General features: G+C 56.6%; 101 protein-coding genes and 2 pseudogenes. 68 read left to right on the top strand and 35 right to left on the bottom strand.

The window, feature by feature from the left end:
- On the top strand, positions 1–1,117 hold a 1,117-nt coding region (locus tag OC605_RS08465), incomplete at its 5' end, for a SulP family inorganic anion transporter (protein ID WP_262136671.1).
- A 75-nt stretch (positions 1,118–1,192) separates the two neighbouring features.
- On the opposite strand, the gene aroE is transcribed toward OC605_RS08465, so the two are convergent.
- Complete coding sequence (aroE, locus tag OC605_RS08460; RefSeq protein ID WP_262136670.1) at positions 1,193–2,014, bottom strand: shikimate dehydrogenase; 822 nt, start codon at positions 2,012–2,014, stop codon at positions 1,193–1,195.
- 9 nt (positions 2,015–2,023) lie between these two features.
- Entirely contained in the window at positions 2,024–2,938 is a 915-nt protein-coding gene (gene hemF / locus OC605_RS08455; RefSeq protein WP_071173933.1) for an oxygen-dependent coproporphyrinogen oxidase, read from the bottom strand.
- 150 nt (positions 2,939–3,088) lie between these two features.
- Between hemF and OC605_RS08450 the strand changes: the two genes are divergently transcribed.
- The gene (locus tag OC605_RS08450) at positions 3,089–4,066 is read left to right on the top strand and encodes a quinone oxidoreductase family protein (protein ID WP_024014962.1); all 978 of its coding nucleotides are present in this window, start codon (positions 3,089–3,091) and stop codon (positions 4,064–4,066) included.
- A 179-nt stretch (positions 4,067–4,245) separates the two neighbouring features.
- Here OC605_RS08450 and OC605_RS08445 read toward each other — a convergent pair whose 3' ends face one another.
- The 4 genes from OC605_RS08445 to OC605_RS08430 all read right to left on the bottom strand — a co-directional run bounded on the left by OC605_RS08445 (position 4,246) and on the right by OC605_RS08430 (position 7,995).
- The gene (locus OC605_RS08445) at positions 4,246–4,914 is read right to left on the bottom strand and encodes a hypothetical protein (protein WP_262136669.1); all 669 of its coding nucleotides are present in this window, start codon (positions 4,912–4,914) and stop codon (positions 4,246–4,248) included.
- A 260-nt stretch (positions 4,915–5,174) separates the two neighbouring features.
- Complete coding sequence (locus tag OC605_RS08440) at positions 5,175–5,732, bottom strand: L-threonylcarbamoyladenylate synthase (protein WP_039757175.1); 558 nt, start codon at positions 5,730–5,732, stop codon at positions 5,175–5,177.
- A 55-nt stretch (positions 5,733–5,787) separates the two neighbouring features.
- Complete coding sequence (dprA, locus tag OC605_RS08435) at positions 5,788–6,885, bottom strand: DNA-processing protein DprA (protein WP_262136668.1); 1,098 nt, start codon at positions 6,883–6,885, stop codon at positions 5,788–5,790.
- A gap of 84 nt (positions 6,886–6,969) precedes the next feature.
- Entirely contained in the window at positions 6,970–7,995 is a 1,026-nt protein-coding gene (locus tag OC605_RS08430; protein ID WP_262136667.1) for a LysM peptidoglycan-binding domain-containing protein, read from the bottom strand.
- A gap of 159 nt (positions 7,996–8,154) precedes the next feature.
- Between OC605_RS08430 and def the strand changes: the two genes are divergently transcribed.
- The 5 genes from def to OC605_RS08405 all read left to right on the top strand — a co-directional run bounded on the left by def (position 8,155) and on the right by OC605_RS08405 (position 12,830).
- Positions 8,155–8,661: a peptide deformylase gene (def, locus tag OC605_RS08425; protein ID WP_016772378.1), complete on the top strand. Its 507-nt coding sequence runs from the start codon at positions 8,155–8,157 to the stop codon at positions 8,659–8,661.
- Between the two features lie 57 nt (positions 8,662–8,718).
- The gene (fmt, locus tag OC605_RS08420; RefSeq protein WP_262136666.1) at positions 8,719–9,678 is read left to right on the top strand and encodes a methionyl-tRNA formyltransferase; all 960 of its coding nucleotides are present in this window, start codon (positions 8,719–8,721) and stop codon (positions 9,676–9,678) included.
- Entirely contained in the window at positions 9,675–10,985 is a 1,311-nt protein-coding gene (gene rsmB, locus OC605_RS08415) for a 16S rRNA (cytosine(967)-C(5))-methyltransferase RsmB (protein ID WP_262136665.1), read from the top strand. The genes fmt and rsmB overlap by 4 nt, the downstream gene beginning before the upstream one ends.
- 21 nt (positions 10,986–11,006) lie before the next feature.
- A complete protein-coding gene (gene trkA, locus OC605_RS08410) occupies positions 11,007–12,383 on the top strand; it encodes a Trk system potassium transporter TrkA (protein WP_262136664.1) in 1,377 nt (458 codons plus the stop codon).
- Between the two features lie 132 nt (positions 12,384–12,515).
- The gene (locus tag OC605_RS08405; protein WP_041476513.1) at positions 12,516–12,830 is read left to right on the top strand and encodes a tetratricopeptide repeat protein; all 315 of its coding nucleotides are present in this window, start codon (positions 12,516–12,518) and stop codon (positions 12,828–12,830) included.
- A 57-nt stretch (positions 12,831–12,887) separates the two neighbouring features.
- Here OC605_RS08405 and OC605_RS08400 read toward each other — a convergent pair whose 3' ends face one another.
- The gene (locus OC605_RS08400; protein WP_024014955.1) at positions 12,888–13,775 is read right to left on the bottom strand and encodes a lysophospholipid acyltransferase; all 888 of its coding nucleotides are present in this window, start codon (positions 13,773–13,775) and stop codon (positions 12,888–12,890) included.
- A 41-nt stretch (positions 13,776–13,816) separates the two neighbouring features.
- Complete coding sequence (locus tag OC605_RS08395; protein WP_024014954.1) at positions 13,817–14,374, bottom strand: DNA-3-methyladenine glycosylase I; 558 nt, start codon at positions 14,372–14,374, stop codon at positions 13,817–13,819.
- 81 nt (positions 14,375–14,455) lie between these two features.
- Here OC605_RS08395 and glyQ point away from each other — a divergent pair, with 81 nt between their 5' ends.
- The 4 genes from glyQ to OC605_RS08375 all read left to right on the top strand — a co-directional run bounded on the left by glyQ (position 14,456) and on the right by OC605_RS08375 (position 18,867).
- The gene (gene glyQ, locus OC605_RS08390; protein WP_003187265.1) at positions 14,456–15,409 is read left to right on the top strand and encodes a glycine--tRNA ligase subunit alpha; all 954 of its coding nucleotides are present in this window, start codon (positions 14,456–14,458) and stop codon (positions 15,407–15,409) included.
- Positions 15,406–17,460 carry a glycine--tRNA ligase subunit beta gene (glyS, locus tag OC605_RS08385; RefSeq protein ID WP_024014953.1) on the top strand — a complete coding sequence of 685 codons (2,055 nt, stop codon included), beginning with the start codon at positions 15,406–15,408 and terminating at the stop codon, positions 17,458–17,460. The genes glyQ and glyS overlap by 4 nt, the downstream gene beginning before the upstream one ends.
- A 4-nt stretch (positions 17,461–17,464) precedes the next feature.
- Positions 17,465–18,004 carry a D-glycero-beta-D-manno-heptose 1,7-bisphosphate 7-phosphatase gene (gene gmhB, locus OC605_RS08380; RefSeq protein ID WP_164488352.1) on the top strand — a complete coding sequence of 180 codons (540 nt, stop codon included), beginning with the start codon at positions 17,465–17,467 and terminating at the stop codon, positions 18,002–18,004.
- A gap of 83 nt (positions 18,005–18,087) precedes the next feature.
- Positions 18,088–18,867 (top strand): lysophospholipid acyltransferase family protein, encoded by a 780-nt coding sequence (locus tag OC605_RS08375; protein ID WP_071173920.1) that lies wholly within the window; start codon positions 18,088–18,090, stop codon positions 18,865–18,867.
- Between the two features lie 170 nt (positions 18,868–19,037).
- Here the strand turns inward: OC605_RS08375 and OC605_RS08370 are convergent, their stop codons facing one another.
- Positions 19,038–20,573: an ATP-binding protein gene (locus OC605_RS08370; protein WP_262136662.1), complete on the bottom strand. Its 1,536-nt coding sequence runs from the start codon at positions 20,571–20,573 to the stop codon at positions 19,038–19,040.
- A 164-nt stretch (positions 20,574–20,737) separates the two neighbouring features.
- Here OC605_RS08370 and OC605_RS08365 point away from each other — a divergent pair, with 164 nt between their 5' ends.
- Positions 20,738–21,457: a response regulator transcription factor gene (locus OC605_RS08365; protein WP_262136661.1), complete on the top strand. Its 720-nt coding sequence runs from the start codon at positions 20,738–20,740 to the stop codon at positions 21,455–21,457.
- Positions 21,458–21,514: 57 nt separating this feature from the next.
- Here OC605_RS08365 and gyrB read toward each other — a convergent pair whose 3' ends face one another.
- Genes gyrB through dnaA form a run of 4 tightly spaced genes read right to left on the bottom strand, consistent with a single transcriptional unit; the run spans position 21,515 to position 27,722 of the window.
- Positions 21,515–23,932, bottom strand: coding sequence for a DNA topoisomerase (ATP-hydrolyzing) subunit B (gene gyrB, locus OC605_RS08360; RefSeq protein ID WP_024014948.1), 2,418 nt, complete (start codon positions 23,930–23,932; stop codon positions 21,515–21,517).
- 5 nt (positions 23,933–23,937) lie between these two features.
- Entirely contained in the window at positions 23,938–25,041 is a 1,104-nt protein-coding gene (recF, locus tag OC605_RS08355; protein ID WP_016772389.1) for a DNA replication/repair protein RecF, read from the bottom strand.
- 14 nt (positions 25,042–25,055) lie between these two features.
- The gene (gene dnaN / locus OC605_RS08350; protein WP_016772390.1) at positions 25,056–26,159 is read right to left on the bottom strand and encodes a DNA polymerase III subunit beta; all 1,104 of its coding nucleotides are present in this window, start codon (positions 26,157–26,159) and stop codon (positions 25,056–25,058) included.
- 39 nt (positions 26,160–26,198) lie between these two features.
- Positions 26,199–27,722, bottom strand: coding sequence for a chromosomal replication initiator protein DnaA (gene dnaA, locus OC605_RS08345; RefSeq protein WP_024014947.1), 1,524 nt, complete (start codon positions 27,720–27,722; stop codon positions 26,199–26,201).
- Between the two features lie 566 nt (positions 27,723–28,288).
- Here dnaA and rpmH point away from each other — a divergent pair.
- From rpmH to OC605_RS08210, 27 genes are all read left to right on the top strand, one after another.
- Positions 28,289–28,423 (top strand): 50S ribosomal protein L34, encoded by a 135-nt coding sequence (rpmH, locus tag OC605_RS08340; RefSeq protein ID WP_003213577.1) that lies wholly within the window; start codon positions 28,289–28,291, stop codon positions 28,421–28,423.
- A gap of 16 nt (positions 28,424–28,439) precedes the next feature.
- Positions 28,440–28,841 (top strand): ribonuclease P protein component, encoded by a 402-nt coding sequence (rnpA, locus tag OC605_RS08335; RefSeq protein ID WP_024014946.1) that lies wholly within the window; start codon positions 28,440–28,442, stop codon positions 28,839–28,841.
- Positions 28,834–29,079: a membrane protein insertion efficiency factor YidD gene (yidD, locus tag OC605_RS08330; protein ID WP_027901580.1), complete on the top strand. Its 246-nt coding sequence runs from the start codon at positions 28,834–28,836 to the stop codon at positions 29,077–29,079. Before rnpA ends, yidD begins: the two co-directional genes overlap by 8 nt.
- A 2-nt stretch (positions 29,080–29,081) precedes the next feature.
- Positions 29,082–30,761, top strand: a complete 1,680-nt coding sequence (gene yidC, locus OC605_RS08325; RefSeq protein ID WP_262136660.1) for a membrane protein insertase YidC — start codon at positions 29,082–29,084, stop codon at positions 30,759–30,761.
- Between the two features lie 81 nt (positions 30,762–30,842).
- On the top strand, positions 30,843–32,210 hold the full coding sequence (gene mnmE / locus OC605_RS08320) for a tRNA uridine-5-carboxymethylaminomethyl(34) synthesis GTPase MnmE (RefSeq protein ID WP_262136659.1): 1,368 nt from the start codon (positions 30,843–30,845) through the stop codon (positions 32,208–32,210).
- A 552-nt stretch (positions 32,211–32,762) separates the two neighbouring features.
- Complete coding sequence (gene mnmG / locus OC605_RS08315) at positions 32,763–34,661, top strand: tRNA uridine-5-carboxymethylaminomethyl(34) synthesis enzyme MnmG (protein ID WP_262136658.1); 1,899 nt, start codon at positions 32,763–32,765, stop codon at positions 34,659–34,661.
- A complete protein-coding gene (gene rsmG / locus OC605_RS08310) occupies positions 34,658–35,302 on the top strand; it encodes a 16S rRNA (guanine(527)-N(7))-methyltransferase RsmG (protein ID WP_016772399.1) in 645 nt (214 codons plus the stop codon). The genes mnmG and rsmG overlap by 4 nt, the downstream gene beginning before the upstream one ends.
- Before the next feature lie 18 nt (positions 35,303–35,320).
- The gene (locus OC605_RS08305) at positions 35,321–36,118 is read left to right on the top strand and encodes a ParA family protein (RefSeq protein ID WP_016772400.1); all 798 of its coding nucleotides are present in this window, start codon (positions 35,321–35,323) and stop codon (positions 36,116–36,118) included.
- 9 nt (positions 36,119–36,127) lie between these two features.
- Positions 36,128–37,000 (top strand): ParB/RepB/Spo0J family partition protein, encoded by an 873-nt coding sequence (locus tag OC605_RS08300; RefSeq protein WP_007960777.1) that lies wholly within the window; start codon positions 36,128–36,130, stop codon positions 36,998–37,000.
- A gap of 148 nt (positions 37,001–37,148) precedes the next feature.
- Positions 37,149–37,556 carry a F0F1 ATP synthase subunit I gene (locus OC605_RS08295; protein WP_262136657.1) on the top strand — a complete coding sequence of 136 codons (408 nt, stop codon included), beginning with the start codon at positions 37,149–37,151 and terminating at the stop codon, positions 37,554–37,556.
- A gap of 16 nt (positions 37,557–37,572) precedes the next feature.
- Entirely contained in the window at positions 37,573–38,442 is an 870-nt protein-coding gene (atpB, locus tag OC605_RS08290; RefSeq protein ID WP_016772402.1) for a F0F1 ATP synthase subunit A, read from the top strand.
- Positions 38,443–38,575: 133 nt separating this feature from the next.
- Positions 38,576–38,833, top strand: a complete 258-nt coding sequence (atpE, locus tag OC605_RS08285) for a F0F1 ATP synthase subunit C (RefSeq protein ID WP_003097235.1) — start codon at positions 38,576–38,578, stop codon at positions 38,831–38,833.
- Between the two features lie 58 nt (positions 38,834–38,891).
- Entirely contained in the window at positions 38,892–39,362 is a 471-nt protein-coding gene (locus OC605_RS08280; protein WP_016772403.1) for a F0F1 ATP synthase subunit B, read from the top strand.
- A 12-nt stretch (positions 39,363–39,374) separates the two neighbouring features.
- The gene (locus tag OC605_RS08275; RefSeq protein ID WP_016772404.1) at positions 39,375–39,911 is read left to right on the top strand and encodes a F0F1 ATP synthase subunit delta; all 537 of its coding nucleotides are present in this window, start codon (positions 39,375–39,377) and stop codon (positions 39,909–39,911) included.
- 21 nt (positions 39,912–39,932) lie between these two features.
- The gene (gene atpA / locus OC605_RS08270; RefSeq protein ID WP_016772405.1) at positions 39,933–41,477 is read left to right on the top strand and encodes a F0F1 ATP synthase subunit alpha; all 1,545 of its coding nucleotides are present in this window, start codon (positions 39,933–39,935) and stop codon (positions 41,475–41,477) included.
- Positions 41,478–41,527: 50 nt separating this feature from the next.
- Positions 41,528–42,388: a F0F1 ATP synthase subunit gamma gene (gene atpG, locus OC605_RS08265; protein ID WP_007911960.1), complete on the top strand. Its 861-nt coding sequence runs from the start codon at positions 41,528–41,530 to the stop codon at positions 42,386–42,388.
- Between the two features lie 27 nt (positions 42,389–42,415).
- On the top strand, positions 42,416–43,795 hold the full coding sequence (gene atpD, locus OC605_RS08260) for a F0F1 ATP synthase subunit beta (protein ID WP_025112247.1): 1,380 nt from the start codon (positions 42,416–42,418) through the stop codon (positions 43,793–43,795).
- A gap of 45 nt (positions 43,796–43,840) precedes the next feature.
- Positions 43,841–44,266, top strand: a complete 426-nt coding sequence (locus OC605_RS08255; protein ID WP_016772407.1) for a F0F1 ATP synthase subunit epsilon — start codon at positions 43,841–43,843, stop codon at positions 44,264–44,266.
- A gap of 118 nt (positions 44,267–44,384) precedes the next feature.
- Complete coding sequence (gene glmU / locus OC605_RS08250) at positions 44,385–45,752, top strand: bifunctional UDP-N-acetylglucosamine diphosphorylase/glucosamine-1-phosphate N-acetyltransferase GlmU (protein ID WP_262136655.1); 1,368 nt, start codon at positions 44,385–44,387, stop codon at positions 45,750–45,752.
- Positions 45,753–45,958: 206 nt separating this feature from the next.
- Positions 45,959–46,735, top strand: coding sequence for a DeoR/GlpR family DNA-binding transcription regulator (locus OC605_RS08245; protein WP_041476528.1), 777 nt, complete (start codon positions 45,959–45,961; stop codon positions 46,733–46,735).
- Positions 46,736–46,737: 2 nt separating this feature from the next.
- A complete protein-coding gene (gene glmS, locus OC605_RS08240) occupies positions 46,738–48,570 on the top strand; it encodes a glutamine--fructose-6-phosphate transaminase (isomerizing) (protein ID WP_262136654.1) in 1,833 nt (610 codons plus the stop codon).
- Positions 48,571–48,852: 282 nt separating this feature from the next.
- Positions 48,853–49,707, top strand: a complete 855-nt coding sequence (locus tag OC605_RS08235; protein WP_024014928.1) for a TnsA endonuclease N-terminal domain-containing protein — start codon at positions 48,853–48,855, stop codon at positions 49,705–49,707.
- Positions 49,704–51,872: a Mu transposase C-terminal domain-containing protein gene (locus tag OC605_RS08230; protein ID WP_108184499.1), complete on the top strand. Its 2,169-nt coding sequence runs from the start codon at positions 49,704–49,706 to the stop codon at positions 51,870–51,872. The genes OC605_RS08235 and OC605_RS08230 overlap by 4 nt, the downstream gene beginning before the upstream one ends.
- Entirely contained in the window at positions 51,869–53,329 is a 1,461-nt protein-coding gene (locus tag OC605_RS08225; RefSeq protein ID WP_095160024.1) for an ATP-binding protein, read from the top strand. The genes OC605_RS08230 and OC605_RS08225 overlap by 4 nt, the downstream gene beginning before the upstream one ends.
- 16 nt (positions 53,330–53,345) lie before the next feature.
- Entirely contained in the window at positions 53,346–55,013 is a 1,668-nt protein-coding gene (locus OC605_RS08220) for a TnsD family Tn7-like transposition protein (RefSeq protein WP_108184498.1), read from the top strand.
- Between the two features lie 382 nt (positions 55,014–55,395).
- The gene (locus tag OC605_RS08215) at positions 55,396–56,997 is read left to right on the top strand and encodes a TniQ family protein (protein ID WP_262136653.1); all 1,602 of its coding nucleotides are present in this window, start codon (positions 55,396–55,398) and stop codon (positions 56,995–56,997) included.
- 217 nt (positions 56,998–57,214) lie between these two features.
- Positions 57,215–57,547 (top strand): DUF2790 domain-containing protein, encoded by a 333-nt coding sequence (locus OC605_RS08210; RefSeq protein ID WP_039593249.1) that lies wholly within the window; start codon positions 57,215–57,217, stop codon positions 57,545–57,547.
- Between the two features lie 305 nt (positions 57,548–57,852).
- On the opposite strand, the gene OC605_RS08205 is transcribed toward OC605_RS08210, so the two are convergent.
- The 6 genes from OC605_RS08205 to OC605_RS08180 form a co-directional block, all read right to left on the bottom strand.
- A complete protein-coding gene (locus OC605_RS08205) occupies positions 57,853–58,320 on the bottom strand; it encodes a DUF411 domain-containing protein (RefSeq protein ID WP_070411948.1) in 468 nt (155 codons plus the stop codon).
- Positions 58,310–59,113 carry a c-type cytochrome gene (locus OC605_RS08200; protein WP_108184496.1) on the bottom strand — a complete coding sequence of 268 codons (804 nt, stop codon included), beginning with the start codon at positions 59,111–59,113 and terminating at the stop codon, positions 58,310–58,312. The genes OC605_RS08205 and OC605_RS08200 overlap by 11 nt, the downstream gene beginning before the upstream one ends.
- Before the next feature lie 9 nt (positions 59,114–59,122).
- Positions 59,123–60,097, bottom strand: a complete 975-nt coding sequence (locus tag OC605_RS08195; protein WP_181077572.1) for a copper resistance protein B — start codon at positions 60,095–60,097, stop codon at positions 59,123–59,125.
- The gene (locus OC605_RS08190) at positions 60,069–60,317 is read right to left on the bottom strand and encodes a hypothetical protein (protein ID WP_146225319.1); all 249 of its coding nucleotides are present in this window, start codon (positions 60,315–60,317) and stop codon (positions 60,069–60,071) included. The genes OC605_RS08195 and OC605_RS08190 overlap by 29 nt, the downstream gene beginning before the upstream one ends.
- Before the next feature lie 12 nt (positions 60,318–60,329).
- Positions 60,330–62,291 carry a copper resistance system multicopper oxidase gene (locus tag OC605_RS08185; RefSeq protein WP_262136651.1) on the bottom strand — a complete coding sequence of 654 codons (1,962 nt, stop codon included), beginning with the start codon at positions 62,289–62,291 and terminating at the stop codon, positions 60,330–60,332.
- Positions 62,292–62,468: 177 nt separating this feature from the next.
- On the bottom strand, positions 62,469–62,675 hold the full coding sequence (locus OC605_RS08180) for a co-regulatory protein PtrA N-terminal domain-containing protein (protein WP_070411944.1): 207 nt from the start codon (positions 62,673–62,675) through the stop codon (positions 62,469–62,471).
- Positions 62,676–63,056: 381 nt separating this feature from the next.
- Between OC605_RS08180 and flgB the strand changes: the two genes are divergently transcribed.
- Entirely contained in the window at positions 63,057–63,470 is a 414-nt protein-coding gene (flgB, locus tag OC605_RS08175) for a flagellar basal body rod protein FlgB (protein WP_108184654.1), read from the top strand.
- A gap of 110 nt (positions 63,471–63,580) precedes the next feature.
- Here flgB and OC605_RS08170 read toward each other — a convergent pair whose 3' ends face one another.
- From OC605_RS08170 to OC605_RS08155, 4 genes are all read right to left on the bottom strand, one after another.
- Complete coding sequence (locus OC605_RS08170; RefSeq protein WP_083293928.1) at positions 63,581–63,781, bottom strand: heavy-metal-associated domain-containing protein; 201 nt, start codon at positions 63,779–63,781, stop codon at positions 63,581–63,583.
- Between the two features lie 111 nt (positions 63,782–63,892).
- Entirely contained in the window at positions 63,893–66,250 is a 2,358-nt protein-coding gene (locus tag OC605_RS08165; protein WP_083293927.1) for a heavy metal translocating P-type ATPase, read from the bottom strand.
- A 179-nt stretch (positions 66,251–66,429) separates the two neighbouring features.
- The gene (locus OC605_RS08160; protein ID WP_019816982.1) at positions 66,430–66,963 is read right to left on the bottom strand and encodes a plastocyanin/azurin family copper-binding protein; all 534 of its coding nucleotides are present in this window, start codon (positions 66,961–66,963) and stop codon (positions 66,430–66,432) included.
- Positions 66,964–67,120: 157 nt separating this feature from the next.
- Entirely contained in the window at positions 67,121–67,474 is a 354-nt protein-coding gene (locus tag OC605_RS08155) for a co-regulatory protein PtrA N-terminal domain-containing protein (RefSeq protein WP_024616841.1), read from the bottom strand.
- Between the two features lie 204 nt (positions 67,475–67,678).
- Here OC605_RS08155 and OC605_RS08150 point away from each other — a divergent pair, with 204 nt between their 5' ends.
- The 11 genes and pseudogenes from OC605_RS08150 (at position 67,679) to OC605_RS08100 (ending at position 79,822) form a co-directional block, all read left to right on the top strand.
- Positions 67,679–68,365: a heavy metal response regulator transcription factor gene (locus OC605_RS08150; protein ID WP_019816984.1), complete on the top strand. Its 687-nt coding sequence runs from the start codon at positions 67,679–67,681 to the stop codon at positions 68,363–68,365.
- Positions 68,365–69,753, top strand: a complete 1,389-nt coding sequence (locus OC605_RS08145; RefSeq protein ID WP_024014910.1) for a heavy metal sensor histidine kinase — start codon at positions 68,365–68,367, stop codon at positions 69,751–69,753. Before OC605_RS08150 ends, OC605_RS08145 begins: the two co-directional genes overlap by 1 nt.
- Positions 69,754–70,113: 360 nt before the next feature.
- Complete coding sequence (gene copC / locus OC605_RS08140) at positions 70,114–70,497, top strand: copper homeostasis periplasmic binding protein CopC (protein WP_024014909.1); 384 nt, start codon at positions 70,114–70,116, stop codon at positions 70,495–70,497.
- A gap of 3 nt (positions 70,498–70,500) precedes the next feature.
- Entirely contained in the window at positions 70,501–71,439 is a 939-nt protein-coding gene (gene copD / locus OC605_RS08135) for a copper homeostasis membrane protein CopD (RefSeq protein WP_024014908.1), read from the top strand.
- 73 nt (positions 71,440–71,512) lie between these two features.
- Entirely contained in the window at positions 71,513–71,854 is a 342-nt protein-coding gene (locus tag OC605_RS08130) for a hypothetical protein (RefSeq protein ID WP_080377434.1), read from the top strand.
- A 100-nt stretch (positions 71,855–71,954) separates the two neighbouring features.
- Positions 71,955–73,211, top strand: a complete 1,257-nt coding sequence (locus tag OC605_RS08125) for a TolC family protein (protein ID WP_024014906.1) — start codon at positions 71,955–71,957, stop codon at positions 73,209–73,211.
- Positions 73,208–74,692: an efflux RND transporter periplasmic adaptor subunit gene (locus OC605_RS08120; protein WP_039593196.1), complete on the top strand. Its 1,485-nt coding sequence runs from the start codon at positions 73,208–73,210 to the stop codon at positions 74,690–74,692. Before OC605_RS08125 ends, OC605_RS08120 begins: the two co-directional genes overlap by 4 nt.
- Positions 74,689–77,832, top strand: a complete 3,144-nt coding sequence (locus OC605_RS08115) for an efflux RND transporter permease subunit (RefSeq protein ID WP_024014904.1) — start codon at positions 74,689–74,691, stop codon at positions 77,830–77,832. Before OC605_RS08120 ends, OC605_RS08115 begins: the two co-directional genes overlap by 4 nt.
- Before the next feature lie 355 nt (positions 77,833–78,187).
- On the top strand, positions 78,188–78,517 hold the full coding sequence (locus OC605_RS08110) for an HNH endonuclease signature motif containing protein (RefSeq protein ID WP_073470827.1): 330 nt from the start codon (positions 78,188–78,190) through the stop codon (positions 78,515–78,517).
- A pseudogene (locus tag OC605_RS08105) lies at positions 78,502–78,855 on the top strand (DUF3703 domain-containing protein). The gene OC605_RS08110 and the pseudogene OC605_RS08105 overlap by 16 nt, the downstream one beginning before the upstream one ends.
- Positions 78,856–78,910: 55 nt before the next feature.
- Complete coding sequence (locus tag OC605_RS08100) at positions 78,911–79,822, top strand: cation diffusion facilitator family transporter (protein WP_024014903.1); 912 nt, start codon at positions 78,911–78,913, stop codon at positions 79,820–79,822.
- 126 nt (positions 79,823–79,948) lie between these two features.
- Here OC605_RS08100 and OC605_RS08095 read toward each other — a convergent pair whose 3' ends face one another.
- Positions 79,949–81,385: a heavy metal sensor histidine kinase gene (locus OC605_RS08095; RefSeq protein WP_024014902.1), complete on the bottom strand. Its 1,437-nt coding sequence runs from the start codon at positions 81,383–81,385 to the stop codon at positions 79,949–79,951.
- Positions 81,382–82,056, bottom strand: coding sequence for a heavy metal response regulator transcription factor (locus tag OC605_RS08090; protein ID WP_039593197.1), 675 nt, complete (start codon positions 82,054–82,056; stop codon positions 81,382–81,384). Before OC605_RS08090 ends, OC605_RS08095 begins: the two co-directional genes overlap by 4 nt.
- 553 nt (positions 82,057–82,609) lie before the next feature.
- Here OC605_RS08090 and OC605_RS08085 point away from each other — a divergent pair.
- The 5 genes from OC605_RS08085 to OC605_RS08065 all read left to right on the top strand — a co-directional run bounded on the left by OC605_RS08085 (position 82,610) and on the right by OC605_RS08065 (position 89,145).
- Positions 82,610–83,818 (top strand): TolC family protein, encoded by a 1,209-nt coding sequence (locus tag OC605_RS08085; RefSeq protein WP_024014899.1) that lies wholly within the window; start codon positions 82,610–82,612, stop codon positions 83,816–83,818.
- A gap of 88 nt (positions 83,819–83,906) precedes the next feature.
- Positions 83,907–85,130 (top strand): efflux RND transporter periplasmic adaptor subunit, encoded by a 1,224-nt coding sequence (locus OC605_RS08080; RefSeq protein ID WP_024014898.1) that lies wholly within the window; start codon positions 83,907–83,909, stop codon positions 85,128–85,130.
- A 26-nt stretch (positions 85,131–85,156) separates the two neighbouring features.
- Positions 85,157–88,324 (top strand): CusA/CzcA family heavy metal efflux RND transporter, encoded by a 3,168-nt coding sequence (locus OC605_RS08075; protein ID WP_024014897.1) that lies wholly within the window; start codon positions 85,157–85,159, stop codon positions 88,322–88,324.
- 142 nt (positions 88,325–88,466) lie between these two features.
- A complete protein-coding gene (locus OC605_RS08070; protein WP_024014896.1) occupies positions 88,467–88,661 on the top strand; it encodes a co-regulatory protein PtrA N-terminal domain-containing protein in 195 nt (64 codons plus the stop codon).
- 151 nt (positions 88,662–88,812) lie between these two features.
- Complete coding sequence (locus OC605_RS08065) at positions 88,813–89,145, top strand: DUF2790 domain-containing protein (RefSeq protein WP_024014895.1); 333 nt, start codon at positions 88,813–88,815, stop codon at positions 89,143–89,145.
- Positions 89,146–89,513: 368 nt separating this feature from the next.
- Here the strand turns inward: OC605_RS08065 and OC605_RS08060 are convergent, their stop codons facing one another.
- Positions 89,514–90,839 carry an OprD family porin gene (locus tag OC605_RS08060; RefSeq protein WP_024014894.1) on the bottom strand — a complete coding sequence of 442 codons (1,326 nt, stop codon included), beginning with the start codon at positions 90,837–90,839 and terminating at the stop codon, positions 89,514–89,516.
- A 1,030-nt stretch (positions 90,840–91,869) separates the two neighbouring features.
- Between OC605_RS08060 and OC605_RS08055 the strand changes: the two genes are divergently transcribed.
- From OC605_RS08055 to OC605_RS08040, 4 genes are read left to right on the top strand one after another with little or no spacing between them, the layout of a single operon-like run.
- Positions 91,870–93,036 carry an SAVED domain-containing protein gene (locus OC605_RS08055; RefSeq protein ID WP_108184652.1) on the top strand — a complete coding sequence of 389 codons (1,167 nt, stop codon included), beginning with the start codon at positions 91,870–91,872 and terminating at the stop codon, positions 93,034–93,036.
- Positions 93,037–94,287 carry a nucleotidyltransferase gene (locus OC605_RS08050; protein ID WP_108184651.1) on the top strand — a complete coding sequence of 417 codons (1,251 nt, stop codon included), beginning with the start codon at positions 93,037–93,039 and terminating at the stop codon, positions 94,285–94,287.
- Entirely contained in the window at positions 94,271–96,055 is a 1,785-nt protein-coding gene (locus OC605_RS08045; RefSeq protein WP_108184650.1) for a HesA/MoeB/ThiF family protein, read from the top strand. The genes OC605_RS08050 and OC605_RS08045 overlap by 17 nt, the downstream gene beginning before the upstream one ends.
- Positions 96,052–96,534: a Mov34/MPN/PAD-1 family protein gene (locus OC605_RS08040; RefSeq protein WP_032901850.1), complete on the top strand. Its 483-nt coding sequence runs from the start codon at positions 96,052–96,054 to the stop codon at positions 96,532–96,534. The genes OC605_RS08045 and OC605_RS08040 overlap by 4 nt, the downstream gene beginning before the upstream one ends.
- A gap of 28 nt (positions 96,535–96,562) precedes the next feature.
- Here the strand turns inward: OC605_RS08040 and OC605_RS08035 are convergent, their stop codons facing one another.
- Positions 96,563–97,111 (bottom strand): 3'-5' exonuclease, encoded by a 549-nt coding sequence (locus OC605_RS08035; protein ID WP_032901853.1) that lies wholly within the window; start codon positions 97,109–97,111, stop codon positions 96,563–96,565.
- 224 nt (positions 97,112–97,335) lie between these two features.
- Between OC605_RS08035 and OC605_RS08030 the strand changes: the two genes are divergently transcribed.
- The 4 genes from OC605_RS08030 to OC605_RS08015 all read left to right on the top strand — a co-directional run bounded on the left by OC605_RS08030 (position 97,336) and on the right by OC605_RS08015 (position 100,672).
- Positions 97,336–97,974: an antitoxin Xre/MbcA/ParS toxin-binding domain-containing protein gene (locus OC605_RS08030; RefSeq protein WP_231740518.1), complete on the top strand. Its 639-nt coding sequence runs from the start codon at positions 97,336–97,338 to the stop codon at positions 97,972–97,974.
- A 369-nt stretch (positions 97,975–98,343) separates the two neighbouring features.
- The gene (locus tag OC605_RS08025; RefSeq protein WP_070411934.1) at positions 98,344–98,736 is read left to right on the top strand and encodes a DUF6957 family protein; all 393 of its coding nucleotides are present in this window, start codon (positions 98,344–98,346) and stop codon (positions 98,734–98,736) included.
- 278 nt (positions 98,737–99,014) lie between these two features.
- On the top strand, positions 99,015–99,941 hold the full coding sequence (locus OC605_RS08020; RefSeq protein ID WP_212617492.1) for a LysR family transcriptional regulator: 927 nt from the start codon (positions 99,015–99,017) through the stop codon (positions 99,939–99,941).
- Between the two features lie 104 nt (positions 99,942–100,045).
- Positions 100,046–100,672, top strand: coding sequence for a glutathione S-transferase family protein (locus tag OC605_RS08015; protein ID WP_016772412.1), 627 nt, complete (start codon positions 100,046–100,048; stop codon positions 100,670–100,672).
- A 7-nt stretch (positions 100,673–100,679) separates the two neighbouring features.
- Here OC605_RS08015 and OC605_RS08010 read toward each other — a convergent pair whose 3' ends face one another.
- The 8 genes and pseudogenes from OC605_RS08010 to OC605_RS07975 all read right to left on the bottom strand — a co-directional run bounded on the left by OC605_RS08010 (position 100,680) and on the right by OC605_RS07975 (position 109,667).
- Entirely contained in the window at positions 100,680–101,810 is a 1,131-nt protein-coding gene (locus OC605_RS08010; RefSeq protein WP_262136648.1) for a glycosyltransferase family 4 protein, read from the bottom strand.
- Entirely contained in the window at positions 101,811–102,941 is a 1,131-nt protein-coding gene (locus tag OC605_RS08005; RefSeq protein ID WP_136493242.1) for a glycosyltransferase family 4 protein, read from the bottom strand. It lies immediately after the preceding gene.
- Positions 102,925–104,291 (bottom strand): annotated as a pseudogene (locus OC605_RS08000) (glycosyltransferase family 4 protein). The gene OC605_RS08005 and the pseudogene OC605_RS08000 overlap by 17 nt, the downstream one beginning before the upstream one ends.
- The gene (locus tag OC605_RS07995) at positions 104,288–105,541 is read right to left on the bottom strand and encodes an ABC transporter ATP-binding protein (protein ID WP_262136647.1); all 1,254 of its coding nucleotides are present in this window, start codon (positions 105,539–105,541) and stop codon (positions 104,288–104,290) included. The pseudogene OC605_RS08000 and the gene OC605_RS07995 overlap by 4 nt, the downstream one beginning before the upstream one ends.
- Positions 105,541–106,338 carry an ABC transporter permease gene (locus tag OC605_RS07990; protein ID WP_186568713.1) on the bottom strand — a complete coding sequence of 266 codons (798 nt, stop codon included), beginning with the start codon at positions 106,336–106,338 and terminating at the stop codon, positions 105,541–105,543. The genes OC605_RS07995 and OC605_RS07990 overlap by 1 nt, the downstream gene beginning before the upstream one ends.
- Positions 106,339–107,781 carry a mannose-1-phosphate guanylyltransferase/mannose-6-phosphate isomerase gene (locus tag OC605_RS07985; RefSeq protein ID WP_262136646.1) on the bottom strand — a complete coding sequence of 481 codons (1,443 nt, stop codon included), beginning with the start codon at positions 107,779–107,781 and terminating at the stop codon, positions 106,339–106,341.
- Positions 107,782–107,784: 3 nt separating this feature from the next.
- Complete coding sequence (gene gmd, locus OC605_RS07980; protein WP_186568717.1) at positions 107,785–108,756, bottom strand: GDP-mannose 4,6-dehydratase; 972 nt, start codon at positions 108,754–108,756, stop codon at positions 107,785–107,787.
- Positions 108,753–109,667 (bottom strand): GDP-mannose 4,6-dehydratase, encoded by a 915-nt coding sequence (locus OC605_RS07975; protein WP_186568719.1) that lies wholly within the window; start codon positions 109,665–109,667, stop codon positions 108,753–108,755. The genes gmd and OC605_RS07975 overlap by 4 nt, the downstream gene beginning before the upstream one ends.
- Positions 109,668–110,085: 418 nt before the next feature.
- On the opposite strand from OC605_RS07975, the gene OC605_RS07970 reads away from it, so the two are divergent.
- From OC605_RS07970 to OC605_RS07955, 4 genes are read left to right on the top strand one after another with little or no spacing between them, the layout of a single operon-like run.
- On the top strand, positions 110,086–111,666 hold the full coding sequence (locus OC605_RS07970; RefSeq protein ID WP_262136645.1) for a glycosyltransferase family 4 protein: 1,581 nt from the start codon (positions 110,086–110,088) through the stop codon (positions 111,664–111,666).
- Positions 111,660–112,964 (top strand): glycosyltransferase, encoded by a 1,305-nt coding sequence (locus tag OC605_RS07965; RefSeq protein ID WP_262136644.1) that lies wholly within the window; start codon positions 111,660–111,662, stop codon positions 112,962–112,964. Before OC605_RS07970 ends, OC605_RS07965 begins: the two co-directional genes overlap by 7 nt.
- Positions 112,961–113,899 carry a class I SAM-dependent methyltransferase gene (locus tag OC605_RS07960; RefSeq protein ID WP_262136643.1) on the top strand — a complete coding sequence of 313 codons (939 nt, stop codon included), beginning with the start codon at positions 112,961–112,963 and terminating at the stop codon, positions 113,897–113,899. The genes OC605_RS07965 and OC605_RS07960 overlap by 4 nt, the downstream gene beginning before the upstream one ends.
- The gene (locus OC605_RS07955; protein WP_262136642.1) at positions 113,889–115,040 is read left to right on the top strand and encodes an acyltransferase family protein; all 1,152 of its coding nucleotides are present in this window, start codon (positions 113,889–113,891) and stop codon (positions 115,038–115,040) included. The genes OC605_RS07960 and OC605_RS07955 overlap by 11 nt, the downstream gene beginning before the upstream one ends.
- Positions 115,041–115,096 lie beyond the last annotated feature (56 nt).

The raw sequence follows: 115,096 nt of genomic DNA, 5'->3' as shown, positions 1-115,096 counted from the left end.
CGGGCAATTGCCCAATCTGCTCGGGCTGGAGTTGCCGGCCAACACCACCGCGCTCGCCAGCCTGATGGATCTGCTACGACATCTGGGGGCTGTGGATAAGCCCTCGCTGATGCTCGGCGTTGCTACAGTGATCGTCGGCGTGGCCCTGAAAAAACTCTTGCCGCGCTGGCCGACGCTGTTGCTCACACTGGTGCTGGCCAGTCTGCTGGTGTGGATCTGGCCAGGAATGTTCGGTCATGTGCATCTGGTCAGCGCTTTCGTCGGACGCCTGCCGCCGCTGAGCGCCTTGACGCTGGATCTGGAGGTGATCCTGCGCCTGCTGCCAAGCGCCGTGGCGGTGGGCATGCTCGGGCTGGTCACCAGTCTGTCGATCGCCCGTTCGATATCGGCGCGCTCGCAACAGTTGCTCGACGCCAATCAGGAAGTCCGCGCACAGGGTCTGTCGAACATCGTCGGTGCGTTCTTTTCCGGGTCGCTGTCCGCCGGATCGTTTACCCGCTCGGGATTGAGTTATGAGGCGGGTGCCTGCTCGCCGCTGGCCGGGGTGTTTTCGGCGATCTGGGTGGCGCTGTTCGCGGTGTTCGGCGCGGGGCTGATCGCGCACATTCCGATCCCGGCCATGGCCGGCAGCATCCTGTTGATTGCCTGGGGTCTGGTCGATCACCGAGGCATTCGCGCTTTGCTGCGGGTCAGCCGCGCCGAGTTCGTGGTGATGGCCCTGACCTGTCTTGCGACCTTGCTGCTGGAATTGCAGACGGCGATCTACGCCGGGGTGCTGGCGTCGTTGTTTTTCTACCTCAAGCGCACCTCGCAACCACGGGTGCAGCACTGGCGCGACGGTGACGACGATGTGCTGCGCGTGGGCGGTTCGATCTTTTTCGGCGCCAGCCATTACCTGCAAGTGCGCCTGCAACGCCTGCATGGCGCGCGGGTGGTGATCGAGGCGCAGCAGATCAACTTCATCGATTATTCAGGGGTAGAGATGCTGCATCAGGAAGCGCGACGGCTGCTGGTCCAGGGTCGCAGCCTGACCTTGCGCCGGGCGCGGCCGCCAGTGGTGGAGGAACTGCGCAAACTGGAAGGGGCGGAGAAGTGCCCGATCAGGTTTGAAGATTGAGCTGATAACGGTAGTGATGCGATTCGCGAGCAGGCTCGCTCCCACATTGATCGCATTTCAATGTGGGAGCAAAAGTTAAAGGGCCAGTTGGCGGCGCAGCTCGGCAAGTACCGGCGCGGTATCCGGGCGTATGCCGCGCCACAGCCAGAATGCCTCGGCCGCCTGTTCGGCAAGCATGCCCAGACCATCCATCGCCAGCGCCGCGCCGTGCTCAGTGGCCCAGCGGCAGAACGCGGTCGGTTCCCTGCCGTACATCATGTCGTAGCACAGGGTCTGGCCCGGCTCGATCAGGCTTGGCGCGATCGGTGGCACATCACCGGTCAGGCTCGCGGAAGTGGCGTTGATGATCACGTCCACCGGCTCGCGCAGCCAGTCGAAACCACTGGCCGACACCGGCCCCAGATCGCCGAACAATTCCGCCAGCAGCTCAGCCTTGTCCACCGTGCGGTTGGCGATGATCACCGAGGCCGGTTTCTCTGCCAGCAACGGCTCCAGCGCACCGCGCACCGCGCCGCCGGCGCCGAGCAAAAGGATGCGCTTGCCGGTCAGGCTGAAACCGGCATTGACCGTCAGATCACGCACCAGTCCCGCGCCATCGGTGTTGTCGCCGAGCAGTGAACCATCTTCCAGTTTGCTCAAGGTGTTCACCGCACCGGCCCGCTGCGCGCGGGCGGTCAGGCTGTTGGCCAGACGGTAAGCGTCTTCCTTGAACGGCACCGTCACATTGGCGCCGCGCCCTTCGCGAAAGAACGCCGTGGCGCAGCCGGCAAAATCATCCAGCGGCGCCAGCAGCGTGCTGTAATCGAGGCGCTGGCCGGTCTGTTCGGCGAACAACTGGTGAATCATCGGCGACTTGCTGTGGCCGATCGGGTTACCAAAAACAACGTAACGATCCATCACCCGTCCTCAGGCCTCGGCCAGCCAGTCACGATCCTGGAGGAAATACTCGGTCAGACGCGCTTCTGCGCTGCCAGGTTCGGCCTTCCAGTCATAACCCCAGCGCACTTGCGGCGGCAGCGACATCAGAATCGATTCGGTACGGCCCCCCGACTGCAAGCCGAACAGCGTGCCACGGTCGTAAACCAGGTTGAATTCGACGTAGCGGCCACGACGGAATTCCTGGAATTCGCGCTGCTGAGCAGTGAAGGCGTCGTTCTTGCGCCGCTGCACGATCGGCAGGTAGGCCTCGATGTAGGCATCGCCGATGGCGCGCATGAAGGCGAAGCTGGTGTCGAAATCCCACTCGTTCAGATCGTCGAAGAACAGACCGCCAATGCCGCGCGGCTCATGACGATGCTTGATATGGAAATAGGTGTCGCACCAGGCCTTGTAGCGCGGATAGACGTCCGCACCAAACGGCGCACAGGCTTGCTCGGCGACGCGGTGCCAATGAATGCAGTCTTCTTCAACGCCGTAGTACGGGGTCAGGTCGAAACCGCCGCCAAACCACCAGACCGGTTCTTCGCCTTCTTTTTCAGCAATGAAAAAACGCACATTGGCGTGGGAGGTCGGCACATGCGGGTTGTGCGGGTGGATCACCAGCGACACGCCGAGCGCCTCGAAACCACGCCCGGCCAGTTCCGGCCGATGGGCACTGGCCGACGGCGGCAGACCGCTGCCGAACACGTGGGAAAAGTTGACCCCGCCCTTTTCAATCAGCGTGCCGTTTTCCAGCACGCGGGTGCGCCCGCCACCGCCCGCCGGCCGGGTCCAGGCGTCTTCGACGAAGCATTTGCCGCCGTCTTCGGTTTCCAGTGCAGCGCAGATGCGGTCTTGCAGATCGAGCAGATAGGCCTTTACGGCGTCGGTGCGGGTCGTCATGGCTTCACCTTGAATCGGGCGGCGCCCCGGCAGGCGGGCGGCGCAAATGGGCGCGTAGCATACCATCGCAGACCGGCGCGCCGCAGTTGACGAAGATCAAGCAGGGGAGTTGGATAGAGGGCTTAGCAACGACCCAAGGAGAGCAGGCAGATGGCAAAGCGTATCCAGTTCCGCGCCCACGGCGGTCCCGAAGTGCTCGAATATGTTGACTACGAACCCGCTGCACCCGGGCCGAATCAGGTGCGCGTGGCCAACCAGGCGATCGGCCTGAACTTCATCGACACCTATTACCGCAGCGGCCTCTATGCGCCGCCCGCGTTGCCGTCCGGCCTGGGATCGGAAGGCGCCGGCACCGTCGAAGCGGTGGGCAGCGACGTCACCCGGTTCAAGGTCGGCGATCGCGTGGCATACGGCAGCGGCCCGCTCGGCGCCTACAGCCAGCTGCATGTGCTGCCGCAGGACAATCTGGTGCACCTGCCCGATGAAATCAGTTTCGAAACTGCCGCCGGCGTCATGCTCAAGGGCCTGACCGTGCAATACCTGCTGCGCCAGACCTACCAACTGCAGGGCGGCGAAACCATTCTGTTCCACGCCGCAGCCGGTGGCGTCGGCTCGCTGGCCTGCCAATGGGCCAAAGCGCTGGGCGTGAAGCTGATCGGCACCGTCAGCTCGAAGGAGAAAGCCGAGCTGGCCAAAGCCAACGGCGCCTGGGCCACCATCGACTACAGCCATGAAAACGTTGCCGAGCGCGTGCTGGCACTGACTGACGGCAAGAAAGTCCCGGTGGTGTATGACGGCGTCGGCAAGGACACTTGGCTCACGTCTCTGGACAGCGTCGCACCACGTGGCCTGGTGGTGAGTTTCGGCAATGCTTCCGGCGCGGTCGATGGCGTCAATCTGGGCATTCTCGCCGCAAAGGGTTCGCTCTACGTCACCCGACCGACGCTGGCGACCTACGCCAACAACGCCGAAAACCTGCAACGCATGGCCGACGAGCTGTTCGAGATGATCATCAGTGGCAAACTGAAGGTAGACATCAGCCAGCGCCATGCACTGGCGGATGCGGCAAAAGCACAAACCGAACTGTCGGCACGGCGCACGACCGGTTCCACAATTCTGCTGCCATAAAGCCTCAAGTTGATACTCGGCGAACTCCTCCATGAGTTCGCCGAGTATCTTGCGGCTATATCAAGTACATCTTGCGGTGAAGTTTCTTCGCCGCTGGTCTACGACCGGCAAACTTCCTGCGCAACTTCTTCGATTCATATACGAGCCATTTTTCAGCCCACTCTTCAATCACTGGCGGATCAATACTGGCGGTTAAAAAAATCACGATACTCCGGCTGATGCGCGTTCATGTTCACAGGCTGATCCAGGGCCATCAGTATTTGCCGCCATTCGGCGGACAACAGCCAATAATCGCCCCGGGCGCGCTGCTCGATATGCATGGCGTGCGAAGCAATCGGTGTCAGGCCGAAGCGCTGAAACAGTTGTCGCTGTGGCGATCTGCACAAGGCCGTCACCCCCTGATATCCGCGATCGATCGCCCATTCCGCAGCGGTGGCGAGCAGGCCATTGATCGATACCGGCCGGTGCTGCTGGGAATGGGTAATCAAGCGACTGAATTCGACATGCCGTGTCAATGCCACAGTGGGAGACACATGATGCTGCGCCAGTGAAGCCCATTCGAAGGGCGCCGGGGTTGCCCGCAGCACCGCAATAAGCTGATCACGCTGATACAACAGAAAGTGCGTGCTGCGTGAGGTGATCGCCAGTCGGGTTTCCAGCGCCCGGGCTCTGGAGGTGAGCATGTAATGCTGCAATCGCAGGCGAAACTGTCGATTGATGAAGCGTTCAAATTCCCCGGCATCCGATCCTCCCTCAAGAATGGCCACACGATAGTCGGCCTGTTGATTCTTGAGTGTCTCCTGAAAGCCCTGCAGATAATCCTTGAGGTGTAAATCGGTAATATCCATTACTTCTCCGCAGTCATTAATATTTCGAAGTTGCTTCAAGCACATTGAAAGAATGGATGCTTTTGGAAATCTCGCCACTGCACGCGTTCTGATAATCACGTGGGAAAACTTACAGATATTTCAGACTCAAAGATTCGTCTGACGCATGAAAGAACAATGGCAACGGATAAGTTTTGAACGAATGCAGGAATAAACTGCGGGCATGCGCAGAACTCCTCGTCGACGCCGAGGAGTCCGCAAAAAAATAAAAAAGAATGGCGTCAGTCAGGACGAACGACGTTACCGGTGGCGAGGTCGCGGATCACGCTGGGATTCTTGCGCCCGCCAAGGCTGCCGCCCAGCACGAGATCGACCTGACCACGGAAATACTGCTCGATGCGCAAACGCGTGCGCGCCGGCGGTCGCCCCTGGGGGTTGGCCGATGTGGAAATCAATGGCCCGACCAGCGAGCACAGGTCGCGCACCTGGGGGTGATCGCTGACCCGCAGCGCCACGGTGTCATGCACGCCTGTGACCCATTCCGGCAACAGGTTCTGGTGCGGCACCAGCCAGGTGTTCGGCCCAGGCCAGGTGCTGGCCATGCGGTCGATCCAGTCCTGCGGGAAGTCCTCGAAGAGGAAATCGAACTGGCGGATGTTGTCGGCGACCAGGATCAGCCCTTTGCTCACCGAGCGATTCTTGATCGCCAGCAAGCGGTCCACCGCGTCTTCGTTCCACGGGTCGCAACCCAGCCCCCAAACGGCTTCGGTTGGATAGGCAATCACCGCGCCGGCGCGAACTTCACGCGCGGCTTGTTGCACACGCCAACTGTTGACCATGAAAAAACTCTCCACAAACAGGTTTCGCGCAGTTTACCGATCTTCCTCGTAAAACCTAGCTCGACCGCGCCAGCCAGCGACCGTTTTCGCATACCGCACGGCCTTCGATTTCCAGCTCGGTCAACGTTGCCAGCACTTTCGGCAGCGCCCAGCCACAGCTCGCTGCCAAGGCCTCGCTGGTGTGCGGCGCCGCGTGCAGCAGCGCCAGCAACGGGTGATCGGCCTTCGGCGCCGCCGTGGATAACAGTGGCTGCTGCCAGCCGCGCAGGGCTTCGAGGATATGTTCGATAGTCTCCACCAGCACCGCCCCGTCGCGAATCAACTGGTGACAACCGCGCGCGCCGGGGTGATGGATCGAGCCCGGAATGGCATAGACCTCGCGGCCCTGTTCGGCTGCCAGCCGCGCGGTGATCAACGAACCGCTGGCAACACTGGCCTCGACCACCAGCACGCCGAGGGACAACCCGCTGATGATGCGGTTGCGCCGGGGGAAGTTGCTCGGGCTCGGCCCGGCGTCCAGTGGAAACTCGGAAAGCACCGCGCTGCCCGAGGCAATCATCGCCTCGGCCAGGCGTTTATTGCGTTGTGGATAAAAATTTTCCAGCCCCGTGCCGAGCACCCCCACGGTCAAGCCGCCAACATCCAGAGCAGCCTGATGGGCAGCGGCATCGATGCCCAGCGCCAGACCACTGTTGATGACAAAACCGGCCCCGGCCAGACTGCGGGAAAACGCCGCCGCCGTATCCATGCCCGGGCGGGAAGCGCGGCGGCTGCCGACCATCGCCAATTGCGGTTTTTCCAGGATCGACGGATCGCCGGCGACAAATAACAGCGGCGGCGGATCAGCGATTTGCGCCAGCAACGCTGGATAATCCGCTTGATCCCACATCAGCAAATGTTGGTCGGGGTGCTCTAGCCAGCGCATTGCGTGGCTGGCGCCGTCGCGCACCGTCGGACAACGCCGTGCTTCGGCGCAGGCCGCCGGCAACCCCAGTGAGCGCCAGGCATTGGCCGGTGCGCTGAGGGCTTTGGACGCCGAGCCGAAGGCTTCGAGCAATTTGGCAAAACGCTTGGGGCCGATATCCGGCATGCGGTGCAGGCGCAGACGCGCTTCCAGTTCCGCCGGGGAAATGGCCGTACTGACAGACAACATGAATGGATCATCCTTGATCGTTCTATGCTCCGAACCATTCGGAACAAGTTGTGGATAACTCTGTTGGTAACTTGTTAAGCAAGCTTACGGATTTCGCACCTTGTCGAGCACCGCCAGCGAGCGTGAAGCATTGAGGACCAGGCCGTAACTGAGTTTGTCGTAGGTGCGGAACACCATCAGCAGGCCGGCGCGTTCATCGGGAATTTTCAGCGGCTGGCCGGTGATCCGATCACGCACCGTTTCGCCGGTTTTCATCACCGCCAGAACATTGCCTTCGGCCAGACCGTCACGTTTGCCTTTGTTCAGGGTAACCACGTCCATCACACCGATCTGCGTGACGCCGCGTGGCACATCAATGATCACGCCGTTGATGTCGCTTTTCGGCGCGCTGGGCATGAAAGTCGAATTGATCGAACGTTCTTCACCGCCGAACAAGCGGTCACCGAGGCGTACTTCCTGGGTGGTGCGTTGCAGGGCGAGGGTGGCGACATCGCCTTCGGTGGCAACAACCTCGCCGCCGCCGATATCGTCGGCGTTGATGCCGAGGAATTCCTTGGTCTGCGGGTCGGTGTAGACCTTGCCTTGGCGAAAGATGCCGTACACCGGTTGCTCCGGATCGAAATGGCCACGGGCGAAGATGCGATCACCGGTACCGCTGAGCACCCGTTCGGCATCGCCGGCGACGATGTACGGCGCCTTGTCGAAGTCTTCGGCCTTGTCGACGATGCGGTTGCTCAGCAGAAAGCTATTGATCGATTTCAGCGGAATGCTCGGAATCGCCTCGGCCACCGGGCTGGTGCGAATTTGTGGCGAGAGTTTGATGGTGCCGCGCGACTCGCCACGATGGACGGTCAGTTGCGGCTGGCCGTTGACGTAGCTGAGCGTCAGCGTGTCGCCGGGATAGATCAGGTTGGGGTTTTCGATCTGCGGGTTGGCCCGCCACAATTGTGGCCATTGCCACGGCTCGCGCAGGTATTTGCCGGAAATGTCCCAGAGCGTGTCCCCGGAAACCACCGTGTATTGCTGTGGAAAACCATCCCTGAGTTGCACTTGCCCTTGCGCGGCGCCGGCCGAAGCCAGAAGCAGCAGGGCGAGTAGTGTTTTCCTCATGCAGTGAATCCCTTTATCATGTGCATTCGCGTGAATCGTCAGAGCCCCCGTGGCTCGCTTCTGTTTTTCAGAAGCTACGCTTCACAACGGTAGCCTGCATCTTCGGACCCGCCAGGCCATCGACCCGACTTTACTCAACGTGTGCAGCAATCGAAGCCTATGGCCATTTTAAACATCCTCGAATTTCCGGACCCGCGTCTGCGCACTATCGCCAAACCAGTGGCTGTAGTGGACGACGAAGTGCGTCAGTTGGTCGACGACATGTTTGAAACAATGTATGAAGCGCCGGGCATCGGCCTCGCCGCGACCCAGGTCAACGTGCACAAACGTATCGTCGTGATGGACCTGTCCGAAGACCGCACCGAGCCAAGGGTATTCATCAACCCCGAGTTCGAACCGCTGACCGACGAGATGGACCAGTACCAGGAAGGCTGCCTCTCGGTACCGGGTTTCTACGAAAACGTCGACCGCCCGCAGAAGGTCAAAATCAAAGCGCTGGACCGCGACGGCAAGCCCTATGAGCTGATTGCCGAAGGTCTGCTCGCGGTGTGCATCCAGCACGAATGCGACCACCTCAACGGCAAATTGTTCGTCGATTACCTGTCCACGCTCAAACGCGACCGGATCAAGAAGAAGCTGGAAAAGCTGCACCGCCAGAACGCTTGATGCCCCTCTTCAAAGGCTTGCTGCGGCAAGCCTTTTTCTTTTTATGAGACGCCCTTCATGACTGAGCCACTGCGCATTGTTTTTGCCGGTACCCCGGAATTCGCCGCCGAACACCTCAAGGCCCTGCTGAGCAGCCCATACGAGATCGTCGCGGTCTACACCCAGCCGGATCGCCCGGCCGGCCGAGGGCAAAAACTCATGCCAAGCCCGGTCAAACAACTCGCCCTGGAAAATAATATCCAGGTGTTGCAGCCGCCGACCTTGCGCAATGCCGACGCCCAGGCGGAACTGGCCGCGCTGAAGCCGGACTTGATGGTGGTGGTCGCCTACGGTTTGATCCTCCCGCAAGCGGTGCTGGATATTCCGCGTCTGGGTTGCATCAACAGCCACGCGTCGTTGCTGCCACGCTGGCGCGGTGCGGCGCCGATCCAGCGCGCGGTTGAACACGGCGACGCCGAAAGCGGTGTAACGGTGATGCGCATGGAAGCCGGCCTCGACACCGGGCCGATGCTGCTCAAGGTCGCCACGCCGATCAGCGCGCAAGACACTGGCGGCACCCTGCATGATCGCCTCGCCGAGATGGGGCCGCCCGCTGTGGTGCAGGCGATTGCCGGTCTGGCTGCCGGCACCTTGGAAGGTGAGGTGCAGAATGACGAACTCGCAACCTACGCACACAAACTGAACAAAGACGAAGCACGCATCGACTGGAGCCGTCCGGCGGTCGAGCTGGAACGTCTGGTCCGCGCCTTCAATCCCTGGCCCATCACCCACAGCACGCTCAATGGCGAAGCGTTGAAAGTGCTGGCCGCGACCGTGGCCGAAGGCACTGGCGCTCCGGGTGAAATCCTCAGCGCCAGCAAAGACGGCCTGATCGTCGCCTGCGGTGCCCAAGCGCTGTGCCTGACCCGCCTGCAATTGCCCGGCGGCAAGGCGCTGAACTTCAGTGACCTGTTCAACAGCCGTCGTGAGAAATTCGCCGTCGGCAGCGTCCTCGGCGCAGCGGTGGACGCGCAATGAATCCGCGTCTGGCCGCCGCCAAGGCTCTCGCTGCCGTACTCAGCGGCAAGGCTTCGCTGAACAGCTCCCTGCCGACGCAACTGGATAAGGTCGAGGATCGCGATCGCGGTTTCACTCAGGACCTGGCCTTCGGCACCGCACGCTGGCAGCCACGCCTGTCGGCACTGGCGGAAAAACTCCTGCAGAAACCGTTCAAGGCCGCCGACGCTGATGTCGAGGCGTTGCTGCTGGTTGGTCTGTATCAACTGCTCTACACCCGCGTGCCGGCCCATGCCGCCATCGGCGAAACCGTCGGTTCTGCCGACAAGCTTAAAAAGCCCTGGGCCAAAGGTCTGCTCAACGCGGTGCTGCGCAATGCCCAGCGCGAAAGCGAGACGATCTTCGCCGAACTGGAACGCGACCCGGTGGTGCGCACGGCTCACCCGCGCTGGCTGCAAAAATCCCTGAAGGCATTTTGGCCCGAGCAGTGGGAAGCGATCTGCGCAGCAAACAACGCGCATCCGCCGATGATCCTGCGGGTCAACCGTCGCCATCACAGCCGCGACGCTTATCTCGCACTGCTGGGCGCTGCCGGGATTGCCGCGACGCCGTGCGTTTACAGCCGCGACGGCATCGTCCTCGAAGCCGCTGCCGACGTGCGCAGCCTGCCGGGTTTCGCCGAAGGCTGGATCAGCGTGCAGGACGAAGCCGCGCAACTGGCTGCCGACCTGCTTGATCTGGCGCCGGGGCAGCGGGTGCTCGACGCCTGCTGCGCCCCTGGCGGCAAGACCTGCCACATCCTCGAAGCCGAACCGGCGCTCGCTGGCGTGGTAGCGGTGGATCTGGAAGCCAAGCGTCTGGTGCGGGTGAAGGAAAACCTCGAGCGCCTCGGCCTCGACGCTGAACTGATCGCCGCCGACGGTCGCGATATCGACAAATGGTGGGACGGTAAACCGTTCCAGCGCATCCTCCTCGATGCGCCATGCTCGGCCACCGGCGTGATCCGTCGCCATCCGGACATCAAGCTGACCCGCCAGCCCGACGACATCGTCGCGCTCGCGCAACTGCAAGGCGAACTGCTCGACGCCATGTGGAAAACCCTCGAGGTCGGCGGCATCCTGCTCTACGCCACGTGCTCGACGCTGCCGACCGAGAACACCGAAGTCATCGCCGCGTTCCTCGAGCGCACCCCCGGCGCGCGGGAACTGGATCTGGCCACCGCGGCCGGCATCAAGCAGCCCCATGGTCGCCAGTTGCTGGCCCAGCAGGGCGGGCATGACGGCTTCTACTACGCCAAGCTGATCAAGATCGCCGCCGCGCGCGGCTAAACGGATTCATGGAGTGACTGGATGAAAATCATCATCCTCGGTGCGGGACAGGTCGGCGGTTCGCTGGCCGAACATCTGGCCAGCGAGGCCAACGACATCACTGTGGTCGACCCCGATGGCGAGCGCCTGCGCGACCTCGGCGACCGCCTCGACATCCGCACCGTGCAGGGCCGGGGCTCGCTGCCGTCGGTGCTGCGCCAGGCCGGTGCCGACGACGCCGACATGCTGGTCGCGGTGACCAACAGCGACGAAACCAACATGGTCGCCTGCCAGGTCGCCCACACGCTGTTCCACACGCCGACCAAGATCGCTCGCGTGCGCGAAGCGTCGTACCTCAATCGCGAGGAACAGCTGTTCCAGAACGAAGCGATTCCGGTCGACGTGCTGATCAGCCCCGAGCAGGTCGTGACCAATTACATCAAGCGCCTGATCCAGCACCCCGGCGCGTTGCAGGTGATCGACTTCGCCGAAGGCGCGGCGCAACTGGTAGCGGTGCGCGCCTACTACGGCGGGCCGCTGGTCGGCCAGCAACTGCGCCAGTTGCGCGAGCACATGCCGAACGTCGAAACCCGCGTCGCGGCGATCTTCCGCCGTGACCGGCCGATCCTGCCCCAGGGCGACACGGTGATCGAGGCCGATGACGAGGTGTTTTTCATCGCCGCTCGCGAGGACATTCGCGCGGTGATGAGCGAAATGCGCCGCCTCGACGAAACCTACAAACGCATCGTCATCGCCGGTGGCGGGCAGATCGGCGAGCGCCTGGCCGAGGCCATCGAAAGCCGTTATCAGGTGAAGATCATCGAGATGAGCCCGGCGCGTTGCCGCTACCTCTCTGACACCCTCGACAGCACCGTGGTCTTGCAAGGCAGTGCCTCGGACCGCGATCTGCTGCTGGAAGAGAACATCGCCGACGCCGATATCTTCCTCGCTCTGACCAACGATGACGAAGCCAACATCATGTCGTCGCTGCTGGCCAAACGGCTGGGGGCGAAGAAGGTCATGACGATCATCAACAACCCGGCCTACGTCGACCTGATCCAGGGCGGCGACATCGACATCGCCATCAGCCCGCAACTGGCGACCATCGGCACTTTGCTCGCCCATGTGCGTCGCGGCGATATCGTCAGCGTGCACTCACTGCGGCGCGGCGCGGCGGAAGCGATCGAGGCGATTGCCCACGGTGATGCGAAATCGAGCAAGGTCATCGGCAAGCCGATCGAGAAGATCGGCCTGCCGCCCGGCACCACCATCGGCGCGGTGATCCGCAATGAGAACGTGATCATCGCCCACGACGACACGGTGATCGAAGCGGGTGACCACGTGATTCTGTTCCTTGTGGATAAAAAGCATATTCGTGATGTGGAGAAACTGTTTCATGTGGGGTTGAGCTTTTTCTGAGGTTGATCGTTCCCACGCTCCGCGTGGGAATGCAGCCCGGGACGCTCTGCGTCCCATAAGCGGACGCAGAGCGTCCATTGAGGCATTCCCACGCGGAGCGTGGGAACGATCACTCAAACGAGGCTGAATAAAATGCTCGAATCCCTGGAAAAAATGCTCGCCAAGGGTGTGGATAACGCTCTGCTGCGCTTCGGTCTGGGCAAGGGTTATCTGGACTTGGGTGAAAACGCCAAGGCTGCCGAGCATTTTCAGCGTTGTGTCGCGTTCGATCCGAAATACTCGGCAGCGTGGAAGCTGCTGGGCAAGGCGCAGCTGGCGCTAGGCGATCACGCCGCTGCGCGTCAGGCCTGGGAACAGGGCCTGGAAGCGGCCCGCGCCCACGGTGACAAACAGGCCGAGAAGGAGATGACGGTGTTCCTGAAGAAGCTCGAGCGGCAGGCGCCTTGAGCTACCGATTGAGCAAGGCGAGCCCGTCTGCATCAACCGTCACCCCATCGAAGTTGCTCAGTACCAGCGCGCCTCGCCCGGCGGACGCTTCTTGAAGCGTTTCATGCTCCACATGTACTGGCTCGGATACGCCGCGACGTAACGCTCGACCACTTTGCTCATGGCCGCGCAGGACTCGGCGGTATCGGTGCTGTACATCGCTTCTGGCGCGGCTTCGAGAATGACTTTGTAGCCCGAGCCGTCAGGAAGGCGCAGGGCATGCAGGAACACACCGACCGCTTTGCCGCCGGCCAACATGTTCGGCACGAATTTGCTGGTCAGTGCCTGAGTGGCGAAGAACGGCACGAAAATCCCGGCGGATTCGGCCGGTTCCGGGTCGGCGGGGATGCCCACGGCACCGCCCTTGCGCACTTCCTTGATGACGCTGAGAATGCCTTCCTTGGTCGACGCCGCGACCTTGTTGCCCAGCTGCACGCGCTGTTTGCGCAGCAATTCATCCACTGCCTTGAGCTTCGGCGGACGGTAGAAAATGATCGGTTTGCACTGGCTGCAATAGAAGTGGTTGAGCACTTCCCAGTTGCCGAGGTGGCTGGTGATGCCGACCACGCCTTTGCCCGAGGCCAGCGCGTCTTTCAACACATCAAGGCCTTCGACTTCACGGACCAGATCGATCGAGCGCTGCGCCGGCCAGATCCACGCGCAGGCGCTTTCGGTCAGTGACTTGCCGATGTCCTTCAGACTCTGACCGACCAGACGCTCGCGTTCGGCCGCATCCATCTGTGGAAAACATTTGGCGAGGTTGATCCGCACCACGTCGCGGGAACGGTTGGGGGTTTTCCACATGATCCAGCCGATCGCCGAACCCACGGCCTGCACGGCTCGCCATGGCAGCAGGGCAAACAGCCGCAGAGCGCCTACCAGCAAGGCGCCTTTAAACTTTTCCACAGGTCACTCCTGATCTTTGTGCTGTGCGCGAGGCGGGCATTCTAACCGGCGTTGGCGAGCTGCGCGTAGCGGTCGCAATCCTGGGTGTGGTCCATGACCATGCCCGAGGCCTGCATCAGCGCGTAGCAAATGGTCGGACCGACGAAGGTGAAGCCGGCTTTTTTCAGCGCCTTGCTCATCGCCAGCGCTTCCGGGGTGATCGCCGGGACTTCGCTGCGATCCTTGAAATGATTGATGATCGGTTGGTCGCCCACGAATGACCAGAGCAACGCCACCGGATCCTCCAGCGCCAGCCACGCCTGGGCGTTACGCCTGGCTGCATTGAGTTTCAGGCGATTGCGGATGATGCCCGGGTCGAGCATCAGTTCGTCGATTTCGGCGTCGCTCATCTGCGCCACGCGCTGCACGTCGAAGCCGAACAACACCTCGCGATAGCGCTCACGTTTGCGCAACACCGTGATCCACGACAGCCCGGCCTGGAACCCTTCGAGCAAAAGCAACTCGAACAAACCCTGCGCATCGCGCAGCGGCGTGCCCCACTCCTGATCGTGATAAGCCATGTACAGCGGATCTTCGGTACACCAAAAGCAGCGTGGCATAAGGCTCCAGGGGGCGTGCGCAGCAACGAATCGGGTATACTCCCGCTCTTTAAATCGCAGCCCAAGAAACAGGTGAATTTCGTGAGCCAGCCTACGCCAGCCGTGCGTACCTTCCAAGACTTGATCCTCGCGCTCCAGCAATACTGGGCCGAGCAAGGTTGTGTGGTACTTCAGCCCTACGATATGGAAGTAGGCGCCGGCACTTTCCACACCGCGACCTTCCTGCGCGCCATCGGCCCGGAAACCTGGAACGCCGCGTACGTGCAGCCAAGCCGCCGTCCGACTGACGGCCGTTACGGCGAAAACCCGAACCGTCTGCAGCACTACTACCAGTTTCAGGTAGTCCTGAAGCCGAACCCGGACAACTTCCAGGAACTGTACCTGGGCTCGCTCAAGCATGTCGGCCTCGACCCGCTGGTGCACGACATCCGCTTCGTCGAAGACAACTGGGAATCGCCGACCCTCGGCGCCTGGGGTCTGGGCTGGGAAGTCTGGCTCAACGGCATGGAAGTCACCCAGTTCACCTACTTCCAGCAAGCGGGCGGCATCGAGTGCTACCCGGTGACCGGCGAGATCACCTACGGTCTCGAGCGTCTGGCGATGTACCTGCAAGGCGTCGATTCGGTCTACGACCTGGTCTGGGCTGACGGTCCGTTCGGCAAAGTCACCTATGGCGATGTGTTCCACCAGAACGAAGTGGAGCAGTCCACCTACAACTTCGAACACGCCAACGTCGACAAACTGTTCGAGTTGTTCGACTTCTATGAAAGCGAAGCCAAGCGCCTGATCGAACTCGACCAGCCGCTGCCGTTGCCGAGCTACGAAATGGTGCTGAAGGCGTCGCACACCTTCAACCTGCTGGATGCGCGCCGGGCGATCTCGGTGACTGCGCGTCAGCAATACATTCTGCGCGTACGCACCCTGGCGCGTTCCGTTGCGCAAGCCTACCTGCTGGCCCGCGCCAAGCTGGGCTTCCCGATGGCGACCCCGGACCTGCGTGATGAAGTACTGGCCAAGCTGGAGGCTGCACAATGAGTGCGCAAGATTTTCTGGTTGAACTGGGCACCGAAGAACTGCCACCCAAAGCCCTGAACACTTTGGCTGATGCGTTCCTCGCCGGTATCGACAAGGGCCTGCAAGCCGCCGGCCTGAGCTACGAAAGCAAAACCGTGTATGCCGCGCCACGTCGTCTGGCCGTGCTGATCACTGCGCTGGCTACTCAGCAGCCGGATCGCAGCATCAACCTCGATGGCCCGCCACGTCAGGCCGCGTTCGACGCTGACGGCAATCCGACTCAGGCCGCGCTCGGTTTCGCCAAGAAGTGCGGCGTCGAGCTGAGCGAAATCGACCAGAGCGGTCCGAAACTGCGCTACAGCCAGAACATCGCCGGCAAGCCGACTGCGAGCCTGCTGCCGACCATCGTCGAAGATTCGCTGAACGACCTGCCGATTCCGAAACGCATGCGTTGGGGTGCGCGCAAGGAAGAATTCGTGCGTCCGACCCAGTGGCTGGTGATGCTGCTCGGTGATCAGGTCATCGACTGCACGATCCTCGCGCAGAAGGCTGGCCGTGAATCCCGTGGTCACCGTTTCCACCATCCGCAAGCCGTACGCATCGGTTCGCCGTCGAGCTACCTCGCCGACCTGCGTGCCGCTTACGTATTGGCCGATGCCAACGAGCGTCGCGAGATCATCAGCAAGCGCACCGAAGAGTTGGCCACCCGTCAGGAAGGCACGGCGATCGTACCGCCGGCGCTGCTCGACGAAGTGACCGCGCTGGTCGAATGGCCGGTGCCGCTGGTGTGCTCGTTCGAGGAACGCTTCCTCGACGTACCGCAAGAAGCGCTGATCACCACCATGCAGGACAACCAGAAGTATTTCTGCCTGCTGGATGCCGACGGCAAGTTGCTGCCACGTTTCATTACCGTGGCCAACATCGAAAGCAAAGACCCGCAGCAGATCATCGCCGGTAACGAGAAAGTGGTTCGCCCACGCCTGACCGACGCCGAGTTCTTCTTCAAGCAGGACAAGAAGCAGAAGCTCGAAGACTTCAACCTGCGCCTGCAGAACGTGGTGTTCCAGGAAAAACTCGGCAGCGTCTACGACAAGGCCGAGCGCGTATCGAAACTGGCCGCGTACATCGCCGCACGCATCGGCGGCAACGCCTCGTGGGCTGCCCGTGCGGGCCTGCTGTCGAAGTGCGACCTGGCCACCGAAATGGTCGGCGAGTTCCCGGAGATGCAAGGTGTCGCCGGTTACTACTACGCCCTCAATGACGGCGAGCCACAGGATGTCGCGCTGGCCTTGAACGAGCAGTACATGCCACGCGGGGCCGGTGCCGAATTGCCAGCGACCCTGACCGGTGCAGCTGTCGCCATCGCCGACAAACTCGACACTCTGGTCGGCATCTTCGGTATCGGCATGCTGCCAACCGGCAGCAAAGACCCTTATGCCCTGCGCCGTGCGGCACTGGGCGTGCTGCGTATCCTGATCGAGAAACAACTGGATCTGGACCTGAACGACGCCGTGGCTTTCGCGGTGAATGCGTTCGGCGGCAAGGTCAAGGCTGCCGGCCTCAACGAAGCCGTGCTGGAATTCATCTTCGACCGTCTGCGTGCGCGTTATGAAGACGAAGGCGTCGACGTCGCCACCTACCTGTCGGTACGTGCACTGAAGCCAGGCTCGGCGCTGGACTTCGACCAGCGTGTGCAGGCGGTGCAGGCCTTCCGCAAACTGCCGGAAGCGGCAGCGCTGGCGGCGGTGAACAAGCGCGTGTCGAACCTGTTGAGCAAGGTCGAAGGCTCGGTACCGACCGTGGTCGAAGCCAAGTATTTCGACAACGCCAACGAGTTCTCGCTGTATTCGGCAATCCAGCAAGCGGATCAAGCGGTGCAGCCAATGGCCGCGGCGCGTCAGTACAACGAATCGCTGGCACGCCTGGCGGCACTGCGCGAGCCGGTCGACGCGTTCTTCGACGCGGTGATGGTCAATGCCGACGATGCCAATGTGCGGGCCAACCGTTACGCGCTGCTGGCGCGTCTGCGTGGCCTGTTCCTCGGTGTTGCCGACATTTCGCTGCTGGGTTGAGGGATTGCTGTTGAAACTGCTGATTCTCGATCGTGACGGCGTGATCAATTACGACTCCGATGCCTACATCAAGTCGGTGGAGGAGTGGATTCCGCTGCCCGGTTCGATCGAAGCGATTGCGCAGTTGAGCAAGGCCGGCTGGACGGTGGCGGTGGCCACCAACCAGTCGGGCATTGCTCGCGGCTATTACGATCTCGCCACCCTCGAGGCCATGCACGCGCGCCTGCGCGAGCTGGTCGCGGAGCAGGGCGGTGAAGTCGGTCTGATCGTGTATTGCCCGCATGGCCCGGACGAAGGCTGCGATTGCCGCAAACCGAAACCGGGAATGCTGAAAACCATTGCCGAGCATTACACGGTGCCGTTGACCAACGTCTGGTTCGTCGGCGACAGCCTTGGTGACCTGGAGGCCGCCAAAGCCGTCGATTCACAGCCAGTTTTGGTGAAGACCGGGAAAGGCGAAAAGACTCAGGGCAAAACCCTGCCGGTTGGCACTCTGATTTTTGACGATCTGGCGGCGATAGCCGCAGAACTTATCCACAACTAGAGTACTTCTGAAATTCCTGGCCAGGGATTGCTCGGGAGTGCGCTTGAACAGTCGGGCATTGCCCCGTAACGGTAACCGTCGCCATGTCGATACTGCGGGCCTTCAGAATCTTTCTTTTCTATCTGCTGCTGGGCACAACAGCGTTGCTGTGGTGCAGCCTGAGCTTTTTCATCGCGCCGTTTCTGTCCTTCAAGGCGCGCTATCGTTTCATCAACGTGTACTGGTGCCGTTGCGCCCTGTGGCTGACCAAGGTTTTCCTCGGTATCCGCTACGAAATCAAAGGCGCGGAAAACGTACCGGACCGGCCCTGCGTGATTCAATCGAACCACCAGAGCACATGGGAGACGTTCTTTCTCTCCGCTTATTTCTCGCCATTGAGCCAGGTGCTCAAGCGCGAATTGCTTTACGTGCCGTTCTTCGGCTGGGCCATGGCCATGCTGCGCCCGATCGCCATCGACCGCGACAACCCGAAGGCCGCGCTCAAACAAGTTGCGGCCAAAGGCGACGAGCTGCTCAAGGACAACGTCTGGGTGCTGATCTTCCCCGAAGGCACACGAGTCCCCTACGGCACTGTCGGAAAATTCTCCCGCAGTGGCAGCGCATTGGCGGTGAATGCGGCGCTTCCGGTGCTGCCGATTGCACACAATGCCGGCAAATTCTGGCCAAAAATCGGCTGGGGCAAACAGGCCGGAGTGATCACCGTGGTCATTGGCGAACCGATGTATGCCGAAGGCAGCGGGCCGCGCGCCATCGCTGATCTCAATGACCGTGTGCAGGCGTGGAACGAGAAGACCCAGCGCGATATGGGCTCGCTGCCACCGGCGCCACAGGCACCGGCCGCGAGTGATCAACTGGCTGTCTGAATTTTGTGGATAACCTGTGTACGCTTTTGCTTCAAAAGTCCGTGATCGTTTTGTAACTTATTGATTTTCATCGATATTTTTAAATCGACAAGTTGAACGAAATCCGTGCATAAGTTTTATTCGGATGTAAAAAAACCGGTCGTTATAGCCGGTTTTTTTGTGCCTCTTTTTCATTCAGAAATCAGCGGCAAATCGATGCGGAATGTGGTTCCCGCGTCGACCACGCTGCGACACTCGATTGTGCCGCCATGATGATCAATCACGGCTTTGACCATCGACAGACCCAGGCCCACACCGTCGATGCCCTGGGCGGAGGAGAAACGCCGATACTGGCTGAACAGGTCAGGCAATTCATCGGCGGCAATGCCCTTGCCCTGATCGGACAATTCGCAGCGCAGCCACTGCCCATCACAGCTGACCGTCAGTTGCACCGTGCTGTCTGCCGGGCTGTACTTGATCGCGTTTTCCAGCAGGTTGAACAGGGCGCGAGTCAGCAATCCCTGATCGGCCAGAATCAGCCGCTCCTGACATTCCTCATCAACTTCGTTGAGCAGCTCGATGCGTTTCTGCTGGGCGATGGGCAGGGCCTGATCGAGGACGTCCAATACCAGCATCGCGAATAATGTCGGGCGGAACTGGTAGGTTTCGGATTCAGCGCGCGCCAACAAGACAAAACCATCAGTCAGATCCAGCGCGCGGCGCACCTGACGCTCAATCTGCTCGAACAGCGGCGCATCAGCACCCGCCTGGTGACGATGCACATCCAGCAGGGCGAGGATCGCCGAATGGGGGGCGCGCAGGTCGTGGGAAAGAAAACGCAGCAGCACGCCGCGCTGCTCCTCGGCCGCACGCTCGGCACTCAAGTCCGTCAGGCTGAGCAGCCAACCGATCGGCGTATCGCCGTCGACCGGCAGCAGCGCCGCTCTTTCCAGGCGCAGACTGCGTTCCTTGTGATCGCGAAACTCCAGCAGCGGCAGGGTGGCCAGCGGCGGTCGCGGCGCTGTGGATAATTCCGGATAGCCGAGCCGCGCCAGTTGCTCGAGTACGTCATCGCCCACCAGCGAATCTTCGAACAGTTCGCGCGCCTTGCGATTGCCCAGCAGAATCTTGCCCAGCGGATCACTGATCAGCGTCGCCACCGGCAGGTATTCCAGGCCATCGGCAATGAACCGCCGGGTGTCGCGGGTGCGGCTCATGGCTTGTTCGAGCGCCATGATCTGGCCCTGCAAACGGTCGGCACCGGTGAAGCGGGTCCGGCGGCGTTCAGGGAAGACTTTCGGTTCGCTGTCCAGACGCGCCAGCTCCCAACCGAAGTAGGTCAGCACCACGCTCAGACGTCGCCAGTTCCAGATCAGGTAACCGAACAACATGCCCAGCGCGGCTGGCGTTGGCGACCACCAGTAGCGGACTTCGGCCAGTAGGGCGCTGGCGATCAGCGCACAGGCCATGCCGATCAAGGTGACCCACAGCGCCCAACGCGGACGCCACAGCAATAATCCCAGTACACCGGCGATCATCGCCACGGACAACAGCGCGCCGGGCGCTGGCGAGGGATTGTGCAGATTGATCTGGGCGCGATAAGACAACAAGGCAGTCAGCGGCAACAGCACTAGACTTATCCACAACCACTCGCGCACCAGCCGGCGGAACAGACGCTGGACCTGGCTCGGCTCACGACTTTCACGTCGGCGTTGAGTGTTATGCATGAGGCACAGGGCAGGGCAGTGGGAATGGTTTCATAGGTCTCAGGTCTGAGGCGTAGACCCGAAGAATCATAGCGGACGTCGACCAACGACGGGCTGCTTCTTTCATCGCGGCCGCGGAGTCGCTATTGTCGACATCCCAGCCCCAGCGACAAGGAACACCGCCGATGCGCGTTGCCATTCTGGACGACGAACCCGCCGAACTGCGCCGGGTCGAGCAAACCCTAGAGCAAATGGCCGAAGCTGGCGAACAGCCGTGGTCGCTGCACAGCTTCGAGCGCGGCGAAGACTTGTTGCGCCAGTTGCGCCGGGAGACTTTTGACCTGCTGATCCTCGATTGGCAACTGCCGGACCTCACAGGCCTGGCACTGCTGCGCTGGACCCGCGAACACATGGACGCGCCACCCGCTGCAATCATGCTCACCAGCCGCGACGGCGAGAGCGATATCGTTCAAGCCTTGAATGCCGGGGCCGACGATTATGTCAGCAAGCCGTTTCGCCCGAATGAGTTGAAGGCGAGGGTGGCAGCGGTATTGCGCCGACATAGCCAACCGCGCAGCGCGGCGGGCGAAGTACAGACGTTCCACGATCTGACTTTCGACGATGCGGAACTGACCGTCACCCGTGCAGGCAAACCGATCCTCATGACCGAACGCGAATACCGCCTGGCGCGCTGCCTGTTCAGCAACTTGGGGCGGCCATTGTCGCGGGATTATCTGTACGAGCGCTTCTGGCCGAACGAGGAGACAACTTCCTCGCGGCCGCTGGATACGCATATATACCGATTGCGCAACAAGCTCGGGCTGACAGCGGATCGGGGTTGGCAGTTGCTGACTATTTATGGGTATGGGTATCGGTTGGAGAGTGTCGGCACTGGGAATGAGTGAGGCAAAAAAAAACCCCGGCATTGGCCGGGGTTTTTCATAAGCGGATAGCAATCAGGATCAGAAATCCAGGTTGGAAACCGCCAGTGCGTTGCTCTCGATGAAGTCTCGGCGAGGTTCGACCGCATCACCCATCAGGGTGTTGAAGATCTGGTCTGCCCCGATGGCGTCTTCGATGGTGACTTTCAGCATGCGTCGCACGCTTGGGTCCATGGTGGTTTCCCACAGCTGATCCGGGTTCATTTCGCCCAGACCTTTATAGCGCTGGATGGTGTGGCGCTTGGTGCTTTCGGCCATCAGCCAGTCGAGGGCTTCCTTGAACTCGGTAACGGCTTTCTTGCGCTCGCCACGCTGGATGTACGCGCCTTCGTCGAGCAGGGTGCTCAGTTGCGCGCCCAGGGTGACCACAGTTTTGTAGTCGTTGCTGCCGAAGAAGTCGCGGTTGAAGGTGACGTAGTTCGACAAGCCGTGGGAGATCAGTTCGACCTCTGGCAGCCAGACGCCACGTTCGCGATCCTCACGCAGGCTGGCCTTGTAGACCAGGCCCGACTTCTCGTTGGTACGCAGACGGACTTCGTACTGCGCCAGCCACTCTTGCATCGCCGCGTGGTCGCCCAGGGTTTCAAGGCTGACGGCCGGCAGATAGATGAAGTGCTCGGTCAGCTCCTGAGGGTACAGACGCGACAGGCGCTTGAGGGTCTTCATGACCATGCGGAAGTCGTTGACCAAACGTTCCAGCGCTTCACCGGAAATGCCCGGGGCTTCTTCGTTCAGGTGCAGGCTGGCATCTTCCAGGGCCGACTGCGTCATGTACTCTTCCATGGCGTCGTCGTCTTTGATGTACTGCTCTTGCTTGCCTTTTTTGACCTTGTACAGCGGTGGCTGGGCGATGTAGATGTAGCCACGCTCGATCAGCTCCGGCAGCTGACGGAAGAAGAAGGTCAGCAGCAGGGTGCGGATGTGCGAACCGTCGACGTCAGCATCGGTCATGATGATGATGTTGTGATAACGCAACTTGTCGATGTTGTACTCTTCGCGACCGATGCCGCAGCCCAGCGCGGTGATCAGCGTGCCCACTTCCTGGGACGAGATCATCTTGTCGAAACGGGCTTTCTCGACGTTGAGGATCTTGCCCTTCAACGGGAGGATCGCCTGGGTCTTGCGGTTACGTCCCTGCTTGGCAGAACCGCCCGCGGAGTCACCCTCCACCAGGTACAGTTCGGACAGCGCCGGGTCTTTCTCCTGGCAGTCAGCGAGTTTGCCCGGCAGGCCGGCGATGTCCAGCGCGCCTTTGCGGCGGGTCATCTCACGGGCCTTGCGCGCGGCTTCACGGGCACGGGCGGCGTCGATCATCTTGCCGACTACCAGCTTGGCTTCGTTCGGATTTTCCAGAAGGAAGTCGGAGAAGTATTTGCCCATCTCCTGCTCGACCGCAGTCTTCACTTCGGAAGACACCAGCTTGTCTTTGGTCTGCGAGCTGAACTTCGGATCAGGCACCTTCACCGAGATGATTGCGGTCAGGCCTTCACGGGCATCGTCACCGGTGGTGGCGACTTTGTGCTTCTTCGCCAGACCTTCCTGCTCGATGTAGTTGTTCAGGTTACGCGTCAGTGCCGAACGGAAGCCCACCAGGTGGGTGCCGCCGTCGCGCTGCGGAATGTTGTTGGTGAAGCACAACAGGTTCTCGTTGAAGCTGTCGTTCCACTGCAAGGCGATTTCCACGCCGATGCCGTCTTCACGCTGGATGTTGAAGTGGAACACCTGATTGACCGCAGTCTTGTTGGTATTCAGGTATTCAACGAACGCGCGCAGGCCGCCTTCGTACTTGAACAGCTCTTCCTTGCCGCTGCGCTCGTCCTTGAGGACGATGCCGACTCCGGAGTTGAGGAAGGACAGTTCACGAATACGCTTGGCGAGGATGTCCCAGCTGAAGTGAATGTTCTTGAAGGTTTCGCTGGAAGCCTTGAAGTGAATCTGAGTGCCAGTGGTTTCGCTGTCGCCAACGATGGCCATCGGTGCCTGAGGCACGCCGTGAACGTAAGTCTGTTCCCAGATCTTGCCACTGCGGCGAACGGTCAGTACCAGCTCTTCGGACAGGGCGTTCACTACCGACACACCTACGCCGTGCAGACCGCCGGACACCTTGTAGGAGTTGTCGTCGAACTTACCGCCAGCGTGGAGGACGGTCATGATGACCTCAGCGGCGGACACGCCTTCCTCTTTATGCACGTCTACCGGGATGCCACGACCGTTGTCTTTAACGGTGATGGATTCGTCCGGGTGAATGATGATGCTGATGTCGTCGCAATGGCCGGCGAGGGCTTCGTCGATCGAGTTGTCGACCACCTCGAACACCATGTGGTGCAGACCGCTGCCATCGTCGGTGTCACCAATGTACATACCGGGACGTTTGCGTACGGCATCCAGGCCTTTCAGCACTTTAATGCTCGTTGAGTCGTACGTATTTTCTTCGCTCAATGCCTTCACTCCCGATGGTCGTGGGTCTGGGTGATACGGCCCTGTTCCACGTGGAACAAAGCGACTGGCGTTTCCGTCTGCCAGCCTTCCCTCAGTAATTCGTGATCTACACAGGTGATGAACACCTGGCAGCGTAAGTCTTCCAGCAAGCGGCACAGCGCGCGACGGTGGCTCTCGTCCAGCTCGGACGGCAAGTCATCAACCAGATAAATACACTGTCCGCGACGGGCCTGGCTGACCAGGTGCCCTTGGGCAATCCGTAGTGCACAGACCACAAGCTTTTGCTGACCCCGGGACAGGATGTCCGCGGCATTGTGTGCGCCCAATCTGAGACGCAAATCAGCGCGTTGCGGTCCGGCCTGGGTGTGCCCCATCTGCTGATCCCGTTGCACGGAACCGGCGAGCACAGCGCTTAATTCGCGGTCCTTGTCCCAGCCTCGGTAATAGCTGAGCGTCAAACCCTCAAGCTCAACCAGTTCGCTCAAGGTCTGTTCGAAGACCGGTTTCAAGGCTGTGATGTAAGCGCGGCGGTATTCATCGATTTCAGCGCTGGCCTGGCACAGTTCCCTGTCCCAAACCGCTTGCGAAACGGCGTCAAGTGTACCATGCCGCAGCCAGGAGTTTCTCTGGCGCAGCGCCTTCTGCAAACGCTGCCAGGTGGCCATGAAACGCGGCTCAACGTGGAACACGCCCCAGTCGAGAAACTGCCGGCGAATCTTCGGCGCTCCTTCCAGCAGACGGAAGCTGTCCGGGTTGATCAACTGCAACGGCAGGATCTCCGCCAGCTGCGCAGCACTACGGGCGTTCTGGCCATCGATGCGAATCTGGAACTCGCCCTGACGGTCGCGAGAAATCCCCAGCGCACTGTGTCCGCCTTCAGCCAGCTCAACCTGACCAAATACAGTACAGGCGAGCTGTTCGTACTGAATGACCGGCAACAGCCGCGTGCTGCGAAACGAACGGGCAAGCCCCAGCAGATGAATGGCTTCCAGGACACTGGTTTTGCCGCTGCCGTTGGCGCCGTAAAGAATGTTGATGCGGGGGGAGGGGGAGAAGGTCACCGGGTGCAGATTGCGCACCGCGGTGACCGAAACACGACTTAACGACATTCAGGATCAGCTGATTACAGACGCATCGGCATGACAACGTAAGCCGAATCGTCATTGTCGGACTCTTGCACCAGCGCACTGCTGTTGGAGTCGGACAGGATCAGGCGAACCTGCTCGGTGGTCATCACACCCAGCACGTCGAGCAGGTAGCTGACGTTGAAACCGATCTCCAGCGAGCCGCCGTTGTACTCAACGCCCACTTCTTCTTCCGCTTCTTCCTGCTCCGGGTTGTTGGCCTGGATCTTCAACTGACCGCTGGCCAGTTGCAGACGGATACCGCGGTACTTCTCGTTGGACAGAATCGCGGTACGGCTGAACGCTTCACGCAGTGCCTGACGATCGCCGAGTACCAGTTTGTCGCCACCTTTCGGCAGCACGCGCTCGTAATCCGGGAATTTACCGTCGACCAGTTTCGAGGTGAAAGTGAACTCGCCGGTGGTGGCGCGGATATGGTGCTGGCCGAGGACGATGCTGACATTGCCATCCGGCTCAGTGAGCAGACGCGCCAGTTCGAGGATACCTTTGCGCGGCACGATCACCTGATGACGATCCGGCTGACCGATATCGGCCTGCATCGAGCACATCGCCAGACGGTGTCCGTCGGTGGCCACAGCGCGGATCACACCAGCGGAAACTTCCAGCAGCATGCCGTTGAGGTAGTAACGCACGTCCTGCTGGGCCATGGCGAAGCTGGTGCGTTCGATCAAGCGACGCAGCTTGCTTTGCTCCAGGCTGCAGGTCAGCGAGCCAGGGCCTTCTTCGACGGTCGGGAAATCGTTGGCCGGCAGGGTCGACAGGGTGAAGCGGCTACGACCGGCCTTCACCACCAGCTTCTGCTCGTCGACCTTGATGTCGATCAGCGCATCGTTGGGCAGGCTTTTGCAGATATCCATCAGCTTGCGCGCCGGCACGGTGATGGAGCCCGTTTCGGCCGGCTCTTCGAGTTGCACACGACCGACCAGCTCGACTTCCAGGTCGGTACCGGTCAGCGACAGTTGCTGGCCTTCGACGACCAACAGCACGTTGGACAGTACCGGCAAGGTCTGTCGGCGCTCGACGACGCCTGCGACCAGTTGCAGGGGTTTCAACAGGGCTTCGCGTTGAATGGTGAAATGCATGGTCTAGTCCCTTGCCTTAATAAGCTGCGCTGGTGTTCATCAAGTGGTCAGTGTACGCAGCAGGTTCTTGTAGTCCTCGCGGATGTCCGCGTCGGATTCCTTAAGTTCGTTGATCTTGCGGCAGGCGTGCAACACGGTGGTGTGGTCGCGGCCGCCAAACACATCGCCAATTTCCGGCAGGCTGTGGTTGGTCAGTTCCTTGGACAACGCCATGGCCACCTGACGCGGACGAGCCACCGAGCGCGAACGGCGCTTGGACAGCAGGTCGGAAATCTTGATCTTGTAATACTCGGCGACGGTGCGCTGAATGTTATCCACAGAAACAAGTTTGTCCTGCAACGCCAGCAAGTCTTTCAGGGATTCGCGGATCAGCTCGATGGTGATGTCGCGGCCCATGAAGTGCGAGTGGGCGATTACGCGTTTCAGCGCACCTTCCAGCTCACGGACGTTGGAGCGAATGCGCTGGGCAATGAAGAACGCGGCGTCATGGGGCAGCTCGACTTTAGCCTGATCGGCTTTCTTCATCAAAATCGCCACGCGGGTTTCCAGCTCAGGCGGCTCGACCGCAACGGTCAGGCCCCAGCCGAAGCGGGATTTTAGGCGTTCTTCAAGGCCTTCAATTTCTTTCGGGTAGCGGTCACTGGTGAGAATGACCTGCTGACCACCTTCAAGCAACGCGTTGAAGGTGTGGAAAAACTCTTCCTGGGAACGCTCCTTGCGAGCGAAGAACTGAATATCGTCGATCAGCAAGGCGTCCACCGAACGGTAGAAACGCTTGAATTCGTTGATCGCGTTCAGTTGCAGCGCCTTGACCATGTCGGCCACGAAACGCTCGGAATGCAGGTACACGACCTTGGCATTCGGATTCTTCTTTAATAGATGGTTGCCCACCGCGTGCATCAAGTGGGTTTTACCCAAGCCGACGCCACCATAAAGGAAGAGCGGGTTATAACCGTGCTTGGGATTGTCCGCCACCTGCCAGGCCGCCGCACGGGCGAGCTGGTTGGATTTACCTTCAACGAAGTTTTCGAAGGTGAACGTGCGATTCAGGTAACTGGTGTGCTTGAGCGCACCTTCTACCTGCACGGTGCGCTGCTCCGCGCGAACCGGGGCCTGCTGCGAAGCGGCACCGGCCATCGGGTCGAAGCTGTCGCGGGAAGGCTCTTCACTGACTTCAGCGGCCTTCTGTGTGGAACGCTTGGCCGGAGCAGGGGCTGGCGTCGGTGCCGGATTGCTCGCTGGCACATTATTGGCCTGCGCCTGAGCAACCTGCGCGGCAGCCAGTGGCGCATTGGGTGCGGCACGAGGTGCCGAGCTGCGTTTGCTGCCTATTAACAAGGACAGCGCCGGCGTCGAGCCATTGCCGTGCTCATCCAGCAGTTCAAGGACGCGGCCCAGGTACTTTTCGTTGACCCAGTCCAACACGAAACGATTCGGTGCGTAGACGCGCAACTCGTCGCCTTCGGCTTCGACCTGTAGTGGACGGATCCAGGTGTTGAATTGTTGGGCAGGCAGCTCTTCGCGCAAAAGCTCCACGCACTGCTGCCAAAGTTCCACTGACACGGATATCCCCTAAGTTGAAAGCCGGTGAGGCAAAAACAAGCGGCCATTGTAGCGGCGAGCGATTCACTTATCCACATGCAGGTAGGTTCGTCACCATCATTTATCAACGCGTTAACGCATTAAAAGGCGACCAACGGCATGTGAATAAGCCCTGTGGATAAACGCCTCTGAGGGCACTGGACAACTGGGGGCTAAACCCGGTGGATAACCAGCCTGTGGATAACAGGCCATTCCACGCACAGCTTATCCGATAGCGCAGCACAGGCTGAACACGGTTTTCCACTGTAGTTGTCATTCTCTGTACATCCCGTGGAATAAGGCTTCATGGCAGTTATCCACAGAAGATGGCGTGCCTAGCTTTTACAAGCTTTACAGAAAAGCTTTAAATAATTCCCTTCTTTATTTCTATATCTGGCTGACAGGCGTTCAAGCTAAAAACCTGCCCGGATCTATTTATAAGGAAACGCTGGTTGGAAATTGACCTGAAGGCTTGCTTTCTCTAGAATCCCCGGTCTCTTAAAACGGGGGCCATTCCGGCCCGTTGTGGACGAACCAGGTAACACGACATGAAACGTACTTTCCAACCAAGCACTATCAAACGCGCTCGTACCCACGGTTTCCGTGCTCGCATGGCTACCAAGAACGGCCGCGCAGTCCTGTCGCGTCGTCGCGCCAAAGGTCGTGCGCGTCTGGCAGTTTGATAATCCGGTACTGGAGGTGAGTCAGGACTTCAGTCGGGAAAAGCGTCTGCTTACCCCCCGGCATTTCAAGGCAGTCTTTGACTCCCCTACCGGCAAGGTTCCGGGGAAAAATCTCCTGCTCCTTGCACGCAACAACGATCTTGATCACCCCCGTCTCGGGCTGGTTATCGGGAAAAAGAGCGTAAAGCTCTCCGTTGAGCGCAATCGCCTCAAACGTCTGATGCGCGAATCGTTCCGTCTGCACCAGGATTCACTGGTCGGCTGGGACATCGTTATCGTCGCGCGCAAAGGTTTGGGTGATGTAGAAAACCCCGAATTGATTCAGCATTTCGGCAAACTCTGGAAGCGTCTGGCACGCAACAAGCCCGTTCCGGCAGTCAAAACCGAAACTGTAGGGGTAGACAGTACCGATGCGTAAACTGGCACTCGTTCCGATCCAGTTTTATCGCTATGCCATTAGTCCTTTAATGGCCAGCCACTGTCGCTTCTACCCCAGTTGTTCCTGCTACGCGTATGAAGCCATTGAAAATCATGGCCTTCTGCGCGGTGGCTGGCTGACCTTTCGTCGTTTAGGTCGCTGTCATCCGTGGAATCCCGGTGGTTATGACCCGGTTCCACCTGTCCCTACCTCCCGTTCTTCTTCGATGGCCGAGTAATCATGGATATCAAACGCACGATCCTGATCGTCGCCCTGGCAATCGTGTCCTACGTCATGGTTCTTAAATGGAACCAGGATTATGGCCAGGCTGCCCTGCCGACTCAGAATGTTGCTTCCAGTACGACTACATCCGGTTTGCCGGACACCGCCACTGGCACAAATGCTGCCAGTGACGATATTCCGCGCGCCGCCAGCGATACCAGCGCACCTGCCGAAACGCCGGTCGCCGCCAGCAAGGATCTGATTCAGGTCAAGACCGATGTGCTCGATCTGGCGATCGATCCACAGGGTGGCGACGTTGCGCAACTGACTCTGCCTTTGTATCCACGTCGTCAGAATCGTCCTGACGTTCCGTTCCAGCTGTTCGATAACGGCGGCGAACGTGTATATCTGGCGCAAAGCGGTCTGATCGGTACCAACGGCCCGGATGCAAACCCGGCCGGTCGTCCGGTTTATTCCTCGGAGAAGAAGGTCTACCAACTGGCTGACGGTCAGGATCAACTCGTCGTTGACCTGAAATTCAGCAAGGACGGCGTCAACTACATCAAGCGTTTCACCGTGAAACGTGGCCTGTACGACGTTGCTGTCTCCTACATTGTGGATAACCAGAGCGCTCAGCCCTGGAACGGCGCAATGTTTGCCCAGTTGAAGCGCGACGCCAGCGCTGATCCGTCGTCTACCACTGCTACCGGCACCGCGACTTACCTGGGCGCCGCCCTGTGGACAAGTTCCGAGCCGTACAAGAAAGTGTCGATGAAGGACATGGACAAGGCACAGCTCAAGGAAACCGTCACCGGTGGTTGGGTAGCCTGGCTGCAGCACTACTTCGTGACTGCGTGGATTCCGGCCAAGGGCGAAAACAACATCGTCCAGACCCGTAAAGACAGCAAAGGCAACTACATCATCGGTTACACCGGTCCTACTCTGACCGCTGCTCCAGGTGCAAAAGTTGAAACCAGCGCGGTGCTGTACGCAGGTCCGAAAAGCCAGGCTGTGCTGAAAGAGTTGTCCCCAGGTCTGGAACTGACCGTCGACTACGGCATTCTGTGGTTCATTGCCCAGCCGATCTTCTGGCTGCTGCAACATATCCACGCCATTGTCGGTAACTGGGGCTGGTCGATCATCTTCCTGACCATGTTGATCAAAGGGATTTTCTTCCCGCTGTCGGCTGCCAGCTACAAATCGATGGCGCGCATGCGTGCCGTGGCACCGAAACTGGCTGCGCTGAAAGAGCAACATGGCGATGACCGGCAGAAAATGTCGCAGGCCATGATGGAGCTGTACAAGAAAGAGAAGATCAATCCACTGGGCGGCTGCTTGCCGATCCTCGTACAGATGCCGGTCTTCCTGTCGCTGTACTGGGTGCTGCTGGAAAGCGTGGAAATGCGCCAGGCGCCGTTCATGCTGTGGATCACTGACCTGTCGATCAAGGATCCGTTCTTCATTCTGCCGATCATCATGGGCGCAACCATGTTCATCCAGCAGCAGCTGAACCCGACGCCTCCGGATCCGATGCAGGCGAAGGTCATGAAAATGATGCCAATCATCTTCACCTTCTTCTTCCTGTGGTTCCCTGCTGGTCTGGTGCTGTACTGGGTTGTGAACAACTGCCTGTCGATTGCACAACAGTGGTACATCACGCGTAAGATCGAAGCGGCGACGAAAAAAGCCGAGGCGTAACTTGCACTGTGGATAACACCACTCAAAACGCCCCCTAGTGGGGCGTTTTGCTATCTGCCACTTTTGTCTGGATGCCGCTTTATGAGCACACCCCGTGAAACTATCGCTGCTGTCGCCACTGCTCAAGGGCGCGGCGGTGTGGGCATCGTCCGTATTTCCGGGCCGTTGGCCAGCATGGCGGCAAAAGCCATCAGCGGCCGCGAGCTGAAACCGCGTTACGCCCATTACGGGCCGTTTTTCAGTGACGACCGGCAAGTGCTGGATGAAGGTCTGGCTTTGTATTTCCCGGGGCCGAACTCGTTCACCGGCGAAGACGTGCTGGAACTCCAAGGCCACGGCGGCCCGATCGTGCTGGACATGTTGCTCAAGCGCTGCCTGGAACTGGGTTGTCGTCTAGCCCGTCCTGGGGAATTCAGCGAGCGCGCCTTCCTCAATGACAAACTCGATCTGGCCCAGGCTGAGGCAATCGCCGATTTGATCGAAGCCAGTTCTGCCCAGGCTGCGCGCAATGCGCTGCGTTCATTGCAGGGTGCGTTTTCCCAGCGTGTGCATAACCTGACCGAGCAACTGATCGGCTTGCGTATCTACGTCGAAGCCGCCATCGACTTCCCGGAAGAGGAAATCGACTTTCTCGCCGACGGCCATGTGCTGAGCATGCTCGACAAAGTACGCGATGAGTTATCCACAGTATTGCGCGAAGCGGGGCAGGGCGCGTTATTGCGTGATGGCATGACCGTCGTCATCGCAGGCCGGCCGAATGCCGGTAAATCCAGCCTGTTGAATGCCTTGGCCGGTCGCGAGGCTGCCATCGTTACCGAGATTGCCGGCACCACGCGGGATATCCTGCGCGAACATATCCACATCGACGGTATGCCGTTGCACGTTGTCGATACCGCAGGCCTGCGTGACACCGATGATCGTGTGGAAAAAATCGGTGTTGAACGGGCCTTGAAAGCCATTGGTGAAGCGGATCGGGTTTTACTGGTGGTCGATGCGACCGCACCGGAGGCACTGGATCCTTTTGCCTTGTGGCCAGAGTTCCTCGAGTCTCGACCGGACCCGGCGAAGGTCACCCTTATCCGCAACAAAGCCGATCTGACCGGTGAAGCGGTTTCTCTGGAGACCAGTGACGACGGCCACGTGACCATCAGTCTCAGCGCCAAGTCCGCCGAAGGCCTCGATCTGCTGCGGGACCACCTCAAGGCGTGCATGGGTTACGAGCAGACTTCGGAAAGCAGCTTCAGCGCACGTCGCCGGCATCTGGAAGCACTGCGTCACGCCAGCGCGGCACTGGAACATGGCCGCGCGCAACTGACCCTGGCCGGGGCAGGCGAATTGCTCGCCGAAGATCTGCGCCAGGCTCAGCATTCCCTGGGTGAAATTACCGGGGCGTTCAGCTCTGATGATTTGCTCGGAAGGATTTTCTCCAGCTTCTGCATCGGCAAATAACCCTCCTGCTATTCACAGACAGGTCCGTTCGCGACCTGTCTGCTTCCCTCTTTTCTAAAATCCTCCAAGAGTGCCGGGCAGATTTTTTCTCCCTGAGCGGTTTTCGGCTGCCTGGTACCTCTTCGTCCATCAAATTTTTGTCGACTAAGCCCTGTGAATAACTGCCACTGAGGGCAGTTGATAACAGGGCCTCAAAACTGGAGACAACCCACGCTGTGGATAACCACCCCATTCATCCACAGGCTTACACCGGTTATCCAATGGCCTCATTGCCACATGAGCACAGACTTTTGAATCTCTGTACACCTTGAAAAATATGGCCTGTAGCGATCTATCCACAGAAAGGTGGTTCAGTAAGAATAAACATAAAAACAAAGGTTTTATAAATTTCTCTCTTTTTTATTCTTTTAACCTCGAGTTCTCCACAGCTGGTTAAATTTTGTGCAAAGGGTTCTTTAGAAAGGGCGAAGTCCCTATACTTGCCGACCAGGTCCAGAAACCTGAGCTCAACTATTTCCTGAATGACCTACTTAAGCAGGCACGAGGTGCGTGGTGGATTTCCCTTCCCGTTTTGAAGTGATCGTCATCGGCGGCGGTCATGCCGGTACCGAGGCAGCACTGGCGTCAGCACGCATGGGGGCAAAAACCCTGTTGCTGACGCATAACGTGGAAACCCTCGGTGCCATGAGTTGTAACCCGGCCATCGGTGGCATCGGCAAAAGCCACCTGGTCAAGGAAATCGACGCCCTCGGCGGCGCGATGGCCATGGCTACCGATAAGGGCGGCATCCAGTTTCGCGTGTTGAACAGCCGCAAAGGTCCGGCCGTACGGGCGACCCGTGCGCAAGCCGACCGGATTCTCTACAAGGCAGCTGTTCGCGAAATTCTGGAAAACCAGCCGAACCTGTGGATATTTCAACAGGCTGCTGACGACCTGATCGTCGAGCAGGAGCAAGTCCGTGGTGTGGTTACACAGATGGGTCTGCGTTTCTTCGCCGATTCCGTGGTGTTGACCACTGGTACATTCCTCGGCGGACTTATCCACATCGGTTTGCAGAATTTCTCCGGCGGTCGCGCCGGTGATCCACCGTCGATTGCTCTGGCCCACCGTCTGCGTGAGTTGCCACTGCGTGTCGGTCGCCTGAAAACCGGCACACCGCCGCGTATCGACGGCAAGTCTGTGGATTTCTCGGTGATGACCGAGCAACCGGGCGATACGCCGATTCCGGTGATGTCGTTCATGGGCAACAAGGAACAGCATCCCCGTCAGGTCAGTTGCTGGATCACCCATACCAATGCCCGCACCCACGAAATCATCGCGGCGAACCTCGATCGTTCGCCGATGTATTCCGCTGCCGGTGAAATCGAAGGCGTCGGCCCGCGTTATTGCCCGTCGATCGAAGACAAGATTCATCGCTTTGCCGACAAGGAAAGCCATCAGGTGTTCATCGAACCGGAAGGTCTGACCACCCATGAGCTGTATCCGAACGGGATATCCACAAGCCTGCCGTTCGACGTGCAATTGCAGATAGTGCAATCGATCCGCGGCATGGAAAACGCACACATCGTGCGTCCGGGTTATGCGATCGAGTACGACTACTTCGATCCTCGCGACCTGAAGTACAGCCTGGAAACCAAAGTCATCGGTGGTCTGTTTTTCGCCGGGCAGATCAACGGCACCACCGGTTACGAAGAAGCTGGCGCTCAAGGTCTGCTCGCCGGGGCCAACGCTGCACTGCGCGCGAAGGGCAAAGAAGCCTGGTGTCCGCGCCGCGATGAAGCGTACATCGGCGTTCTGGTCGACGACCTGATCACCCTCGGTACCCAAGAGCCGTACCGTATGTTCACGTCGCGAGCCGAGTACCGCCTGATTCTGCGCGAAGACAACGCCGACCTGCGTCTTACCGAAAAAGGCCGAGAGCTGGGTCTGGTCGATGACGCGCGTTGGGCGGCCTTCTGCAAGAAACGCGAAAGCATCGAGCTTGAAGAACAGCGCCTGAAAAGCACCTGGGTGCGGCCGAACACCCCGCAGGGGGATGCGATTGCCGAGAAATTCGGCACGCCGCTGACCCACGAATACAATTTGCTCAACCTGTTGAGCCGTCCGGAAATCGACTACGTCGGTCTGGTCGAAGTGACCGGGAAGGGCGCCGAAGATCTACAGGTCGCCGAGCAGGTCGAGATCAAGACCAAATACGCCGGTTACATCGACCGCCAACAGGACGAAATCGCCCGTCTGCGCGCCAGCGAAGACACGAAATTGCCTGTGGATATCGATTACACCAACATCTCCGGTCTATCCAAGGAGATCCAGAGCAAGCTCGGCGCCACACGTCCCGAAACGCTGGGCCAGGCTTCGCGGATCCCGGGCGTGACCCCGGCAGCGATTTCGCTGTTGATGATTCATTTGAAAAAACGCGGCGCGGGCCGTCAGTTGGAGCAAAGCGCTTGAGTGCCAAGGTCACTTCGCAACATGCCGAAGAGTTATCCACAGGAGCCCGCGAGCTCGGTGTCAATCTCACAGAAACCCAGCACGAATTGCTGCTGGGTTATCTGGCCCTGTTGATCAAATGGAACCAGGCCTACAACCTGACCGCCGTGCGAGATCCAGACGAAATGGTTTCGCGGCACTTGCTCGATAGTCTCAGCGTGATGTCGTTTATCGAAAACGGTCGCTGGCTCGATGTCGGCAGTGGCGGTGGCATGCCTGGTATCCCGCTGGCGATCCTGTATCCGGACTCGCAGGTGACCTGTCTGGACAGCAACGGCAAGAAAACCCGCTTCCTGACTCAGGTCAAACTGGAGCTGAAGCTGGATAACCTGCAAGTTATCCACAGTCGCGTCGAAGCCTTCCAGCCTGCGCAGCCATTCAACGGGATCATTTCCCGGGCATTCAGCAGCATGGAAAACTTCACCAACTGGACTCGCCACTTGGGCGATGCCGATACACGCTGGCTGGCAATGAAGGGCGTTCATCCGGCCGATGAGCTGGTAGCATTGCCGGCAGATTTCAAACTCGATAGCGAACACGCCCTGGCCGTCCCCGGTTGCCAAGGCCAACGCCATCTGCTGATACTGCGCCGCACGGCATGATTGGGAACACAAGCAAGAATGGCTAAGGTATTCGCGATAGCGAACCAGAAGGGTGGTGTGGGCAAAACCACCACCTGCATCAACCTCGCAGCATCCCTGGTCGCGACCAAGCGCCGGGTGCTGTTGATCGATCTCGATCCACAGGGCAACGCCACCATGGGTAGCGGTGTGGATAAACATGGTCTGGAAAACTCGGTCTACGATCTGCTGATCGGTGAATGCGACCTCGGCCAGGCCATGCACTTCTCCGAGCACGGCGGTTATCAACTGCTGCCGGCCAACCGCGATCTGACCGCGGCCGAAGTGGTGCTGCTGGAAATGCAGATGAAGGAAAGCCGTCTGCGCAGCGCGCTGGCGCCGATCCGGGACAACTACGATTACATTCTGATCGACTGCCCACCGTCGCTGTCGATGCTCACACTCAACGCACTGGTCGCCGCTGACGGGGTGATTATCCCTATGCAATGCGAATACTTTGCGCTGGAAGGTTTGAGCGACCTTGTGGATAACATCAAGCGCATCGCTGAACTGCTCAATCCGAACCTGAAAGTCGAAGGCCTGCTGCGGACCATGTACGACCCGCGCCTGAGCCTGATGAACGATGTTTCGGCGCAGCTCAAGGAACACTTCGGCGATCAGCTGTACGACACGGTGATCCCGCGCAACATCCGCCTGGCCGAAGCACCGAGCTACGGCATGCCGGCGCTGGCTTACGACAAGCAATCGCGTGGCGCCCTGGCCTATCTGGCTCTGGCGGGCGAGATGGTTCGTCGTCAGCGCAAAAATTCACGCATTGCTGCTGCTCAGCCAACTTAAGGAATCCCCATGGCCGTCAAGAAACGAGGTCTCGGACGTGGACTGGATGCACTGCTGAGTGGTCCGACGGTCAGCGCGCTGGAAGAACAAGCCGCGCAGGCCGACACCCGCGAACTGCAACACCTGCCGCTGGACCTGCTGCAGCGCGGCAAATATCAGCCGCGCCGCGACATGGACCCGCAGGCCCTGGAAGAGCTGGCGCAGTCGATCAAGGCTCAGGGCGTGATGCAGCCGATCGTGGTACGCCCGATTGGCGGCGGTCGTTTTGAGATCATTGCCGGTGAACGCCGCTGGCGCGCCAGTCAGCAGGCCGGGCAGGAAACCATCCCGGCGATGGTTCGCGATGTGCCGGATGAAACCGCCATTGCGATTGCGCTGATCGAGAATATCCAGCGCGAAGACCTCAATCCGATTGAAGAAGCCGTCGCCTTGCAGCGCTTGCAGCAGGAATTCCAGCTTACTCAGCAGCAGGTTGCCGAGGCTGTGGGTAAGTCGCGGGTGACTGTGGCTAACCTGTTGCGACTTATTGCACTGCCCGAAGTGATCAAGACCATGTTGTCGCACGGTGACCTGGAAATGGGTCACGCGCGTGCCTTGCTCGGTCTGCCGGACAATCAGCAGGTCGAAGGGGCGCGACATGTTGTCGCACGAGGGCTGACTGTGCGCCAAACCGAGGCACTGGTTCGCCAGTGGTTGAGTGGCAAACCGGAGCCTGTGGAAGCTGCAAAACCCGACCCGGACATCGCTCGCCTCGAGCAGCGTCTGGCCGAGCGCCTAGGCTCTGCGGTGCAGATTCGCCATGGCAAGAAGGGCAAAGGCCAATTGGTGATTGGTTATAACTCGCTCGACGAGCTTCAAGGTGTGCTCGCACACATCCGCTGAAACATTTCCTCATGTAGCGCGCAGTCGGAAATCACTACCTGACAGTTGAATAGGGGCAGAACCGCCCCTATACTCTGCGCGCATTTTGTCGGCACAAATTATGCCAAGTTATTGAATTTCGGCAGCCGACCATTGGAGAGCAACTGTGATGGAAACCCGCACGCCAAACCGCTTGCCTTTCCATCGCCTGGCGGTTTTTCCGGTGTTGATGGCTCAATTTGTCATTCTGCTCATTGCCGCTTTGGCGCTCTGGCAATGGCATGGAGTCGTTGCCGGATACTCGGGACTTTGCGGAGGCCTGATAGCCTTGCTGCCCAATGTTTATTTCGCTCACAGGGCATTTCGGTTTTCCGGCGCCCGAGCAGCCCAGTCCATCGTCCGGTCTTTTTATGCCGGCGAGGCAGGCAAACTTATTTTGACGGCAGTGCTGTTTGCACTGGCGTTCGCAGGTGTGAAGCCACTGGCGCCGATCGCAGTATTCGGCGTGTTCGTGCTGACGCAGTCGGTCAGCTGGTTCGCTCCCCTGCTGATGAGAACAAGACTTTCGAGACCTTAGGGCGTTTGAGGCAACCATGGCAGAGACAACCGCTTCGGGCTATATCCAGCACCACTTGCAGAACCTGACTTTCGGTCAGCTACCCAACGGCGGCTGGGGTTTTGCCCACACCGCAGCAGAGGCCAAGGAAATGGGCTTCTGGGCTTTCCACGTCGATACCCTCGGCTGGTCGGTCGCGCTGGGTCTGATCTTCGTTCTTCTTTTCCGCATGGCGGCGAAGAAAGCGACTTCGGGTCAGCCGGGTGCCTTGCAGAACTTCGTTGAAGTATTGGTCGAATTCGTCGATGGCAGCGTGAAAGACAGCTTCCATGGCCGTAGCCCGGTGATTGCACCGCTGGCACTGACCATCTTCGTCTGGGTGTTCCTGATGAACGCCGTCGACCTGGTACCGGTCGACTGGATTCCTCAGCTGGCCATCCTGATCTCCGGCGATGCACATATCCCGTTCCGCGCCGTGTCGACCACCGACCCGAACGCGACTCTGGGCATGGCGTTCTCGGTGTTCGCACTGATCATTTTCTACAGCATCAAGGTCAAGGGCATCGGCGGCTTCATCGGCGAACTGACCCTGCACCCGTTCGGCAGCAAGAACATCTTCGTTCAGGCCCTGCTGATCCCGGTGAACTTCCTGCTGGAATTCGTCACCCTGATCGCCAAGCCGATCTCTCTGGCTCTGCGTCTGTTCGGCAACATGTATGCCGGCGAGCTGGTGTTCATTCTGATCGCTGTGATGTTCGGCAGCGGCCTGCTCTGGCTCAGCGGCCTGGGCGTTGTTCTGCAGTGGGCGTGGGCTGTATTCCACATCCTGATCATCACCCTGCAGGCGTTCATCTTCATGATGCTGACCATCGTCTACCTGTCGATGGCGCACGAAGAAAACCATTAAGACCAGTCTCGACTAGTCTGATGTTCCTCCCGGTCAAACGGGAGGGAGCTCCTTGCGGGGCAGCTGAAACGATTTGTTTTACCGCTTTAATCTAAAAAACCTAAACCATACGACGTAAAAGTCGGGAGGAAAGATGGAAACTGTAGTTGGTCTAACCGCTATCGCTGTTGCACTGTTGATCGGCCTGGGCGCACTGGGTACCGCAATTGGTTTCGGCCTGCTGGGCGGCAAGTTCCTGGAAGGCGCAGCGCGTCAGCCAGAAATGGTTCCAATGCTGCAAGTAAAAATGTTCATCGTTGCCGGTCTGCTCGACGCCGTAACCATGATCGGTGTTGGTATCGCTCTGTTCTTCACCTTTGCGAACCCGTTCGTTGGTCAGATCGCTGGCTGATTACTCGGATCTTCCGGGTAATTTGGTGTGATGGACAACGTAACTGCGAGGTGTTGGCGTGAACATTAATGCGACCCTGATTGGCCAGTCCGTTGCGTTCCTGATTTTTGTACTGTTCTGCATGAAGTATGTATGGCCTCCGGTCATCGCTGCTCTGCACGAACGTCAAAAGAAGATCGCTGATGGTCTGGACGCTGCCAGCCGTGCAGCTCGCGACCTGGAGTTGGCCCAAGAGAAAGCGGGTCAGCAACTGCGCGAAGCGAAAGCTCAGGCAGCTGAAATCATCGAGCAAGCCAAGAAACGCGGTAACCAGATCGTCGAAGAGGCTGTTGAAAAAGCCCGTATCGACGCTGACCGTGTGAAGGTTCAGGCTCAAGCCGAGATCGAACAGGAACTGAACAGCGTCAAAGACAAGCTGCGTGCCCAAGTGGGCTTGCTGGCTGTTGGCGGCGCCGAGAAGATCCTGGGTGCCACAATCGATCAAAACGCGCACGCAGAGCTGGTTAACCAACTGGCTGCTGAAATCTAAGCGAGGGCGATCATGGCAGAACTGACCACGTTGGCCCGACCTTACGCTAAGGCGGCCTTCGAGCACGCTCAGGCCCACCAGCAACTGGCCAATTGGTCAGCCATGCTCGGCCTGGCAGCAGCGGTGTCGCAAGACGACACCCTGCAGCGCGTGCTCAAGGCCCCGCGACTGACGAGCGCAGAAAAGGCCGCCACGTTCATTGACGTGTGCGGCGACAAGTTTGATGAAAAGGCACGCAATTTCATCAACGTCGTTGCCGAGAACGACCGTCTCCTGCTTCTGCCGGAGATCGCCGCTCTGTTCGACCTGTACAAGGCCGAACAAGAGAAATCGGTAGACGTTGAAGTAACCAGTGCATTTGCATTGAACCAAGAACAGCAAGACAAACTCGCCAAGGTTCTCAGTGCACGACTCAACCGGGAAGTGCGCCTGCAAGTTGCGGAGGACGCTGCCTTGATTGGTGGTGTCGTGATCCGCGCCGGCGACCTGGTTATCGATGGCTCGATTCGCGGCAAAATCGCGAAACTTGCCGAAGCATTGAAATCTTGAGTTTGAAGGGGCAGCAGAGCAATGCAGCAACTCAATCCTTCCGAAATAAGTGAAATTATCAAGGGCCGCATCGACAAGCTCGATGTGACCTCCCAAGCCCGTAACGAAGGCACTGTCGTCAGCGTATCTGACGGCATCGTGCGGATTCACGGTCTGGCCGACGTCATGTACGGCGAGATGATCGAGTTTCCGGGCGGCGTCTACGGTATGGCCCTCAACCTGGAGCAGGACTCCGTAGGTGCCGTGGTATTGGGCTCCTACCAGTCGCTGGCTGAAGGCATGAGCGCCAAGTGCACCGGCCGCATCCTCGAAGTTCCTGTTGGTAAGGAATTGCTGGGCCGCGTAGTCGATGCTCTGGGTAACCCTGTTGACGGCAAAGGTCCACTGGGCAACACCGAGACCGACGCGGTCGAGAAAGTTGCTCCAGGCGTGATCTGGCGTAAGTCGGTAGACCAGCCTGTACAGACTGGCTACAAGGCTGTCGATGCCATGATCCCTGTCGGCCGTGGCCAGCGTGAGCTGATCATCGGTGACCGTCAGATCGGTAAAACCGCTCTGGCGATCGACGCGATCATCAACCAGAAAGACAGCGGCATTTTCTGCGTCTACGTTGCAATCGGTCAGAAGCAATCGACCATCGCCAACGTGGTTCGCAAGCTGGAAGAGAACGGCGCCCTGGCCAACACGATCATCGTGGCTGCCAGTGCTTCGGAATCTCCTGCGCTGCAATTCCTGGCACCGTACTCCGGTTGCACCATGGGTGAATTCTTCCGCGACCGCGGTGAAGACGCGCTGATCGTTTATGACGATCTGTCCAAGCAGGCAGTGGCTTACCGCCAGATTTCCCTGCTGCTGCGCCGTCCACCAGGCCGTGAAGCTTACCCAGGCGACGTGTTCTATCTCCACTCCCGTCTGCTGGAGCGCGCATCCCGCGTTTCGGAAGAATACGTAGAGAAGTTCACCAACGGCGCAGTGACCGGCAAAACCGGTTCCCTGACCGCACTGCCGATCATCGAAACCCAGGCTGGCGACGTTTCCGCGTTCGTTCCGACCAACGTGATTTCCATCACCGACGGTCAGATCTTCCTGGAATCTGCCATGTTCAACTCGGGCATCCGCCCTGCAGTGAACGCCGGTGTTTCGGTATCCCGTGTGGGTGGTGCCGCTCAGACCAAGATCATCAAGAAGCTCTCCGGTGGTATCCGTACCGCTCTGGCTCAGTACCGTGAACTGGCGGCATTCGCCCAGTTCGCTTCTGACCTGGACGAAGCGACCCGCAAGCAACTTGAGCATGGTCAGCGCGTTACCGAGCTGATGAAGCAGAAGCAATACGCACCAATGTCGATCGCTGACATGGCGCTGTCGCTGTATGCCGCTGAGCGTGGGTTCCTGACTGACATTGAAATCGCCAAGGTCGGCAGCTTCGAACAAGCGCTGATCGCTTTCTTCAACCGCGATCACGCCGATTTGATGGCCAAGATCAACGTTAAAGGTGACTTCAATGACGAAATCGACGCTGGCATGAAAGCCGGTATCGAGAAGTTCAAGGCCACCCAAACCTGGTAAGCCGCAGCGGGAGCCGCGAGGCTCCCGCTTGCTAACCTGATAGGTGTTACATGGCAGGCGCAAAAGAGATTCGCAGTAAGATTGCGAGCATCAAAAGCACGCAAAAGATTACCAGCGCCATGGAAAAAGTGGCGGTCAGCAAAATGCGCAAGGCACAAATGCGCATGGCTGCTAGCCGTCCTTATGCGGAGCGTATCCGCCAGGTAATTGGGCATCTGGCCAACGCCAACCCGGAATACCGCCACCCGTTCATGATCGACCGCGAAATCAAGCGCGTCGGTTATGTCGTCGTGAGCAGTGACCGTGGTCTGTGCGGCGGCTTGAACACCAACCTGTTCAAGGCCCTGGTCAAGGACATGGCGGTAAACCGCGAAAACGGCGTCGAGATTGATCTGTGTGTAGTCGGTAGCAAGGGTGCGGCCTTTTTCCGCAACTTCGGCGGTAACGTCGTTGCAGCTATCAGCCACCTGGGAGAAGAGCCGTCGATCAATGATCTGATCGGCAGCGTCAAGGTGATGCTGGATGCCTACCTGGACGGCCGTATCGACCGCCTGTCCGTGGTGTCCAACAAGTTCATCAACACCATGACGCAACAGCCTACCGTGGAGCAGTTGATTCCACTGGTGGCAACCCCGGATCAGGATCTCAAGCACCACTGGGACTATCTCTACGAACCGGACGCCAAAGAGCTGCTTGACGGCTTGATGGTCCGTTACGTCGAGTCGCAGGTCTACCAGGCGGTGGTCGAGAACAACGCGGCTGAACAGGCTGCGCGGATGATCGCGATGAAGAACGCTACCGACAACGCCGGTGATTTGATCAGCGATTTGCAGCTGATCTACAACAAGGCGCGTCAGGCTGCGATCACCCAAGAGATCTCGGAAATCGTCGGCGGCGCTGCCGCGGTTTAACGGTTCAAATATTCAGAGGATCCAGCTATGAGTAGCGGACGTATCGTTCAAATCATCGGCGCCGTTATCGACGTGGAATTTCCACGCGACAGCGTACCGAGCATCTACAACGCGCTGACTGTACAAAGCGCGGCCGCAACCACCCTGGAAGTTCAGCAGCAGCTGGGCGACGGCGTGGTGCGTACCATTGCGATGGGTTCCACCGAGGGCTTGAAGCGCGGTCTGGAAGTCACCGACTCTGGCGCAGCCATCTCCGTACCGGTCGGTAAAGCGACCCTGGGCCGGATCATGGACGTCCTCGGTAACCCGATCGACGAAGCTGGCCCGATCGACACCGAAGAGCGCTGGGGCATTCACCGCCCAGCACCTTCGTTCGCCGAGCAAGCAGGCGGCAACGACCTGCTGGAAACCGGCATCAAGGTTATCGACCTGGTCTGCCCGTTCGCCAAGGGCGGTAAAGTCGGTCTGTTCGGTGGTGCCGGTGTAGGCAAAACCGTAAACATGATGGAACTGATCCGTAACATCGCCATCGAGCACAGCGGTTATTCCGTGTTCGCCGGTGTGGGTGAGCGTACTCGTGAGGGTAACGACTTCTACCACGAGATGAAGGATTCCAACGTTCTGGACAAAGTGGCACTGGTTTACGGTCAGATGAACGAGCCGCCGGGAAACCGTCTGCGCGTAGCACTGACCGGCCTGACCATGGCCGAGAAGTTCCGTGACGAAGGTAACGACGTTCTGCTGTTCGTCGACAACATCTATCGTTACACCCTGGCCGGTACTGAAGTATCCGCACTGCTGGGCCGTATGCCTTCGGCAGTAGGTTACCAGCCGACCCTGGCTGAAGAGATGGGCGTTCTGCAGGAACGTATCACTTCGACCAAGGAAGGTTCGATCACCTCGATCCAGGCGGTATACGTACCGGCGGACGACTTGACCGACCCGTCGCCAGCGACCACCTTCGCCCACTTGGACGCCACCGTCGTTCTGTCCCGTGACATCGCTTCCCTGGGTATCTACCCAGCGGTAGATCCACTGGATTCGACTTCGCGCCAGCTGGACCCGAACGTGATCGGCCAGGACCACTACGACACCGCTCGCGGCGTTCAGTATGTTCTGCAGCGTTACAAAGAGCTGAAAGACATCATCGCGATCCTGGGTATGGACGAGCTGTCGGAAGCCGACAAACAGTTGGTTAACCGTGCTCGTAAGATCCAGCGCTTCTTGTCGCAGCCGTTCTTCGTGGCTGAAGTCTTCACCGGTGCTTCGGGTAAATACGTTTCCCTGAAAGACACCATTGCTGGCTTCAAAGGCATCCTCAACGGTGACTACGACCACCTGCCAGAACAAGCGTTCTACATGGTTGGCGGCATCGAAGAAGCGATCGAGAAAGCCAAGAAACTGTAATCCCGGCGCCCGGCAACGGGCGCTAATTTAGGTTGAGGCAATCAGATGGCTATGACAGTCCATTGCGATATCGTCAGCGCGGAAGGGGAAATCTTTTCCGGCCTGGTCGAGATGGTGATTGCGCACGGTGCACTGGGTGATCTTGGTATCGCTCTGGGTCACGCGCCGCTGATCACTAATCTCAAGCCGGGTCCGATCCGCCTGATCAAGCAAGGCGGGGAAGCCGAGGTGTTCTACATCTCCGGTGGTTTCCTCGAGGTTCAGCCGAACATGGTCAAGGTACTTGCCGATACCGTGCAACGTGCCGCCGACCTGGATGAAGCTCAGGCTCAGGCAGCTCTCAAGGCTGCCGAGAATGCCCTGAACGAAAAAGGCGCGGACTTCGATTACGGCGCCGCTGCCACACGTCTGGCCGAGGCTGCAGCCCAGCTGCGCACCGTCCAGCAGATCCGCAAGAAGTTTGGCGGTTAATCCGTCAGCCGCTTATTGTGCGATTGATAAAAAAGGGTAGCCTCGGCTACCCTTTTTTCTTTTCCGAATTCCCACAAACCGGTCGCAGTTGCTGACCACCCAGGATTGGTAGCCAGTCATGTCTCTCGAAATCGTTATCCTCGCGGCCGGTCAAGGCACTCGTATGCGCTCGGCGCTGCCCAAGGTGCTGCACCCGATTGCCGGCAACTCCATGCTCGGCCATGTTATCCACAGCGCTCGGCAACTTGATCCACAGCGCATTCACGTGGTGATCGGTCACGGTGCCGATGTGGTGCGTGAGCGTCTGGCAGCTGATGACCTGAATTTCGTGTTGCAGGACAAGCAGCTGGGCACTGGCCATGCCACCGCCCAGGCGGTGCCGTTCATTGATGCCGACACTGTGCTGATTCTTTACGGCGATGTGCCGCTGATTGAAGTCGAAACCCTGCAACGTCTGCTCAAGCATGTCGTGCCGGGCCAGATGGGTTTGCTCACTGTTGAGCTGGACGACCCGACCGGTTACGGCCGCATCGTGCGTGATGCTGACGGCAAGGTCGCGGCTATCGTCGAGCACAAAGACGCCAGCGAAGCGCAACGTGCGATCACTGAGGGCAACACCGGCATCCTCGCTGTGCCGGCCGATCGCCTGGCTGACTGGATGAGTCGCCTGTCGAACAACAATGCGCAGGGCGAGTACTACCTCACCGACGTAATCGAAATGGCGGTCAGCGATGGTTTGATCGTGGCTACCGAACAACCGCACGACCCGATGGAAGTGCAGGGCGCCAACGATCGCAAGCAGCTCTCTGAACTGGAGCGTCATTACCAGTTGCGCGCCGGCCGCCGCTTGATGGCTGAGGGCGTGACTCTGCGTGACCCGGCCCGCTTCGACGTACGCGGCGAAGTCAGCGTCGGCCGCGATGTGCTGATCGATATCAACGTGATCCTCGAAGGCAAGGTCATCATTGAAGACGACGTAGAGATCGGTCCGAACTGCGTGATCAAGAACAGCACCCTGGGCAAAGGCGTGGTGATCAAGGCCAACAGTCATATCGAAGGCGCCATTCTCGGTGAAGGCAGCGACGCCGGTCCCTTCGCGCGTTTGCGCCCGGGCACTGTGCTCGAAGCGCGCGCTCATGTGGGTAACTTCGTCGAGCTCAAAAACGCCCATATGGGCGAGGGTGCCAAGGCTGGCCACCTGACCTATCTGGGCGATGCCGAAATCGGCGCACGCACCAACATCGGCGCCGGCACCATCACCTGTAACTACGATGGCGCCAACAAATGGAAAACCGTATTGGGCGCTGATGTGTTCATCGGTTCCAACAACTCGCTAGTCGCGCCTGTGGATATCTCCAACGGTGCGACGACTGCGGCCGGCTCGACCATCACGCAAAATGTGGATAACGCTCAGCTGGCAGTTGGCCGAGCTCGTCAGAAGAACATTGACGGCTGGAAGCGGCCGGAAAAAATCAAAAAATCCTGATTTATCCACAACCTCCTGTGGGAGCGAGCCTGTTCGCGAATGCGGTTTGTCAGTCACGTCTTCAGTGGCTGAGACTTCCTTTTGCGAGCGGGCTCGTTCCCACAGTCATTTCAATCTTTCTGAATTTTTCTCCCCGCGTCTTGACGGCAACCTTTCGATAGAGTTTCATTGCTTACGTTATCTTTCGAATCGAAACTTAAGCCGCCATGTCCAAGCGCAATACACCCCAGCGTCGTCATAACATCCTCGCCTTGCTCAACGAGCAGGGCGAAGTCAGTGTCGATGAGCTGGCCAAGCGCTTTGAAACTTCCGAAGTTACGATTCGCAAGGATCTCGCCGCGCTGGAAACCCATGGTCTGTTGCTGCGTCGTTACGGCGGTGCGATCACCATGCCGCAAGAGCTGGTCGCGGAAACAGCGCAGAGTATTTCCAAGTACAAGCAGGCGATCGCCCGCGCGGCGGTCAAACGCATCCGCGAGCACGCGCGCATCATCATCGACAGCGGCAGCACCACCGCCGCGATGATTCCCGAACTGGGCCAGCAACCGGGCCTGGTGGTGATGACCAATTCCTTGCACGTTGCCAATGCCTTGAGCGAACTGGAACACGAGCCAGTGCTGCTGATGACCGGCGGTACTTGGGATCCGCACTCGGAATCCTTTCAGGGCCAGGTCGCCGAGCAAGTACTACGCTCTTACGACTTCGACCAACTGTTCATCGGCGCCGACGGCATCGACCTGGTGCGCGGCACCACCACCTTCAATGAACTGCTCGGCCTCAGCCGGGTGATGGCCGACGTTGCACGAGAAGTCATCGTTATGGTCGAGGCCGACAAGATCGGTCGCAAGATTCCCAACCTGGAGCTGCCCTGGAGCAGCATCCATACCCTCATTACCGATGATCGCCTGCCCGTCGAGGCACGCGATCAGCTTCAGGCCCGCGGGATCACTTTGATCTGTGCGGCTGTCAGTCAGGAGAAATAACCATGTGTGGCATTGTCGGCGCTGTAGCTGAACGTAATATCACCGCCATCCTTCTCGAAGGCCTGAAGCGCCTCGAATACCGCGGCTATGACAGCGCCGGTGTGGCGATTTATACCAACGACCAGACCCTGGAACGCATGCGTCGTCCGGGCAAGGTCAGCGAACTGGAAACGGCACTGGCCGAACAGCCGCTGGCCGGCCGTCTCGGTATCGCCCACACCCGTTGGGCTACCCATGGCGCGCCGTGCGAGCGCAATGCCCACCCGCATTTTTCCGGTGACATTGCGGTGGTGCACAACGGCATCATCGAGAACCACGAAGCCCTGCGCGAACAGCTGAAAGCGCTGGGCTATGCGTTCAGCTCGGACACCGACACCGAAGTCATCGCGCACCTGCTGACCCACAAGCTTAAGGAACAACCGGACCTGACTGCCGCGCTCAAAGCGACCGTCAAGGAACTGCATGGCGCCTACGGTCTGGCAGTGATCAACGCACAGCAACCGGATCGTCTGGTCGCCGCGCGCAGTGGCAGTCCATTGGTGATCGGCCTGGGCCTGGGCGAGAACTTCCTCGCTTCCGACCAACTCGCTTTGCGTCAGGTCACTGATCGCTTCATGTACCTGGAAGAAGGCGATATCGCTGAAATCCGTCGCGACAGCGTGCAGATCTGGGACGTAAACGGCAACGCTGTCGAGCGCCAGACCGTGCAGTACACCGACGGTGCCGAAGCCGCCGACAAGGGCGAGTTCCGCCACTACATGCTCAAGGAAATCCACGAACAACCGGCGGTGGTACAACGCACCCTCGAAGGTCGCCTGGGCAACAATCAGGTGCTGGTTGAGGCCTTCGGTCCACAAGCTGCCGAGCTGTTTGCCAAAGTGCGCAATGTGCAGATTGTCGCCTGCGGCACCAGTTATCACGCCGGCATGGTCGCGCGTTACTGGCTCGAAGAACTGGCCGGTATTCCGTGTCAGGTCGAAGTCGCCAGCGAATTCCGTTATCGCAAAGTGGTGGTGCAGCCGGACACGCTGTTCGTGACCATCTCGCAGTCTGGCGAAACCGCGGACACCCTCGCGGCGCTGCGCAATGCCAAGGAGCTGGGCTTCCTCGCCAGCCTGGCGATCTGCAACGTCGGCATCAGCTCGCTGGTGCGCGAATCCGATCTGACCCTGTTGACCCAGGCCGGTCGCGAAATCGGTGTGGCCTCGACCAAAGCCTTTACCACACAACTGGTCGGCCTGTTGCTGCTGACCCTGTCGCTGGGTCAGGTGCGCGGCACTCTGGCTAACGGCGTCGAAGCCACACTCGTCGAAGAACTGCGTCGCCTGCCGACCCGTCTCGGCGAAGCGCTGGCGATGGACAGCACCGTGGAAAAAATCGCCGAGCTGTTCGCCGAGAAAAACCACACCCTGTTCCTCGGCCGTGGTGCGCAATTCCCGGTCGCGATGGAAGGTGCCTTGAAACTCAAGGAAATCTCCTACATCCACGCCGAGGCCTACCCCGCCGGCGAGCTCAAGCACGGCCCGCTGGCACTTGTGGATAACGACATGCCGGTGGTCACTGTCGCGCCGAACAACGAACTGCTGGAAAAGCTCAAATCCAACCTGCAGGAAGTCCGCGCTCGTGGCGGCGAGTTGATTGTGTTTGCAGACGTTAAGGCGGCGATGACCAACGGCGAAGGCACTCACGTGGTGCAGATGCCACACATCCACGACATTCTCTCGCCAATCCTTTATACGATCCCGCTGCAACTGTTGTCGTATTACGTCGCTGTGCTCAAAGGCACCGACGTTGATCAGCCGCGCAACCTGGCGAAATCGGTCACCGTGGAATAAGTTATCCACCGTTGATCTACGCTCCTGGTTTTCAACAATAAAGATTGACACAAAACAATAAAGTTTGACACGCATGAACATAGATTGACACAAGGCTCAAACCCCCGTATCTACGGGGGTTTTCCTTTCCAGGCTTTCCCTTTGGTCTGGAATCATCGCTTCAACTTTCAGCGGGTGTAGTCTGGAAAATGTTTTGAATGCGGCCGCTTTGGCGGTCGTGTCCTTCTACGACTTTTTCTCGACGCGAGGTGAAGCGGTCCGCATCGACTGAGGAGGCGTGGGTTGCGAGGTCGTAAATTTGCATCACAGCAGGACATTGAACGGCACATTGCAAATGGATTTGGCGAAGGCGCCGGGGCAAGCTACGTGCCTTGGCTGCGGGTACAAGATGTCCCGTCGATAGGTCGTTCGCACAAGATTCAAGGTGTGAAGATCGAGAGGATTCATCACCTCCTGTCAGATCTCGAGCGTTCCTACTTCCTTGTGTGTGAATTTTCTGAAGACGTCGTGGATATCCGGGAGCAATACCCTTTACTACCCACAGAGCGTGCGCAAGCGATAGCGTCGGCGATCGATGTACGCTATCCAAGATACCCTAGAACAACACTGCCTTATGTGATGACAACAGACTTCCTGTTAACTGTTAAGGACCCGAGCGGAAACTTCAAATCGGTAGCTAGGACGGTGAAGTATCGTTCCGATTTAATTGGCAACGGAAGTAAAAGAACGCTTGAAAAACTTGAAATTGAAAAGCGTTTTTGGGAAAGCCAAGGTGTTGATTGGAAAATCGTAACAGACGAGTTTTTTACACGAGATTTGATTAAAAATCTTGGACTAATCAGGAGGTACTCGAAGCTCTCTCGTGATTTAATGAAAGCGCCGTTGCATTCGAATTTTATCGAGTGCCTTGTAAACAGCCGGGAATATTCGTGGACCTTGGCCACCTGTCTAAGAAAAATAGCATCACTTCTGTCCATTTCCTATATAGACGCTCAAGCAATTTTCTTTCATCTGGTTTGGAACAAGATACTGAAAATCGATTTGGTTAACACTCCTCTCCACCTTACTGGTCTAGTTCCTGGCTTCGAAGTTTCACCGAGCCCTGTCCAAGTATCGTTGAAGGAGAAAATGTCATGACTGTTCTCGTTAATGACGTTTTCGAGCCTGTAACCGATCTGTCGGTCATCGCTACGATAGCCAGGCTCCTTTACCAGGATGAAACGCATGACTTAGCAGTTTTGATGGATCTAGCTGACCCACCCCGGCAGCCATACGCTGTTGGACTGGAGGAGCTGCGTCGATCGTTAGCGTCTGGTCACACCAAATCAGCAGCCATTGCCACGCCCGAGTTCATGCTTGTGCTTGAGGAACAGTTGGATGAGAGAGCCAAGCAAGGCCGGGACGAAAAGTGGGCCGTCATCGCCCCTCTGCTAGATCCTGAATACCCAGGACAAATATTTGTACGAGGTGAGTTAGGCCGACTTGTTAGCAAACGGGCGTCAGAACTCGGAATTCAGCGGAAAACGATCTATCGGCTTCTTTACCGCTATTGGTTATATGGTCAAGTTCGCAACTCATTGCTTAACAATTATACGGCAGTAGGTGTTGCCGATAGAAAATATGATCCGAGCAGGCCACCAGGGCGAAAGCCTAAATTTCAAGGCGTTCTTACTTCGCCTTCAAAGATGCTCAGTGCAGTTGATAAACGATGCATCCGTGTTGGATATGCTCTTTATGTAAGAGATAAGAAATCTTCCATTTCGAGCGCATATGACGAAATGTTGAGACGATTCTACTCTGTTCGAGACATCTCTAAAAACAGTGAAGAAGCGCTTCGTTTGTTGCCTGGTTCAGAACTCCCCAGCTTGAGGCAGTTCCAATATTGGGGGCAGATTTTTTTCGACGAGATTGAAACCGAGCGTGGCCGTAAAGGGTTGAGGAGGTGGTTAAAGGATTGCCGTCCGCTTTCAGGTACCGTTCGAGATTGGCTGCGTGGACCCTGTCATCAGTTCGAAATCGACGCAACGATTGCCGATATTTATTTGGTCAACAGCTACTCTAGACGGATGCTCATTGGTCGGCCCGTCGTTTATATCGTAGTGGATAGTTTCTCCGGAATAATTGCTGGTCTCTATGTAGGATTGGAGGGCCCTAGTTGGAATGGGGCGAGACAAGCGCTGTTCAACGCGTTTACCTCCAAAGTCGAGTTCTGCGCTCAGAACGGCGTTGAAATCAATGCAGATGATTGGAATTGTCACCACCTGCCCCACCAGATTTACGCCGACCGGGGAGAGATGCTGTCACTCGCAGCAGAGGGGTTATCCTCAGGATTGGGAATTGAGATGGGCACTGCTCCACCTTATCGGCCTGATTGGAAGCCTATGGTAGAAAGTCGGTTTGGCATTTTGAATGATTTGACGGGTATCAGATGGCTACCTGGCGGGGTAGCTGCGAGGGACAAAGAGCGCGGCGAGCGAGATTACCGGCTCGATGCCACGCTGAACCTCAAAGAGTTCACCCAAATCCTCATTAATTGCGTGCTCCACTATAACCGACACCATCGACAGCCTGACCGACTGACTCAAGCGATGATGAATGACGGCGTAGAACCTACCCCCAACGGTATATGGAATTGGGCCTGCGACAACGACCTGATCGAATCCAACAAACGTCCCGACGAGCTGGTTTATCTCCACCTTTTACCGCGTGAGCGCGCGACCGTTCAAAAGGGCGGAGTGATGTTTCGCGGCATGCACTACGTGTGTGATATGGCCATAGAGAAAGATTGGTTTGCCAAGGCTCGCAAAGGGGGCGTTTGGTCAATAGAGTGTTGGTTCGATCCGAACTCGGCGGCACACATTTGGATTCAAGGAGAGGCCAAGCAGTTTATCCGTTGTGATCTTCGACGATCGGATGCCGGTTACGCGAATTACCGCTCGGACGAGATTTTTGATCTGCTCGAAGCCTATCGCCAAAAACCGCCTACGCGCCGGCGAGCTGAGCTGGAAAGCCGTGTGCAGCTTAGCGATCAGGTCCACCAGATCATCAGTCATGCGCTCGCAGAACGAAAACAGGAACCTGCTCCGCCTACCAAGGCAGAGGCCACTGGACACATCCGCGAGAACCGCGCAGAAGAACGTCTCCGTGAGCGTGAAAATGCGGTTGTTCCTGAAGGCGTGAGGGTGGAGCCAGCTTCACTTCAATCTGAAACGACACCGAAAGCGCATGATTCATATGCCGGCGAGCGCACCGCGCAGGTTATCGATTTGCTCAAAAGAATTCGGCCAGGACAGGCAAAATGAAAGGTGCACAGACGTTTGCCAATTACGTCAGACAGGACATTAGTGAGTACGCGGGTAACCCGCTGATCGAAGCTTTGCCTCCGATATTGTCGGAGGCGGCGGCTGTTGAACTGATCTCGAACTTTCCTCAGCCGGTGGATCCGAAAGAGCTGACGCTCGAAGGAGCCACTCGAATTCACTGTATCGACAGGCTGAGAACCGTCGTACAGCCGTTCTTGCTACATCTGGAACTGGAGGCCCTGTTCTCACTGCTCATCCGTCGAGGGTATGTCGGGCGTAACCCTATGTCGCCCGCTACCGTCCGGCATTTGCATTCTTTATCGGGAGCTCAGCGTTACCACGATGCGTTCAAGTCCACTGCAGAAACGTTTACCGTCGTCGGCCTGAGCGGCATTGGCAAGTCGACGGCGCTCCACGCCATCTTGAGCCTTTATCCACAGACAATCCGTCATGAGCGCTATGAGGGAAAGCAGTTTGTTCATACCCAAATCACATGGCTGAAGCTTGACTGCCCTCGGGATGGATCGCTGGCTGGATTTTGCCAGCAGTTTTTTTATGCGGTTGGTGACGCTCTAGGAGATAAGGACTACCACAAGCGCTACAGGCATCGAAACATCAATGATGCGCTGCAACAGATGGAGCAGGTGGCCAGCACGTTTTTCATCGGCGCCTTGTTGATCGACGAGCTGCAAAACCTCCACCTGGCGAAAACCGGTGGTAAAGAGAGCATGCTGAATTTTTTCCTGCACTTGGTAAACAACATCGGTATCCCGGTGGTTTTCAGTGGCACGAACTCGACAATTAGCCTGTTCTCAGAAGCCATGCGGACTGCCCGCCGAGTTTGTGGTGCCGGTACGCTCGAATTCAAACGATTCGAAAAGGATGATGAGGAGTGGCGGTTGTTGGTCGAAAATCTCTGGAGCTATCAGTGGTGCAAGCAGACTGCCGAGCTGACCGACGAGATTTTTGACACGCTGTATGAACACACTCAAGGCGTGACAGATTTCCTGGTCAAGCTGCTGGTATTGAGTCAGCGTTATGCGGTCCAGAGTGGCTCGGAGTGTTTGACTGCCGAGGTCATGGTGAAGGTAAGCAACTCAAAAATGCAGATTCTAAAGCCAGCCCTTTCAGCCCTGCGTAGCCGTGATCCGAAGCGGATGCGACAGTTTGACGATTTGCTGCCGATTGAGGATCAACTGAGCGAAATGATGGTCTTCGATGGATTGGCACGAGAGGATCGCCTCACCTTGCTTCGAAGCGTTGTATCCCGTGAGAAACCGGCAGACCCATCTCCAACCATTCTTGCGAAAGATCACCCATCGCCGATTGCTACTGCTGTGGAAAACTCAGAGGCTAAAGCGCTTAGCGAACATGACGCTCCCCTCGACGCTCTGCGCGCTGCGGGCTGGCTCAACGAGGACCTGTTTGAGTTCTCACCGATGTATCACAAAGCGTGAGTAGGAGGGGGGTGAAGTGCAGCTTAAACTCCATTTCTTCCCCGCCGCGTTTCCCGACGAGACGCTGCACAGCGTGATTTCTCGTTATGCCCGTCTTTGCGGTGTTCGTAATTGCCAAGCAGCATTTGCCGGACTGAAATCGGCGGCAGCTTTTTCGCAAAATGTGGCATTCCCGAGTCACTTAGGGGATTTTGTCGACGCGCTACCCAGCGGTACCGAGCTATCGGTAGCCGAGGTCCTGATGCGCCACACATTACTACCCTATTACGCGCCGTTTTTGAGGGTGAGCCAGGTTGAACACGCTCGGACGCTGATGACCGCTGATGGTAAAGGCTTGATGTTAAAGCTGGGCGTCAACGCGAGCCGTATTGGATTCGCCTCCCGAGTGCGGTTATGCCCAGAATGTATCGCCCAAGATCAGGCTCAACGGGGAGTCGCTTACTGGCACAGGGTCCACATGCTTCCAGGCGTGCTGGTATGTCCGCATCACGGTACGTCACTCAGGATCCTTGATCCTCGCTGGTCCAGCCGCAGCTCTCGACAACTCAATCTGCCCAGTGATGAGAATGTGCAAGCACACACAGTACTTCTCGACACCCCGTTGCGGTGCATGCCACCGCTTCACGAAATAGCGTTGCGCTCACTTCAGGTCCTCGAGTCTGAAGTCACTGCTTTGTCGGCGGAGGCGGTGCGCTTCACGCTTTTACACAGGGCAACGCAGCTCAACCTTGCTTCTGATAACCATCGCTTGCACCTGCACATGCTGGCGCAGCACATGGCCGATTTTTTTGCCGCACTCCCGCGAGAATGGGAATTTTCTATACTCGGAGATGTTCGTGCAGGTACACCCGCCTCATGGGTCACGAAGCTGCTTCGTACGCCTATAACCTCTCACCATCCGCTCAAATACATCTTATTGGCCGGTGCTCTGGGCGTTGAAATGGTGAGCTTGCTGCATGGTCAATGCCCTGTGAAACAGGCGGTGGCATGTGATCCGAAAGCTCACATTCGGCTTCACGCGCGCCTTTCTCCGGTGATGCCTGGTGAAGGCCTGGACTGTTCGTCAGCCGCTGTGTGGGAACATGCTCTTGAAGGAGCTGATGCCAAAAAGATCGCTGCCGTTCTAGGCGTTTCATCAGCGTATGTCTATCGTCACATCCGAAATGTACCCGGCGGGCAAGATGCTTGGAGGGAGGCACGATTTCACATTGAGCTATGCGCAAGACGCGCGGCTTTCGAGGCTGATTATCGATTTTACAAAGCACATGCATGCAGGGGGTATGCATGGCTGTATCGTCACGATAGACAGTGGCTTTCGGAGTCAACTGCAAACCCAAGCCCACATCGTACGCCTCGTCTAAATAGCACCGAAATGTTCGCTGCCCTCGATGCGAGACTGGCCGGCGAAGTCCGTCAGTGTGCCGACACGCTTTATGCTCTCGCGGGCAAGCCTGTCCGCATTTCGCGTACCAGGATTGGTCGGGAGCTTCATGTTCTTTCTCGCTTCGAAAAGCAGCTCTGCAAGCTTCCTCTCTGTGCAGCAATGCTCGAAAAAGTATGTGAACCAATCGAAGGCTTTCACGATAGGCGTCTGCGATGGGCTAGACGCCAATTGTTCTCGGAGGGCAAGCCTATATCACGTTCTTCGCTCTACAGGGTCGCGAGCATTCGGCCCCCGCTGTAATCCAGCCGGGCATTCCCTCCATCTAAAAAAAGTTCTAAATCAATTCACCGTGAACATATTGTTTCTCTGTTAATGAAAATTTGCACCCACCAGAATAGCGTCGGCATACGCTGGATGATCACAATCATCATCTAAAACGTACTAACCCGCGATCACCCGAAATAGTTTTGCAATCGCCATGGGCTGACCTACACGGGTTATCGATACGTGTTCTGTATTTCAAGGAGTACGGGCGCGGCGGGGTTCAGATGAATTTACTACGATTCAAAGTTGAGCGGCTGTGTCATTTCCAAATCCAGACCGGATACAGAATTTTACGGGTTGCATATATACTGCCCCCGGATGCACGTTCTCTTCGACCCCTACCTTTAATTGGTAAATGATGTCTGATCTATTATTTTTTCCCGTGTCGATGCCGGATGAAATGCTGCACTCTCGTGTCACCCGCTATCACTATCTGTCAGGCAATAGAACCGCGACAGAAACCTACCGCGATTTGTTCGCATCGACACCCTTTTGCATTGGTGGCATCGTACCCAAGCAGATCGAGAGGCTCGCGCACAGGCTGCCGGGGCAATCGGAGAGCAATCTCGCAGAGCTGATCAGTAGCAATACTACTTTTCCTGCTTACCGGCCGTTTCTTGGGGTTAAGCAGGGGCCGGAGAACAACGAAGGACCGCTGGGTTATGACGGGGTGGTACGGGTGCCCCGCAGAGAAGAGTCCTCCCATGGCAAGGCTAAGCTTTGTCCAACCTGCGTTCAGGAAGATTTGATTGAGCGGGGTTCTGCCTACTGGCATCGATCTCACCAGATACCCGGTGTTGCCGTCTGTTGGCGTCATGGCGACGCATTGATCCATGCCTGCCCCGAGTGCTCTCGCCCGTTCTACCGTAAATTGAAGCTGCTTCCCAATCTGACTGAGCCATGCGCATGCGGCTGGAGCCCGTTAAACAGCGCAGCAATACACAAGGGTTCAAAGATGGAACAGAAAGTCGCTCTGTTCGCACACGATATCTTGCAACGCAATATTCCTCCGATAGGCAGTACGGTATTGAGTTCGTGCTACGTCCGCCAATGCAAGAAGCGCGGATTCATTTTCGGAAAAAATGCGGGTATTGCGAAACTATTCGACAGCATCCAAAGCGCTTACGGCGATGAACTTTTGGCGCAGATTGATCCAGCCTACAACAACGGAAAGCATGAGCAATGGATCCGGCTCAAATCAGATAAAGGTCAGCTAAATATGCCGCTCGCGCGGCATTTGATCATTGCTCTACATTTGTTTTCCAGTGCAGATGGCTTTGAAGAGGCTCTGAAGAATGAGTCAATCCTGCTGAGTGCCGCTGTTTCTCCGCGAGCGCCCAAAGTCGAAGAATCGCGTCTTAGCCAAAAAACTAGATATCGCCAAAAAATCGAGTTGCTTTTAGCGCTGCGTACCGATGCCAATATCGAGTACCTCTGGAAGAAGGCGTACAAACCTACGCAATGGATTCTAGAAAATGATAACGCATGGTTAATGGCAAAACTCCATGCCCCTAAAAAAGCTACAGTTAAGGTCGAAAAGTCCGTCGATTCAAGAGACGACGCCTATGCAGCCCTTATCGAAGCGGGCGTAGATGAGCTGTATAAAGTTACGAAAGATCCGAAGAGAGTGAACATTCGGAATTTGCAATCGCTGCTCCCAGGTTCATTACCTCATGAGCTGTATCTACGCAAGCAGAGGTTCCCTCTGACTTATCAACAGATCAAGATTCATCAGGAGTCAGTATGGCATTTCCGTCTAAGAACTTTGGTGTGGACTGTCTCTGAACTCATCAGGATGAAGCTCCCCGTGAATTACTCGACGGTAAGATTGACCTCAGCGGTATCAAGCAAGGTTTTCCTGGTTTTCTCCAGTTTCTTTGAGTGGGATCTGGAAAGCCTGGCAAGAACCGGGGTCGACGCGGAGGCCCTGCTCAGGTCTACCGGCGTATCGAGGAATTGAGAGGGACCACCGGTTCAAATAAGCTTTTGAGGGCATCTTTGTTCCGTCAGCGTCTGCCAACCTTTGGTGTTAACAAAAATCCCATCTGGCTTGAAAGCGTAAATGCGGGGTAGCGTCCACCTTTCACATTAGTAACCTTCGCGGCAGCTTTCTGAAAGCTTTCACTTGTTACTCTTTAACTCAGTAAATTGAGCTTTAGGAGAAAATCATGACAGCAATGACAGCAGTGAAAGCGTTTTGCGCCGCTTCGATTTTGACCTTATCTTCATTAGCCATGGCGGAAGGAGGCGGTGACCGCGTGTATGGTCGAATGATGCAAGAGAACCAACAAGCAATGGAACAATATGCCTCAAGGAACGGCAAGACTCCTCCTGAAGTTGTTCATTATGAATATGGTATGAACCTCGATATCCAGAAGGTCGTCAGTGTCACGCAAGCCAATAAAACCTGTGGGGTTGCTCCTTCGCGCATGACCTATGAAGACTCTACGGGCAAGCTTAACACCGTGGAATATAAGGTCATGGCCGACAACTGCCCCCATGGAAGCTAGACAATGAAAATTATTTAAGAACTGCATAATTCTCCTTTGTCCGAAACTAGCTTACTGCTCGCTGACGTAGAAGTAATTTTCAGGAAAGGCTGAAGTTATCCATTTTATGAAATCATGTCCGTCAGTTGAAGTGTTTCTAACGTACAGTAAACAATTGCTCGACCACCTGATACATCCCGCCTCCTTGTTTTTCCTTTGGTTTGGGAGGTGGTTTAGGCGCCCTAGTGGCGCCTTTTTTACGTTCGAAATGAGCTATTTCCTCTGCACGGCCATGACCCTCACCATGCAGGAGCAAGATTAGAAGATCAATTTTCGGGGTACTCAGCAACGACGTGGTCTGTGCCTGCCTTTGACAAGCCGATTACCTTATACGCGTCATGTTTCCCGTCCACTTCCATTCCTGGGGAGCCGGCCGGCATGCCTGGAACGGCAATCCCGAGCAGGTCATCACGTTTGCTCATCGCAATGATTTGCTCGGCGGGCACGTGACCTTCAACAAACTTTCCGTTGATGGTTGCTGTGTGACAAGACGAGAGCTCAGGAGAAATCCCGAGACCGCGCTTGATCGCGCTCATGTTGGTTTCCACGTGATCAACGACGGTAAAGCCGCTAGCTTCAAGGTGCTGGATCCATTTCTTGCAGCACCCGCAATTAGCGTCGCGATGTACATCGATCGTCAATGGCTCTGCTGCGTGACTGGCTGAACTGATGAACAGAGCCACGAGAGCAGCGAGACGAAGTGCCCGTCTGCGACGAAGAGATTTATTTCGCATGGGTATGTTCCTTCCCATCAGTATGTGTATGTGATTTGGGCTGTACGGTTGGAGTCGGGGCCGCATCATCTGAAGCTTCCCTAACCTTATGATCGGCGTGGTCAGCAGGCTCATTTGCAGACGGCGCTGCGGAGGGGCCATGGGCATGTGCCGTGTTTTTCTCGTCATCATGAGCGCGGACTTCCGCCCTTTGGTTGGCAGCACCTGCGCCACTTTGCCCCTGGGTCGTTCCATGCTGACCCTCATGGTTGTGCATCACGCTTTCGCCACCACCGTGTTGATGGCCACCGCTACTCGTGATCAGAGCCTTGTATTGCTCTGCATCCAGTGACGGAAGTTGCTGGAGAAATGCGACCATCCCCCATATGTAGGGATCGGCCATGCTTTTGCCCCACGCGGGCATGCCGGTGGATTTGATGCCGTGCTTGATGATCCAAAAAGCTGCGGCTGGGTGCCCATCGACGCCCAGCTTCGAAAGGTTCGGAGGTGCGGGGTAAAGGCTGTTACTCAGTTCGGTGCCTGCAAGCCCCGGAGCCAAATGGCAACCGACACACATCGAGTTGTAGTTGCCAGCACCTTCACGGATGAGGGCTTCTTGGCTCAGGTCGGGGACCTGAATGTTGCGCGAGCGCACTTCGATCGAGCGATCCCGAGCAATAGAAAGTATTGCGTAGACGGGGGCGGAGTGCGGATCATCCGCCCCGACATTGATCACGCCGAAATACACCACGCCGGCAGCCGATGATACGGTGGCCAGACCAGCAGCAATCAGTGCCTTCAGCGTTGTTTTCATACTCGGTTCTCAGAACCACATCCGAATACCGGCGACAAAGCGTGCCTCGCTGGCGTCTTCACCTTCCTCACGTGCAAAGTCTGCCGTATTGCCATAGGAACGGCTCCAACTCACCCCGATATAAGGGGCAAATTGGCGGACAATCTCATAACGCAATCGGAGCCCCACTTCGGTGTTGGCTAATCCGGACCCGATGCCGCGCTGAGGGTCATTCTTTCCGTAAAAATTGACCTCGGCCGTCGGCTGCAAAATCAATCGATTCGTCAGCAGAATGTCGTAATCGCCTTCCAGCCGAGCAGCCGATTGACCGTTCTCACCGATGTAGGCAGTCGCTTCGGCCTCGAAGTTATAGAGGGCCATGCCCTGAATGCCAAGTGCGGCCCAGGTTTGAGGGGACCCTGGTTTGAAATCCTGTCGTACACCGGTGACGACGTCCCACCACGGTCCAATAGAGTGCCCCCAGAGCGCGGATAATTCAGCGCTTTCCGTCACGCCATTGGTACGTTCGCCTTCCGAGCGCAACCACAGTCGATCAATGTCACCGCCGATCCATCCTTTCGCATCCCAGGCCAGCGCACTACCGTTGTCTGCATCCTGGTACTCAAACTTATCCAGCAGCATGAAAGAGTTGATTTCTTTGTCGTGAACACCATGACCAGCGACGTCTGGAAAGGCGGCTGCACGGTCAGCGTCGGTAAGTACGGGGACAGGGGTTCGACTGGTGGTCGTAGTCCCTCCACCCATACTTTCCATTCCGGTCATTTGCCCGTCATCCATTTTCATCTTGCTGTGGTCCATAGCCCCCATGTTGCTATGGTCCATCGCTCCCACGGAGCCATGGTTCATCTTGGAGTGATCCATCTCTTCAGCGGCGTGAGCCACGGCAAAGAACACAGGACTCGTAGAAACTGCCAATGCCATCAACGTTGGGCGTAAAAAATTCCTGGTCATGATCTCAATCCGCCTTTTTGTTTTCTTGGTCATGATCCATCGACTCATGGCGCATCTTGGTATGAGGCATCGTCCCGTGATTCGACGTTGCCTCGGTTGACGTGGTCGCAGTCTTGTTCGTCGCATTTGCAGAAGTAACAGGTGAATGATCACCACTTTCTTCGACTGCCAATGCTACGGAGGAGAATCCACCCATCAGGCCAAAGGCAAAGAGGCAACCGACCAGCGATTTATGATTTAGGTGTGTGCTCACAGATCGTCTCCTTTACTCATCAACCCGTACTTCACGGAACATGCCCATTTCCATATGGAAAAGCAGGTGACAGTGATAGGCCCAGCGCCCTAAAGCATCGGCGGTGACTCGATAGCTGCGCTTGGTACCTGGTGGCATGTCGATTGTGTGCTTGCGTACCATGAACTTGCCGTTTTCATCTTCAAGGTCGCTCCACATTCCGTGAAGGTGAATGGGGTGCGTCATCATGGTGTCGTTTACCAAGGTGATGCGAAGACGCTCCCCATACTTGAGACGAAGGGGCTCAGCGTCAGAAAATTTGATGCCGTTGAAGGACCAGGAAAACTTTTCCATGTGACCGGTCAGATGCAGCTCAATGGTGCGATTGGGCTCGCGGCCATCAGGGTCCTGGAAAGTGCTTTTCAGGTCTGAATAGGTGAGGACTCGACGACCATTGTTCCGCAAACCGATGCCTGGATCGTTTAGCTTTGGCGTCGGGGTCATGGCTTGCATATCAACCAAGGGGTTGTTGGTTTCGGAGGCTGGGTGAGTCTGCATTTCTCCACCCATACCGCCCATGCCAGCCATCTTGCTGTGGTCCATGCCGGCCATGTTGGACATATCGCCTTTGTCCATGCCCGCCATCTTGCTATGGTCCATGCCAGCCATGTTGGCCATGTCGCCTTTGTCCATACCAGCCATCTTGCTGTGATCCATACCAGCCATGCTAGTCATATCACCGCCGTCCATGCCGGTCATCCCGGTCATGTCACTTTGGTCCATGCCCGCCATCTTGCTGTGATCCATGCCAGCCATGCCGGACATGTCGCCGCTGCCCATACCAGCCATGCTGCCATGGTCCATACCAGCCATACCGCCCATTCCCATGTCATCCATGGACAAAAGAGGCCTAGGGTCGATCGCAGGCACTTGTGCCTTTAATCCTTCGCGAACTGCGAGGGTTCCGCGTGCATACCCGGTTCTGTCCATAGACTGGGCGAAGATGGTGTAAGCCTCTTCACTGGCGGGGTCAACTATCACGTCATACGTTTCAGCTACGGCGATGCGGAATTCGTCGACGCTGACCGGTTTGACGTGTTGGCCATCGGCGGCCACAACGGTCATTTTCAAGCCAGGAATTCGAACGTCGAAATAGCTCATCGCCGAGCCGTTAATAAAACGAAGGCGCAGCTTCTCACCCGGTTTGAAAATACCGGTCCAGTTACCGTTGGGCGCCTGGCCATTCATGAGGTAGGTGTAAGTATCTCCACTGACGTCTGCGAGGTCAGTGGGGTTCATTTTCATTTCTGCCCACATCTTTCGGTCGGCGACGGCAGCAGACCAACCTTGCTTGCTGACGTCGTCGATGAAGTCGCCCACGGTACGTTTGTGGTGGTTGTAGTAGTCCGATTGTTTCTTGAGTTTGGCCATGACGCGACCAGGATCCTCATCGGTCCAATCAGTCAGCATCACCACATAGTCGCGATCGTATTGAAACGGCTCAGGCTCTTTCGAATCGATTACGATTGGCCCGTAAACGCCTGCCTGCTCTTGTAACCCGGAGTGGCTGTGGTACCAGTACGTGCCGTTTTGATGCACGTTGAACTTGTACTCGTACATGCCGTCCGGCGCGATGCCGTGGAAACTCAAACCCGGTACCCCATCCATGTTGGCAGGCAAAATGATGCCGTGCCAGTGAATGGAGGTGTCTTGCTCCAGACGGTTTTTCACGCGCAGAGTGACCGTCTCTCCTTCGCGCCAACGCAGCAAAGGCCCCGGCAACGAGCCATTGATGGTCATGGCTGTGCGCGGCGAGCCAGTGATGTTTACCGGCGTTTCACCAATAAACAGATCAAATTCGTTGCCGGTGAGGACGCTCGGCAGACCTGGACTGGTCACTGCCCATACAGGAGTGCGCCACAGACCAAGGCCGCCAAGGATGCCGCCGGCGGCCAGGCCTTTAACGAATGTCCGTCTAGAGGTTTTGGAATGCATGCCGTTTATTTCCAATCAGTCAAAAGGGAGCCGTTCAAATCAACCCGTGAGTTGGCAAGATGAGCTTCGCTTACCGAAAAAAAGACGAATTTTTCATTGCAAGCGAGCTCAGAAATTGCCACATCTAAACCACCTTCGTGATTACATTTCTGTCAGCTTGGCCGCGTGCCTGATCGTTCAGCAGTTTTTATGGTCCATCGCTTTGGCTTTGCTTTCAGCGACAGGCGGTTGAGCGCTCTGCGTTTGAGCTACCTGGTACGATTCCATCGAATTCGTCCTGGCCACTTCCATACGTGCGAAAGTCCGGTCACCACCGCCTTCAGCCATGGCCAGAGTGGAAACAGTCAGCGCTGCGGCGACGAACAAGGTTTTGATGGTGTTCATATGGGCTACCTCAGATGTGTGAAAATATCCCCTCTGAATCACATCATGGATTGGACTCTTTGGGGGTGAGCAAAAGACTCAGTTGGACTATAAGAGACACCCCCTGTCAGGAAGCTTAGGCCAATATTACAGTTGTGTCAGTTTTGGATATTTTTCTTGAAGTACACGCTATTTAATACGTATGGTCTCCATCTTTTCGCATTGCGCGACTTTTATTGAATATAAGATTGAAGTGTAATCATTGCTTTGGGTTCCATTAATTCTCACGGAGGCGATGTTCTAGGTCTCTCCATTAAAATTAATAGGAGACTTGAATGCGCTGCTGCAACAGCTGAGTTCAATGATCAAAGAAGATAGTAATGCCACCGAGGGTGATTAATTGTGAGTATTAATTTTGAGAAAGCATTAGGCTCCGCAGAAAGAGCATTAGTTTATCGTGGCCAAAGAGCTGAGATCTTGAGTAACAATATCGCGAACGCTGACACTCCGAACTTCAAAGCCCAAGACTTGGATTTTTCTACTGTGCTCGCCAGCCAAACCAAAGAACCTGCTACCACTGCGTTTTCTTTGAAAACAACAAACGCAAAGCATTTTCTTAAGAAAGAATCGGCGGTGGCTATATACGGGCGCGACTTGTTTTACAGCACGCCGGCTCAGCCTGCCTTGGACCAAAATACTGTCGATCAGCAGGTCGAGGTCGCCAAATACACAGAAAACGCAATACGTTTCAACGCGGCTTTTACTCGGTTGAATGGAGCATTCAAGGGTTTGCTCAAAGCTCTGCGCGGTGACTAGCAGCGCAGGCGCATGCGAGCCCATTTGGACCGACACAGCAGCTTAAGTACTCCTAGATTCAGAGGTATTCTCCTCCAGACGGCGCTCTACTCAGGAGCAGGAGTCTCCGTTCAATGGCTGATCTTGGAAGGAAAGCCAACCGCCTCCACAGCTTTACGAAGCTGTTCCGCGTTTTCGCTACTTTCAACACTCACCTTACCGGTTGATCGATCGACTGAGACCGTAGAGTTGCCGTCCAGTGCCTGGATCGCTCTTGTGATTTTGCCGACGCAGCTGCCGCAACCAATGCCTGATACATCTAAGACGACCATGTAAATTACCCTCGTGCTGAGCGGTGTCTTTTCCCCGCAGCGACAGCATCGACGTTGACACCATGGCAAGGTCAACGATTATCTGATCAAGGTCGTGAGCGTCATCGACGCTCAGTCAATTCGACTATTCCTCAACCTCAATGCATTGAAAACTACAGATGCAGAACTGACGCTCATGGCTATGGCAGCGATCATTGGCGACAGGAGGTGCCCCGTCAATGGATAGAGCAAACCAGCGGCAAGAGGTATACCCATTGAGTTGTAGAGAAAAGCGAAGCCCAAATTCTGGCGCATGTTTTTAACTGTGGCGACCGAAAGAGCTCGTGCTCGTAAGATCCCCATCAGGTCACCTTTTACCAGCGTGAGTTGCGCGCTATTCATCGCCACGTCAGTCCCCGTTCCCATGGCTATCCCCACATCTGCTCGCGCTAGGGCCGGAGCATCGTTGATACCGTCACCTGCCATGGCCACTTTTCGCCCGTGTTGCTGTAGGTCTGCCACCAAGCGCTCCTTGTCTTGGGGTTTGACTTCACCGTGAACCTCTTCAATCCCCATCTCCCTGGCGACAGCCCGAGCGGTAGTAAGCCCGTCCCCAGTAGCCATGATGATTTTCACGTTGTGAGCCTTAAGCTTGGTGACGGCCTCTTTTGAGGTTGGCTTGATCGGATCTGATACGGCCAACAAACCTGCCAATGCGCCGTCGACTGCGAGGTAGATAATACTGATGCCGTCAAGTCGCAACACCTCAGCGCGCTCTTGTAGGGAGTTGGTGCTCACGCCTGCGGCTTCCATCAACGCTGTGTTCCCCAGCTGAAGCTTCTTGCCATCGACAACGCCACTGACCCCGATACCCGAATCAGACTCAAAGGATTCCGGCTTGGTGAGCTTGATGTTCACGGCTCGGGCGTGATCGACGATCGCATGTGCTAAAGGATGCTCGCTGCCCTGATCAAGGCTGGCAGCCAGGTGAAGGACGTCGTCGGGATTGAAGGTGGGAGTGGCCTCCACGCTGTGAAACACGGGCCGTCCCTCTGTTAGGGTGCCTGTCTTGTCGACAACCAGCGTGTCGATTCTGCAAAGGCTCTCAATCGCACTGGCATCTCTGAACAAAACACCCATGCTTGCTGCTTTACCTGTCGACACCATGATCGACATAGGCGTAGCAAGTCCCAACGCACAGGGACAAGCGATGATCAGCACGGCGACAGCGTTGATTAGACCAAACACCCAACTGGGCTCAGGGCCGAAAAGCCCCCAACCGATAAATGTCATTATCGCAATCGTGATAACACCCATCACGAAGTAGCCGGCAATCGAGTCGGCCATTCGTTGCATCGGAGCCTTGGAACGCTGAGCTCTCGCGACCATCTGTACGATCTGGGACAGCATGGTTTCGGCACCGACCTTCTGCGCCTCCATTACCAAGCTTCCATGCGTATTCAGCGTGGCGCCGATCAGGCTATCTCCAGCTTTCTTCATTACCGGGACTGGCTCGCCAGTGAGCATCGACTCATCCACCGCACTTTCACCCTCAAGTACTGAACCATCAACTGGCACCTTCTCACCTGGTCTGACCCGTAAGTGGTCTCCCAGGTGCACATGGGTGAGAGGAATGTCTTCCTCATGGCCATCGGCATTGATCCGACGTGCAGTTTTGGGCGAAAGGCCGAGAAGAGACTTAATGGCGGCGGAAGTTTGTGATCGGGCTTTGAGCTCAAGGATCTGGCCAAGCAACGTGAGCGAGATGATGACCGCTGCCGCTTCGAAGTAAACGCCGATACGTCCATCTTGCATGAAATTGGCGGGAAAACTTTGGGGGAAGATTGTTGCTATGACGCTGTACAGATAAGCTGCGGCAGTGCCCAACCCAATCAGAGTCCACATGTTGGGACTGCGATTTTTAACCGAGGCCAGTCCCCTTACAAAAAAAGGCCACCCTGCCCATAAGGTCACGGGTGTCGCCAGAGCGAACTCGATCCAGTTTTGAGCTGAACCATGAAGAAGTTGTAACGAGTGACCCGCCATCGCGAGCACGGTTACGACCACGGTTAAGGGCAGCGACCACCAGAAGCGGCGATTGAAATCCCGGAGTTCAGGATTTTCTTCTTCATCAAGTGCCGGCATGACAGGCTCTAGTGCCATGCCACATTTAGGACAGTTACCGGGTCCGGTCTGCCGTATTTCAGGATGCATCGGGCACGTAAATTCAGCGCCCGTTTGTACCGCAGACTCCGGCGTTGTGCTGCCTGACTCGTCGCGCACCACGTGGCCACTGTAGCGCTCAGGGTCCGCTCGAAACTTCTCCTGGCATTTCAGGCTACAGAACCGATACGTCTGTCCCTGGTAAGTCTCAGCAAATTTACTCGACGAAGTGACTGCCATTCCACACACCGGGTCATGTAGATCAGCATCATCCCGGGAAGCAGCATGGGTGTGATTATGGTCGTGATGGCCAGAGGTGGTAGGCATGTCTATTCCCCTTGTAAGGTGCTACTAGAAATGAGCATATTCAGTACAACGATTATTTGCGGCTCCACAGTGGTGCGGTGATGTTTCCGCACGGACCCCGGCTGAGTAAGCGTTGCTATGTTACTTGACTTAGCGTAGCCAACTCTTGCGTCGGGCCGGCAGAAACAGCCGACTCCGGTTTATTTCAGATCAAACTCGCCGACCATTCCCGATTGGTAATGCCCCGGCACGTTGCAGGCAAACTGCAGCCCTGCACTGTCGTTGAAGGTCCAGATCAGCTCTTGGGTTGAGCCAGGCTCAATCAGGACACTGTTAGGGTCGTCATGCTCCATTGCGACCATCTTCATTCCGCCCATGCCGTGGCTCATGCCGCTCATCTTCCCGGTACCGGTAGGGCTTAGTGTTCCGTTCTTGAACATGCTTGCCATTTCTTTCTGGTGTGCTGCATGAGCAGCGGCTTTGCCGATGTTGAACTCATGCAGCAGCGAACCCTCGTTGCGAAGGACAAAGCGGATTGTTTCACCAGGTTTTACGTCAATGCTTTTAGGCTTGAAAAAAATGTCGCCCATCTCGACCTCTACAGTGCGGGTAACGTCAGAGGCCACACCAGGCTGGCCTATGTCGTCTTGTCCATGCCCAGCATTAGCCATAGCCGTAGCAGCGAAAAAAAGGGTCATTGCTGCGATGAACGGAGTAGCGAGCGTAGTTTTCATGGTGACCTCAGGAATACGTGGGAACATTGGCTATGCTAATGATGCTCAGCTGCCGGCTAACTGACTTGGGCATTACTTCTTTGTCAGTTTTCTAAATAGATACGGCGTCCAATTGACGCCGCAACAAGATGCTGACAAGTACTTATCCAGGGGGCGTTTATTGATGGTTTTCTGAAAGCATCAATTTGTGCTCGCGCTGCATCTGGCGCAAAACGTCATCAACGATTTTGTCGTGCTTCTCCATCCAGGCTAGATGCTCTTGGGGTGACATTGAGGCATCTGGGTGATCGTTGTGGAGCTGGCTCATGATGTCCCCAAGCATCTTCATGTGTTCTGCCATGTGGACGTGACGCTCTCCTTCAGGGGCTTGTTCAGCTTTCATCAACGTGGCTTCGGCCTTGTCGCGCAAACCTTCCATACGCTCAATGACTCGATCTCCGCCGCTTTCAGCCCACACAGAAGCCGAGACCAGTATCGAGCTTACAAAAAACAGCATTTTCAGGCGGTTCATAGGGGTAGCTCCTCATGAGGGAATCCGACTTCCATACGATTCATCGCTCAGAGGTCGGTCGAGCACCAATGAAGTACTCATGTCTGAACCCTAGCCAGCACTCGCTGACATCTACCTGAAGCCAAGATTACTTTTCTGTCAGTTGCTGGTTGGCTGCCAGTTTTCGTTGCAGACTCCGCTTAACCTTTATCTGAGAACGACCTCATGAGACTTCTTGTCGCTGAAGACGAACCAAAAATAGGTATCTATTTGCAGCAAGGGCTCAACGAGGCCGGGTTCAATGTCGACCGTTTCACGAATGGAAAAGAGGCGCTTCAGCACGCTTTGAGCGAAGCCTATGATCTGCTGATTCTCGACGTCATGATGCCGGGTTTGGATGGCTGGGAAGTCCTGCAGAAGGTTCGCGCTTCCGGGAAAGACGTCCCGGTGCTTTTTCTCACCGCCAGAGACCGCGTTGAAGACCGAGTGAAGGGACTTGAACTCGGTGCGGATGACTATCTGATCAAACCCTTCGCGTTTTCTGAATTGCTTGCTCGAGTCAGAACGTTGCTGCGTCGCGGTAGCAGCGCACCTTCGCAAACCTTTATGAAACTGGCTGACCTTGAAGTGGACCTGCTCAAGCGTCGAGCCATCCGAGGAGGCAAACGCATAGACCTTACGGCCAAAGAGTTTGCGTTGCTTGAGCTTCTGCTGCGTCGTCGAGGGGAGGTGCTGCCAAAGTCTCTTATCGCCTCCCAGGTTTGGGATATGAACTTCGACAGCGATACCAACGTTATCGAGGTTGCAGTGAGACGGCTCAGGGCCAAGATAGACGACGATTTTGAGGTCAAGTTGATTCATACCTCAAGGGGAATGGGTTACATGCTCGATGCACCAGATTCGGAGTCGTGATGAACCGGATGTCCCTGACGACTCGTATGAGTCTGATGTTTATGCTCGCGGTAACGGCCGTGCTCACGGTCGCCGGACTCAGTTTCAATAACCTCAGCCGGCATCATTTCAAGATGCTGGATCAGCAGGCATTGTACGAAAAACTCCACTCGACCCAGCGGATCTTGTCCGGGCTGAGCAACATCGATCAATTCAGCGAGGCTAAACCGGAGTTAGAAGCGCTGCTGGGCGCACACCGTGATTTGACTGCGCTTATCATCGATGGCGACGGCAAGGTGCTGTTTGCGGATCCCGGCCCGGTCGACGTTCCGAAGGCGTTTCGAACAACCACAAACACAACCGTCTGGGAATGGCGGGAGCAAGAGCAGATGTTCCGTGGTGTGACTGCGCAATCCGTAGTGACGGGACAAGAAAGGCCATTAACTGTCATGTTGATTTTTGACGTTACGCAGCATATGTCCTTTTTCGAGACGCTCGAACGATGGTTTTGGATAGGGTTGGTGATCAGCGCATTGGTCAGTGCTGCACTCGGCTGGATGGTAGCTAGCAGTGGCATGCGGCCTATCCGCCAGGTCACACGGGTTGCTGCCTCCATGTCAGCAAAATCACTCAAGGAGCGTATTCCCCTGGCACCCGTTCCGAAAGAGCTTCAACAGATGGTGTTGTCGTTCAACGCCATGTTATCCAGGCTCGACGATGCATTTGTCCGGTTATCCAACTTTTCGGCAGACATTGCCCACGAACTACGGACCCCCGTGAGCAACTTGATGACCCACACTGAAGTGGTGCTTTCGAGAAAAAGAAACATCGAGGACTACGAAGACAATTTGTACTCCAATCTTGATGACTTGAAGCGCATGAGCCGGATGATTGATGACATGCTTTTTCTGGCGAAATCTGACAATGGTCTAATTACGCACGAGAGCAAGCCAATAGACCTGGTGGCTGTCGTGGAAAAATTGCTTGAGTACTACCGCCTGTTGGCTGATGAACGAGGGATCGAGCTCAAGGTTTCAGGACGGGGGAGCGTGCGAGGTGATGTTCTTATGCTCCACCGAGCGATTTCCAATCTGCTCTCAAATGCGCTGCGCTACACCTATGAAGGGACGTCAATCAGTGTCGATATTCAGCACAAGGATGCGTCGGTAACGGTTGTCGTGGAAAACCATGGTGAGCCCATTGCCCCCGAACACCTTGAAAAGCTGTTTGATCGTTTTTATCGCGTGGACCCAGCGCGGCGAGAAGGAAGTCCAAGCAACGCAGGGCTAGGTCTGTCGATTACCCGATCAATTGTCGAAGCGCACGATGGCAAGATCTGGTGTACGTCAGGCGACGGGAAAACGGCTTTTCATCTTGAGTTTCCGGCCGTCGATTCGACGGTTAGCTGAGCGACAAAACATTTGGGACCAACGGCGTCTTGGCGTTGTGCGTTTAGCTACGCCTCTGCGGATTTTTCAGAGTGATTGAGCTCCCCGGTCCTGCGGTACGCCGTCTCTTTTCAGGCCTTGCTACGCTCAACGATTAGATGCCAAACATCGGATCAAGCTGACTGAAATGTAATCGAACAGTTTGTGATCGTGTGGCATCGTGTTCTCGCACTGTGACGTTAGGGCTAGCGAGTTTCTCCTGTTCAACCTGGCGAAGAGGACGGGGGCTCCGAGTTAATCAACAGTGGTTTTTAAAGAAATTAAAAACTAGTTCCTCCCAAAAAACCTCGAATCAACAGCGCTTGCTGTGAGGAGTCTTGCATGTCATTCCTTAAAACTACGTCCGTGGCCGTTGCAATCACTGCTGGTTTGCTTCTGAGTGCAGTGGCCCAGGCACATCCAAAACTTCTTTCTTCCACTCCGGCAGAAGGCTCGGATGCGGCGGCTCCGTCGAAAATCGAACTGCATTTTTCTGAGAATCTCACCACTCAGTTTTCCGGTGCAAAGCTGATCATGACCGACATGCCTGGCATGCCTAACTCCCCCATGGGTGTAAAGGCCGCTGTCGCTGCTGGTGGTGATCCGAAAACGATGGTGATTACGCCGGCTGCACCGCTGACCACCGGTACCTACAAAGTTGAATGGCGTGCAGTGTCTTCGGACACCCACCCGATCACCGGCAACTTTTCATTCAAAGTGAAATGATCCATGAGCGACTCATTAAATATCGTGGTTCGCTTTGCTCTCTATTTTGACCTGATGTTGTTATTTGGACTGGCCATATTCGGCTTGTACAGTCTCAGGGGAAAGGAAAGGGTATCGGGCACGGTCTTGAACTTTGAGTCGCTTCTTTACGGTACTTCTATTGCAGGTGTAGCTCTGTCCCTTGCTGCGATGTTGTTGCTTGCAAAAGCAATGAGCGGTGTATCGGAGCTTATGGAGCTACATCACCACATTTTTGAAATGGTCATCATGGGCACCGATGTTGGGTTGACCTGGATGGTTCGGATAGCCGCCTTGGTGGGGGCAATTCTGGGCGTCGCGTTGAATAAACGATATCCGACACCCAGCCTCTGGATCGTCACCGCCTGTGGAGCAATCGCGTTGGCCACGCTAGCCTGGACAGGGCATGGTGCCATGGACGAAGGCAGCCGCCGCTACTGGCATTTTCTCAGCGACATTTTCCATTTATTAGCGGCAGGTGGCTGGTTGGGTGCTCTAGCGGCCTTCGCTCTACTGCTGCGGTTGAAATCGCTGAAGGGTGAGGAGGAAGCACGTATTCTTGCCCGCGTGCTGACTGGCTTTGAGTCGGCCGGCGGTGTGATTGTTGCGATCATAAGCGTTACGGGAGTAGTAAATTACCTTTTCATCGTCGGTCCCAACCTTGATGAGGTCATGCTCAGTACCTATGGCCAGTTGCTGTTTTTGAAGATCCTGCTCTTTGCCGGGATGATCGTTTTAGCGACGCTGAACCGCTTTCACTTAAGCCCGCTATTGGAGCGCTCGGTTCGCAATGGTCAATACTCTGTAGCGGTCAATGCCTTGCGCCGCAGCATGAAATTCGAATTCCTGATGGCAATCCTCATCATCTGTCTTGTCGCATGGTTAGGCACGCTAAGTCCTGAAATGGAAATGAGCGCGCAATAGAGGTTTCTGGCAGCTAACCAAGAAGCCTAGAACGTGATTGTTAGCACCATTTCTACTGGCTACACTTCAGCCCATGACACGCTATCTACGGCTTTGCCTGATTTTCCTGATTAGCCTGGCGCTTCCCTTCAGCGGGATGGCGGGTGTTCAGGCGCCGACAGAGCCGTGCCCGATGCAAACCATGGGCATGGCGATGATGGACGGCATGGGCCAAGACTGCTGCCATGACATGAAAAGCCCAACCGAGCACGGTAAACCCTGTAAGCCGGGCCAGGAGTGCAAGACCGGCGGCATGCTGCAAGTCTCCATCATCAAGCCTCCGGTGACCCTGTCGAGCCCCCTCGCAGCGTCCATCTCCATAGATTCCCATCCTGTCCAAACTCCATCAGGGGTATGGCGACCTCCCCGCATTTGATTCCTGTACCACACTGAGCCTCATTCCGCGTCAGGCGGTATGGGATATCTGCGTGCATCTCTCATGAAGCACGCAGTGGATCATCACAGGAATCGTGAACATGAAATCCAAGTGCTATTGCACAGGGCGGCCCCTCGTGGCCATCTTGGCGGCAAGCGTATTGGCCACGCCGAGTTTCGCTGCTGCGTTGACACTCGATGATGCTTTGCAGCTGGCTGAAACCAATGCGCCGTCGCTGACTGCACAAGATGCAAAAATTCGTGCCGCCACTAGTGCAGCCATCCCAGCCGGGGAACTACCCGATCCCAAGTTGCTGGTAGGTATACAGAACTATCCCATTGGGGGGCCGGATCGCTGGAGCATCGATCAGGACTTCATGACCATGCAAATGGTCGGTGTCAGTCAGGAAATGCCGAACAGCGCCAAACGAAAAGCCCGAATCGAGGTTGCTGATGCAGCCATTGACCGCGCTGCCGCTGAGCGTCTGGTCGAACGTCTAAAGGTTCGTCAGGCCACGGCGCTGGCCTGGATCAGCAGCTATTCCGTTGAGCGTAAAGACGCGCTGTTCCAGGACTTCTATAGGGAAAACCGCCTGCTGGCCGATACCGTCCGCGCGCAGATTGCCGGTGGCCGCGCTCAACCTGCTGATGCCGTCACGCCCAAACAGGAGGCGGCACAACTGGAAGAGCAGCAGGACGATCTGATTCGCCAGAGATCGCAAGCCCGAGCAGCTTTGAAGAGCTGGATTGGACCAGCCGCAAACGATAAACCTGTGGGCAGCTTGCCTGAATGGCCTGTAGAAGCCTCTGGGTACTCTCACAACGTTCAACATCACCCAGAATTGGCAGCGTTTGCCCCAATGACCCGCGAAGCGCAGGCCAAGGTGCGCGAGGCCGAAGCGGAAAAGCGGTCTGATTGGAGCTGGGAAGTCGACTATCAGCATCGCGGCCGAGAGTTCGGCGACATGGTCAGCGTGCAGTTTTCATGGGATCTACCACTGTTTCCTGACTCGCGACAAAACCCAAAAATCGCAGCCAAGCATGCGGAACTCAATCAGCTTGAGGCTGAGCGTGAGGTCCTTTCACGCGAGCACACCCAGCAATTGGAGGATGACTTAGCGGACTATGAGCGCCTGAACCGCGCCGTTCATCGAGCCCAGACCAGCCTGCTCCCTTTGGCTAAGGAAAAGGTCGAGCTCACTATGGCCAGCTATCGCGCCGGCAAAGGCGATCTGAACTCCGTCGTGGCCGCTCGGCGCGAGCTTATCGAAGCCCGTCTCAAGCAGATTGATGTTGAAGAGCAGCGTGCTCTCACCAGCGCTCGCCTGTATTTCGCCTATGGGGAGTCCGCTCAATGATCTCTCGAACATGGAAAGGGGTTTTTGTTGTCAGCATCTCAATTGCTTTGGGAGTCGCCGGTGGTTACTGGTTGGCTCAACCGAGGGTGAGCGCAGTACCGGATGCAGCATCGGAGCCGAAGCCGGAGTCCTCAGTCGATCGCAAGGTTCTGTATTGGTACGACCCCATGTACCCACAACAGAAATTCGATAAGCCGGGTAAGTCGCCCTTCATGGACATGGAGATGGTCCCTCAGTACGCGGATAGCAAGGGGGACAGCGCCACTGTTCGCATTGATCCAAGCCTGACCCAGAATCTTGGTGTGCGACTGGCTACGGTCAATCGAGGTGTGTTTGCTTCGAGTCTGGACGTTGTAGGTGTATTGACCTTCAACGAGCGTGACGTCGCCGTCATCCAGGCCCGTACGGCGGGTTTCGTCGAGCGCGTGTATGCCCATGCTCCTGGCGATGTGATCAAAGCCAACGCCGCCTTGGCGGATATTCTTGTCCCGGAGTGGTCTGCGGCTCAGGAGGAGTTTCTCGCACTTAAGCGTAGCGGCGATGCGGGCTTGCTGGCAGCGGCTCGCCAGCGTTTGCGGCTTACCGGGATGCCGGCGGCATCGATTACTCAAGTAGAGCGCAGTGGCAAAGTCCAACCGAACCTGACCCTCACCAGCCCTATCAGTGGGGTGTTGCAAGAACTCGATGTGCGCGAAGGTATGACAGTGGCTGCCGGCCAAACACTGGCACGCGTGAATGGGTTGAGTAACGTCTGGCTGGCTCTGGCGGTCCCGGAGACTGAATTCGGGTCGATACAGCTGGGACAAGTGGCTGAGGCGCGTTTGCCCGCGTTCCCAGGCGTCGTGCTCAACGGCGTGGTAAGCGCGATTCTTCCAGAAACCAATCCCGATAGTCGCACCCTTCGCGTGCGCGTCGAATTGCCTAACCCGCAAGGCCGTCTCAGGCCGGGTATGACCGCACGCGTGAGCCTTAATCGCGCGACGGAGCAAAGTGTGCTGTGGGTGCCGAGCGAGGCGGTCATTCGCACCGGTCTACGTGCCCTGGTGATGCTCGCTGAAGACGCCGGTCGCTATCGTCCCGTGGAGGTGCAACTTGGGCAGGAAAGCGATGGCAAGACGGCGATATTGAAAGGGTTGGAAGAGGGCCAAAAAGTGGTTAGCTCTGGCCAGTTCCTGCTCGACTCAGAGGCCAGTCTTAAAGGCATCGTTGCCAAATCAGAGGAACCTTCACCCACCAGTGCAGCCGCCGCCGGTTTGCATGAAGCGGATGGGCAAATCGTTGAGATCAACGATAAAGAAGTCACTCTCGCTCACGGCCCTTTTAAGACGCTGGGCATGCCTGGCATGACGATGACGTTCCCGCTCGCCAATCCCGCTCTGATGCAGGGTCTTAAAACGGGCGACAAGGTCCGGATAGGTGTGAATCAGACCGACGACGGCTTGCGTGTTGAGCGTCTGGACAAATCAGGGGGCCAGCCATGATTGCAGCCCTGATTCGTTGGTCCGTAACCAACCGATTCCTGGTGCTACTGGCGACGCTGTTTATCACGGCGTGGGGCATTTGGTCGGTGCAGAGCACGCCCATTGATGCGCTACCAGACTTGTCCGATGTGCAGGTGATCATCCGCACCCCGTATCCTGGACAAGCACCCCAGATTGTCGAGAACCAGGTCACCTATCCGTTGGCCACCACCATGCTCTCAGTACCAGGTGCCAAGACGGTGCGTGGTTATTCCTTTTTCGGTGACAGCTTTGTCTATGTGCTGTTCGAAGACGGCACTGACTTGTACTGGGCTCGCTCGCGGGTGTTGGAGTACTTGAGCCAAGTACAAAGCCGCTTGCCGGCCAGCGCCAAGCCAGCGTTGGGGCCAGATGCGACAGGCGTAGGATGGATCTTCCAGTACGCGCTGGTGGATCGCACTGGCGGGCATGATCTGGCGCAGCTACGCGCACTTCAGGACTGGTTCCTCAAGTTTGAACTCAAGACCCTGCCCAATGTGGCGGAAGTGGCCACTGTGGGCGGCATGGTCAAGCAGTACCAAGTGCAGCTTGATCCGCTCAAACTGGCCAGTCTTGGTATTACGCAGGCCGAGGTGACCGAAGCGATCGGCAAGGCCAATCAGGAAACGGGTGGCGCGGTGCTGGAGATGGCAGAGACCGAGTTCATCGTGCGTGCATCCGGCTACCTGAAGACGCTCAATGATTTTCGGGCGATCCCCCTCAAGCTGGGATCGGGCGGTGTGCCGGTGAACTTGGGCGATGTCGCCACGATCCAGTTGGGGCCGGAGATGCGCCGTGGCATCACCGAACTCGACGGCGAAGGCGAGACGGTTGGCGGCGTGGTGATTTTGCGCAGCGGTAAGAATGCTCGCGAGACCATTGCGGCGGTCAAGACCAAACTCGACGAGTTGAAAAGCAGCCTTCCGGCCGGAGTGGAAATTGTCACCACCTACGACCGTGGGAAACTGATTGACCGCGCTGTTGAAAACCTCAGCCACAAGCTCATCGAAGAGTTCATCGTTGTCGCATTGGTTTGCGGGATCTTTCTTTGGCACCTGCGCTCCTCTCTGGTGGCTATTATTTCCCTGCCGGTCGGTGTACTGATGGCCTTTATTGTCATGCGCTACCAAGGGCTCAACGCCAACATCATGTCCCTGGGTGGGATAGCCATCGCCATCGGCGCCATGGTCGATGCTGCTGTGGTGATGATCGAAAACGCACACAAGAAAGTTGAGGCATGGCACGTGGCCAATCCAGGTGAGGAACTGAATGGTGAACGTCATTGGCAGGTAATGACCGAAGCGGCGACTGAAGTTGGACCAGCCCTATTCTTCTGTTTGTTGATCATCACTCTTTCGTTCATTCCGGTGTTCACCCTGCAAGCGCAAGAGGGTCGGCTGTTCGGCCCGCTGGCTTTCACCAAGACCTACGCCATGGCTGCAGCAGCGGGATTGTCAGTGACCTTGGTGCCGGTTTTGATGGGCTACTGGATTCGGGGACGGATTCCTAATGAAAAAAACAACCCGCTGAGCCGCTGGCTCATCCGGATCTACCAGCCGGCTCTGGATGCAGTGCTGCGGCGACCGAGGATCACGCTGCTTGTGGCGGCGTTGGTGTTTTTTAGTGCGCTATGGCCAATGTCGCGCTTGGGGGGCGAGTTTCTTCCGCCTTTGAATGAGGGCGACCTGCTCTATATGCCTTCGGCGCTGCCCGGATTGTCCGCACAGAAAGCGGCGCAACTGCTGCAACAGACCGACCGCCTGATCAAGACCGTGCCAGAGGTCGAACATGTCTTCGGTAAAGCGGGACGTGCCGAAACTGCCACCGACCCGGCGCCGCTGGAGATGTTCGAAACCACCATCCAGTTCAAGCCACAGGAGCAATGGCGACCAGGCATGACTCCGGAAAAACTGGTGGAGGAGCTGGACCGAGTGGTGCGAGTTCCTGGGCTGACGAATATCTGGATACCACCGATTCGCAACCGAATAGACATGCTGGCTACGGGGATCAAAAGTCCTATTGGTGTAAAGATTGCCGGCACCAACCTGACGGAAATCGATTCGGCGACTCAGGCGGTCGAGCGAGTGGCCAAGGGCGTAGCCGGTGTCAGTTCGGCTCTGGCCGAGCGATTAACCGGTGGACGTTACATCGACGTGGATATCGACCGACAAGCCGCCGCCCGATACGGACTGAATATCGCCGATGTGCAGTCGATCGTGGCCGGCGCTATCGGCGGGGAAAATGTCGGTGAAACCATTGAAGGGCTTGCACGCTTCCCAATCAACGTCCGTTACCCTCGGGAGTGGCGGGATTCGCTTAGCGCTTTGGAGCAGTTGCCAATCTACACCCCGCTAGGCAGCCAGATCACCCTTGGCACAGTGGCGAAGATCAAGGTCAACGACGGGCCGCCGATGCTCAAAAGTGAAAACGCACGGCCTTCAGGCTGGGTGTACATCGACGTGCGTGGCCGGGACATTGCATCGGTAGTCGCCGATCTACGTCGGCTCGTCAGCGAGCAGGTCAAGTTGCAGCCCGGCATGAGCCTGAGCTACTCAGGTCAGTTCGAGTTTCTTGAGAGGGCAAATGCACGACTAAAACTGGTGGTCCCCGCCACGCTGCTGATCATCTTCGTCCTGCTTTACCTGACATTTGCACGCTTTGATGAGGCTTTGCTGATTATGGCCACGCTGCCATTCGCTCTCACGGGCGGAGCATGGTTTCTCTATCTGTTGGGATTCAACCTGTCGGTTGCCACCGGGGTCGGCTTTATCGCCCTGGCTGGAGTTTCTGCCGAATTTGGCGTGATCATGCTGCTCTACCTGAAAAATGCCTGGGCCGAGCGTCAAGAGCTCGGTGACAACACAGAACGCGGGTTGATGGCCGCGATTCGTGAAGGCGCTGTGCAGCGCGTTCGCCCCAAGGCCATGACCGTTGCGGTGGTTATCGCTGGTTTGTTACCAATACTTTTAGGAGGTGGTGCCGGCAGCGAGGTGATGAGCCGCATTGCCGCCCCGATGATTGGCGGTATGGTCACGGCGCCGTTGCTGTCGCTGTTCGTCATTCCGGCGGCCTATCACCTCATGCGCCGTCGACGCCTATCCGCTGAGCCTGGCAGGCACTAACGCGGAAAAAATGTGCAAAAGGGGCTGCGCTTGCAGCCTCGTTTGAGTTGCACATCTCGTTGTCATCAGTTCTACGCGCGGTATGTATCGAAATTAGCGAGTTTATGTATTTTGCATAAACTCGCTAATTTCGATACATACGCTGTGGTCAGTGCCATTCCCCACCAGCACTTGCTAGAAAAACGCCCGCTTCCATCACTGCGTTTCGATGAGCCAAAAAAAGCACCCTGCTCAAAGCCGACTTAGCATTCGTCACCCTGATATCTCTCTTGAAATTGAGGCAAATGACCTTAATATGATCTTATCTTGCCGTCATCGTTTTCGATCATGGATGTTTCTCGGGGGGTAGGTCGGAATGGCAGAACAAGAAGACGCAAAGCCTGCGAGTGGGCGCTTTAATACGAATGATGAGACGAAGCGGATCGTATGGACACAGACCGCTGGTCATTGTGAACTGTGCGGCGCAGATCTAACGTTCGACTATCGTGCCGGCAAGCCAATGAAATGGGGCGAAGTGGCGCATATCCTACCCGCCAGTCCCAAGGGGCCTCGGGGACGTGCGGATCATGATGCTGAGGCGCACACAAACGATACTGCCAACCTGATGCTCCTCTGCCCAGGCTGTCATGACAGAATTGATCGTGACGCAGATGGTTACCCTGAAAATAGTTGGAGCCCAAGCTGAAAGAGATTTTGCATAGGGCAATTCTTGAGGGCTTCGACGAAGCTCGGGTGGCGATTCTGTCCCGAGATTATGGGCGCGCTTACTATTGGCTTGAACGTACCCACATCCTCTCACAACGCCGCACTTTGCTACGTGCAAAGTCACACGTCTTGATGCTGTACGTGGGCGTCAAGACACATGATCCTCGGGAGATCCTGGGACAAATAACACGAGTTATCGCTGCACTGCTATTTTCTAAAGTATGAGTGCCTTCGGGGAATGCTGGTCGTGCCCGGGTCAGTTCTTTTCAGGTGATGCCTCTTTCTCAAGAGCTGGAAACTCTTCTGAATGAAGATTGATCCTCATGCGCGGTCTGAGTCGTTGTCGCATCCGCTTACACCCATGGAGAGACATATGAGCGCTGGTCATAGTCACGGTCAAGCACGTGCAGGACATGAGAAAAAACTGTGGATCGCTCTAGCGTTAACGACGAGTTTTATGATTTCAGAGGTCATTGGGGCTTTCATTACCGGCAGCTTGGCGTTGTTATCGGACGCAGCTCATATGCTGACCGATTCCACTGCATTAGCTATTTCATTGGTCGCTATTCAGATCGCCAAGCGCGCTGCGGATAAAAAAAGGACATTCGGATATGCACGATTTGAGATTCTCGCAGCTGCTTTCAACGCGATTCTGTTGTTCATGGTGGCGGTGTACATCCTATACGAGGCCTACCAGCGGTTTAAAACTCCGACAGAAATAGAATCGATAGGCATGCTGATCGTGGCAGTGATTGGGCTAGTTGTGAACCTTGTCTCAATGCGCTTGCTGATGTCTGCCAGTGACGAAAGTCTTAACGTCAAAGGTGCTTATCTGGAGGTTTGGAGTGACATGCTAGGCTCCATAGGCGTGATAGGAGCCGCATTGATCATTCGCTTTACCGGATGGATTTGGGTTGACGCGATCGTTGCCGCAGCTATTGGGTTATGGGTCCTTCCCAGAACTTGGATCTTGCTTAAAGAAAGCATGAATATCCTGTTGCAAGGGGTTCCAGAGGGCATCGATATCGCTGAAGTGGAGCTAAGAATAAGGGCGGTTGAAGGCGTTGAAGATATTCATGATTTGCATATCTGGGCTTTGACCAGCGGCAAGAATGTCATGAGTGCACACCTTGTCGTCCAACGTTTCTCCCGCACCGAGCAGGAAATATTAGCTGAAGTAACGCACCTTATGAGCGAAGCGTTCCATATTAGCCATACGACGCTTCAATTAGAGGATTCGCGATTTCATGAAGGGCTCGAAGAAAGCGAAGGTATGCAGCACTAGTAAGATACGTCGCGAACAGCCCATGTCAATGGTAGGGCACGTAAGGGGAAGCCCCCTACACCACCAGAGTATTTCTAGAGGTATGGGGGGATTTGAGTGCGGATTATGCAAGCTTGATATTGAAACTCACCCCTGAACCCGTCTTGCCTGCTGCCAGGAAGTTTGTCCCTCGAGGTTTGGAAAGTTCAGCCTGAAAACAGTAATGCTACCAGGCATGCTCTGAACCTCCGCTGTTCCCTGATGAAGACTCATGATCGATCTGACAATCGCCAAGCCAAGACCAGTCCCACCTTCCGCACGGGAGCGACTGGTGTCGACTCTATAAAAACGGTCGAACAAGTGCGTCAGATGCTGAGGTTCGATTCCTGCGCCTGGATTGCCTACAAGTAGCGAGACTCGTTCGGCATGGCTTTCGATAACAATTGAAATAGATTGGCCGGCCGGGCAGTGGCGTATAGCGTTCGACAGCAGATTCGATATTGCTCGCTGAATCATCAGCCTGTCGCCAATGGTCTTGCCGTTTCCGGCGACGCTTAGGCTGATGCGCTTTTCTTCCGCCGACAGCGAAAACAGATCGACGACCTTCAATGCTTCATCTTCTAACGTAATTGTCTCGAACGGGACGAGCGCCGCTGGATGACTGACTTGAGCGAGGAAGAGCATATCCGAGACGATCCGGGTGACTCGGCCCAACTCTTCGGTGCAAGACTCCAACACCGCTTTGTACTCTTCTGCAGGTCGCTCCCGAGATAGTGTCACTTGTGCCTTCCCCATCAAATTGGTGATTGGGGAACGTAATTCGTGGGCCAAGTCATCGGAAAACTGCGACAGCTGCTGAATACCACTGTCGAGTCGGTGGAGCATGAAATTGATACCATGGGCCAGTTCACTCAGTTCCTGAGGCATTTTGACCACTGAAAGACGATGACTGAGATCTTGGGCCGAGATCATGGCGGCGACCTTTCGAAATTCTCTGAGGGGAGAGAGCCCTCGTTGCACCACAGCCCAAGCGCTAATTCCAATGAGTATCAGTAAAAGCGGTAGAGCAATGATCGTCGATCGAAGATACGCGCTGAGCAATGCTTCATCGTTCGCACTATCCATGGACAGCAAAACGGCGACATTTTTACCATTCTTCAATCGGATGAGTTTGTATGCGGTGAGGAAGTGTCGACCCTCACTATCGGAATTTGAAGAATATGAGAGATTGTCGATGGCGGCATTAGCAGCTTTCAATTCGATTCGTGGATCCGATAAACCAGTTCCGAATTTTAGTACTGGCGTCCTGAGGTTTGTCAGGTCATAAATGGACAAATTTAGATTGTCGTGCCCCATGACTTGATCCAGCAAGGAGTGCGGTTTCGAGTTCACCTCCGCCATATCCTCGTAAAATGAGAGGCTGTGTTCCACCTGCTCCATTTTCTTTTCCAGACTATGTTTCGCCAATTTATCCAGCTCATGCGTAAGCGCGAAAAAGGCCAATATAGCCAGAAACACCACTAACAAGGCCCCCAAGATACTCACCGTCAAACCTAGTCGCATTGACAGGCTCGCCGGCTTCATTCGCGTGCCTCCAATACATAACCAACCCCGCGAAGGGTGTGGATCAATTTGTTATCAAAGGGATCGTCAATTTTGGCCCTCAATCTACGGATTGAAACCTCTACAACGTTGGTGTCGCAGTCAAAATTCATATCCCACACTAAGGAGATGATTTGGGTTCGTGAGAGTACCTCTCCAGTCTGACGCATCAGTAGATGCAGAAGCGCGAACTCCTTGGTCGTCAAATCTATACGCTGCGCGCCACGAAAGGCACGGTGGCGCCCTTGATCGAGCTCCAGATCGGCTACTTTGAGTACCTGCGGTACAGGAATGTGTTCACTTCGACGCATAAGGGTTCGTACTCGGGCAAGCAGCTCTGGGAACTCAAACGGTTTAACCAGATAGTCATCAGCACCCAGATCGAGCCCGCGAATTTTGTCCGCAAGCCGTCCCCGGGCCGTCAACATCATCACCCTGGTATTGCTGCTTTGGCGCAGATGTTCAAGAACACCCCAGCCATCAAGTTCTGGAAGATTAACGTCGAGTATCACCAAATCATAGACATGTTGACGTGCAAGATGAAGTCCATCTGCTCCGGTTACCGCACGGTCGACTATATAGCCACTTTCTGTCAGCCCTTGATGCAAGTATTCGGCAGTTTTAGGCTCGTCCTCAATTACAAGGATTCGCATGATATTTCGCCCTCTTCAATAGGAAGTCAGTTGGGTCAGAAGTGTTATTGTTTTATTTTCTGAGAAGAATTATATAATTCGAAACCATTTAATTTTTTGCGCTTACCGATATCCGGCATTAGATATTAAATAATGATCTTAAAGCCTGTAGCCGCTACAGGGTCAAGCTTAAACCCCCGGTCTTGAGCCATCACAGCGACTCCTTGCGACAACGTGTCGCACTTTGACCGTTGAATCGAACACTGGGCAAGCGCCACACATGGTTAACCAAAATCGACAAGTGCTGTTCGGCAGATACCAGGTTGGTATTTGTTTCGGCATATTGCTGCCCCCACGTTCGAATCTTTCATTCCTCCTATGCTAGTGCAAAAAAAATAGCTGCATCGTTGGATAACGTATTTGTAATTTTTCAGTCACCTTGCTGATAAGTGCAAAACTTTACATTTACGTATAGAGAATAGGCGTTGAAGGAACTATGAAATTGCGTCCGCATAGAAAGTTAACTGCACCCTTGAACATACAAAAGTCCTTACTAGTTGTAGGCTTGAGTTGTATGTTCTTAATGGCAGACACCAGTTTTGCCGCAGTTTCGTCTTCTCAGACGCTGACCATGGATCAGGCACTGGAATCGGCCTTTGCTAACAATCCCGATTTGGCGGCAGCACAATGGGAAATTGGTATCAGCCAAGGAGATCGAAAACAAGCGGGTTTGATTCCCAACCCCGAGCTTTCTTGGGAAGCTGAAGATACCCGACGGAGCTCGCGCACTACGACGGTAATGATCAACCAACCGATTGAGCTTGGCGGCAAGCGCGGAGCTAGGATAGACGTTGCCAGTCGAGCCCAAGACGCGGCTAGTATTGAATTGGAGCGTAAACGCAATATTCTACGTGCAGAAGTCATCCAGGCCTTTTCTAGCGCCTCGACGGCCCAGCAGAGATTGCTCTTATCGCGTCAATCCCTTGTGCTTGCCGAGCGCGGTGTTCGTGTTGCTCAAGGACGGATTAATAGTGGTAAATCATCCCCCATCGAAGGTACACGAGCAGAGGTACAGTTATCTGAAGTGCGCCTAGAACTGCGGCGTGCTGAGCGCGACGAAGCAAATGCCTATCAGCAGCTTGCGCGCGTAATGGGCGCACCGTTGCCTTCGTTTAAATCCGTCGGTGAGTCAGACCGGCCAATGCCCAACGTTCCGGAACCGTCACTGCTGCTCAACCGCATCGGTGAAACTGCCGAATTACGATTGGCAAAACTACAAATTGATCAGCGTGAAGCTTCTCTTGATCTGGAGAAGTCTCAGCGTGTTCCAGATCTCACCGTAAGTGTGGGCAGTCAATACGATGAACGAGAACGCGAGCGTGTGAACGTTGTGGGGCTGTCGATGCCCATTCCGTTGTTCAATCGTAATCAAGGCAATGTACTGGCAGCAGCCCGCCGAGCCGATCAGGCCCGCGACCTTCGCAATTCAAGCGAGTTACGCCTGCGTACAGAAATTCAGATCGCTCTGGATCAGTGGATGACGGCGAACACCGAAGTTACCTCTTTCAATCAAACCATCCTGCCTGCCGCCCAAAATGCCGTCGACACCGCGACCCGAGGTTTCGAAATGGGCAAGTTCAACTTCCTGGATGTGCTCGATGCACAGCGCACGTTGATCAGCGCACGTAACCAATACATCCAGGCCATTGCAGAGGCAACAGACGCCTGGGTGCGCATTGAGCGAGTTTTCGGTGATGTCACTCAATTAACTCGTTCCCAGTGAATTTCATATAACGCTTTTGTACCGCTGCTCAGCACTGCATTGTCACGCTAATCCGTGACTGCCCGATTGAGCTGCGTAGGGAGTTTCCATGGATAAAAAACAAATCTTTGTGATCGCGCTGACCCTGACGGTGGGCATGGGAATCGGCTCATTCTGGGTTGGTAAAACGTCTGCACCGTCCGCCGAAGCTCAGCCTCATGAGGAGCATGGCCACGATGACGACGGCAACAAGGATGCCGGTGGGTCAACAGCTGTAGGCGAACATGCCGAGGGCGAAGAGGAGGAAGGTCACCTGACACTTAGCGAGGAGCAGATTAGCGCGGCTGGCATCCAGTTGGCCGAAGCAAAGGCACACAGCATCAGCCTGTCATTGCCCTTCCCAGGAGAAGTCCGGTTCGATGACGACCGGACTTCCCATGTCGTGCCCCGAGTGCCTGGCGTCGTCGAGTCGGTACATGTCAATCTTGGCCAGCCGGTGAAAAAAGGCCAGCTACTAGCCGTGATCGCCAGCCAGCAAATTTCTGATCAGCGTAGTGAGCAAGCCGCAGCGCAACGTCGTCTGGAGTTGGCGCGTACCACCTACGAGCGTGAGCGACAGTTATGGCAAGACAAAATCTCTGCCGAACAAGATTTCCTTCAAGCCCGTCAGGCTCTGCAAGAAGCTGAAATCGCCCTCAGCAATGCCCGTCAAAAAATCAGCGTACTCAGTGGCAGCTCGGTAGCCAGCGGCGGCAACCGGTATGAGCTGCGTGCGCCGTTCGATGGCGTCGTGGTTGAGAAACACTTGGGCCTTGGTGAGGTTGTCAGTGAAACCACCAATGCCTTCACTCTCTCGGACTTGTCGCGTGTGTGGGTAACTTTTGGCGTCTCCCCCAAGGATTTGAACAAGGTGCTGGTGGGCAAGTCCGTCACCGTCAATGCCCCAGAGTTAAGTGCCGAAGTCACCGGCACCGTGGCCTACGTAGGAAGTTTGTTGGGCGAGCAGACCCGTACCGCCACGGTCCGCGTGACCCTACCCAATCCGAAAGGCGCCTGGCGTCCCGGACTGTTCGTTACCGTGCTGGTAGATACCGATACCCGGCAGACGAAAGTCGCGGTGCCAGAAGTGGCGATCCAGACGGTCGAGGATAAACCGACAGTTTTCGTTCGAACTGATGACGGATTTAAGGCGCAGCCGGTGGAAATAGGCAGTCGTGCGGCGGGTCTGGTTGAGATCACAGAGGGCCTGGAGCCCGGTGTTCAAGTCGCTGCTGCCGGCAGCTTCATTCTGAAATCAGAGCTGGGTAAAGCCTCGGCTGAACACTCCCACTGATCCGCCATTTCCACGAGAAGGTTCTTATGTTCGAACGCCTGATCCAATTTGCAATCGAGCAACGCATCATCGTGCTGCTCGCGGTTCTTCTCATGGCTGGCCTCGGCATCGCCAGCTATCAGAAACTTCCGATCGACGCAGTACCCGACATTACAAACGTCCAGGTGCAGATCAACACGGGTGCCGCAGGTTTCTCGCCACTGGAGACAGAACAGCGAATCACCTTCCCCATCGAAACCGCCATGGCCGGCTTGCCAGCTCTTGAGCAAACGCGTTCGCTCTCACGCTCAGGTCTGTCGCAAGTCACCGTGATATTCAAGGAAGGCACCGACCTGTTTTTCGCCCGGCAATTGGTCAATGAGCGACTGCAGGTGGCCAAGGAGCAATTACCCGAGGGCGTGGAAGCGGTCATGGGGCCGATCTCTACCGGCCTGGGTGAGATTTTCCTCTGGACAGTCGAGGCAAAAGAAGGCGCCGTTAAAGAGGACGGCAGCCCTTACACCCCGACCGACTTGAGGGTGATCCAGGATTGGATTATCAAACCTCAGTTGCGCAACGTTCCCGGCGTCGCCGAAATCAACACCATTGGTGGTTTCGCCAAAGAATATCAAATTGCTCCCGATCCAAAACGCTTGGCGGCGTACAAGCTGACTCTGACTGATCTTGTGACGGCGCTGGAACGGAATAATGCCAACGTCGGTGCCGGATACATTGAACGCAGTGGTGAACAACTCCTGATTCGTGCTCCCGGGCAGGTGGCAACCACCGACGACATTGCCAACATCGTGATGGCCAACGTCGATGGCACGCCGATCCGCATCAAGAATGTGGCAACAGTTGATATCGGCCGTGAGCTGCGCACGGGGGCCGCTACCGAAAACGGTCGTGAAGTCGTGCTTGGCACTGTGTTCATGTTGATCGGTGAAAATAGCCGAACCGTCTCTCAGGCCGTTGCCGCCAAACTGGAGCAAGTCAATCGGTCACTACCTGAGGGGGTGGTGGCGGTCACGGTATACGACCGTACCAATCTCGTGGACAAGGCGATTGCCACGGTCAAAAAGAACCTGATTGAAGGTGCGATCCTGGTCATCGCAATTCTGTTCCTGTTCTTGGGCAACATTCGCGCCGCATTGATCACTGCCATGGTTATTCCTTTGGCCATGCTGTTCACATTCACCGGTATGTTCACCAACAAAGTCAGCGCCAACCTGATGAGTCTCGGCGCGTTGGACTTCGGCATCATTGTTGACGGAGCGGTGGTGATTGTCGAAAACGCGATCCGGCGCTTGGCTCATGCACAACAGCACCATGGACGTATCCTCACACGTTCCGAACGGATGCATGAAGTGTTTGCAGCGGCAAAGGAAGCGCGCCGCCCATTGATTTTCGGTCAGTTGATCATCATGGTCGTGTATCTCCCGATTTTTGCCCTGACCGGTGTTGAAGGGAAAATGTTCCACCCCATGGCGTTTACAGTCGTAATTGCCCTGCTGGGCGCCATGCTGCTGTCCGTTACCTTTGTTCCTGCGGCGATTGCCATGTTCGTAACTGGCAAGGTCAAGGAACAAGAGAACGTGATCATGCGTGGCGCGCGTCGGATGTATGCACCTGCGCTGGATTGGGTCATGAACCACCGATCAGTAGCCTTTGCCATGGCACTAGGCCTCATTGCAGTGTGCGGGGTTGTCGCCAGTCGAATGGGAAGTGAGTTTGTACCGAGCCTCAGCGAAGGGGATTTTGCCCTGCAAGCACTACGCGTGCCGGGCACCAGTCTGACGCAATCGGTAGAAATGCAGCAGCGTTTGGAAAAGCTAGTGCTGGCAAAAGTGCCTGAAGTCGAGCGAGTTTTTGCTCGTACCGGTACCGCAGAGATTGCCTCCGATCCAATGCCGCCGAATATCTCTGACAGCTATGTGATGCTTAAGCCTAAGGATCAATGGCCTGACCCGAACAAATCCCGGGATGAGTTAGTCGCGGATATTCAAAAGGCTACGGCCGCGATGCCCGGCAGCAACTATGAGCTTTCGCAGCCAATTCAATTGCGTTTCAACGAGCTGATATCAGGCGTGCGCAGTGACGTAGCCGTTAAGGTCTTCGGTGATGACATGGTAGTGCTTAACAGCACAGCTGCGAAAATCGCTGCCTCTATGCAGAAGGTCGAAGGAGCTTCAGAGGTCAAAGTCGAGCAGACCACAGGGCTACCAGTACTTACCATTAACATCGACCGTGACAAGGCCGCGCGTTATGGCCTGAATGTTGGTGATGTACAGGACACCATAGCGGTAGCGGTTGGTGGTCGCCAAGCGGGTACGATGTATGAAGGAGACCGTCGTTTCGATATGGTTGTGCGTTTATCCGATGCCATGCGCAAGGACATTGAAGGGTTGTCTACGTTGCTGATTCCAGTACCGGCGCTGGTCAATGGCAATGCAGAACAGATTGGTTTTATTGCCCTCTCAGAAGTGGCAACTCTCGATCTGGTGCTTGGGCCGAACCAGGTCAGTCGCGAAAATGGTAAGCGTCTGGTAATCGTAAGCGCTAACGTGCGAGGTCGGGATATAGGCTCTTTTGTTCAAGAGGCCAGCAGCGCTATTGATCGAGAGGTACAGGTGCCGGCTGGTTATTGGACTAACTGGGGTGGGCAATTTGAGCAACTCCAGTCGGCTGCGAAACGTCTCCAAATCGTTGTCCCGGTGGCCCTGCTCCTTGTATTTGCCCTGCTTTTCATGATGTTCAACAATCTCAAGGACGGCCTCCTGGTATTCACCGGTATTCCATTCGCGTTGACTGGAGGGGTCATGGCTTTGTGGCTACGTGACATCCCGCTATCGATCTCGGCGGGTGTTGGTTTCATTGCTTTGTCGGGGGTTGCGGTGCTGAACGGTTTGGTGATGATAGCGTTCATTCGCAATCTTCGAGAGCGGGGGTATTCGTTAAATTCTGCTATCAATGAAGGAGCCCTCACGCGGCTTCGTCCGGTATTGATGACAGCTTTGGTGGCTTCCCTCGGCTTTATACCTATGGCTCTGGCCACTGGCACCGGGGCAGAGGTTCAACGACCACTGGCCACCGTTGTGATTGGGGGCATCCTGTCCTCGACTGCATTAACGCTGTTAATACTGCCTGCGCTCTATCAATGGGTGCACCGCCACGATGAGGATGAACCCGCAGAAGGGAGAATAACAACCCAATAGTTCTTTTGGTTTTGAGCCCGCTGCGGTTGTTCATCAGCGGGTTTTTTATACCAGGAACGATTACGAATATGTAATCTGAGCGCCACCGTGATGATAGGTTCGCATTGATACCCTAATAGCGTTATCTATATGAGGTGTCAGAATGAAACTTACTAAAATCTTTGCTGTTGCGGGCGCTTTGGCCCTTTCTTCATTCGCTATGGCGGAAGGCGGTGGAGACAGAACATTCGAGAAGATGATGGCGGCAAAAGATCTGGCAATGGAGAAGTATGTGGCGAAACAAGGAAAAAATGCCTCAGTGGTGTCAAGTGACGAAAAGAATGAGAAGGCTAAGTAAGCGTAGCCATGCAGTTTGGAATCAGCCCGCCCCTAGGCTCCTAGTGGCGGGTTTTTTTTGCCGGTTTGATTACATACTTGTAATTTTAGCGCCACCCGGTCGCAATCATTAGCCTGATATTATCTTGACTGTATTAGTTGAGGTGCTGAATATGAAATCTATCAACATTTTAGCTTTGTTCGGAGTTTTAGCTGTCTCGTCAAGCGTGTTTGCAGAGGGGGGAGGAGATAAGGCTTTCGAAAAAATGATGGCTGCCAACACCAAAGCTATGGAGAAGTACGCAGTCAGCCAAGGAAAAAGCGCGCCGGTACCGAAGCGATATGAATATGGAATGAAGGTGGATGTGGTAAAGGTGATCAGTGTGGTGCGGCCTGCGAAAATCTGCGCAGTAGTGCCGGCCGCAATGACTTATGAAGACTCCGTAGGGCAACTAAACACGATCACTTACACTGTAGCTGGAGACTGCCGTAGGCGAGGCGGTTAATACCTGCGCTGTCATATGACAATTAAACGCGCGACCCGCTTCGTTAGTCAAAGGTGTCGGGCGTTTTTGTTTGTTCGAGTTCTGAAAGGCAAAAAAAGACGCCCCGAAGGGCGTCTCAAAATTCACCTTACCAAAGGAGCAAAGGAGCTTCCAAAGGTGAATGGATATGACAACTGAACAGCATTGAGTTTGGATTTTCACAATCTAGCTACTCATCTATAGAACCCCAGCCAGATGCGCTAGCTAAGATTCTATCAACTCACGATAAGTATAAAAAACATAACCTAACGTGAAGATGATTGAAAAATGACATTTCTGTAACTTTTCGAAGGACGGGACGCTCGCACAGCGAGTCATCCCGTTCGATGTCACATGACAGCTAATGGATACTCAACAATCACACGTACTTCATCAAGGTCAGATTCAAACGCTGTAGCACGAGTGTTTGCTTGGCGCAGGCGGAAAGACATGTCCTTCAAAGATCCGGTCTGAACGACATATTTCACCTCAATATCGCGTTCCCAGCGTTTCTGATCGGTCAGCGGATTTCCCTCTGCATCCCGTCGCATGTAGGTTCCATTAGCGTTGGAGTAATCGGCATCGGTGCCACGGGCGTAACGTGTCATAAACGACAGTCCTGGCACGCCATATGTCGTCATATCCAAGTCGTATCGGACCATCCATGAACGCTCTTTAGGCGAGTTGAAATCGCTGTATTGGATTGAGTTGTCGAGAAAAATGGAATCCGATTGGCGGAGGTAGTCGAAGTCGTCGTTACCATTGTTTCGTTGGTGAGACAATGCGACAGAGTGTGCGCCATACTTCACGCCGACTTTAGCACTCCAAATATTATTGTTGAATTCACCTAGCAATTTTTTGCCTTCGTCGACGGCTTTGTAGTAGTTCAAGCCGCCGAATACGGAGAGTTCATCCGAAAGCGAATAGTTTAATCCCGTGCCGGCATAATATTGATTCCAGGCGTCTTTAAGGCGGCTGGAGTAGAGGCTAACGATCACATTCTTGTTCAGATTGTAGTCACCGCCAAAGTAGCCGACCCACGGTGAATTAACAGGTCCGGCATAAAATGTCGCGAAATTGTCGCGCATATTGCTGGAAGTTGGCTGGCTCATAGCGTGAAGGCGGCCCGCCTGAACAGTCAATCCGTCAAAGCTGGTGTTTGTCGCCGTTACGCCTGTGAAACTTTCTGGTAGAAGTCTGGAGTCACCAGCGGCAACGACTGGGTTAGATGGGAATACGTCGCCGACCTTTACTACCGTGTCAAAGGCGCGAATTTTTGCTGCACCTCCAATTTTAGTATATTCGTCTCTAGCCTGCCCATCACTATTGACCGGTAGTACATCGAACGAACTACGGCCACCATTACGCCCGTCACCTGTGTCGAGTTTCAATCCGATCATGGCGAACGCGTCAACACCGACACCCACAGTGCCCTGAGTAAACCCGGACTCGAATTTACTAATGATGGCATGTGCCCAGGCCTCGGAGTAACCGTTGCCCGTTGCACTCGATTGGCCGTTGCGATGATCACGATTGAAGTAATAGTTTCGGTTGAGAACAGTAAGGCTGCTGCCTTCCACAAATCCTTCGGCCTTTTCTTCCGCAAATACCGTGGACGGGCCAGAACTGACAACGATCGCCAACGCGGCCATCGAAAATTTCGTGTTGTTATTCATACATCACTCCTTAGGTTCGGCAGAACTAGAAAGCTCTTCGGCTGGAATTATTGTTTACAGAAAGCAGGATGTGCCTCCCGCATCGTCGCCGAGCTGTATCGTTGCAATCTGGAGATAACGTGGACATGATCAGAAAATTACAATTTTGTAATGTAAATCTGCTTTTTTAAAATTGCCTTTATTTGGAGCGCGTGTCAGCTGATGTGCAGATCTTGTTTGCTACCTTAACGTTCATGGGAGCCTTATGATCCGCAGCGCACCGGGTATTCACACGCAATCTGCGCTCAGATCGTATCGGTCCAACGAAACGCCTTTTTTGACGCAACTGCGAAGCTAATGATGTCCGCCGAGCCAATACGTGGGTGGCTGTATTCGCGGTGAGGTGGGAGCCTGTTGGTAATCCAGAATGTATTACGCTTACTTCGTAGGTGGGAGGGACACGAACCATGGCTTGCCAGCGGCTAGCGACGAGTCCTCCCCGAGCGACATGTACGTACTAGATACGAAATCATCTAAGCTTATCCATGGCTGGGAACGGCTCAAATCGTTACTCGACCAATGCCTAAGCTTCATGCTTACAGCCATTGGCTGACATCTCTGAACGGCCGGAAAGAGCGACTGATGCATTTTCAAACGGCGCGCATACCGGCTGCTTCGCTTTTCCTAGCTATGGGGCTCGAGGGTACGAGATCACCTCTTCGGTATATTCTAAGACGGAGCAGACAAGCTTAAGACAGGAATTGTGCGATCACTGAAGAGACGTGTACGCAAATTAGCGAGTTTATCTCTTTCACATAAACTCGCTAATTTCAGTACATACGCTGTGGTCAGCGCTCTTAATAAGTCGCATTTACCATAAAACGGCGCCGCCATTCCCCCTTCCGTTGGGGTCAAATACGACCTTGGTGCTTAAGACGATTCAGCCTCCGCCACTCTCAGATCTTTCTTGTATTTGGGGTGAATGACCTTAAGATGATTTTATCTGGCCATCATCGTTTTTTTCATGGATGTTTCTCGGGGGTAGGTCGAAATGGCAGAGCAAGAAGACGCTAAAGTCGCGAGCGGGCGCTTTAACACGAATGATGAGACGAAGCGGATCGTGTGGATACAGGCCGCTGGTCATTGTGAACTGTGTGGTACAGATCTAACGTTCGACTATCGTGCCGGCAAACCGATGAAATGGGGCGAAGTGGCGCATATCCTACCCGCCAGTCCGAAGGGGCCTCGGGGCCGCGCAGATCATGACGCTGAGGCGCATACCAACGATACCGCTAACCTGATGCTCCTGTGCCCAGGCTGTCATGACAAAATTGATCGTGACGCAGATGGTTACCCTGAAAATGATTTGAGTGGTTTACACCAAGCGTACATGGAACGCATCCGACTCGCCGCAACGACCCCCGATGGTGGCAGAGCCATTCCTCTCATCGTCCAGAGTCAGCATTTCCAGACTGTCACCGATATTCCCGTTCGCGATCTGTTGACTGCGATGTCTGCTGAGGGATTTATCGCCTTCGATCAAGGCATCAAAATCACTTTCCCTGCACCCGGACCGCGAGGTAGGGACGCGACCTATTGGCAGAACATCAAAGACAGTGTCCAGTATGAGCTGGAGCAGCAACTCAAGCGTCGCGGCGGCACCTATGGAGACTCGCCCGCGCTGGCGGTAGTCGGCTTGGCCGACATTCCGGCCTTGATGATGTTGGGCCAAAGTATCGGCGACCGTTCCAAACGCTTGATCTTCTCCTTTCACCGCGAGCATCTTTTGCGCTGGCCCGATCAGTCCGCTGAGCCGCCCGCTTTTTTGTTTACACCTCCCTCCGACGGCGACGGGCCACTTGCGCTTGTGCTCTCCATTTCTGCGCAAGTTCCAGTTCGCGACGTGACCGACGCTCTGCCCGGTGCACGTATTGCAGAGCTGTCGATCCCAGAGCCAAGCTATGCGATGGTACAAAACCGTCGGGTGATTCATGCCTTTCGTGACGCACTTCAAATACGACTGAGCCAGCTTGAAGCTTTGACTCCTGACCCTATTCACGTCTTCGCCGCTATTCCTGCGGCATTGGCCATCGAGTTTGGCGCGTTGCTCACTACGCAGCATCAACATACGTACCTGATCTTCGATCGGGACAAAGAAAACCAAGATCGGTTTACGCAAACACTGCAATTGGGCTCGGTGGCCCAGGAGGCTAGGTAAATGCTTTTGAGCAACGAACAGACCAAGCGCAGCAGTTGGGAATATTTTCTGCTTCGCGCCGCGCGGGAAATCTCGCTGTCGGAAGCGCAGTACGAAAAAATTAATGACCGCTACTCCCAACTGGAAAAAATCCTCTCGGCTTCCGACAACCCGCTGCTCGCTGAGGCCCATATTTTCGTTCAAGGCTCGATGCGGCTGAAAACGACCATCAAGCCAATCCCCGGCGCGCCTGCGGATCTGGACACCATTGATGCGGACGCGATTATCTGGCTCCCTCACGCTCAAGGCGCTGGTGCGAAGGAAGTTCTAGAAGCGATTGAGCAGCGTTTTAGGGAAGGCTCCCGCGTTCAGGAAGAAGTTAAGCAATTACGTCGTGGCATCCGGATCGTTTATGCCGACGAAAATCCAGGTTTCCACATTGATGTCACGCCTGCCCGCGCGATCAACGGAAATGGCGAAGCAAACGGCGAGGGTAAGCTGGAGGTTCCGGATCGGGTCACAGGGTGGAAAGCAAGCAGCCCTATCCCTTACTCGAACTGGTTGCAGGTTGCTTCTGCCCAGGAAATCTCTCTGGAAAGCTTGGTAGTTGCCAAAAACCAGCGGATGCTCGATGCCGCGACACAAGATCCATTGCCGCATTATCAGGATTACATCGATCAAGATCCCCTGCGTGCGACCATCAAGCTGCTCAAGCGGCATCGCGATGAATGGGCCATCAACACAAGGAGCGCTGATACTCGCCCCATATCTGCGGTCATTACCACTTTGGCTACTCACGCATACCTGGATGTCGTAAAGGAATCGCAGTCGAAGCCTCTGGCTCCGCTCGATGCAATTTTGGAAATCGTTCGCAGAATGCCGCAGCACATCGCGCATAGAGGTAGCGACTGCTATGTCTGCAACCCTGCCGATAACGGCGAAAACTTTGCAGAGAAGTGGAATCGACCGGGCGAGGGGCAAGGCTATCGTCAGGCATTCGCCAAGTGGCATGCGGACGCCAGTGCGTCTGTGTCATTAGGTTTGGAAAGTTTTGAATCCAATGATTCCTTTGCCGAGGCAGTGAAAAAGAATTTCGGTATAGCACCGGCATTCATCACGGCAGTGAACAATGAAATCCCTGCGAATTGGACGATGCCCGGCCGACCAGATGGCACTACTCGAAACTCTGCTTCGATGGGTTCGCTCTTCGGAGGGGCCAGCGGTGGCGGAACCTCTCAGTCGAGCGTAAAGCCAGTTGGACGCCTTGGCTGATCCTATTAAGACGCCATTGCAGCGCGGAATCGCCGCACTGCGAAACACCCTAGGTCAGGATGCTGCCGATGCATTGCTCCAGCCCGCACCCATGCGGGCTGACGAAGCGGCGTGCTTTCACTTCCCCTTGCCCATCGATTACACGGGGCAGGAGCGGCGACTGCGTATTGGTTTCCCCTCCAACTTTCCCCGTGGGCTCTTGCGCCTAAACGTCGAACCCTCTCCATGGCTGGTTTGGCCGCATGCCACCAAGTCGGGGCTTTGCCTTCATGGCTTTCAGGAACGCCCCATCATGGGCTCCCCGGAGGTCGTGGTAGAGGACAGCCTTGCTCGCTTGGCCCAAATCGTTTCGTTGTCCAAGATGGGATCAAGCCAGGCAACGCGCGATATCGAATTTCAGAATGAGATCACTACCTACTGGTCGTTTCAGCATGGTCAGTCATTCCAGAACCTCTTACTGTTGGATCGACCTCAGACTGCCTCGCAGTTGTTTGCGCTCAGCGATCCGCGCCGAGCTGTGCCATCCGGTCAGGAAACGGTTTGGTTAGCATCGAACGTAGCTGCACTCAAAGGGCATTACCGACGGGTTGTCGGGCGCTCCGCTGTCATTCGCGCGGCCGAAACTCCCGGTTTTTACGTCAAGCTTCAGACTTATCCGGACATACGCACCCCGGATCCCGAAGATTTATTGCTCTGGCTCACGCCACACCTTCAACCAGACGATGCCGAGCAATTGCTGGCATGGTTTGAGCTGCATGGAACGTTGCCGAGTCGATGGATTGTTCTGGAGCTTCCAGGAGGGGCAGATGCTCCAACATATTGCCTCAATGTTCGGTCGCTCGGCGTACAGCAGGAGCGGGGCGCAAAGTTTGGCTTGCGTACAGCGCGCCGTCGGCCAGCTATCGCAAATGCACATCCTCCGGCGCTCGTCCGAGCAACTGCCCTGGACGTGCTTGATCGAGCGTCCATTCTGTCCCGCGATATAAGTGGCACTGCACAGCATCTTGAAAATGCTCGAGTCGTTTTTGTTGGCGTTGGCTCATTAGGCAGTGCGGTGGCAATACAATTGGCACGATCCGGTGTCGGCCACCTAACCCTCATCGATCCTGACACTTTGGTGTCAGCCAATCTGGGGAGGCACGTACTGGGAGCGGATAGCCTAGGGAGACTGAAAGCCTTAGCGTTGAGGGACAAGATTCTGTTAGATCTTCCGACGACAGAATGTACCGCTTATGCGACTTTTGCCGAAGTGGTGATGAGCAGCAAACCAGAAGTGTTTGATAACGCAGATCTGGTGGTGATCACGACAGCAGACTGGCAGTCGGAGGTCACTGTATGGCGAGCCAAATCAAGCGGCGCTCCTTGGGGGCTTTTACAAGCCTGGAGCGAACCGTATACACAGGTAGGCCATGCTCTATTCGCACCAGCCGGCACCTTTGATGGCCGTCAGTTGTTCACGGACGTCGGCGATTTTCTGCATAGATTTACAGAGTGGCCGGGAGGCGGTGTTGTTCCACTGCCCGCGTGTGGCGAGAGCTTTATCCCAGGCGGCTCGCTGGGAATGACCAATATCGCCTCCATGGTGTCGCACACGGCCTTACGCGCATTGACCGGCAACATCGCCACTGCATCTTGGGTCAGCAGCATTTACAGACCTGAAGATGTGCTGAGCCTAGGAGGCCAATACCATGGGCCCAAGCTGCCAGAGGGGGCGCAGCAGATCCTACTCGAGCGCGGATGGCCGGAAGATAAGGACGAAACGGTATGACGGATATCGCATGGCGCTGGCGATGGCCGGAGGTGAATTCCGAGCTGTTGGTGTCCCAAGCTGTCGCGGACATCTTGGATAGCCATCGGCAGGGCCTTTTTGGCGTGGAGCGAGGGGGACAGTTATTCGTCAACCCGGTTGATCCGAAAGGGTTGCTGCTGGCCTTGGCCACGTTGCCTCATCGCGCCGATCGGTCAGGCTGGTCTTGGCTAGAGTTGGATGCGGAGCGGTGCCGTCAGGAGATCCAGGCTGCCAACGAACAAGGGTTACGTCTGGTGGGCTATTGGCATACGCACCCCCAATCCGTTCCGGTGATCTCTCCGGCAGACATCGGAAGCTTCTCCAAATTTGCTGCACGTTACACGCAGGATCTGCCGCACCCAATAGCCATTATTGTCGGCAAGTCCGAAAAACCAGAAGGTATCAAGGCGTGGTCGTTCAGGGACGGCAGATATGTTGAGGCAACCTGGGTCAGATGAGCTTCAAGTCCGTGCGGTGGAACGCAGGTCAGCGTTTACCTTTACCCGCTAGCATTAGTGCGAAGAGCTCTGCCTGAAAGCGGGCATCATCCAATGCGTTATGGTTCGGTTCGCTGAGTGGCTTCAGCGCAGCGGTCATCTTGGATGATTTTGTTTCCTGCCAGCTGCACCCTACAGCTCCCATGAAGTAGGCCTTCATGTCGATAGCTGTAAAACCAAAGGGGTTGGTTTCCAGGTATTTGTGGAAGTAGTAATTGACGAATGACCAGTCAAACGGTGCATTGAGTCCTACGAAAATGACTTTTTGTCCCGTTTGGCAGGACGATTTCAGCCACTGATCAAATGTCAGCATCGCCTGTTGCGGAGCGAGGCCCTCGCTCTCCAGCTTCTCCAGACTCAGCCCCGATACTGCCAGCGCTTCGGGGTCGTGTTTCGGACTGTCAGGCCGCAGTTCAAGATAGATGGACGTTTCAGGTTGGGCTACAAGACAAGCTCCAATGGAAAGCAGACTGTATTCGCCTGGTATAGGCCCAGAAGTCTCGACGTCGACGGAAACATAAAGCTCATCAGGGTGCATGTCATATCCTTTCGTGTAGTTACCTGATTACGCTCAGGCTCTTAGCCATGTGAAGGTGGAAAGGCAGGTATAGCCGTTGACCCATTTTTTGCCCTTTCACTCGTTATCCGGCGTTCGAGCAGCGGCAGTGCCTGTCTGTCAGCGGTTGCCCATTCCTTTGGTCAGCTCTGCGCCCAGGCATAATGATGTGTGTCATTCTGATGGCGGATGAGGGCCGGACGATCATGAGTGAAACCGAGCGTTGGATAGTCAAGTGCCAAAAAACTGAGGACGGTACTGGCGACATCATCATCGATCTGCCTCAAGAGTTGCTTGACCAAATGAGGTTAGGTGTTGGGGACGACCTGGAGCTAACCGTAGCGAATGGCACACTAGTGCTTACGCCCGTGCACAACGCAACATCATTGCGGCCCATGGTTTCTGGCGTCCTGCGTCAGGATGTCTATCATGCTTACCGCATGCGTCTGGAGAGGCTTCTTCATATCTCTGTCAATGCCTCGGATCTGGACATTCACGACATGATAGTAGCTGGCTTCTCGGTCAGCCTGATCAAAATGCTTTGTGATGATGGAACCTTAAGCGACGAAGAGCGCGACAGAATCATTCAACCCAAAACGCTAAAAACAAAACTGTCAGCCAATCAGCTCTTAACCCTGCCTGAGAGCGATCGCCTTTTCCGGTTTGTACATATTACCGCCATGGCCGAGGTGATCTTCGGTGACAAAGTTAAGGCCAAACAATGGCTTTCCAAACCCAAAGCCCGCTTTTTGGGAGAAAGCCCATCGTCGATGGTTGCTACAACCTTTGGCACACATCTAGTCGAAGAAATGCTGATTCAAGTGTCGGAGGGCATGTCATTTTGATTCAGCCGCAGCCAAACGGCGTCTACCGCTCCTTGAGTAACATGGATTTCAGGCGCCTATACCGGCGTCGCCTTGCCGATACGGCATCCACGGGCATCCATTGAAGCACTAGGTTTCACTCACATCGGCACGTACCGTTGAGAAAGATACACGCACGGCAATGGCATAGCTGGGTACTGGCGCAAACCACTTTATCGGGTGGCAGCTCGATAGAAATCATCCCGTTCAGTGAGATGAAGGGAGAAGACGAAACAGCCATGAGGTCACCCTGCTGCTATCCGTCGGCATCGGAACCTGGTGATCCGCTAGCAGCTAAGCTGAGTGATGCTTCTCGTTCGAATCGGTTTTTTTGATCGGCAGGAGGTAGTCATGAATTTGGCAGATTATATTTCAGTGCTTTCTGATGGTGAGAAAATAGACGGATGCCAACTCACCACACCAGATGCTGTAGCGCTCGCCCGCCTGCATTTCCCTTCCCGTGCCTATTGTCTTGTTGCTGATTGGGCAATATTGGATCTCGACGTCACAACAAGTCAGCTGAAAGCCATTAAGGACAGGGAGCTAATTCCTGCTCTCGTTTACGCTTCGACCGTTATCCAAGATAGTAAAGGTCGCTTCGCACCTGGTGATTGGGTCAAAACAACACTGGGTGTTTCTTTCACCCACAACTGCCTGTTTCCAACAAAAAACACAGTTTATGTGCTGATGGGGGCCGGTCGAAGGTTGCGTACAGATTTAGACATCGCACTGAGCCTGTGCTGAAAAACTCACTCCCACACAGGTGAGTGGCAAGTCGCGCTCGCATAGCGTTTCGGCATGAATGAACGCCGTCGCTGTTGTGTCAATCTATGTTGTTACCAATCGAGCATCGTATTTGAAATGTGACGCGTCTGTGTCAGTCTATGTTGCTGTTGTATGGACCCCGGATCATCCTACAGGCCCCGGTTTACTTGAGGGGCTGTGTCAAACTATGTTGTTGGTAACCAGCTCCCACAATCGCAGCCTCGGCTGCGATTGTCGTATCCGCCCGGAGGAATTCGATGGACCGCTTTCAGGAAATGCAGATCTTCGTTGTCGTCGCCCAGGAGCAAGGCTTTTCGGCGGCGTCGCGGCGTCTGGGTCTGTCGGCGGCGAGCGTCACCCGGGCGGTGGCGGCGCTGGAGCAGCATATCGGTACGCAGTTGCTGGTGCGTACCACGCGCACCGTGCATCTCACCGAAGCCGGGCAACGTTACTGCGATGACTGCCGGCGGATTCTTGCCGAGGTGCAGGAGGCCGAGGATTCGGCGGCAGGCAGCCATGCCTTGCCGCGCGGGCAGTTGACGATTACTGCGCCGGTGCTTTTTGGCGATCTGTTCGTCACGCCAGTGATGGCCGATTACCTTTGTCGTTATCCGGATGTGTCGATCAACGCGCTGTTGCTGGACCGGGTCGTCAACATGGTCGAGGAGGGCATTGATGTCGCGGTGCGCATCGGTGAGCTGCCGGACAGCAATCAGCATGCGATTCGCGTCGGGGAAGTGCGACGGGTGATTTGCGCTTCGCCCACGTTTCTGGCTGAACACGGCCGACCGGAGCATCCGCAGGCCTTGGCCGGGTTGCCGGTGGTGGCGACGTCGGCGATCGGGCAACAACGCAACTGGCCGTTTCTCGACGGCGGTGAAGCCCTCAGCGTGCGCACCGAACCGCGCCTGACCGTCACGGCCAATCAGTCGGCGATTACTGCCGCGCGCAAAGGCCTGGGCCTGACGCGAGTGCTGTCCTATCAAGTGGCGGACAAAGTCGCGGCGGGGGAGTTGGAAATCGTCCTCGCCGAGTTTGAACTGCCGCCGTTGCCGATCCATGTGGTGTATCAGGGCGGGCGCAAGGCACCGGCGCGGATCCGCAGTTTTGTCGACTTCGCCGTGAAGGCGCTGCGCGAGCATCCGGCCTTGAGCGCAGCGGCGTTATTGCACGAGATGAAATAATCGATTGCAGCTGCTGGTTATTCTGTTGTTCCGGCAACCCATAGATGATGGCTCCATCGGCGCGCTCATCCCCGTAGCGACGTCACTTTTCAGCGGAGTCGACCATGCAAGCGATCAAACTCTACAACTTTCCCCGTTCCGGTCACGCGCACCGCGTCGAGTTGATGCTGTCGCTGCTGCAACTGCCGACCGAGCTGATCTTCGTCGATCTGGCCAAGGGTGAGCACAAGCAGCCGCAGTACCTGGCGATCAACAGCTTTGGCCAAGTGCCAGCGATTGATGACAACGGCGTGGTGTTGGCCGATTCCAACGCGATTCTGGTTTATCTGGCGCAGAAATACGGCAACGGACGCTGGCTGCCGGCCGACCCGGTGGGCGCAGCGCATGTGCAGCGCTGGCTGTCGGCAGCGGCGGGACCGATTGCCTTTGGCCCGGCGGCGGCACGCCTGATCACGGTGTTTGGTGCGCAACTGAATGCCGAGGAAGTCATTGGCCGTGCGCACAACCTGCTCAAGGTCATGGAACTGGAGTTGGGCAAAACGGCGTATCTGGCGGGCGAAGAGCCGACCATCGCTGACGTGTCTGCCTACAGCTACGTTGCTCACGCGCCGGAGGGCAATGTCTCGCTGGATGACTACGCCAATGTTCGCGCCTGGCTGGCACGGATCGAAGCGTTGCCGGGTTTTGTCGCGATGCCGCGTACGGTGGCCGGGTTGCAGAAAACCGCGTGATCTCCACTCAAGCGTAGGACAGAGCCTTTTCAGCCAGCAGTTCCTGATACAGCTCTGTCCACTTGCGACCCATCTCATCGGCGGTGAACAACTGCCGATAGCGCGCTTCGGCTTTGACGCCCATCTCGGCAGCAAGCGCAGGGTTTTCCCAGAGCGTACGCATGGCTTCACGAAAGGCCTGTGGATTGCTCGGCGGCACCACCAGTCCGGTTTCGTTGTGGATATTGATGTAACTGGTGCCGGTGCCGATTTCGCTGGAGATCATCGGTTTGCCGTACATCGCGCCTTCGAGCAACGAGATACCGAAAGCCTCGGAGCGCAGGTGCGAAGGAAACACGATCGCGTAACTCAATTGCAGCAACGCCACCTTGTCCTCGTCACTCAGACGGCCGAGAAAGTGAATATTGCGCAGGCCCAGCGCGGCGGCCTGTGCATGCAGTTCTTGCTCCAGCGGACCGGCACCGACGATCACCACGGGATAATCGATGTCTTTGAGCGCATCGAGCAGTATGTGCAGCCCCTTGTAATAACGCATCACCCCGACGAACAGAAAAAACTTATCCCCAAGCTGTTGGCGCCAGCGGTTCATGCGTTCGGTATCGCGCTGTGGATAACCTGCTTTATTCAGGCCGTAGGGGATAACGCGAGTTTTGTCCTGAAACTGCTGCAGCACATCGCTGGTGTGCAGATAGTTCGGCGATGCAGCAACAATGCGGTCGGCGCTGGCGAGGAAGCGATTCATCAGTGGCCGATAGAGCTTGAGCAGATGCTTCTGGCGAATGATGTCCGAGTGATAGGTGACCACGCTCGGCTTGTTCACGGCGCTGGCGAAATGCACCAGGTCCATGAATGGCCACGGGAAGTGATAGTTGATCACGTCGGCTTCGGCGGCCAGCTCACGGAACTGCTTGAACACGCTCCAGGAAAAACCGGTCGAGGCGAACTGAATATCCAGCTTCGCCCGATGTACTTCGTGCTGGCCCAGTTGCACCACGGGCGGTGTCGGATCGGTGCTGAGGGTCAGCACTTGCCCATCAATGCCATGCTGGGCGCCGCTTTCGCACAACTGAAAGATGACTTGTTCGATGCCGCCGACCGAATCGGGCAGGTACGTCTTGAAGAAATGAAGAACGCGCATTCAACCTCCCATGGCCTGGCGATAGGCACCGGCCGTAGCCTGTGCACAACGTTGCCAGGAAAAAAGCCGCGCCTGCTGCAATCCTGCTTCGCGGCAGGCCTGCCAATGCTGCGAGTCGTCAAGCAGACGGCTCATTGCATCGCGCAGGCCCTCGGCATCGTCCGCTTCAATATAGTTGCCAGCCGCACCGGCCACTTCCGGCATCGCCGAAGAACGGGTGGTCACCACCGGCGTGCCACTGGCCATGGCTTCCAGCACCGGCAAGCCAAAGCCTTCATACAATGATGGAAATATCAGCGCCCGGGCGCCGGCCAACAGTTGCGCCAATTGCTCATCGGGCAGATAGCCGAGCAGGCACACGTGGCCGCTGGCCAATGCCTGGCGCAGTGGCTCGTTGAACTGCTCGCGCTGCCAACCGGCCATGCCCGCAATCAACAAGGGAAAGCGCTGGCGCACAGCGTCTGGCAGCAGGGCGTGGGCCTGCAACGCCAGGCTCAGGTTCTTGCGTGGCTCGAGGGTGCCGACACAGAGGAAATATTCCCGTGCCTGGACAGCGTGAGCCTTGAGCACACTGTCGATTTCCTCAAGTGGCCGAGGACGGAAGCGTTCGGCCACACCCAACGGCGCCACCACGAATCGCTGTGCAGGGAGATTGAAGTAGGCCTGCGCCTCGTCAGCGATCGCCTGCGAATCGGTCAGAATGACCCGCGCCTGCTCCACGCCCGCGGCCAGACGACGTTCGATTTCCCTCAAACGTGCTGGTGGCTGGGTTTCTGGAAAATGCAGGTGCGTCAGATCATGCAGGGTGATCACGGTCGGGCCGTCGAAGGCCAGGGGCCACAGGCTCGGCTCGTGATAAAGATCGAGCCCTTGTGCACGCCCCTGATCAAAACGTTTCTGCTCCAGCCAGCGGCGTGCCTGATAGGCCCCGGGAATTTGCCGCAGCAATGGCGTCATGCGCGAGTAGCCGGGCATGGCTGCGGCCGGCAGGGCCGAACTCCAGCCCCATCCGTGAAACAGGCTTACGTCCACATCGGGTTCGCTGCGCAAGGCGTTGACCAGTTCGGCGACGTAGTGGCCAATGCCGGTGCGCGGTGCTTGCAGGATGCGGGCGTTAAGAGCAATGCGCATGCGGCCTCGCTTGCACGCGCGGGGCCTGCTGAACATGGGCAAGGCTGCGTGTCGCCAACTGCTCACTGGCCTCGCGCCAGCCGATCCAGCGCCAGTCAGCGACGTCGCGGGCAGCAGGGAACTGTCCGCTGCGTTGATAGGTTTCGATCAGATCGGCAAGGCTTTGTGGATCCAGCAGATCGAAATACGCCATGAACTCGCCACCGATTTCGCGGAATACCGCGATGTCGCTGCCCATCGCTGGCAAACCGCGCTGCATGGCTTCCACCAGCGGCAGGCCGAAGCCTTCAACGAACGAGGGGAAGACCAGCGCGCTGGCCTGCGTGTATGCGTATTCCAGGCTGGTGTCGCTCAGGTCATTGAACATGAACAGGCGCCGATTCAGTTCCGGATGATTGCGGATTCGCTCGAGCAGCGCGTCGCATTTCCAGCCGATACGCCCGGCGATGCACAAGCTTGCCGTCGAGCCGGCAGCCCAGGCGCGTTCGAAGGCGTCGAGCAGGTACCCATGGTTCTTGCGCGGCTCGATGGTGCTGACCATCAGAAATACCGGGCCGGATGCAGCGAACAGATCCTTGAGGCGTGGTTCGATCGTTGCCGCGCCGTGATGCAGGTCGAGCTCGGACCCCAGATAAAAGTAATCGAACCAGCGCTTTTCAGACTGCTCGGCACCGATTCTGCGTTGCAATTCACCACGCACCTGATCACGCACCGTGGCGGAAATTGCCATGTAGCCGTCAGCTGTGCGGGTAATCCAGTCGAACCACTCATTGAAAACTTCGACCAGACGCGTGTCGTAAAACTGCGGATGCGTCAGCGGAATCAGATCGTAGATCACCGCGATCATGCCGACGCCGTCGCGTTTGAGCTGCTCGACATGGGCGAAAAGTCCGAGTGCCAGGATGAATCCAGCAGCACCAGTTGATCGCCCGGGTGGTGTTGAAGCGGCGAGCAACGTTTAAGCAGCTGCCTGCGATTGATCCGTCTGACCAGCCGAATCGGCAGGCCGAGCACGGCAAACTGGGTCAACCGATAGCTGACATAAAGGAGCCGCCGTGCCAGTTTCGAAGTGCCTAGCGCATCGCGGCGCTGATGCCATTGCCCGAAGCGGTGGGCGAGGCGCTCCAGGCGTTCACCGAAGGTTTCGAGGCTGTTCCAGAATGGTGTATCGAGTGGCGCCAGTTGCAACACGCGATAGAGCTGGCCATTGATCACCACCACTGGCATGCACTCGACGCCTTCAGCGCTGGCGGGCAGCTGCTTGATGACGTTGCGCACCACGCGCTGGATCCCCGAATTGACCTTGGGGTGTTTGAATACGTGAGTGCATTCAACCAGCAGCCGGGTCATGGTGTGTGCTCGACGTGGCTGACTTCGGTATGACGGCTGATTGTGGTCTGCGCATTCAGCCATGAGCAGCCGACGAAATCTTCGCGTCGATTGTTGATGACATGAAACACCAGACCGAAGTCTCGCCATTCGAAGTTTCGATCCAGATGCGAGTCCAGCCTCGACAGGCTCAGCGCTACGGAATAGTTGCCTTTTCCAAGGCCCATCACAAACGCGAAGCGATAGTTGATGCGCTCACCGGCGCGCAGATTTTCCAGCGCTTGGTTCTGGCGATGGGTATTGATCCCATACATGGGCTGGCCGAGACGATCCTTGATCATGAAACCGAGCACCAGCCTCTCGATGTCCTGACGTACCTCGACGTCCACTGCCAGGACCACTGGCTGGCCGACTTCGGCGGCCTCGATCAAGCGCTCGGATTCGTCGAGCAGGCGCACCCGCACAATGCCGGCTTCACCGGTACCCGACACGGTCTGCACGTGGCCGCCACTGAGCATTTCCTGGCGCACTGTCTGGCCCTCGCGCTCGGCGAGCAAAGCGTTGTAATAATCCATTACGGCTTCAGGCCTGTCGTGCATGGCCAGACGGCCACCATCAAGCAAGATCGCGGTATCGCAGATCGACTGAATCGCCGAGCGGTCGTGGGACACGATCAGCAAGGTTGTGCCAGCCTCGCGAAAGCTGCGGATGCGCTCAAAGCTCTTGTGCTGGAAATACGCATCCCCGACAGACAACGCTTCGTCGACGATCAGAATATCGGGGCGGCGAGCGGTGGCGACGCTGAACGCCAGACGCATCTGCATTCCACTGGAATATGTACGCACCGGCTGATCGATCGCCTCGCCGATTTCCGCGAAGCTCTCGATTTGCGACATCAAGGCGTTGATTTCTTCAAGTTGCATGCCGAGCAATTGCCCGGCCATCACGGCGTTTTGCCTGCCGGTAAAGTCAGGATGAAAGCCCATCCCCAGTTCCAGCAATGCGGCGACCCGGCCGGTCAACTCAATGGTGCCGCAGGTTTGTCGGGACGTGCCGGTAATCATCTTCAGCAGCGTACTCTTGCCTGCGCCATTGACTCCGACGATGCCCACGGCCTGGCCCGCAGGTATTTCGAAGGTCAGGTCCTTCAATACCCAGTGTGGGTTGTGCCGCAATCGGGAAAAGGGAATCAGCCATTCGGCCAGACGACTCCAGCGACTGGGGTATTGTTTGTAGGCTTTGCCCAGCCCGGTAACACGGATATGTCCCATCAGAGTTCATCCACCATTTCACCGACTCGCTGGCGGAACAGGCGCAGTCCGATTGCGCAGAAGACCGCGCCGATCATGAATGCCGGCAATAGTGAACTCCAGGCTGGCCACTGGCCGTAAAGGAAGACATTCTGATAGCTGGCAATCAGGTTTGTCAGAGGGTTGAATCGCAGCAGACTTTGCAGCCACTCCGGCAAAATGGTGATCGGGTAGACGATCGGTGTCAGCCAGAACCAGAACTGCAGGCAGATGCCGAACAGCTGGCCGACATCGCGAAAGAATACGTTCAATACGCCAAGGACCATGCCCAGCCCGGCGCAGAACATCATTTGCAGAGCAATCAGCGGAATCAGCGCCAGCAAAGCCATTCCCGGCCAGCGCCCGGTGATCAGCAGAAAACCGAGAAACAGACTGATGATGATGGCGAAATTGATCCCGGCGTTGATCAGGACGATCACCGGCAGGCAGATCCTCGGGAAGCTGATTTTCTTCAACAGATTGGCGTTTTCCAGAAACATGTTCTGACTGCGCAGGGTGATTTCCGAAAACAGCCCCCACGCCAGCAGACCGGCGCACAGATAAATGCTGTAGGCCATGCCGTCATCCACACCGGGCAAACGGGCACGCATAATGTGGGAGAAGATCACGGTGTAAACGATGATCATCGACAGCGGATTGAAGATCGGCCATAGGGCACCGAACAGCGAATTGCGATAACGCGCTTGAAACTCGCGCTGCACGCTACCGAGGATGAAGCCACGGTAGCCATGCAGCGAGCGGTACAGGGAAAGCAGCATTCAGACCGTCCTGCCGTATTGATCTTCGAAGCGAACGATATCGTCTTCGCCCAGGTATTCGCCGCTCTGCACTTCAATGATCACCAGATCGATCACCCCGGGGTTCTCCAGGCGATGCTTGTGGCCGGCAGCAATGAACGTCGATTCGTTCTTGGCGACCAGAGTCGTGCCGGAACCGTTGTTGGTGACCTTGGCCATGCCTTCGACCACCACCCAGTGTTCGTTGCGGTGATGGTGCATTTGCAGCGACAGCTTGCCGCCGGGTTTGACCACGATGCGCTTGATCTTGAAGCGCGGGCCTTCCTCAAGCACGGTGTAAGTGCCCCATGGCCGACTGACCGTACGATGCAGGCGATAGGCTTCGTGGGACTTGTCCTTGAGTTGCTTCGCCACGCGGCGTACATCCTGCGCACGGTCGGCATGGGCCACCAGCACCGCGTCGGCGGTATCGACGATGATCAGGTTATCCACACCGACGGTCGCCACCAGCCGGCCTTCGCTCTGCACGAAGTTGTTGTGGCTGTCGATGAAGATCGCTTCGCCGCTGGCGCGGTTGTTGTTGGCATCGGCGGGAGTCAGCGCGGCGACCGCGCTCCACGAACCGATGTCGCTCCAGTCGAAACCGGCAGGCACTACCACGACTTTTTCCGAGCGCTCCATCAGCGCGTAATCGATGGAGATGTCGGTGATTTCGGCAAACAGCGTTGGCGACAGCTCCTGTTGCAGGCAGCCAACCGTTTCCACCGGTGCGCTGACGGCCATGCAGGCGCGGGTCTGTTCCAGCAACTCGGGTGCGTGCAGTTGCAGTTCGGCAATGAGCGTCGCGGTGGTGAAGCAGAACATCCCCGAATTCCACAGGAAGTTGCCGCTCTCCAGGTAATGCGTGGCGGTCTGCAGGTCGGGTTTCTCGACGAAACGCTGCACCTTGGCCGCACCCTTGGCGTCCAGCGGCGCCCCGGTCTCGATATAGCCGAAGCCGGTTTCCGGGGCGGTCGGAACCACGCCAAAGGTCACCAGATAACCGTCCTTCGCCAGATTCAATGCGTGCTCGACCGCACTCTTCAAGGCGTCCTGATTGACGATCAAGTGATCGGCCGGCATCACCACCATGATTGCGTCGTCACCATGCAGCGCCTGCAATGACAGTGCTGCCGCTGCGATCGCCGGTGCGGTGTTGCGCCCGCTCGGCTCCAGCAGAAAGTGCCCGCGATGGCGCGACACATGCGCCGCGCAGTAGTGATCCTTGCTCTGGAAGTAATACTCGCGGTTGGTCACCGTGACGATGTCGCCCCAGCCGTCCAGCAACGCCGCCGCACGCTGGTAGGTCTTGCCCAGCAGCGACTGGCCGTCGGGCAGGGTCATGAACGGCTTGGGGTGGCCCTCGCGGGACACCGGCCACAAACGGGTGCCGGCACCGCCGGACAGAATCACCGGAATCAGCATGGCCTACTCCTTGGCGACGCGTTTCATGTCCGCATCCATCATCATGCGGATCAAGGTATCCAGGTCGGTTTTCGGTTTCCAGCCCAGCACACGCTGGGCCTTGGCCGGGTTGCCGAGCAGCACTTCGACTTCGGCCGGGCGGAAGAACGCCGGGTCGATCTTCACGTAATCGCGGTAGTTAAGGCCAACGTGATCGAAGGCAATGCGGCACATTTCGCGCACGGTGGTGGTGATGCCCGTGGCGACCACGAAGTCGTCGGGTTTGTCCTGTTGCAGCATCAGCCACATGGCCTCGACGTAATCGCCGGCAAAGCCCCAATCGCGTTTCGCGTCGATGTTGCCCAGCGCCAGGTCCTGCTGTTTGCCCTGCTTGATGCGCGCGGCGGCGTCAGTGACCTTACGGGTAACGAATTCGATGCCGCGCAGCGGTGATTCATGGTTGAAGAGGATGCCGCTGCTGGCGTGCAGGTTGAAGCTTTCGCGGTAGTTGACGGTAATCCAGTGGCCGTAGAGCTTGGCCACGCCGTAAGGGCTGCGTGGGTAAAACGGGGTGTTCTCGTCCTGTTGCTCAGCCTGGATCAGGCCGAACATTTCGCTGGTCGAGGCCTGATAAAACCGTGTGTGCGGGCTGAACTGGCGGATCGCTTCGAGCAGGTGTGTCACGCCCAGCCCATCGACGATGCCGGTGGTCACCGGTTGATCCCACGAGGCGGCGACAAAACTCTGTGCGGCGAGGTTGTAGACCTCGTCCGGTGCCGACTTGATTACCGCACGCTGCACCGAACAGGCGTCCGCCATGTCGCCGTCGAGGTAGACGATATCGGCTTCGATACCCGTCTCGCGCAGGCGCCAGCGTGAATCGCTGCTGCGCCGGGCGACGAGGCCGTGAACCTTGTAACCCTTGTCCAGCAGCAGTTTGGCCAGATAGGCGCCGTCCTGGCCCGTGATCCCGGTAATCAGTGCACTTTTTGTCATTGTTGTCGTACTCGCATCTCCCAGTCGGACAGGATCGCCCGCAGGGATTGTTGTGTGGTGGTGGCTGGCGCCCATCCTGTGGCGCTGGCCAGTTTTGCGTGACTGCCGCAGACACGGCGCTGGTCGGCGCGCCGCATGCGCGCCGGATCCGCCACCAGTTCTACGTCGACTTCGGCCAGATCGGCCAATTGCTCGATCAGGCTGCGAATGCTTTGCTCGCGGCCCGAGCAGATGTTGTAGACCTGCCCGGGTGTGCCGTTTTCCAGCAGGGCGAAATACGCTGCGATCACGTCGCTGACATCAAGAAAATCCCGCGTAACGTCGATATCGCCGACTTGCAATTGCGGCGCTTGCAGACCCTGTCTGATACGGCAGATCTGCCGGGCTGCGCTGGCGATGACGAAGCTGTCTTTCTGCGCGGTGCCGATATGGTTGAACGGACGCGCCACCAGCACTGCCCAGCCTTCACTCAGGCCCCATTGCAAACTGAGGAACTCCGCTGAAAGTTTGCTCACCGCGTACGGATTGCGCGGCAGCGGCGGTTGTTGCTCGGTGATTGGCAGATGCTCTTCGGCGACTTGCCCGTAAACGTCGCCGGAGCTGACGTACAGGAAAGTGCCGGAAAAGCCGCGCGCCTTGAGCGCCTGCAGCAGGTTGAGGGTGCCGAAAAGATTGATATCGAAGGTGCGGGCCGGGTCACGAAAGGCTTCCGGCACGAAGGTCTGGCCGGCCAGATGAATGACTGCATCCGGCAACTCAGGCCAAAGGTCGATGAGGCTGTCGGCGTTCGTAAGGTCGTAGGCCGATGCGGCAGGCAGCAGCTCCCACGACGAGCCCGGCGACGCCAGACGAGACTGAATGTGTTGTCCCACGAAGCCGCTGAGGCCCGTGACGAACAGACGTTTTTTCAAACAGCGACCCCTTGGTCATGACTCGCGCCGCTTTCCTTGCACGCTTTGAGGAAAGCCCTGTCAGACCGGAGGAAACATCCGGTGAAACAGCAGGCGAAGCCGTTGTTGTAGTTGTTTGGTTGCCAATCTGTGCCAATTGCTCGGCAATTTCAACCGGGCAAACCGTGACTGATCAGTTCTCGTCAGCATAGTCCGATTTATTCTCGCCCGGCGGTTCCCGGACTCGCGATGGATGTGTTTAGAATGGCCCTCATCACGCTTGCCAGGGATGTTCCGGCTCGTTGTGCGAAAAGGTGAGACCGACCACTAAAACAAGAACAAGACGAGACTTGAGACGAAGAACCGAGATCGATCAGGTTCTACGCTTGGCCGTCACTAGGGTGAAGCTGCCGGGAAGGCGGTTTCATTGTGGAATGCCATGAATTTCATTCTTTATTCGGACATCAACGAACACTCCATCAGGGAAAGTCTCGGCCATCCCGACGCCAGTTATTACTTCGTATTGAAGGCTTACCGTTCATTGCTCGAAACTGTCGGGCTAGTTCATGTGGTGAGTACTGTCGCAGAGGTTGACCCGCTTTTTCGGCAGTTACGCGCCGTCGGCCAAGAGAGTGTTTTCCTCTCATTCACCCGACCACAAAAAACCGCGATTGACCTCCAGTGCCCGACCATTTGCGTCGTGACCTGGGAGTACGATTCGATTCCCGATGAACAGTGGAGCGATGACCCGGGTCATGACTGGACGCGCATGTTGGCAAGGCATGGCCGCGTGATCACGCTGTCCAGCCATACCGCCAGAGCGATTCGTCGCTCGATGGGAGAGGATTTCCCTGTGCTGGTATTGCCCGCCCCACTCGGAGAGGAGCTTGCGTCCATCGGTAAGCAGCACCTCAGCACACCGGTCAACACAGGTACGACGTTGACACTCAAGGGGTGCATTTTCGATTCCCGCCAGATGAATCTGCATCCGGATAATCTGCTGCCCAAGCCGCTCACCGCCGAAGAGCTGGCGGAAATTGAAGCTCAGCTGGAGGCCTCGCGACCACCACCGCTGACGTGGAAACGACGCTTCGTCATCGCAAAACATTACCTGCGCCTGTGGCTGCTCAATGCCGGGCATGATCAGACACCCCCGGTGCCGCGGGTGTGGTTTTTGCAGAATTGGTACTGGGAGGGGATCCGCGATTTGCTCCGGCATTCCTGGCATGACTGGCTTGCCAGGCATCTGCCCGGCATCGCCGGTCCTCAACCTTTGCCAGTGGCAGTGCAACCGCCACCGCGAGATATGCCGGACACCTCATTGCAGGTTCAAGCCGAGGTCAACGGTGTCGTCTACGTATCGGTGTTTCGCCCGGAGGACGGGCGTAAGAATTGGCTGCAGATCCTCACCGCTTTCTGCGCAGCTTTTCGTGACACGTCCGACGCCACACTGGTAATGAAATTTACCCAGAGCGACCTGGCGGCCGTCTATGCACACTTGATGACGCCACTTGCGCAACTGGCGCCTTTTTCCTGCCGGGTCGTGATGATTCACGGTTACATGGACGATGCGCAATATGCGCGGCTTTACCAGTCGGCGAGTTTTTACGTCAATGCTTCGCATTGTGAAGGTCTGTGCCTTCCGCTGATGGAATTCATGGCCTGCGGCAAGCCGGTGATCGCTCCCGACCACACGGCGATGCAGGACTATATCGATGAGTCCGTGGCGTTCGTAGTCGAATCCAGCGTTGAGGCGTGCACGTGGCCCCACGACCCGCGCATGCTGTTTCGTGCGCATCGTCACCGGCCAGACTGGGGCTCCTTGAAAAAAGCCTACGAAGACAGTTACCGGATGGCCACGACACAGCCTCAGGCTTATCAGCGAATGTCGTTGGCTGCCGCGCAGCGCATGGAGCATTTCAGCGCGATCGCGGTTCTGCAAAAGCGCGTCGAGGATTTTTTCGGGCTCGAACTACAGTCCGGTCACGTTGCCCAGGTCACGGATAACGCCCCATGCTGATCATCATCCATTCGGAAACCAACCAGCACACCATCAGCCGCAATCTGGGGCGCTCGGAGTACAGCTATTACTTCGTGCTCAAGGAGTATCGGCCAGTGCTCGAACGTCTGGGTCGGGTGATCGAGGTCATGGACCCGAACAGCGAAGTCGATGCGTTGTATGCAGAGTGCCAGTCACGTGGCGAGCCTTGCGTATTTCTGTCGTTCTCGCCACCGCATCGCACCCCGGTGCATCTGGCGTGTCCGACCTTGCCGGTCTTTGCCTGGGAGTTCAGTACGATTCCCGATGAGCCATTCGCTGGCGATCCGCTGAACGACTGGCGCACAGTACTTGCCGCCTGCGGTGCCGCGATCACGCACTCCAGTTACACGGTCGATGCCGTGCGCAAAGCGATGTCTGTCGAGTACCCGATAGTCGCCGTCCCCGCGCCGGTTTGGGATCGGTTCGCAGCGCGCGGCGTTCAATTGCAGGGGCAGCCGGACGTCGATTCAGTACGGCTGAAAATCAAAGGCCTGGTGGTCGACAGTCGCGAGATCGCCTTGGATGCTTTCGCTCCTGTGCCGTTGCGCCGTGGTCGTGGAATCGATTTCCTCGCGCCGGTCACCGAGCAAGAGCTGGTGCTTGAAGGTGTGGTGTACACCTCGGTGTTCAACCCCCGGGACGGGCGCAAGAACTGGGAGGACATGATCAGTGCCTTCTGTGCCGCTATGCGGGAAAACGCTGATGCAACCCTGGTGCTGAAACTCACCCATCACGATGCTGAAGAAGCCCTCACCGACATCCTCCATCACCTTTACAAGAATCAGCCTTATCGCTGCCGCATCGTGCTTATCTACGGCTATCTGGCAGACGCGGATTACGAACGTCTGGTGCAGGCGACCCGTTACGTCGTCAACACTTCCTACGGCGAAGGCCAGTGCCTGCCGCTGATGGAATTCATGTCGTGCGGCAAGCCGGCGGTGGCACCGTGCACCACGGCAATGATCGACTATATGAATACCGATAACGCTTTTCTGATCGAGGCAACCGAGCAATTCACGGCTTGGCCTCACGACCCGCGTTCGGCCTATCGAACCTTGCGCTACGCAACGAGCTGGGCTTCGATCTGCGCCGCTTACACTGCCAGTTACGACGTCGCGCAAAACGATCTCCAGCGTTACGCCACCATGTCGGCACAGGCTGTCGTGAGTCTCGAGGCGTTTTGCAGTCAAGCGGTGGCCGAGCAGCGATTACGGGCGTTTCTGGCGAGCCTGCTGCAAGTCCGCGCCGAAATGGCGACGGAGGTTATCGGCGCATGATTCGCAGATTGCTTCATCGATTGTTTGCCCAAGCGCAATCTTCGCAACCGCCACCAGTGGCTGAACCGATAGCGGAACCGGTGACTGAGTCGACACCAGACGCTGAACCCGAGCCTTTATTTGTCTGGTCGCCCCGCGATGTCGGTTTACGTGATGCCGTGCTGGACGGCTGGTTTCTCAATGACAGCGGCGAATTGCTCAAGGGCTTTTCCATTACGCCTGACGACACCTTGCTCGACGTCGGTTGCGGCGAGGGCGCCGCAACATTGTTTGCCGTACGCCAGGGCGCATCGGTGATTTTCACCGACAGTGAACACGACAAAGTGCGCGAGCTGGCACGGCAGGTCGAAGACCGCAGCACCCGGCCGCATCTGGGACTGGTCAGCAACACCTTGCCGTTACCGTTGGCCGACGGCTGCGCCAGCCGTGTCGTGTGCATGGAGGTGCTGGAGCACGTCGACGAACCCGAGGCGTTCATGGCCGAACTGGCGCGTATGGGGCGTCCCGGTGCGTTGTACCTGCTCAGTGTCCCCGCCCCGGTTGGCGAGCACTTGCAAAAAGGTATCGCTCCGCAGAGTTATTACCAGTCGCCCAACCACGTGCAGATCTTCACTCCAGAGCGCTTTGCCGCACTGGTCGAAGACGCCGGACTGATCATTGAGCATCGGCAGGCGACGGGGTTTTTCTGGGTGATGGGGATGATCTTTTTCTGGGCCAGCGAAAAAGCGGCCGGCAAGGATCCGGGCGGTGCGGTGCGTGATCGGATCCACGCGCCTTTTCCTCATCTGATGGGTGGGTGGGCGAGAACCTGGGAAGAGATGCTCGACCGGCCCGACGGACTTGCGATCAAACAGGTGCTTGACCAGTTCATGCCCAAAAGTCAGGTGATCATTGCGCGTAAACCGCTGGATGCGGAGATGCCGGATGAGCAGTAAACGCATCATGGACATCGAAGTGCTGCGTGCCATTGCCGTGCTCGGAGTGCTGTTCCATCACCTGGCGGGCAATCTGTTCCGCGATCCGGTGCCATTGCTCGATGCCATTCATGCTTGGGCACAACCCTGGTGGGGCGTTGACCTGTTTTTCGCCATTTCCGGCTTCGTAATTGCCCGCAGCCTGATTCCTGCGCTGCGTAATTGCAGCACCCGTCAGCAATACTGGGAACAAACGCGCAATTTCTGGCTACGCCGCGCTTTTCGCCTGCTGCCTTCGGCCTGGCTGTGGCTGGCCCTGGTGCTGCTGATGTGCATGTTTTTCAATCGCTCCGGGGCGTTCGGCACGCTGCAGGCCAATCTGCAGGCGACGCTCGCAGGAGTGTTGCAGTACGCCAATTTCCGCTTTGCCGATGCGTTCTTCCGCTACGAATATGGCAGCAGTTTCGTCTACTGGAGTCTGGCCCTGGAGGAACAGTTTTATCTGTTGTTTCCGTTGCTGATTCTGCTGTGCCGAAGACATTTGGTCTGGGTGCTGCTGGCGCTGGTCGCAGTGCAACTGCTGGCGGTGCGAACGCCGCTGCTGATGGTCGTTCGAACCGACGCGCTGGCCCTTGGCGTACTGTTGGCAATGTGGAGTGCTCAACCGAGTTACCGGCGTTGGCAGCCACTGTTTCTGAGTCGCAACGGGGCCGGAATCTCAGCGCTGATTGTCGTCGCAACGCTGATGAGTTACCTGGCCACCGATGGATTTTCCGCGAGTCACTTTCGCGTTGGCGCTATCGCTTCATTGAGTGCCTTGCTGGTGTGGGTCGCCTCTTACAATCAGGATTACCTGTTATCGGCCGGGCGCTTGCAGCAATTGATGGGATGGGTGGGCAGTCGGTCATACGGCATCTACCTGATTCATATTCCCGTGTATTTCCTGGTACGTGAAGTTACTTTCCGTTTGCAGGAAGCGGGCCTGCCGAGTCCTGCAGATCATCCAGTCGTCGCCTTGCTGCTGGCGTTCGGATTGATTGCGCTGCTCAGCGAATTGAATTATCGCTTCATCGAAATGCCTATGCGCAATCGCGGTACTGCGCTCGTACAACGTCTTGGTACGTCTCGAACGCCTAAGACGTCTTCTGAGGCGGCGTTCTGATCGACTCATCACGGCGTGAGGGAGCAGGCTCGCTCATTCCGTGTTTTGTGTAACCT

Source organism: Pseudomonas sp. Marseille-Q5117, assembly GCF_946901175.1.
GTDB classification, from domain to species: domain Bacteria; phylum Pseudomonadota; class Gammaproteobacteria; order Pseudomonadales; family Pseudomonadaceae; genus Aquipseudomonas; species Aquipseudomonas iranensis.
This window is presented reverse-complemented; position numbering and strand designations above follow the sequence as displayed.

What these genes read in the sequence shown, in the direction of transcription:
- OC605_RS08170 (WP_083293928.1), bottom strand. Translation starts at nt 63,781, where the DNA reads ATGGTCGTCTTAGATGTATCAGGCATTGGTTGCGGCAGCTGCGTCGGC.
- OC605_RS08445 (WP_262136669.1), bottom strand. Translation starts at nt 4,914, where the DNA reads ATGGATATTACCGATTTACACCTCAAGGATTATCTGCAGGGCTTTCAG.
- OC605_RS08205 (WP_070411948.1), bottom strand. Translation starts at nt 58,320, where the DNA reads ATGCGAAATAAATCTCTTCGTCGCAGACGGGCACTTCGTCTCGCTGCT.
- OC605_RS08370 (WP_262136662.1), bottom strand. Translation starts at nt 20,573, where the DNA reads ATGCATAACACTCAACGCCGACGTGAAAGTCGTGAGCCGAGCCAGGTC.
- rpmH (WP_003213577.1), top strand. Translation starts at nt 28,289, where the DNA reads ATGAAACGTACTTTCCAACCAAGCACTATCAAACGCGCTCGTACCCAC.
- OC605_RS08450 (WP_024014962.1), top strand. Translation starts at nt 3,089, where the DNA reads ATGGCAAAGCGTATCCAGTTCCGCGCCCACGGCGGTCCCGAAGTGCTC.
- OC605_RS08060 (WP_024014894.1), bottom strand. Translation starts at nt 90,839, where the DNA reads ATGAATAACAACACGAAATTTTCGATGGCCGCGTTGGCGATCGTTGTC.
- glmS (WP_262136654.1), top strand. Translation starts at nt 46,738, where the DNA reads ATGTGTGGCATTGTCGGCGCTGTAGCTGAACGTAATATCACCGCCATC.
- yidC (WP_262136660.1), top strand. Translation starts at nt 29,082, where the DNA reads ATGGATATCAAACGCACGATCCTGATCGTCGCCCTGGCAATCGTGTCC.
- OC605_RS08245 (WP_041476528.1), top strand. Translation starts at nt 45,959, where the DNA reads ATGTCCAAGCGCAATACACCCCAGCGTCGTCATAACATCCTCGCCTTG.
- atpG (WP_007911960.1), top strand. Translation starts at nt 41,528, where the DNA reads ATGGCAGGCGCAAAAGAGATTCGCAGTAAGATTGCGAGCATCAAAAGC.
- OC605_RS08185 (WP_262136651.1), bottom strand. Translation starts at nt 62,291, where the DNA reads ATGCATTCCAAAACCTCTAGACGGACATTCGTTAAAGGCCTGGCCGCC.
- OC605_RS07985 (WP_262136646.1), bottom strand. Translation starts at nt 107,781, where the DNA reads ATGCTGATTCCGGTGATTCTGTCCGGCGGTGCCGGCACCCGTTTGTGG.
- OC605_RS07990 (WP_186568713.1), bottom strand. Translation starts at nt 106,338, where the DNA reads ATGCTGCTTTCCCTGTACCGCTCGCTGCATGGCTACCGTGGCTTCATC.
- OC605_RS08155 (WP_024616841.1), bottom strand. Translation starts at nt 67,474, where the DNA reads ATGAACCGCCTGAAAATGCTGTTTTTTGTAAGCTCGATACTGGTCTCG.
- trkA (WP_262136664.1), top strand. Translation starts at nt 11,007, where the DNA reads ATGAAAATCATCATCCTCGGTGCGGGACAGGTCGGCGGTTCGCTGGCC.
- OC605_RS08120 (WP_039593196.1), top strand. Translation starts at nt 73,208, where the DNA reads ATGATCTCTCGAACATGGAAAGGGGTTTTTGTTGTCAGCATCTCAATT.
- atpA (WP_016772405.1), top strand. Translation starts at nt 39,933, where the DNA reads ATGCAGCAACTCAATCCTTCCGAAATAAGTGAAATTATCAAGGGCCGC.
- dprA (WP_262136668.1), bottom strand. Translation starts at nt 6,885, where the DNA reads ATGTTGTCTGTCAGTACGGCCATTTCCCCGGCGGAACTGGAAGCGCGT.
- OC605_RS08255 (WP_016772407.1), top strand. Translation starts at nt 43,841, where the DNA reads ATGGCTATGACAGTCCATTGCGATATCGTCAGCGCGGAAGGGGAAATC.
- atpD (WP_025112247.1), top strand. Translation starts at nt 42,416, where the DNA reads ATGAGTAGCGGACGTATCGTTCAAATCATCGGCGCCGTTATCGACGTG.
- OC605_RS08375 (WP_071173920.1), top strand. Translation starts at nt 18,088, where the DNA reads ATGTCGATACTGCGGGCCTTCAGAATCTTTCTTTTCTATCTGCTGCTG.
- OC605_RS08150 (WP_019816984.1), top strand. Translation starts at nt 67,679, where the DNA reads ATGAGACTTCTTGTCGCTGAAGACGAACCAAAAATAGGTATCTATTTG.
- yidD (WP_027901580.1), top strand. Translation starts at nt 28,834, where the DNA reads ATGCGTAAACTGGCACTCGTTCCGATCCAGTTTTATCGCTATGCCATT.
- OC605_RS08405 (WP_041476513.1), top strand. Translation starts at nt 12,516, where the DNA reads ATGCTCGAATCCCTGGAAAAAATGCTCGCCAAGGGTGTGGATAACGCT.
- OC605_RS07970 (WP_262136645.1), top strand. Translation starts at nt 110,086, where the DNA reads ATGAATTTCATTCTTTATTCGGACATCAACGAACACTCCATCAGGGAA.
- rsmB (WP_262136665.1), top strand. Translation starts at nt 9,675, where the DNA reads ATGAATCCGCGTCTGGCCGCCGCCAAGGCTCTCGCTGCCGTACTCAGC.
- OC605_RS08050 (WP_108184651.1), top strand. Translation starts at nt 93,037, where the DNA reads ATGCTTTTGAGCAACGAACAGACCAAGCGCAGCAGTTGGGAATATTTT.
- OC605_RS08295 (WP_262136657.1), top strand. Translation starts at nt 37,149, where the DNA reads ATGGAAACCCGCACGCCAAACCGCTTGCCTTTCCATCGCCTGGCGGTT.
- gmd (WP_186568717.1), bottom strand. Translation starts at nt 108,756, where the DNA reads ATGACAAAAAGTGCACTGATTACCGGGATCACGGGCCAGGACGGCGCC.
- glyS (WP_024014953.1), top strand. Translation starts at nt 15,406, where the DNA reads ATGAGTGCGCAAGATTTTCTGGTTGAACTGGGCACCGAAGAACTGCCA.
- OC605_RS08075 (WP_024014897.1), top strand. Translation starts at nt 85,157, where the DNA reads ATGTTCGAACGCCTGATCCAATTTGCAATCGAGCAACGCATCATCGTG.
- def (WP_016772378.1), top strand. Translation starts at nt 8,155, where the DNA reads ATGGCCATTTTAAACATCCTCGAATTTCCGGACCCGCGTCTGCGCACT.
- OC605_RS08085 (WP_024014899.1), top strand. Translation starts at nt 82,610, where the DNA reads ATGTTCTTAATGGCAGACACCAGTTTTGCCGCAGTTTCGTCTTCTCAG.
- OC605_RS08100 (WP_024014903.1), top strand. Translation starts at nt 78,911, where the DNA reads ATGAGCGCTGGTCATAGTCACGGTCAAGCACGTGCAGGACATGAGAAA.
- OC605_RS08160 (WP_019816982.1), bottom strand. Translation starts at nt 66,963, where the DNA reads ATGAAAACTACGCTCGCTACTCCGTTCATCGCAGCAATGACCCTTTTT.
- hemF (WP_071173933.1), bottom strand. Translation starts at nt 2,938, where the DNA reads ATGACGACCCGCACCGACGCCGTAAAGGCCTATCTGCTCGATCTGCAA.
- OC605_RS08430 (WP_262136667.1), bottom strand. Translation starts at nt 7,995, where the DNA reads ATGAGGAAAACACTACTCGCCCTGCTGCTTCTGGCTTCGGCCGGCGCC.
- OC605_RS08055 (WP_108184652.1), top strand. Translation starts at nt 91,870, where the DNA reads ATGGCAGAGCAAGAAGACGCTAAAGTCGCGAGCGGGCGCTTTAACACG.
- copC (WP_024014909.1), top strand. Translation starts at nt 70,114, where the DNA reads ATGTCATTCCTTAAAACTACGTCCGTGGCCGTTGCAATCACTGCTGGT.
- OC605_RS08365 (WP_262136661.1), top strand. Translation starts at nt 20,738, where the DNA reads ATGCGCGTTGCCATTCTGGACGACGAACCCGCCGAACTGCGCCGGGTC.
- copD (WP_024014908.1), top strand. Translation starts at nt 70,501, where the DNA reads ATGAGCGACTCATTAAATATCGTGGTTCGCTTTGCTCTCTATTTTGAC.
- OC605_RS08010 (WP_262136648.1), bottom strand. Translation starts at nt 101,810, where the DNA reads ATGCGCGTTCTTCATTTCTTCAAGACGTACCTGCCCGATTCGGTCGGC.
- OC605_RS07965 (WP_262136644.1), top strand. Translation starts at nt 111,660, where the DNA reads ATGCTGATCATCATCCATTCGGAAACCAACCAGCACACCATCAGCCGC.
- OC605_RS08180 (WP_070411944.1), bottom strand. Translation starts at nt 62,675, where the DNA reads ATGAACACCATCAAAACCTTGTTCGTCGCCGCAGCGCTGACTGTTTCC.
- aroE (WP_262136670.1), bottom strand. Translation starts at nt 2,014, where the DNA reads ATGGATCGTTACGTTGTTTTTGGTAACCCGATCGGCCACAGCAAGTCG.
- OC605_RS08035 (WP_032901853.1), bottom strand. Translation starts at nt 97,111, where the DNA reads ATGCACCCTGATGAGCTTTATGTTTCCGTCGACGTCGAGACTTCTGGG.
- OC605_RS08275 (WP_016772404.1), top strand. Translation starts at nt 39,375, where the DNA reads ATGGCAGAACTGACCACGTTGGCCCGACCTTACGCTAAGGCGGCCTTC.
- recF (WP_016772389.1), bottom strand. Translation starts at nt 25,041, where the DNA reads ATGTCGTTAAGTCGTGTTTCGGTCACCGCGGTGCGCAATCTGCACCCG.
- atpE (WP_003097235.1), top strand. Translation starts at nt 38,576, where the DNA reads ATGGAAACTGTAGTTGGTCTAACCGCTATCGCTGTTGCACTGTTGATC.
- OC605_RS08215 (WP_262136653.1), top strand. Translation starts at nt 55,396, where the DNA reads ATGTCTGATCTATTATTTTTTCCCGTGTCGATGCCGGATGAAATGCTG.
- OC605_RS08210 (WP_039593249.1), top strand. Translation starts at nt 57,215, where the DNA reads ATGACAGCAGTGAAAGCGTTTTGCGCCGCTTCGATTTTGACCTTATCT.
- OC605_RS08025 (WP_070411934.1), top strand. Translation starts at nt 98,344, where the DNA reads ATGAATTTGGCAGATTATATTTCAGTGCTTTCTGATGGTGAGAAAATA.
- mnmE (WP_262136659.1), top strand. Translation starts at nt 30,843, where the DNA reads ATGAGCACACCCCGTGAAACTATCGCTGCTGTCGCCACTGCTCAAGGG.
- OC605_RS08230 (WP_108184499.1), top strand. Translation starts at nt 49,704, where the DNA reads ATGACTGTTCTCGTTAATGACGTTTTCGAGCCTGTAACCGATCTGTCG.
- OC605_RS08440 (WP_039757175.1), bottom strand. Translation starts at nt 5,732, where the DNA reads ATGGTCAACAGTTGGCGTGTGCAACAAGCCGCGCGTGAAGTTCGCGCC.
- OC605_RS07955 (WP_262136642.1), top strand. Translation starts at nt 113,889, where the DNA reads ATGAGCAGTAAACGCATCATGGACATCGAAGTGCTGCGTGCCATTGCC.
- OC605_RS08300 (WP_007960777.1), top strand. Translation starts at nt 36,128, where the DNA reads ATGGCCGTCAAGAAACGAGGTCTCGGACGTGGACTGGATGCACTGCTG.
- OC605_RS08305 (WP_016772400.1), top strand. Translation starts at nt 35,321, where the DNA reads ATGGCTAAGGTATTCGCGATAGCGAACCAGAAGGGTGGTGTGGGCAAA.
- OC605_RS07960 (WP_262136643.1), top strand. Translation starts at nt 112,961, where the DNA reads ATGATTCGCAGATTGCTTCATCGATTGTTTGCCCAAGCGCAATCTTCG.
- OC605_RS08200 (WP_108184496.1), bottom strand. Translation starts at nt 59,113, where the DNA reads ATGAAAACAACGCTGAAGGCACTGATTGCTGCTGGTCTGGCCACCGTA.
- fmt (WP_262136666.1), top strand. Translation starts at nt 8,719, where the DNA reads ATGACTGAGCCACTGCGCATTGTTTTTGCCGGTACCCCGGAATTCGCC.
- dnaN (WP_016772390.1), bottom strand. Translation starts at nt 26,159, where the DNA reads ATGCATTTCACCATTCAACGCGAAGCCCTGTTGAAACCCCTGCAACTG.
- OC605_RS08090 (WP_039593197.1), bottom strand. Translation starts at nt 82,056, where the DNA reads ATGCGAATCCTTGTAATTGAGGACGAGCCTAAAACTGCCGAATACTTG.
- OC605_RS08395 (WP_024014954.1), bottom strand. Translation starts at nt 14,374, where the DNA reads ATGCCACGCTGCTTTTGGTGTACCGAAGATCCGCTGTACATGGCTTAT.
- OC605_RS08145 (WP_024014910.1), top strand. Translation starts at nt 68,365, where the DNA reads ATGAACCGGATGTCCCTGACGACTCGTATGAGTCTGATGTTTATGCTC.
- OC605_RS08110 (WP_073470827.1), top strand. Translation starts at nt 78,188, where the DNA reads ATGGCAGAACAAGAAGACGCAAAGCCTGCGAGTGGGCGCTTTAATACG.
- OC605_RS08195 (WP_181077572.1), bottom strand. Translation starts at nt 60,097, where the DNA reads ATGACCAAGAAAACAAAAAGGCGGATTGAGATCATGACCAGGAATTTT.
- OC605_RS08015 (WP_016772412.1), top strand. Translation starts at nt 100,046, where the DNA reads ATGCAAGCGATCAAACTCTACAACTTTCCCCGTTCCGGTCACGCGCAC.
- OC605_RS07995 (WP_262136647.1), bottom strand. Translation starts at nt 105,541, where the DNA reads ATGGGACATATCCGTGTTACCGGGCTGGGCAAAGCCTACAAACAATAC.
- OC605_RS08225 (WP_095160024.1), top strand. Translation starts at nt 51,869, where the DNA reads ATGAAAGGTGCACAGACGTTTGCCAATTACGTCAGACAGGACATTAGT.
- OC605_RS08115 (WP_024014904.1), top strand. Translation starts at nt 74,689, where the DNA reads ATGATTGCAGCCCTGATTCGTTGGTCCGTAACCAACCGATTCCTGGTG.
- OC605_RS08125 (WP_024014906.1), top strand. Translation starts at nt 71,955, where the DNA reads ATGAAATCCAAGTGCTATTGCACAGGGCGGCCCCTCGTGGCCATCTTG.
- OC605_RS08065 (WP_024014895.1), top strand. Translation starts at nt 88,813, where the DNA reads ATGAAATCTATCAACATTTTAGCTTTGTTCGGAGTTTTAGCTGTCTCG.
- glmU (WP_262136655.1), top strand. Translation starts at nt 44,385, where the DNA reads ATGTCTCTCGAAATCGTTATCCTCGCGGCCGGTCAAGGCACTCGTATG.
- OC605_RS08080 (WP_024014898.1), top strand. Translation starts at nt 83,907, where the DNA reads ATGGATAAAAAACAAATCTTTGTGATCGCGCTGACCCTGACGGTGGGC.
- OC605_RS08030 (WP_231740518.1), top strand. Translation starts at nt 97,336, where the DNA reads ATGAGTGAAACCGAGCGTTGGATAGTCAAGTGCCAAAAAACTGAGGAC.
- OC605_RS08020 (WP_212617492.1), top strand. Translation starts at nt 99,015, where the DNA reads ATGGACCGCTTTCAGGAAATGCAGATCTTCGTTGTCGTCGCCCAGGAG.
- OC605_RS08005 (WP_136493242.1), bottom strand. Translation starts at nt 102,941, where the DNA reads ATGCGCATTGCTCTTAACGCCCGCATCCTGCAAGCACCGCGCACCGGC.
- OC605_RS08040 (WP_032901850.1), top strand. Translation starts at nt 96,052, where the DNA reads ATGACGGATATCGCATGGCGCTGGCGATGGCCGGAGGTGAATTCCGAG.
- OC605_RS08070 (WP_024014896.1), top strand. Translation starts at nt 88,467, where the DNA reads ATGAAACTTACTAAAATCTTTGCTGTTGCGGGCGCTTTGGCCCTTTCT.
- OC605_RS08165 (WP_083293927.1), bottom strand. Translation starts at nt 66,250, where the DNA reads ATGCCTACCACCTCTGGCCATCACGACCATAATCACACCCATGCTGCT.
- OC605_RS08130 (WP_080377434.1), top strand. Translation starts at nt 71,513, where the DNA reads ATGACACGCTATCTACGGCTTTGCCTGATTTTCCTGATTAGCCTGGCG.
- atpB (WP_016772402.1), top strand. Translation starts at nt 37,573, where the DNA reads ATGGCAGAGACAACCGCTTCGGGCTATATCCAGCACCACTTGCAGAAC.
- OC605_RS08095 (WP_024014902.1), bottom strand. Translation starts at nt 81,385, where the DNA reads ATGAAGCCGGCGAGCCTGTCAATGCGACTAGGTTTGACGGTGAGTATC.